Annotated in this window: 75 protein-coding genes and 1 tRNA gene (2 of these 76 running past the window's edge); 34 read left to right on the forward strand and 42 right to left on the reverse strand. The window is 40.8% G+C overall.

Annotated features, from left to right (window positions below):
* Both ACTJKC_RS21605 and ACTJKC_RS21610 read right to left on the reverse strand, forming a co-directional pair.
* Window positions 1–101, reverse strand: partial view of a sodium:proton antiporter gene (locus tag ACTJKC_RS21605; protein WP_440795214.1) — the 5' portion only. It extends 1,078 nt beyond the left edge of the window; only the first 101 of its 1,179 coding nucleotides appear in the window; the start codon lies at window positions 99–101; its stop codon lies beyond the left edge, outside the window.
* Between the two features lie 68 nt (window positions 102–169).
* Entirely contained in the window at window positions 170–691 is a 522-nt protein-coding gene (locus ACTJKC_RS21610) for an acyl-CoA thioesterase (RefSeq protein WP_440795216.1), read from the reverse strand.
* Between the two features lie 187 nt (window positions 692–878).
* Here ACTJKC_RS21610 and ACTJKC_RS21615 point away from each other — a divergent pair, with 187 nt between their 5' ends.
* Window positions 879–2,366 (forward strand): alpha-amylase, encoded by a 1,488-nt coding sequence (locus ACTJKC_RS21615; RefSeq protein WP_440795218.1) that lies wholly within the window; start codon window positions 879–881, stop codon window positions 2,364–2,366.
* A 562-nt stretch (window positions 2,367–2,928) separates the two neighbouring features.
* Here ACTJKC_RS21615 and ACTJKC_RS21620 read toward each other — a convergent pair.
* From ACTJKC_RS21620 to ACTJKC_RS21645, 6 genes are all read right to left on the reverse strand, one after another.
* The gene (locus tag ACTJKC_RS21620) at window positions 2,929–3,855 is read right to left on the reverse strand and encodes a hydroxypyruvate isomerase family protein (protein ID WP_440795220.1); all 927 of its coding nucleotides are present in this window, start codon (window positions 3,853–3,855) and stop codon (window positions 2,929–2,931) included.
* A 19-nt stretch (window positions 3,856–3,874) separates the two neighbouring features.
* Window positions 3,875–4,870, reverse strand: a complete 996-nt coding sequence (locus tag ACTJKC_RS21625; RefSeq protein ID WP_440795222.1) for an FAD:protein FMN transferase — start codon at window positions 4,868–4,870, stop codon at window positions 3,875–3,877.
* Window positions 4,871–4,879: 9 nt separating this feature from the next.
* Window positions 4,880–6,199, reverse strand: coding sequence for a Gfo/Idh/MocA family oxidoreductase (locus ACTJKC_RS21630; RefSeq protein WP_344850509.1), 1,320 nt, complete (start codon window positions 6,197–6,199; stop codon window positions 4,880–4,882).
* A gap of 33 nt (window positions 6,200–6,232) precedes the next feature.
* The gene (locus ACTJKC_RS21635) at window positions 6,233–7,192 is read right to left on the reverse strand and encodes a formylglycine-generating enzyme family protein (protein ID WP_440795224.1); all 960 of its coding nucleotides are present in this window, start codon (window positions 7,190–7,192) and stop codon (window positions 6,233–6,235) included.
* A gap of 163 nt (window positions 7,193–7,355) precedes the next feature.
* The gene (locus tag ACTJKC_RS21640) at window positions 7,356–8,633 is read right to left on the reverse strand and encodes a DUF5103 domain-containing protein (RefSeq protein ID WP_440795226.1); all 1,278 of its coding nucleotides are present in this window, start codon (window positions 8,631–8,633) and stop codon (window positions 7,356–7,358) included.
* 359 nt (window positions 8,634–8,992) lie between these two features.
* Window positions 8,993–10,900 (reverse strand): ABC-F family ATP-binding cassette domain-containing protein, encoded by a 1,908-nt coding sequence (locus ACTJKC_RS21645; protein ID WP_440795228.1) that lies wholly within the window; start codon window positions 10,898–10,900, stop codon window positions 8,993–8,995.
* A gap of 180 nt (window positions 10,901–11,080) precedes the next feature.
* On the opposite strand from ACTJKC_RS21645, the gene ACTJKC_RS21650 reads away from it, so the two are divergent.
* The 3 genes from ACTJKC_RS21650 (at window position 11,081) to ACTJKC_RS21660 (ending at window position 13,573) form a co-directional block, all read left to right on the forward strand.
* The gene (locus ACTJKC_RS21650) at window positions 11,081–11,491 is read left to right on the forward strand and encodes an Rrf2 family transcriptional regulator (RefSeq protein WP_440795230.1); all 411 of its coding nucleotides are present in this window, start codon (window positions 11,081–11,083) and stop codon (window positions 11,489–11,491) included.
* 75 nt (window positions 11,492–11,566) lie between these two features.
* Window positions 11,567–12,217 carry an NAD(P)-dependent oxidoreductase gene (locus ACTJKC_RS21655; protein ID WP_440795232.1) on the forward strand — a complete coding sequence of 217 codons (651 nt, stop codon included), beginning with the start codon at window positions 11,567–11,569 and terminating at the stop codon, window positions 12,215–12,217.
* A gap of 327 nt (window positions 12,218–12,544) precedes the next feature.
* Entirely contained in the window at window positions 12,545–13,573 is a 1,029-nt protein-coding gene (locus tag ACTJKC_RS21660; RefSeq protein WP_344850518.1) for a quinone-dependent dihydroorotate dehydrogenase, read from the forward strand.
* 166 nt (window positions 13,574–13,739) lie between these two features.
* On the opposite strand, the gene ACTJKC_RS21665 is transcribed toward ACTJKC_RS21660, so the two are convergent.
* From ACTJKC_RS21665 to ACTJKC_RS21685, 5 genes are all read right to left on the reverse strand, one after another.
* Window positions 13,740–14,078, reverse strand: coding sequence for a hypothetical protein (locus ACTJKC_RS21665; RefSeq protein ID WP_440795234.1), 339 nt, complete (start codon window positions 14,076–14,078; stop codon window positions 13,740–13,742).
* A 66-nt stretch (window positions 14,079–14,144) separates the two neighbouring features.
* Window positions 14,145–14,540, reverse strand: a complete 396-nt coding sequence (locus tag ACTJKC_RS21670; RefSeq protein ID WP_440795236.1) for a hypothetical protein — start codon at window positions 14,538–14,540, stop codon at window positions 14,145–14,147.
* Between the two features lie 510 nt (window positions 14,541–15,050).
* Window positions 15,051–15,221, reverse strand: coding sequence for a hypothetical protein (locus tag ACTJKC_RS21675; protein WP_010602219.1), 171 nt, complete (start codon window positions 15,219–15,221; stop codon window positions 15,051–15,053).
* A 35-nt stretch (window positions 15,222–15,256) separates the two neighbouring features.
* A tRNA-Cys gene (locus ACTJKC_RS21680) sits at window positions 15,257–15,330 on the reverse strand.
* Window positions 15,331–15,389: 59 nt separating this feature from the next.
* Window positions 15,390–16,136 (reverse strand): TrmH family RNA methyltransferase, encoded by a 747-nt coding sequence (locus ACTJKC_RS21685; RefSeq protein WP_440795239.1) that lies wholly within the window; start codon window positions 16,134–16,136, stop codon window positions 15,390–15,392.
* On the opposite strand from ACTJKC_RS21685, the gene tamL reads away from it, so the two are divergent.
* Window positions 16,121–18,550: a translocation and assembly module lipoprotein TamL gene (gene tamL, locus ACTJKC_RS21690; RefSeq protein WP_440795241.1), complete on the forward strand. Its 2,430-nt coding sequence runs from the start codon at window positions 16,121–16,123 to the stop codon at window positions 18,548–18,550. The two genes, ACTJKC_RS21685 and tamL, sit on opposite strands and share 16 nt — an antisense overlap.
* Here tamL and ACTJKC_RS21695 read toward each other — a convergent pair whose 3' ends face one another.
* The 7 genes from ACTJKC_RS21695 to ACTJKC_RS21725 all read right to left on the reverse strand — a co-directional run bounded on the left by ACTJKC_RS21695 (window position 18,551) and on the right by ACTJKC_RS21725 (window position 25,388).
* The gene (locus ACTJKC_RS21695; protein ID WP_440795243.1) at window positions 18,551–19,117 is read right to left on the reverse strand and encodes a 2'-5' RNA ligase family protein; all 567 of its coding nucleotides are present in this window, start codon (window positions 19,115–19,117) and stop codon (window positions 18,551–18,553) included.
* A gap of 191 nt (window positions 19,118–19,308) precedes the next feature.
* Window positions 19,309–19,557 (reverse strand): hypothetical protein, encoded by a 249-nt coding sequence (locus ACTJKC_RS21700; RefSeq protein ID WP_440795245.1) that lies wholly within the window; start codon window positions 19,555–19,557, stop codon window positions 19,309–19,311.
* A gap of 325 nt (window positions 19,558–19,882) precedes the next feature.
* Window positions 19,883–20,413, reverse strand: coding sequence for a hypothetical protein (locus tag ACTJKC_RS21705; protein ID WP_344850536.1), 531 nt, complete (start codon window positions 20,411–20,413; stop codon window positions 19,883–19,885).
* Complete coding sequence (locus ACTJKC_RS21710) at window positions 20,410–22,842, reverse strand: patatin-like phospholipase family protein (protein WP_344850538.1); 2,433 nt, start codon at window positions 22,840–22,842, stop codon at window positions 20,410–20,412. The genes ACTJKC_RS21705 and ACTJKC_RS21710 overlap by 4 nt, the downstream gene beginning before the upstream one ends.
* Window positions 22,758–23,231, reverse strand: coding sequence for a TspO/MBR family protein (locus ACTJKC_RS21715; RefSeq protein WP_440795247.1), 474 nt, complete (start codon window positions 23,229–23,231; stop codon window positions 22,758–22,760). Before ACTJKC_RS21715 ends, ACTJKC_RS21710 begins: the two co-directional genes overlap by 85 nt.
* A gap of 41 nt (window positions 23,232–23,272) precedes the next feature.
* The gene (locus ACTJKC_RS21720; RefSeq protein ID WP_440795249.1) at window positions 23,273–24,622 is read right to left on the reverse strand and encodes a M28 family metallopeptidase; all 1,350 of its coding nucleotides are present in this window, start codon (window positions 24,620–24,622) and stop codon (window positions 23,273–23,275) included.
* A gap of 145 nt (window positions 24,623–24,767) precedes the next feature.
* Complete coding sequence (locus ACTJKC_RS21725; protein WP_440795251.1) at window positions 24,768–25,388, reverse strand: hypothetical protein; 621 nt, start codon at window positions 25,386–25,388, stop codon at window positions 24,768–24,770.
* A 249-nt stretch (window positions 25,389–25,637) separates the two neighbouring features.
* Here ACTJKC_RS21725 and ACTJKC_RS21730 point away from each other — a divergent pair, with 249 nt between their 5' ends.
* On the forward strand, window positions 25,638–26,333 hold the full coding sequence (locus ACTJKC_RS21730) for a LytR/AlgR family response regulator transcription factor (protein WP_344850542.1): 696 nt from the start codon (window positions 25,638–25,640) through the stop codon (window positions 26,331–26,333).
* Window positions 26,334–26,339: 6 nt separating this feature from the next.
* Window positions 26,340–26,726 (forward strand): Hpt domain-containing protein, encoded by a 387-nt coding sequence (locus tag ACTJKC_RS21735; RefSeq protein ID WP_440795253.1) that lies wholly within the window; start codon window positions 26,340–26,342, stop codon window positions 26,724–26,726.
* A gap of 23 nt (window positions 26,727–26,749) precedes the next feature.
* On the opposite strand, the gene ACTJKC_RS21740 is transcribed toward ACTJKC_RS21735, so the two are convergent.
* Window positions 26,750–27,583: an alpha/beta fold hydrolase gene (locus ACTJKC_RS21740; protein WP_440795255.1), complete on the reverse strand. Its 834-nt coding sequence runs from the start codon at window positions 27,581–27,583 to the stop codon at window positions 26,750–26,752.
* A gap of 368 nt (window positions 27,584–27,951) precedes the next feature.
* Between ACTJKC_RS21740 and ACTJKC_RS21745 the strand changes: the two genes are divergently transcribed.
* Window positions 27,952–30,030: a hypothetical protein gene (locus ACTJKC_RS21745; protein WP_440795257.1), complete on the forward strand. Its 2,079-nt coding sequence runs from the start codon at window positions 27,952–27,954 to the stop codon at window positions 30,028–30,030.
* A 330-nt stretch (window positions 30,031–30,360) separates the two neighbouring features.
* Here ACTJKC_RS21745 and ACTJKC_RS21750 read toward each other — a convergent pair whose 3' ends face one another.
* From ACTJKC_RS21750 to ACTJKC_RS21795, 10 genes are all read right to left on the reverse strand, one after another.
* Complete coding sequence (locus tag ACTJKC_RS21750; protein WP_440795259.1) at window positions 30,361–30,870, reverse strand: hypothetical protein; 510 nt, start codon at window positions 30,868–30,870, stop codon at window positions 30,361–30,363.
* On the reverse strand, window positions 30,863–32,131 hold the full coding sequence (locus tag ACTJKC_RS21755; RefSeq protein ID WP_440795261.1) for a phthiocerol/phthiodiolone dimycocerosyl transferase family protein: 1,269 nt from the start codon (window positions 32,129–32,131) through the stop codon (window positions 30,863–30,865). The genes ACTJKC_RS21750 and ACTJKC_RS21755 overlap by 8 nt, the downstream gene beginning before the upstream one ends.
* On the reverse strand, window positions 32,128–33,417 hold the full coding sequence (locus ACTJKC_RS21760; protein WP_440795262.1) for a condensation domain-containing protein: 1,290 nt from the start codon (window positions 33,415–33,417) through the stop codon (window positions 32,128–32,130). Before ACTJKC_RS21760 ends, ACTJKC_RS21755 begins: the two co-directional genes overlap by 4 nt.
* A 190-nt stretch (window positions 33,418–33,607) precedes the next feature.
* Window positions 33,608–34,807 (reverse strand): glycosyltransferase, encoded by a 1,200-nt coding sequence (locus ACTJKC_RS21765; protein ID WP_440795264.1) that lies wholly within the window; start codon window positions 34,805–34,807, stop codon window positions 33,608–33,610.
* 10 nt (window positions 34,808–34,817) lie between these two features.
* A complete protein-coding gene (locus ACTJKC_RS21770; protein ID WP_440795266.1) occupies window positions 34,818–36,017 on the reverse strand; it encodes a glycosyltransferase in 1,200 nt (399 codons plus the stop codon).
* 12 nt (window positions 36,018–36,029) lie between these two features.
* On the reverse strand, window positions 36,030–36,794 hold the full coding sequence (locus ACTJKC_RS21775) for an alpha/beta fold hydrolase (protein ID WP_440795268.1): 765 nt from the start codon (window positions 36,792–36,794) through the stop codon (window positions 36,030–36,032).
* Window positions 36,782–37,081, reverse strand: a complete 300-nt coding sequence (locus ACTJKC_RS21780) for an acyl carrier protein (protein WP_440795270.1) — start codon at window positions 37,079–37,081, stop codon at window positions 36,782–36,784. The genes ACTJKC_RS21775 and ACTJKC_RS21780 overlap by 13 nt, the downstream gene beginning before the upstream one ends.
* Window positions 37,069–41,295 carry a beta-ketoacyl synthase N-terminal-like domain-containing protein gene (locus tag ACTJKC_RS21785; RefSeq protein WP_440795272.1) on the reverse strand — a complete coding sequence of 1,409 codons (4,227 nt, stop codon included), beginning with the start codon at window positions 41,293–41,295 and terminating at the stop codon, window positions 37,069–37,071. The genes ACTJKC_RS21780 and ACTJKC_RS21785 overlap by 13 nt, the downstream gene beginning before the upstream one ends.
* Before the next feature lie 22 nt (window positions 41,296–41,317).
* On the reverse strand, window positions 41,318–47,641 hold the full coding sequence (locus ACTJKC_RS21790; RefSeq protein ID WP_440795351.1) for an SDR family NAD(P)-dependent oxidoreductase: 6,324 nt from the start codon (window positions 47,639–47,641) through the stop codon (window positions 41,318–41,320).
* A 165-nt stretch (window positions 47,642–47,806) separates the two neighbouring features.
* A complete protein-coding gene (locus ACTJKC_RS21795; RefSeq protein WP_440795274.1) occupies window positions 47,807–48,355 on the reverse strand; it encodes a hypothetical protein in 549 nt (182 codons plus the stop codon).
* Window positions 48,356–49,285: 930 nt separating this feature from the next.
* On the opposite strand from ACTJKC_RS21795, the gene ACTJKC_RS21800 reads away from it, so the two are divergent.
* The 7 genes from ACTJKC_RS21800 to ACTJKC_RS21830 all read left to right on the forward strand — a co-directional run bounded on the left by ACTJKC_RS21800 (window position 49,286) and on the right by ACTJKC_RS21830 (window position 61,153).
* A complete protein-coding gene (locus ACTJKC_RS21800; protein WP_440795276.1) occupies window positions 49,286–49,990 on the forward strand; it encodes an RraA family protein in 705 nt (234 codons plus the stop codon).
* Window positions 49,991–50,023: 33 nt separating this feature from the next.
* Complete coding sequence (locus ACTJKC_RS21805; protein WP_440795277.1) at window positions 50,024–52,942, forward strand: glycoside hydrolase family 2 TIM barrel-domain containing protein; 2,919 nt, start codon at window positions 50,024–50,026, stop codon at window positions 52,940–52,942.
* 130 nt (window positions 52,943–53,072) lie between these two features.
* Window positions 53,073–55,988 carry a glycoside hydrolase family 2 TIM barrel-domain containing protein gene (locus ACTJKC_RS21810; RefSeq protein ID WP_440795279.1) on the forward strand — a complete coding sequence of 972 codons (2,916 nt, stop codon included), beginning with the start codon at window positions 53,073–53,075 and terminating at the stop codon, window positions 55,986–55,988.
* A gap of 154 nt (window positions 55,989–56,142) precedes the next feature.
* A complete protein-coding gene (locus tag ACTJKC_RS21815; protein ID WP_440795281.1) occupies window positions 56,143–57,309 on the forward strand; it encodes a mandelate racemase/muconate lactonizing enzyme family protein in 1,167 nt (388 codons plus the stop codon).
* Window positions 57,310–57,345: 36 nt separating this feature from the next.
* Entirely contained in the window at window positions 57,346–58,134 is a 789-nt protein-coding gene (locus ACTJKC_RS21820; protein WP_440795283.1) for an SDR family NAD(P)-dependent oxidoreductase, read from the forward strand.
* A 434-nt stretch (window positions 58,135–58,568) separates the two neighbouring features.
* Complete coding sequence (locus ACTJKC_RS21825) at window positions 58,569–59,444, forward strand: SMP-30/gluconolactonase/LRE family protein (RefSeq protein ID WP_440795285.1); 876 nt, start codon at window positions 58,569–58,571, stop codon at window positions 59,442–59,444.
* A 56-nt stretch (window positions 59,445–59,500) separates the two neighbouring features.
* Window positions 59,501–61,153 (forward strand): sodium:solute symporter family protein, encoded by a 1,653-nt coding sequence (locus ACTJKC_RS21830; protein WP_440795287.1) that lies wholly within the window; start codon window positions 59,501–59,503, stop codon window positions 61,151–61,153.
* A 238-nt stretch (window positions 61,154–61,391) separates the two neighbouring features.
* Here the strand turns inward: ACTJKC_RS21830 and ACTJKC_RS21835 are convergent, their stop codons facing one another.
* From ACTJKC_RS21835 to ACTJKC_RS21850, 4 genes are read right to left on the reverse strand one after another with little or no spacing between them, the layout of a single operon-like run.
* Entirely contained in the window at window positions 61,392–62,114 is a 723-nt protein-coding gene (locus ACTJKC_RS21835; protein ID WP_440795289.1) for a DUF4998 domain-containing protein, read from the reverse strand.
* 8 nt (window positions 62,115–62,122) lie between these two features.
* Complete coding sequence (locus ACTJKC_RS21840) at window positions 62,123–63,319, reverse strand: DUF5000 domain-containing lipoprotein (RefSeq protein ID WP_440795291.1); 1,197 nt, start codon at window positions 63,317–63,319, stop codon at window positions 62,123–62,125.
* Window positions 63,320–63,330: 11 nt separating this feature from the next.
* Window positions 63,331–65,283, reverse strand: coding sequence for a RagB/SusD family nutrient uptake outer membrane protein (locus ACTJKC_RS21845; protein WP_440795293.1), 1,953 nt, complete (start codon window positions 65,281–65,283; stop codon window positions 63,331–63,333).
* 11 nt (window positions 65,284–65,294) lie between these two features.
* Window positions 65,295–68,486, reverse strand: a complete 3,192-nt coding sequence (locus ACTJKC_RS21850; protein ID WP_440795295.1) for a SusC/RagA family TonB-linked outer membrane protein — start codon at window positions 68,484–68,486, stop codon at window positions 65,295–65,297.
* A gap of 216 nt (window positions 68,487–68,702) precedes the next feature.
* Between ACTJKC_RS21850 and ACTJKC_RS21855 the strand changes: the two genes are divergently transcribed.
* The 6 genes from ACTJKC_RS21855 (at window position 68,703) to ACTJKC_RS21880 (ending at window position 80,063) form a co-directional block, all read left to right on the forward strand.
* Window positions 68,703–69,566, forward strand: a complete 864-nt coding sequence (locus ACTJKC_RS21855) for an AraC family transcriptional regulator (RefSeq protein WP_440795297.1) — start codon at window positions 68,703–68,705, stop codon at window positions 69,564–69,566.
* A gap of 310 nt (window positions 69,567–69,876) precedes the next feature.
* Window positions 69,877–72,354 (forward strand): mechanosensitive ion channel family protein, encoded by a 2,478-nt coding sequence (locus ACTJKC_RS21860; protein WP_440795299.1) that lies wholly within the window; start codon window positions 69,877–69,879, stop codon window positions 72,352–72,354.
* 182 nt (window positions 72,355–72,536) lie between these two features.
* Entirely contained in the window at window positions 72,537–73,841 is a 1,305-nt protein-coding gene (locus ACTJKC_RS21865) for a hypothetical protein (RefSeq protein WP_440795301.1), read from the forward strand.
* A gap of 246 nt (window positions 73,842–74,087) precedes the next feature.
* Window positions 74,088–77,225 carry a SusC/RagA family TonB-linked outer membrane protein gene (locus tag ACTJKC_RS21870; protein ID WP_440795303.1) on the forward strand — a complete coding sequence of 1,046 codons (3,138 nt, stop codon included), beginning with the start codon at window positions 74,088–74,090 and terminating at the stop codon, window positions 77,223–77,225.
* Window positions 77,226–77,231: 6 nt separating this feature from the next.
* Complete coding sequence (locus ACTJKC_RS21875) at window positions 77,232–79,070, forward strand: RagB/SusD family nutrient uptake outer membrane protein (protein ID WP_440795305.1); 1,839 nt, start codon at window positions 77,232–77,234, stop codon at window positions 79,068–79,070.
* A gap of 12 nt (window positions 79,071–79,082) precedes the next feature.
* Window positions 79,083–80,063 carry a BT_3987 domain-containing protein gene (locus ACTJKC_RS21880; RefSeq protein WP_440795307.1) on the forward strand — a complete coding sequence of 327 codons (981 nt, stop codon included), beginning with the start codon at window positions 79,083–79,085 and terminating at the stop codon, window positions 80,061–80,063.
* An 86-nt stretch (window positions 80,064–80,149) separates the two neighbouring features.
* On the opposite strand, the gene ACTJKC_RS21885 is transcribed toward ACTJKC_RS21880, so the two are convergent.
* Window positions 80,150–81,772 carry a sulfatase family protein gene (locus ACTJKC_RS21885; protein ID WP_440795309.1) on the reverse strand — a complete coding sequence of 541 codons (1,623 nt, stop codon included), beginning with the start codon at window positions 81,770–81,772 and terminating at the stop codon, window positions 80,150–80,152.
* 68 nt (window positions 81,773–81,840) lie between these two features.
* Complete coding sequence (locus tag ACTJKC_RS21890) at window positions 81,841–84,027, reverse strand: alpha-galactosidase (protein ID WP_440795311.1); 2,187 nt, start codon at window positions 84,025–84,027, stop codon at window positions 81,841–81,843.
* Between the two features lie 532 nt (window positions 84,028–84,559).
* Between ACTJKC_RS21890 and ACTJKC_RS21895 the strand changes: the two genes are divergently transcribed.
* Window positions 84,560–85,462, forward strand: coding sequence for an alkaline phosphatase family protein (locus tag ACTJKC_RS21895; protein ID WP_440795313.1), 903 nt, complete (start codon window positions 84,560–84,562; stop codon window positions 85,460–85,462).
* Between the two features lie 111 nt (window positions 85,463–85,573).
* Here the strand turns inward: ACTJKC_RS21895 and ACTJKC_RS21900 are convergent, their stop codons facing one another.
* The 3 genes from ACTJKC_RS21900 to ACTJKC_RS21910 form a co-directional block, all read right to left on the reverse strand.
* Entirely contained in the window at window positions 85,574–87,133 is a 1,560-nt protein-coding gene (locus tag ACTJKC_RS21900; RefSeq protein ID WP_440795315.1) for a heparin lyase I family protein, read from the reverse strand.
* Between the two features lie 106 nt (window positions 87,134–87,239).
* Window positions 87,240–89,216 carry a heparin-sulfate lyase HepC gene (gene hepC, locus ACTJKC_RS21905; protein ID WP_440795318.1) on the reverse strand — a complete coding sequence of 659 codons (1,977 nt, stop codon included), beginning with the start codon at window positions 89,214–89,216 and terminating at the stop codon, window positions 87,240–87,242.
* Between the two features lie 10 nt (window positions 89,217–89,226).
* Entirely contained in the window at window positions 89,227–90,447 is a 1,221-nt protein-coding gene (locus ACTJKC_RS21910) for a glycoside hydrolase family 88 protein (protein WP_440795319.1), read from the reverse strand.
* Between the two features lie 312 nt (window positions 90,448–90,759).
* Between ACTJKC_RS21910 and ACTJKC_RS21915 the strand changes: the two genes are divergently transcribed.
* The 11 genes from ACTJKC_RS21915 (at window position 90,760) to ACTJKC_RS21965 (ending at window position 113,796) form a co-directional block, all read left to right on the forward strand.
* Window positions 90,760–91,707 carry an ROK family protein gene (locus tag ACTJKC_RS21915; RefSeq protein WP_440795321.1) on the forward strand — a complete coding sequence of 316 codons (948 nt, stop codon included), beginning with the start codon at window positions 90,760–90,762 and terminating at the stop codon, window positions 91,705–91,707.
* A gap of 259 nt (window positions 91,708–91,966) precedes the next feature.
* Window positions 91,967–92,176 carry a helix-turn-helix transcriptional regulator gene (locus tag ACTJKC_RS21920; protein WP_440795323.1) on the forward strand — a complete coding sequence of 70 codons (210 nt, stop codon included), beginning with the start codon at window positions 91,967–91,969 and terminating at the stop codon, window positions 92,174–92,176.
* 427 nt (window positions 92,177–92,603) lie between these two features.
* The gene (locus ACTJKC_RS21925) at window positions 92,604–93,323 is read left to right on the forward strand and encodes a ferritin-like domain-containing protein (RefSeq protein ID WP_440795325.1); all 720 of its coding nucleotides are present in this window, start codon (window positions 92,604–92,606) and stop codon (window positions 93,321–93,323) included.
* 11 nt (window positions 93,324–93,334) lie between these two features.
* Complete coding sequence (locus ACTJKC_RS21930; RefSeq protein ID WP_440795327.1) at window positions 93,335–94,255, forward strand: ferritin-like domain-containing protein; 921 nt, start codon at window positions 93,335–93,337, stop codon at window positions 94,253–94,255.
* 34 nt (window positions 94,256–94,289) lie between these two features.
* Window positions 94,290–97,457, forward strand: a complete 3,168-nt coding sequence (locus ACTJKC_RS21935; RefSeq protein WP_440795329.1) for a SusC/RagA family TonB-linked outer membrane protein — start codon at window positions 94,290–94,292, stop codon at window positions 97,455–97,457.
* Between the two features lie 10 nt (window positions 97,458–97,467).
* On the forward strand, window positions 97,468–99,363 hold the full coding sequence (locus tag ACTJKC_RS21940; protein WP_440795331.1) for a RagB/SusD family nutrient uptake outer membrane protein: 1,896 nt from the start codon (window positions 97,468–97,470) through the stop codon (window positions 99,361–99,363).
* Between the two features lie 277 nt (window positions 99,364–99,640).
* Complete coding sequence (locus ACTJKC_RS21945; protein ID WP_440795333.1) at window positions 99,641–101,005, forward strand: sulfatase family protein; 1,365 nt, start codon at window positions 99,641–99,643, stop codon at window positions 101,003–101,005.
* A 155-nt stretch (window positions 101,006–101,160) separates the two neighbouring features.
* Window positions 101,161–103,842: a DUF4962 domain-containing protein gene (locus ACTJKC_RS21950; RefSeq protein ID WP_440795335.1), complete on the forward strand. Its 2,682-nt coding sequence runs from the start codon at window positions 101,161–101,163 to the stop codon at window positions 103,840–103,842.
* Between the two features lie 49 nt (window positions 103,843–103,891).
* Window positions 103,892–107,989, forward strand: a complete 4,098-nt coding sequence (locus ACTJKC_RS21955; RefSeq protein WP_440795337.1) for a hybrid sensor histidine kinase/response regulator transcription factor — start codon at window positions 103,892–103,894, stop codon at window positions 107,987–107,989.
* 997 nt (window positions 107,990–108,986) lie between these two features.
* A complete protein-coding gene (locus ACTJKC_RS21960) occupies window positions 108,987–112,028 on the forward strand; it encodes a SusC/RagA family TonB-linked outer membrane protein (RefSeq protein ID WP_440795339.1) in 3,042 nt (1,013 codons plus the stop codon).
* A gap of 7 nt (window positions 112,029–112,035) precedes the next feature.
* Complete coding sequence (locus tag ACTJKC_RS21965; protein WP_440795341.1) at window positions 112,036–113,796, forward strand: RagB/SusD family nutrient uptake outer membrane protein; 1,761 nt, start codon at window positions 112,036–112,038, stop codon at window positions 113,794–113,796.
* An 82-nt stretch (window positions 113,797–113,878) separates the two neighbouring features.
* Here ACTJKC_RS21965 and ACTJKC_RS21970 read toward each other — a convergent pair whose 3' ends face one another.
* Together ACTJKC_RS21970 and ACTJKC_RS21975 are read right to left on the reverse strand one after the other, a co-directional pair.
* Window positions 113,879–114,088, reverse strand: coding sequence for a hypothetical protein (locus tag ACTJKC_RS21970; protein ID WP_440795343.1), 210 nt, complete (start codon window positions 114,086–114,088; stop codon window positions 113,879–113,881).
* 210 nt (window positions 114,089–114,298) lie between these two features.
* Complete coding sequence (locus ACTJKC_RS21975; RefSeq protein WP_440795345.1) at window positions 114,299–115,021, reverse strand: class I SAM-dependent methyltransferase; 723 nt, start codon at window positions 115,019–115,021, stop codon at window positions 114,299–114,301.
* Window positions 115,022–115,112: 91 nt separating this feature from the next.
* Here ACTJKC_RS21975 and ACTJKC_RS21980 point away from each other — a divergent pair, with 91 nt between their 5' ends.
* Window positions 115,113–115,343, forward strand: the 5' end (the start) of a protein-coding gene (locus tag ACTJKC_RS21980; RefSeq protein ID WP_440795347.1) for a LysR family transcriptional regulator. Its footprint extends 678 nt past the window's final position; 231 of the gene's 909 nt are visible here — the first part of the coding sequence; it begins with the start codon at window positions 115,113–115,115; its stop codon lies off the right edge, out of view.

Raw genomic sequence — 115,343 nt, forward strand, 5'->3', positions numbered from 1 at the left:
AATAAAACCGACGGTACTTTGGTTTTACTGGCCACTAAATCAAACAGATAAGAAAAAATTACTAATCCGCTTAAAATAATAAGAATGGTATAAGTTGTCATATTTTTCAGCGTAGGTAAGCCGCTAAAATAAAACAATCGAGGCAAGCAAACAGAATTTAATGTAAAAATTATGCTTTAAAGAAAAGAGCTTTTAATTCGCTGGCATCATCCGGACTCATTTTTCCACCTAAAACCAGTCGCAATTGCCTGCGGCGCAGGGCTCCGTCAAATAATTCAATTTCCTCTTCAGATTCGGGGATCACTTCTGGCACCGGAATGGTCCGCGCACTCTGATCTACCGCAACAAAGGTATAATAGGCTTCGTTACTTTTCTGGCGTGCACCGCTCGGGATATTCTCCGCCCATACATCCAGACGCACCTCTACAGAAGTATTAAATGCCCTGGTCACTTTAGCTTCAATGGTTATTACATCGCCTAATTTAATGGGATGTTTAAATGATACATTATCAACGGAAGCCGTAACTACAATGCGGTTACAATGTTTCTGAGCAGAAATAGCCGCCGCAATATCCATCCAGTGCAGCAAGCGGCCGCCCATCAGGTTATTTAAAGTATTGGTATCATTTGGCAGTACCAACTCGTTCATGATGGTAAAACTTTCTCTCGCGAATTTCTTTTTTAAGCTCATTTAAGCACAAAAGTAACAAAAATGCGTGTTAAATCTTACTCAAAATAGATTCCGGCAGATTTAAATGGGATTTTTCTGATGATTACATACCGCTGTAGAAATTATAATCTTATCAGGGCGTAAAGTCAGCGGCGGGTAATCAAAAAACAATTCAATCCCAATCCTGTTATCATAAAAAATCAAATTAATGCAAAACCAAACCCTGATCCAGTTTTTTCATTGGTACTATAACGAAGAACAAAATTTGTGGACTAAAGTAGCTTCCGAAGCCGCACACTTAAAAGAAACAGGGATTACTGCTGTCTGGCTTCCGCCGGCTTATAAATCGAACAATGCCGCTTACGATGTAGGCTATGCCACTTATGATTTATTTGATTTGGGTGAGTTTGACCAAAAGGGCGGGGTGAATACCAGGTACGGATCAAAAGACGAATATATAAAGGCCGTGGGTGCACTGCATGATCATGGCATAAACGCTTTAGCGGATGCCGTTTTTAACCATAAGGCCAGTGGTGATGAAGTGGAAAAAGTTAAGGTAAGAACGGTAAACCCTGATAACAGAAACGAATTTACCAGCGATGTTTTTGAAATAGAAGCCTGGACAAAGTTTACCTTCCCGGGCAGAAAAGGCAAGTATTCTGAATTTATATGGGACCACAATTGTTTTAGCGGGGTAGATTGGGCAGAAGATCTTCAAAAACAGGCTATTTACTCCATTCAGAATGAGGTAGGCGAAGGTTTTGAAGAAGTACCGTCAACCGAGCTGGGCAATTACGATTACCTGATGTTTAACGACATTGATTACCGCAACCGTGCCGTGGTAGAAGAACTCAAATACTGGGGCGAATGGATAGTAGAAACAACTAAAGTGGATGGCTTTAGGTTAGATGCGGTGAAACACATTAACCCGGGTTTTATAACGGAATGGATTGATCATCTGAACCAGAAATTTAACCGTGAGTTTTTCATCGTTGCCGAAGACTGGAACGTGGTGGATATTGAAGGACAGCTGGCATACATTGAGCTTACGGGCGGTCGCACGCAGATATTTGATTCGCTTTTGCACCATAATTTTTTTGTGGCCAGTAAGGACGAAAGTTTCGATATGCGAAACATTTTTAAGGATACTTTGGTTGAGGTGAAGCCCGAACTGGCGGTTACTTTTGTGGATAACCACGATTCGCAACCTTTACAGGCACTGGAATCTTATGTCGATTTTTGGTTCAGGCCGTTGGCTTACGCCATGATTTTATTGCGTTTGCAAGGCATTCCCTGTTTGTTTTTCCCTGATTTATATGGCGGTATTTATGATGATAAAGATAAAAATGGAGATGAGGTACATGTAGAACTGGTTGCCATCCCTGCGGTAGAAACGATGAGTAAAATCCGCACCGCTTTAGCTTATGGAGAACAGCGCGATTATTTTGATCACGGCAATTGTGTAGGCTGGACAAGGGCAGGGGATGAGGAGCACGAAAACAGCGGACTCGCGGTTTTGTTAAGCACAGGTGAAGAAGGTTTTAAGGAAATGGAAGTAGGTAAGCATTTTGCCGGAAAAACTTTTGTGGATGCGCTAGGCTATAGGGAGCAGGAGGTGGTGATTGATGAAAATGGCCGGGCAGAATTTCATTGCAATGCAGGTAGTGTATCGGTTTGGGTGTTGAAGGTGGGGTAGGAGGTTCTCATAGATTTATGAGTGGTCTGTGGAGACACAGACCACGGACTTTTTAAACTATCTCCATGGTTTGTTTCTTCGATAAATCGTCATTTCGACCGCAGTGGAGAAATCTTTTAGCATAGTTCAGAGATCTCTCTCCCGAATATTCGGAATTACACTTCTGTCGAGATGACGATTTTTCTCATGATAATATTATTTCGGATCGGAGTAAATGATTTTACACGGCTATTGGCGTCTGCAAAGAAACCCCTAATCACAGCACTGCCCTGAATTAAATAAACCTGATCGGAACGAACATCCCGGTTTTGATCCGATCAAATTGGCACTGAACTTTCACCGGGATAAAGTGAAGCGCAGGGGTACCAGAACCGAATCTGTAGAAACCTGCTTTCCAAATTATTTAGTTTTGAACCTTTGTTAAGCCCATGGTCTATGTCCTCAAAGAATATTTATCGAACGTATCGGATTGAAATTAGAATTAGATAGAGGTCTGTGGGGACACAGACCTTGGCAAAGGTGATCTTAATTAGTTTTATAAACAATATAAATTCCTAACATACTATAAAAAATTATCCTCAGCCCGATATGCCGAAATTACTGCCAGTTCGCCTTCTTTTCCGGTTTTAGAATTACCATGCTCCATACCCATCACACCCTTATAGCCTTTCTGGTGTAAATGTTTAAACAAGTTTTTATAATTAATTTCACCGCTTGTTGGTTCTTTCCGGCCCGGGTTATCACCAATCTGGATGTAAGCAATTTCATCCCAGCAGCGGTCGATGGTTTTAATTAAATCGCCTTCGGTGCGCTGCATGTGGTAAATATCGTAAAGGATTTTACACGAAGGACTTTTAACCGCCTTGCAAACTGCATACGTTTCGTTGGTTTTCTGCAGGAAAAGTTCAGGGGTATCACTCAATGTTTCCAGCACCATAATCAATCCATGCGGTTCAAAAATCTCCGCACCGGCACGCATGGCATCAATCACATTGGCAAACTGGTTGCCATAGGGTAAATTCCTTTCATAAAAACCCGGCACCACGGTAAGCCATTTGGCATTGCAGCGTTTAGCCGCTTCGACCGATTTTTTGCAGGTTTCGATAAATTTATCTTTAAACTCTTTTTTGCCGGTGGTTAATGAGGTTTTCCAGTTGTCGCCTCCATCTACTACGAAAACACCCATGCGCATGCCCAGTTTTGCCAGTAAATTGCCGATTTTATCCTGTTCTTCAACTGGCCGGCCGAGGTAGCCGTTATCTTCAATAGAACGGAAGCCTTTATCGTGCATAAACCGGATCTGATCTAAAAAACTCTTGCCCGCATGGTTCTCGAACATGCCCTGGTGAGGTGCATAATCAAGGTTGAACGTTTTGTCACTTAGGCTTGTATCTTGTTTTTCAGCAGCAAAGGTGTTGGTAAATCCGGCTCCTGTGGTAATGGCACCGGCAGTAAGCAGGCTATTTCTTATAAACTCACTTCTTTTCATCGGTTTGGTTTTACAGGTATTAGTGTGTAATTAATTTTTTGAATCCTGTGGTTAGCGTATCGGCTACTTTGCCATCTTTTTGGTGATACACGAAATAAGCTTCGAGATTTTTTCTGCTTTCTACAAAAGCAATGGCATCTTTAAGGTGCATCGCCATCAGGGCATTATCGTAGCCATCGGCAGTAATGGCATCATTTGCATAAACCGTAACGCTGATCATTTCATTATCTAAAGGATAACCGGTTTTAGGATCAATCAGGTGGGAGATTTTTTTTCTGCCGCTCTGGTGAAATTTCCGGTAATTGCCCGAAGTGGTGATGGCGCCCGAATTGATTGCCGCAATGTGCCTGATCACCGGCGTACCATCTTTATCTGGTCCTTCGATACCAATTTTCATGGTTTCGCCGTTAGGTTTCGGACCTGAAATCCTGATTTCGCCACCCAGTTCGGCAACATATTGTTTTATTCCTTTTTGCTCGAGATAAGCGGCAATTAAATCGACACTATAACCTTGCGCAATTCCATTTAAATCGATGTGTATGCAAGGTTTTGATTTGCTGAGCCATCCATCCTTTAATTTCAGGTTTTTCATGCCCACACAATTCAGAATCGATTTAATTGTAGCAGGATCAGGTTCTGATTTTTCTTCTTTTGGTCCAAAGCCCCATGCCTGTACCAGGGGAGCTACCGTAATATCGAAAATGCCTTTGGTATCTTCATTGATCTCAAAACTTCTTTTGAGCACATCGTTCATCAAGCGATCGGCTTTGAGCTGCTTTTCGGTGGCGTTAAACTGATTTATCAATGATCCCTTTTTGTAAAGCGACATCGATAAATCAATTTCATTTAATAAACTGTCGATACCCTGTTTTGTCGCCAAACTATCATTGGCATAATACATTATAGCATAATCGGTTCCCTGAGCATAACCATTGATTTTATACTGCCTGATTTCTTCCTTCCAGGAAAAAGCCAGCATCAGCGGTAAAAGGAGAAACAAAAATCTATAACGCATCTTTTAAAATTAAAGCACTTTTGCCTGTCCGGGCATAGCGATAGGGTATAAACCATTTGCATCAGGCATTAACCTTGGGTTGGCATCCCAGGCAAAACGCTCAGGCAATAAACTGTTGTTGGCGGCTAATGCTTCGTCCCACTTAATGGTTTGACCAGAGTAGGTAGCATAACGGCCAATAATGGCAGAGAATGTGCTGGTTGCAGCGTAATCTACATTGCTGAATTTATATTCTCCTTTAGAAACTGCATCGAACAGCTCGTCGTGTTCGGTTTGGTAAGGATTGGCGTTGCCTTTGGTATTGTGGTTATACAGTTCCTTGCCTTTATAATCTTTCATAATGGCCTGGTTACTTCCCGACAGGTAAATTTTACCTTTTGTGCCCTGGAAACTTTCATCTACACGGTTGCTGATGCCTTCAAAATGCCTGCACTGGCTGTTGATTACCGCACCATCAGCGTAAGTTAACTCGATGGAGTGGTTATCATAAATTTCGCCATAATCTTTGCCGGTTCTCCAGGCACGGCTTCCTGTTCCCTGTACTGAAACCGGGTGTGCATTTTTGATCCAGTTGGCAATATCGATATTGTGTACGTGTTGCTCTACAATGTGATCGCCGCATAACCAGTTGAAATAATACCAGTTTCGCATCTGGTATTCCATTTCGGTTTGATTTGCCGTGCGCGGACGAACCCAAACGCCACCGCTGTTCCAGTACACCTGGCCCGACATGATATCGCCAATAGCGCCATCGTTAATGCGTTTCATCGACTCGCGGTAATTGGTTTGATAACGACGCTGTAAACCCACTACCACATTTAATTTTTTCTTTTTGGCTTCTTCGGCTGCGGCCAAAACCTTTCTGATTCCCGGTGCATCAACCGCAACAGGTTTTTCCATAAAGATCTGTTTATTCTGTTTTACCGCTTCTTCGAAATGGATGGGGCGGAAACCCGGAGGGGTGGTTAACAGCACCACATCCGCCAGTGGAATGGCTTTTAAATAAGCATCGAAACCTACAAACTGACGTTCTTTAGGAACATCTATTTTTGCCCCGAATTTTGAACTTAATGATTGATAACTGCTATCTAAGCGATCCTGAAAGGCATCGGCCATGGCTACCAGTTTAATGTTGAATTTGGTGCTCAATGCCTGAAAAGCTGCTCCCGTACCACGATCGCCACAGCCAATTAGGGCTATTTTAATGGTATCTGATCCTGATGCATAAGCGCCGGCCAGTGGGATGCTGCTTAACATGGCTCCGCCGGCAAGCATGGCGGTTGCTTTTAAAAAATCTCGACGATCTTGTTGGTTGATTGGTTTTTTCATGTGTTTAGTTTTTTGTTCTGGTTAGATGGTTGGTTAAAAGTCTTTTATAGGTTGTTTATTATAATAAGCATCGATTTCTTCTTTTGATGGCGTTTTAGCTGGTCGTACTAAACGCATGCCTACAAATGGCGCTTCGGGAAACCACCAGTTGCTTTTCGGAATCTGTGGATCCAGTTGTTTCCATGATGGATCGGAAGCCAGTCTTGCTGTTGAGGTCAGATTTTCTGGTTTTTCATCATAAGAACCACCACGAACCGCATTTGGATAAAGTTTTTCGGGTTTGGCTACCGGGTTTTCGGTGGTTTTGTCTTTGCTATAAAAATCGGCAATGTACTGGTCGTAAGTCCATTCGCTAACGTTTCCATGCATATCGAACAAACCCCATGCATTTGGTTTTTTCAACCCTACCTTATGGGTTTTATTATTGCTGTTGTCCTTAAACCAGGCATAATCATCCAGTTTGGAAGCATCGTTCCCAAAAGAATAAGCGGTTTCGCTTCCAGCTTTGCAGGCATATTCCCATTCGGCCTCGGTTGGTAAACGGTAAAATACACCGGTGCGCACATACAGCCATTTACAAAACTGGATGGCGTTATATTGGGTCATGGCCACTGCCGGCTGGTGTTCTTTTCCCATGCCGAAAGTCATATCCAGATAAGGTTTGGTTGGGCGGGTTACGGCATCAACTTCAGCTGGTATAGCGCCTTCGCTGGCTTTTTTTTCGTAATCGCGGTAAAGGAAAGGTTCAAAAATATCCCAGGTTACTTCATGTTTCCCGATCCAGAAAGCATCGAGTTTAACTTCGTGTACAGGTTGTTCATCAGCTTTGCCTGTTTTACTTCCCATTTTAAATTTACCTGCCGGAATGGCCTGCATATCGAATTTTAATTTGGTTCCGTTAATGGATTGGGTGTATGAACCGGTTGGATTTTGCGCAAAAATTTGCACACAGGGACTGATGATTAATGCAGCGGCAATTAACTTCTTAAACATAATTATTGGTTAGAAACAATACTTTCTTAGTATTTATCTGGTTAATTCTGAAATACTAAAGTAAATAACCACATTTAAAACAAAGAAAATTAATGTAACAATAAAGGTAAGTATTGTAACATTAAAAGTCAAGTTGACAATTAATATGCGCTGTAGAAATTGCTTATCTTCTGTCTGTTACCTTATTGCTTAAATTGGCAAAGCCGATTAATGTATCCCAACGGGCACCGGGGCGGCGGTAGTAAACAAATACCTGGTAGCTGTTTTCCGTCTGGAAGAATGCGCCTTCGAAAAACCTGGTTTCCATTACTTTGGTGTCTTTGTTAAACCAGGCGTATTCATAATCGTATAATCCTTGTTTAAGCAGGATATTGCCATAAAACTGCTTTCTGTTGGCATCGTAAAGGAGCTTGTTTTCGCTGCTCATGGTGTAATTGTTGAAGCGGCCCACCACATAAGCATCTCCGTTTGCGCTGGGTGCGGGCGTATTTAAAGTAAACAGCACGCCCATATATTCTGATTCTGTTTTATCATCCCGTCCATCGGTATTGCGGATAAAAAAGTTTCCGTTTTCATCGTACTGGTTGGCGAAAGCACCTGCCGTTCTTGGTGCATCCTGAAAAAGCATCACGTTTACCGATTCGTTATCGCGGTAAATATCTTTAACATTATCAGCCTTATACCTTAAGCTCCGGGTATCAAATTTCCTGAATTCATTATCTCCCCAGAAATCGTTCGTATTAAGGTCGTTATAAACCAGTTGATTGGGCCTTACAAACGATGGTTTTGTATTCAGCTGACTGGTATTGGGATTAAAATTCTGCATCACCACGGCTTTTAAATCCTGATAGGGGTTTTGGATCGGGAAGGTATGGTTAATGGTAAAATTGATTTTCTGCTTGTAATTCCTGTTTTCTACCTGTAGCGAGTTGGTAACTTCTGCTGCCACTGCTACCTGACTATCGAGCACGTAAAAACGCTGCGAAATTACGGGTTTATTTTTGTCGCCATCCAGGTACACTTTTAATACATAATTCCCCCCAATTTTAGGTTGGATCTGCGTATTGGGCAAGCTGATTTCGTAATGGGTATATTTTCGGGTGGTGTTGGATGAATAACGGTAATTTATGATGCGGTCGTCGTTAAAACTGCCTAAATAATCAATGCTCGAAATCTGCGAAGGTTGCCATTCTGCATTGCAGTGTTCGATAGTGTACCAGTAGTTTTGGGTTCCGGCAAGCAGATCGTCAAAAGAAAAAGTAATGGTTTCTGACGAATTAAGCATAATTACCGGTATGCTTTGTTCTTTATTACTGTTGTAGCAAAGCACGGTTTTAATATTTGGAAGATAAATTTTATTCTCGCTGGTAAACTTCTGATCGTTTTGCGCAAAAGCCAAAGTAGAGAGGAAAAATAAAACCGGAATTAATATTTTCTGCATGGCTAAAAGTAAAGTTTTATTGGGAAGTGGCAAAATATCTGCGTGTTGTCGGATATTTCTATCTGACACATAGTTATTATGTTTTTTGAAATAGGCCACGGATGCTCGGATTAACACGGAGGATTTGTTTTTTGAGCACGCCTCCCCTCAACACGTCATTTCGAGCGGAGCGCAGCGTAGTCGAGAAATCTGTTTCGAGGTAGGTCTCTCTGTTCCGCTGCGCTTCAATCGAGATGACGGAACGAAGGGTTTATTCTTTCCGTGCCAATCCTTGTCTCCGTGGCAAAAAAAAATGCAAAAAAAAGCCGTCCCGATGTAAATCGGGACGGCTGTATATCTGAACAAAACTTCAGGTTAAACTAACCCTCCAGCTCCATAATTTCGGCAGCCAGGGTTTCCCATTTAGTTTGATTGTTATCTAAATCGGCTTTAACTGCTAAATAACGTTTATTGGTTTCTGCCAGTTTATCTGCCTTGCTATAAACCTGCTCATCAGCCAGTTCTGCTTCAATGTTTTTAACATTTTGTTCCAGCTCAGCAATCATTTTTTCTGTTTTTTGTAGCTCATCATTCAGTTTTTTTAATTGATTAATGGTATTTGGTGTTGCAGGTTTTGGTGCTTCCTTTTGTTTTTCAGGCATTTTAACCGGAATAGGTTTAGCCACAGGAATAATGCGTTTGCTGTTCCACTCTTCATATTCGGCGTAAGTACCAGGATATTGTTTAATTTTTTCGCCTTCAATAAACCAGATTTTATTGGCAACATTATCCAGGAAATACCTATCGTGAGATACGGCAATAAAAGTACCTTCAAACTGTTGCAAAGCCTGGATCAGGATGTTAACCGACTGGATATCCAGGTGGTTGGTAGGCTCATCCAGAATCAGGAAGTTCGAATCAGTTGTTAATGATTTCGCCAGTGCCACACGCGATTTTTCCCCTCCTGAAAGCACTTTGATTTTTTTAAAAACATCATCACCTGTAAACAGGAAACAGCCTAAAATGCTCCGTAATTCGGTATCGGTATGTTTTGGTGCAAAAGCCTGGAGTTCTTCTAAAATAGAATTTTCGAGGTGTAGCGATTCTAACTGGTGCTGCGCAAAGAAAGTAGTCGTTACATTATGACCTGTTTCACAGAAACCCTCAAATTTTTCGGCACCTGCAATCATTCTCAACAGGGTAGATTTACCTTTACCGTTTGCTCCGATCAGGGCAATTTTATCGCCTTTTTCGATTACACCCTCTGCATCGTCTAAAATATGTACATTCGGATAGCTCTTATTGGCGTGCTCAATGCGCACCACGTGCCTGCCCGAGGGTTTAGAAAATTTAAACGCAAAGTTTACTGTTGGGTTATCATCATCCACATCATCAATGCGCTCCATTTTATCCAAAGCCTTCATCCGCGACTGCGCCATTTTTGCTTTAGAAGCCTTAGCCTTGAAACGTTCGATTAAACGCTCTTCCTGCTTAATTTTAGCCTGCTGGTTTTTAAATTCACCTTTCTGGATTTCGCCGCGTAAAGCTTTTTCCTCTACATAAAAGCTATAGTTACCCGCATAAACGGTCAGTTTGCCTTTGCGCGATTCGACGGTACGGTTTACAATTTTATCCAGAAAATACCTGTCGTGAGATACAATTACAATCGCTCCTTCAAAACCCATTAAATAATTTTCCAGCCATTTAATGGAAGGTAAATCCATGTGGTTGGTCGGCTCATCCAGTAAAAGGATATCAGGTGTTTGCAGTAAAATTTTAGCCAGCATTACACGCATCCGCCAACCTCCCGAGAAGGTATTTAACGGACGTAACTGATCAGCCGTGCTGAAACCTAAACCGGCCAGGATTTCATTTGCACGATATTCGATATTATAACCGTCTAAAGCCTCAAATTCCTGTTGTTTATCGCTCAGTTTAAATAAAACCTCTTCGCTATAATCGGTTTCAATTTTTTTAAGCAGTTCTTCAATTTCATCGTGCAGCTGGTTCTGGCGCTCAAAAGCTTCCATGGCCACGTGCAAAATGCTATGGTGTGATTCGTAAGAAAGTAAATCCTGATTTAAGTAACCTATTTTCAGGTCTTTCGACATAGAAACGGTACCCGAAGTCGGAGCATATTCGCCTACAATTATTTTTAAAAGTGTTGATTTTCCTGTTCCGTTGGCACCAATTAAGCCTGCTCTATCGCCGGGTTTAATGTGCCAGTTCGCGTCATCGTACAAGGCCCTTGAGCCAATCAGGAATGTTAAATTATTTATTGAAATCATTTCGGCTGCAAAAGTACGAAATTTAAAGGCTTTTTTTAGGGGGAAACTTAAATAGGGGATACCGCTCCTTTTTCCTGTAATTCTGAATGCAATGAAAATCTTTGATCACGGAATTACAAAATAAATTTTGATTTCAATAAAACCTTCTTACCTTTGTACTGTAATAAAAATAATTACAGAATGAGCAACAGCCGGTTTCCCATTTCCTTACACATTTTAACTTTGCTAAATGAGGCGAAAGGAGGTGTGGTGAGTTCCGAATATCTGGCAGGAAGTATCAATATAAATCCTGTTTTAGTGCGCAAAGAAATTATGAATTTGCGTAAGCATGGTTTCGTTGATAGTAAAGAAGGAAAGGGTGGAGGTTCATTTCTGGCTAAAAATGCTTCAGATATCAATTTGGGTGATGTTTATAAAGCCGTAAGATGTAATCATGTTTTGGGCCAGAGCAAAAATGAGCCGAATCCGAAATGCCCGGTTGGAAGACAAATCAACCAACATTTAGATTCGCTTTACAGCGATGCAGAGAATGCATTAATTGATAATTTATCGAAACAGACACTGGCAGATTTTACATTAAAATTTGAATAAAAATTTTTTGTCAATAACTGTAATAAAAAACATTACAATTTAAAAAACAGATTTATAAATTAAACATTGAATAACATGAAAGTAGCATTAATTGGAGCATCAGGCTTTGTAGGTAAAGCCATCTTAAACGAATTGGTAAGCCGTGGAAACGAAGTAGTTGCGATTGCACGCGATACCGCTAAAATTGAAAACAGTGATGCCAAAGTGAATAAAGTTGCCGCTGATGTTCTGGATACAGAAAAACTGGCTGAGGCTTTAAAAGGCGCAGATGCCGTGGTAAGTGCATTTAATGCCGGCTGGACTAATCCGAATTTATACAACGATACGGTGCAGGGAGCAGAAGCCATACAGAAAGCAGTAAAATTAGCTGGTGTTAAGCGTTATATTTTTATTGGTGGAGCAGGTACTTTGCAAATCGATGGACACCAGATTGTAGATGGACCAGATTTTCCTGCAGAATATAAACCAGGCGCAACTGCAGTAAGAGATTACTTCAATACTTTAAAACAGGAAACCGAATTAGATTGGTTGTTTTTTAGTCCGGCGATTGAAATGCACCAGGGAATTACCACCGGTCGTACAGGGAAATACCGTTTAGGTAAAACCAGTCCCGTTTTTAACGACGAAGGCCGCTCTATTCTTTCGGTTGAAGATTTAGCGATCGTTATTGCAGATGAATTGGAAAGTAAAGCGCACCACCAGGAGCAGTTTACGGCAGCATATTAGGAGGATTGGTCATTGGTTTATTCGTAAGTAGGTAGGGTGCCTGGGTTCATGGTTTGATGGTTCATAGTTGATGGCACCAAATACCTGTCGCAAGTGGGGCGTTGGTAATTGAAAATTGATTATTGGTGATTATCTTTTATGAAAGTCAAGCCATCACCAAACGTTGGATATTATACTAATATTTATCCACCCTGACCAATAAACGAATGGCCATTGAACTAATGAACCTTTTATAATTACGATTAAACTTACGTGTTATGAAGGGTTCATCATTCATTTTCCATTTTCAATCTTCCATAATTTGTATTAAGTTCTTATCTTCGTGGCATGTATCGCCTTATTAAACCGCTATTCTTTAAATTTGACCCTGAAAACGTACATTATTTTGTCGTAAAGCGGTTAAAATGGTTTAATGATAAGTTTCCATTGGGTAAAACCATTATCAGAAGCAGCTTTGATGTTCACATTAAAGGTTTAGAACGCGAAGTTTTTGGCATAAAGTTTAGAAACCCTGTTGGTTTGGCTGCCGGATTTGATAAAAATGGCGAATATGTGGAGCCACTCAGCAATTTAGGTTTCGGTTTTATCGAAGTAGGCACGGTTACCCCAATGCCTCAGCCTGGTAATGATAAACCCCGTATGTTTCGCTTACCTAACGATGAAGCGCTGATTAACCGGATGGGTTTTAACAATAAAGGCGTGGATGTAATGGCCGAGCGTTTACGCTTGCTAAAAGATAAACATCCCGATATTGTTGTGGGTGGAAACATCGGCAAAAACAAGGCTACCCCAAATGAAGATGCGGTAAGCGATTACATTAAATGTTTCGACCGTTTGTTTGATGTGGTAGATTATTTTGTGGTAAATGTAAGTTCGCCAAATACCCCGGGCTTACGCGAACTTCAGGAGAAAGAGCCACTTAAAAAAATTCTTAATACTTTACAGCAGCGCAACCGTAAAAATGATATTTCGCGACCGATTTTATTAAAAATAGCACCCGATTTAACTGATGCACAACTGGATGACATCATCGAAATTGTTGCTGAAACCAAAATCGCAGGCATTATTGCAACCAATACTACCATCAGTAGAGAGAATTTGGCTACAGCTCAGGAAATAAAAACCGAAACAGGTGGTTTGAGTGGTAAACCTGTTAAAGAACGCTCTACCGAGGTAATCCGCTACCTTTCAGAAAAATCCAATAAAGCTTTTCCTATTATCGGTGTGGGTGGAATTCACTCGGCTAAAGATGCCAAAGAAAAGTTAGATGCCGGCGCTTCTTTGGTGCAGTTATATACCGGTTTTATCTACGAAGGACCAGGATTGATTAAAAGTATCTGTAAGGAACTGGTTTAGTAGCTTGTTCTATGCAATCAGGTTAAATTTTAGAAAAAAGCATACATTATGGCCCTGTTAATCGATTACAAGTTTACTTGATTTCATTGATATTACCACGCCAGTTAAAATATTTAATTTTCTTTTTAGATTATTATACTTTTATTTTGAGGTATCCTTTGTCAATTTATTGACTAATTATTTTTTCTTCTTTTAGGCTTATAAATAATGTATCGTTTCTTCCTTCTATAAAAGCATAATTCACGCCTTTTTCTGGATGTATTCTTGCAATATAAACTGAACCTATTTTTTTGCTTTTAATAATTACATCAAGGTATCGTCCATTTATCATTTGATTTATTCTGAAGTATCCTTGATCATTGGTAATAGAAAATACAGTTTTGTTATTAGGATCTACAACTTTAATTCCTTTTAACGGATTTCTCCCTTCATTGTATATGTATCCCTGTATATATGATGGTGATTTTGATGAACACGCAAACAAAATCACGATAAAAAATATCATTATTGATCTCATACTAAAATAACCCGAATTTAAGTTTAACCAATAAGCCCTAATATATTTTTAAGGTTACCATAGATTTACTGAGTTTGATTGTTTACTTTTTAAATAAATTGTACCAATATCGATTGTATCCTTATTTATATCATAGGTTTTTAAATTAATTTTTTTTGTATCATATCCTTTTTTCTTTATGATAATCATTGAATTAATTTCTTTAATAGATTTGATAAAATTTTGATAGTTTTTCATTTCAATTTTTGGCAATATAAATTGACCTTTATTATTGGTTGTCACATTTCTCGGACTTAATACATCCAGCGAATCATAAACTATAGAAACATTAGGCAATGGTGTTTTATCATCACGTATTAGGCCTATCACTGATTTTCTATAGATATAAGATGCAGTATTGCACGAAGAGAATAGCCCTAATAAAATTGTCAGGTAAAATTTTATTTTCATATAATTTTAATTTTGGTTAACCAGGTACGCCTAAGTGAATCTTCAGTTGCTATGATTTACCCTGTGATAATAATCTTCAACATATTTCATCCATGCTTTAGTGGAAAATCATTTCCTGAAATTAATTGCTATTTAAAAAAAAACGCTATCGATTTTTATTGTGTCATTACCACCATCAGAAATGAGTGTATCAGATATTAATCTAAGTTTTATCTTCTGACCAGCTAATGCCTGGTTACGATTGCTTAAACAGCTGCTTTCTGTTATCAAGATAAACAAATTCCCTGATTATTGGCTTAATAAATGAGAGATTGTTTGCCTTGGGAAGTACAGAAATCTTAAATAATGGGAGGCAGGTATTGATAGGTAGGATTAAGAATTATGACCATTAAAAAAATAAAGATTAAGAGTGATGAGTATTAATCTTTTTAGTTACAAGCAAATTTTAAGGCATAAAAAAAGCATCCTTTGATCAGAAGGATGCTTTAAGTTTTTTAGATTTTCTAAAAACTATTTCGCTAAACCAGCTAAAACAGCATTGTTTTTAGCTAACTGATCGTTTTTAGGTTGTGCAGAACGGCTACCTAACTCGATGTTAGTTGCTCTCTTTAAAAATGCTACCTCCTGGTGAGCTGTATTTTTATTTCTTCTGTCTTTTCTTTTTAATCTGGTAACTGCCATGGTAATAACCTTTTATTATATTTTATTTGTACAAATGGAGGTCGAGAGCGGATTCGAACCGCTGTAGAAGGTTTTGCAGACCTCTGCCTAGCCACTCGGCCACTCGACCTTTAAATTCAAGGCTGCAAAAATAGCAATTATTAGTTAGCCTGCAAATAATATCTCAATTTAATTTCGAACTCGCACTAACTCAGCACAAAAGATTGCAGCACTTACCGCCACATTTAGCGATTCGGCTTCTCCAATCCTGGGAATGGTAACCGGTTTATTTATTTTTTTAATTACTTCCGGCGAAATTCCCTTCCCTTCATTACCTAAAATTACCAATCCCTCGTTGCCCCATTGGGTTTTGTAAATTGATTCACCATCTAACAATGCTCCGAATACAGGCAGCGAATTATCACTTAGAAAAGCAGGTAAATCTGCCTCAAAAATATTTACCCTCGCTAATGAGCCCATGGTAGCCTGTACTGTTTTGGGATTAAATACTTCTACACAATCTGCAGAACAAATGATGTTTTTAAAACCAAACCAATCTGCGGTGCGTATAATAGTGCCCATGTTGCCCGGATCCTGCACGCCATCTAAAACCAAAGTGAACTGATTTTTCAATTCTTTCTGATCTAATTTCTTGTTTTTAGTGATATGAACCAATGCTAAAAAGCCCTGTGGCGTTTGCAGCGTACTAATCTTGTCTAATTCAACGTTCTTTACTTCAAATAAGTTTATATTTGCGGGCAATTTGGGTAACAAATTGTATTGTTCGCTGTTGTAAAATATGGTATGAATGTGGTAACTTGACTGAATAAATTCTTTTATGGATTTTATGCCTTCAACAATAAATAAACCATGCTCTTTACGGTATTTTTTTTGATGTAACGACTTTATAAAACTAATCTGTGATTTTGAAAGCATACCAATACTTAATAAATATTAAACTGAAAAGCACTGCAATATTACTATTTATTATTGTTTTAATTCAGGCCTGTTCATCAACAAAATACATTGCCGACTACCAATCGATCGTAAAAAAGGTTACAATAGATAGTGTTGACAAGAAATTTGAGGAGCAGGCTTATAATTATGTTCAGAAAGATCTCAGGCCTGCTTCTAAACTGAGTATTCAGGTGCCATTGTATAACCTGTTTAATACTAAAGACGGAAGGTATAAAACAACTGATATTAAGCCTTTTGGTACACCTCCAGCCATTCTGGACAGTACTTTGGTCGAGATTTCAAGAACCCAGATACAGAAATTTTTAAAAAGTAAAGGATATCGTCAGGCAGAGGTAAAATCAGCGATCAAGGTAGAGAATAAGAAAGCAGAAGTAATTTTTAGTGCCAAACCAGGCCCGGCTTACTTTATTGATAAACTTACTGATTCCATTCCAAATACAAATATTAAAAACCTTTACGAATCCAATAAGGCGAGCGTAACGCATTTACATAAGGGCATGCAATATGATGAGGACTCTCTAACCTACGAAAGGGAACAGATTTACCGCATCATGAAAGAGAATGGTTATTTCTATTTTTTAAGGCCTTATGTAAATTTCGACGTTTATGGTGCAGAAGCTACTTCTAAAACCAACAAAATTGATTTGAACCTGAATGTAACTGATCCGAATGATGGTCCGCACAAGCAGTTTAATATAGGCTATACCCACATGATTATCGCACCAAACCCTGATGGTTTTCCTGATTCTGTGCGTTATAAATTAAATAAGGATACTATTAACGGGATCATCTTTACCGATTTCTCCAAACGTTACCGTAGAAACCCGATTGTGAGGTACGATTTTTTAAAACAAGGCGAACTTTACGATATCCGCAATGAAAACCTGACTTATGATCGCTTATATGAGCTGAATATTTTTAAAAATGTAAAAATCGATTATTTCAGAAGGGATAGTACGTCAAATAAAGTAAATACTGTAATTCAGCTTATTCCGCAAAAGGTGATGAGTAACCGGGTAGAGGGGGAGGTACCATTTAATGGTGGTACAGTAGGCTTTAACTTAAGTAATACTTATACCAATAACAATATTTTCAGGGGTGCTGAACGGTTCGAACTTCAGGTAAAAGGTGGTTTACAATCCAGGATAGGCAATGGTGCTAAACCATTCAGTGATATTTACCAGCGCGATTTTTCGATCAGCGGAAGTATTACAGTACCGAGGTTAATGATTCCTTTTTATAATCCTACTTTAGGCGGTAATGGAATGCCACATACTACTTTTTCGAGCAGTTATATTTATGCTTTACAGAAAGATGTTTCGGTGAGGAGGATTTTTATCAATTCGATTACGTATGATTGGGTAGAAACGAAATCGAAACTTCACTCTTTTACACCCTTAAATTTCGAATACCGTTTTGGTTATCTTGATCCTAATGTAGATGCACAAACCGTATTAAATAACCTTTATTACTCTACACTATTAGGTCGGAAAGATTTAACCTTGGGTATGAAATATACTTATACTTTAAATGCGAATAAGCTGAATGAATACCGCTCTTTCGTTTATTTAAGGGCGGGAATGGATATTGCCGGAAATATGCTGCAGGGGATATCCAAATTAGGAGGCTCCAAGCACGATCCTGCCAATGGAGATCCGGCTAAGATTTTAGGGTTGCCGTTTAATCAGTATATGCGCCCAGAGGTTGATTTAAGGTGGTACAAGCACTTAGGAGGCGAAAGGCAGTTTGTTGCCCGTTTAAATGCGGGTGTGGCTTATGCTTATGGAAATTCGGTGTTAACAGGTATCCCCTTTGAAAAGCAATTTTTTGCCGGTGGCTCGAGCGGAATCAGGGCATGGCAGGCCAGAACCATTGGTCCCGGCAACTATGACAGGGGACTTCTCCGGAGTGATACTTTGCGTAAAGCATTTTATGGGCTTGACCAGCTAGGGACCATGCGCATTGAAACCAATTTTGAATATCGTTTTACCGTGGCCAAGAAGTTTTTTGGGGCTACTTTAAAAGGTGCAGCGTTTGTTGATGTTGGTAATGTATGGAATCTCCGTAAAGGCGAATCGATTCTTCTTGCAACTCCGGCCCTTGATGAACAAACCGTATTTAAATTAGGTAAACTGGCCCAGCAGCTTGCAGTTGGTACAGGCTTGGGTTTAAGGTATGATGTACAATATTTTGTATTCAGGTTTGATGTTGGCTTGAAACTTAAAGATCCTCAGTTTTCTGGCTCTGACCAATGGGTTATTGGTAAGTTTCTCTCCGGAGCGAGAGCATTTAAAGATAATTATAATTTAACCCATGCTCCTGATACTTATCGTTTCCTTCAATATAACTTTGGTATTGGTATGCCGTTTTAATTAACCGAAAAGACTTAATGCTTTAGGTTTGGTAGCCGGATCTTTAAAAGAAAATTCTTTAAAAGGTTGCCATCTTTTATTCTGGTGTTTATAAACAGAAAAAGAAGAAACGGAGAATTCGCGCTTAAATTTCCGGTCTTTAAAATCATCTGCGATTTGTTTAAAAACCGGTTTAATATCTCTGAAAGCCAGAGTTAAATGCGGATTAAACTTTTCTTTTTTCTCAATCAGTTTTAGGGGCTGTAATTCTTTTGAAATCTGCTTTTCCAAGGTCATAATGCCTTCGTTGCGTTCTACATCAAGGTAAAAAGTATGTTCGGGAAAGGAATTGAAGTTTTTAAGCACTTGTGTAAACGGAACATTAAAAGAGGCATCTTCCAGGGCTTTGAAAAAACGTTTTTCGGCTTCCTGGGATGATAACATAACCGGTGGATATAAAGTAGTGTGTGCCGGCCGCTTTAGCGATTCGTGTACGTTAAATTTCTCTGAAATGTAGTGTCTGATCTCATCAATATCTTCTACAATAGAAACCGGAGGAACCAAACATACTAAATATAGATTTTCCATGGAACAAATTTACTAAAAATATTAGCATAAATTAGGGTGCGTAATAATTAATTTATAGATTTCTCCACTGCGGTCGAAATGACGGAACTATGTAGCTTTGATTTGTGTATCCACGAGCCATTTATATGTTGCCGTGGTCTGTATCTCTACTATCGCAGTGGTTCGTGTATCCGCGGGCCTATTTTTATTGATTACTTAAATTCATTTGCCACAGATGCACAGATTAACACGGACAGTTTCTCAAGCGCTATGGTCTGTTTCTCAAGCGCCATGGTCTGTTTCTCAAGCGCCATGGTCTGTTTCTCAAGCGCCATGGTCTGTTTCTCAAGCGCTATGGTCTGTTTCTCAAACGCCATGGTCTGTTTCTCAAGCGCCATGGTCTGTTTCTCAAGCGCTATGGTCTGTTTCTCAAGCGCCATGGTCTGTTTCTTAAGCGCCATGGTCTGTGTCCCCACAGACCATTTTAAATTGGGATTTCTCGTAACGGACTGATGTTTAATAAACCCGACCGGCAGCGTTACCCCGATTGAAGTTCAATTTAATTATCGGTTATTTATCGGGGTTAAGCCAAGGGCGGGACTGGCGGAACCGAAGCACTACAGGCACTGCTTTTCTAAAAAAAAAATAAATAAAATCTGCACTACAAATCAACTTTCGTTTCTCTTTTTTACACTTGCTTAATTCTCAAACCTTGCAGTAAAGATTGCTTCGCCGCTGAAAAAAGCCGTCTCGCAAATAACGATTTACGCTGATCATTGAAAAACATCAGACCAGGTTTTTCAATCCGTCAAAAATACTTTCGAAAAAGGTGGAAAGATTGAGTCCGTTGCTGTGGTTAAAATAAACAAATACCAAAAATACAATTACTACAAATATAATGAGTTTGCGGAAGGCAAAGGCAATAATGATCAGTGCTATCGGGATGATAAAAAGCCATAAACTGTTAATTGCATAAGGACTTAAATCGGTATCTTTTTTATACACGTAAACCAGCTTGCTGTGCGTACCGGTATCGTTCTGGTGTTTGATGTAAACAAATGTAGATTTATCGATGGGTAATGGCAGCACTGCAATACCATCATTAAACTTTAAGATTTGTGTAAAACCACTTACGCTAAAGGTATAGGTGCCATTAATATTCTCATTTGGGGTATTCAATGAATCGGCTGCAATAATGGCGAGTTTATTATTTTTGAGCAGATTTTCTTTTACCAGAAAATTGTTGATGGCTGCATTTTGGGCAAAGCCAAAAAAACCGATTAAACACAAGGATAATAAAAGTAAGATTCGTTTCATTCGATAGAACGTTTATTGTAAATTAAATAACCGATGTGCAATAATACACCATTTCTTTTAATCGCATCATTATATAAATTATAACTTAGGCTTACGGGGCCAAGCGGTGAATGATAAACTAAACCTGCCGTACCTGCATAACGTAATTTGGTAATGGCTTTTGCATAATCTACATTCTGGAAACCATTCAGCTCAAACTCTTTATGAGGCAAAAATAAATATCCTTCTAATCTAAAATCGAGATTTTTTTTAACATTATAAATGTTTTTTATTCCACCGGCCGCATAAGTAGTCGCCCTGAATTTATCAAGGAAGAGCGATCTGCTGTCTTGCAATGGATAAAAAGCCGGAGCGGTTAACAAGGTAGCATAATAATTACTAAATAGTGGCTGATTGGAAATAACTCCCTCTACGATATAACCCAAAGTATATTTTTTGAGGTGTAAAAAATAATTTTCCTGGGTGAGTTTTATACTACCCCAATGGTGCAAACGACTAAATTCAGCGACTTTAACAAAGCCAGGGGTATTGCGGAAAATATTGCCGGGATCGTAATTTTCGCGACCGGTAGTATAATTAATACTTAACGAAAAACTCTGCCCGTTTGTGGCATATTGTTTTCGGTTGAGCGAGTTTTTTTCAAAATTTAATGTCCCCCTGAAACCGTTAAAAATGGTTTCATCCAACACATCGCCCACGTTGAAGGTATTGTTTGGACTATAATGGTCGCTATTGTTGATAAAGGTAGAGTGAAGGACAATTTTGGTGTTGTAATTTAATGGCATACCCACCATCAGATCGATTTTCCGGTCGGATTGTTCGATATAAATGGGGCGGGGGTTTTCGATAAAAATCTGGCTGGTGTTATAGTAATTCCAGTGGTTATAAGTTAGTTCTGCAGCGAGAAATAAGGGGAGTTTGGTTGGATAATCTACCCGGCCGTTAACCTGAACAGATTCGTAAAAACGGCCTGAATAAAAGCTGGTGCCAAAGGTGTAAGATTTTCTGTTGAGGTAATTGTATTGTGCACCTAGAAAAACATTGCTGATGGGCCTGGTCGAAATATTGCCGCCCAGATCGAGTTTAAAACTTTTCTTGGGTTGTGCCACTACTTCAAAGGTATAGCTATCAGTTGCGGCCTGGTAGGATATTTTAGGATACACAGTTTCAAAAGTCTGGTCGGCAACCAGTTTATAATAACCACGCCTGATATCTTTGAGATCGAAAGTGCTCTGGTCGCTTTTAAAAAGCCTTTCCACATACTTTTTTTGCTGTGCGTTAACACCTGATACGGTAACATTGCTAAACTTTAACTCAGGTTTTCCTGCATTAAATTTTGCTCTTCTTTTTGCCAGTTCTTCGTCGCTTACCCGTTTGCTGATCAGAGCTTTAATTCTCGGCATATCGGCCATGGTTGCATCGTATCCCTTTTTAATCAGCTCTGCCACCGGTGCGAAATTGGTTACACTGTAACTGGCCAGATCGGGCTGGATGTAAACCCCGTTTTTGCCGATCATGGTAGAATCTGATTTAGAAAGAAACATATACACCAAAAAGCGGTTCATTAAACGGTCGTCGATATTTTTAGGGTATTCGTTATAGGTTTTAGAAGAAACGTTGGCTCCGATTACGAAATCGGGTTTAAAATCCCTCTCCATTACATCTGCAGGAAAATTATTGTACAGGCCACCATCAAAAACATATTTTCCGTCGAGTTTAATGGGGCGGTACACAATGGGAACAGTCATGGTAGCCCTTACGGCTTCGGCCAAACTGCCTTTACTTACGGTGATGCTTTTTTGCGACAATACATCGGCCACCATACAGCGGTAGGGTACAAAAAGGTTATCGAAGTTATCTTTAGAAACGGCAGAGGCCTGAGAAAAAAGCTCTAAAAAAGCAAAATTTAGGGGGATATCGTTAATGAGGTTAGAGCGGAAACTAAAATGGAAGCCGGTATCGATAGCCACTTTTGCAGTAAGCATAGAGGCATTTGGTGCATTTTTCTGAAAATAATAGGTGTAATCGCTGGTGTACCGTCCGTTAACCCAATTTTGAAAGTCGTTACTGAGCGCAATTTCTTCAATTTGTTTCGGGCTATAACCTGCCGCATACATGGCCCCCACAATACCACCCATTGAGGTTCCGGTAATGTAATCGATGGGGATATGGTTCTCTTCAAGGGCTTTTAAGGTACCGATGTGCGACAATCCTTTTGCGCCTCCACCACTAAACACAAGGCCAACTTTTTGCGCCTGCAAATGGTTACAGTACAAAACGAAAAGGATCAGCAAAAATCTTTTAAAAGTTACCACCCCTAAAAATAAGGGTTTTTCTTTTAAAATCAGTTCAATATGAAAATGTTGTAGGTTAAAAATATTGCAAAACTTACCCAGATAAAATATGGAATAAATATTAATCCTGCCCATTTATTGATTTTATAAAAGGTGATGGCATTGATTACAATAAACAGCAGCAGTAAAATGATTTCGGCGAGGGCAAAACCCACTTCGTGCAGGTAAAAGAAAATGAACGACCAGGCTAAATTTAAAATTAACTGGATGAGGTAGATGGCTACCGTACGTGGAAAATGCACTATTTTATCACGTTTAACCCAAACCAGGTAAGCTGCAATGCCGATTAGTAGGTAAAGTGTTGTCCAAACCGGGGCAAAAAGCGAGTTTGGAGGATTAAAAGAAGGTTTGTTGAGCGTTGGGTACCAGGTTTTAACAGATTGAGCGGTTGCCCACCCACCAAGGGCACCTACGCCCAAAGTAATGGCTATATTAACAATAAAAGCTACCGGTTTAAATTTCATGATGTAAATTTGAGTTTAAACATTGGTAAAACCTAAATGTTTTACCTGCCAATGCCCGGAACAACGGGTAAACTTTCATTGTCTTCGTTTCCAACACTTTGTACGGCAAACAAATAATTGTCTTTACTGTAAGGCAATCTTAATTCGGTGGCAGTGGTGAAAAACTTCTTCTCCCAAACCGGGCTGCTGGTTTCGCGCATTAATACGTAATAGCCTTTTACCATACCATTTACAGGCGCTTTCCAGTACAGATATGTAGAATTGCTCAGGTTTTTAACATCTACTTTTACCTCGGCAGGTACAGATGGTGCTTTCGCCAGATTGGCCAAAACGGCAATATTTACGCCAGTGTTTTTGCGCAGGTACTCAAAATCCATAAATTCCTGTAAATCGCCATACCTGATTCCTTTTTCAGTTCTCAGGTCCTGGTGCTGGTGATCGAAATTTTCGTTCATTTCAGTAATGCGCACGGCGGTAAAGCCATTTTCTACAAATGGCGTATGGTCGCCGCCCCGTAAAAACCTGTCGTTCCTGTAAATCAGTTTTACTTCGAGCTGATCTACATAACGCTCGCCGATTTCTTTAACATAACGGGCCAGCTGACGACTTTTTCCGTCATTTTCTAACCCAAACTGGCGGATGCTTTTTGCATTTTTATCTAACTCGTAACCTGGTAAGCCTTCACTAAAAACCCGTAACCTGGTATTGTCTATAATTTGGGTTTCGCTGCTGTTGTTACTGCCAATCATGTCGTTGTTCAGCATGGCATCTACATTCCAGTTTTCTTTTTTTGCCTTTGCAGCCATAAAACCCGATCCCAATAAAGACTGTTCTTCGCCACTTACGGCTACAAAAATAATGGTAGCTGCAAATTTATACTGGCTCATAATCCTTGCGGCCTCAATTACGCCGGCCACACCGCTGCCATCATCGTTAGCGCCCGGTGCATCGCTGGTTCTGTTCATTACATCGGTAACCCGGCTATCGAGGTGACCGCTTACCACATATACGCGTTTATCGTTTACGTCGGTACCTTTTAATACGGCAACAGCGTTACCCAATAAAGTGGGCTGATCTACTCTTTTGCCATCGGGTTTAAAGGTGGTGGTATCTAAATAGGCAGTTAGCCGGCCATCGCCCTGTTTTGCAAACTGGTTAAATTTGCTTACTACCCAGTTTCTTGCTGCACCAATGCCTTTGGTTTTGCTTTTAATATCGCTTAAGGTGTTCCTTGTGCCGAATGCAACCATTTTTGAGATATACGACTTTAAAGAATCCTGATTAACCGCTTTAACCATTTTATCGATATCCTGATTGCGGATAACCACAGTTTGTGCTTTGATAGATAAACTTATTGAAGCAAAAAGTATAATTGAGTAGATTTTTTTCATCTGTATTGCCAAAAAAATAATTAGTTAGCTAATATATTGAATGATAACTTAAAAAATCGGGTATAAATATGTTTTTCTGTAACATTTTAAGCATAAAAAAGCCCCTTGAAATTAATCAAGGGGCCTATATTTGTTTGGTTTATTATTATTTAGCTACTGTTGAAGCAATTTCATGTGTTTTGTTCCAGTTACCGAAAGCTTTTTTAGCTGATGATTTAGCTGCGCTTAATTCTACATCACCTGCAATGGTTAAAAACGTTTTTTCAGGAGAAATCTGGCTGTAAAAACTTTTTACGTCAGCAAGGGTTAAAGCGTTGATAGAAGCTTCATTTACAGATTGATCATAATCATAATCGTGTGCTTTAAGGCTGGTGATCAATTTAGCTTTTGCTGTATTAAAAGTTTTCTGATCGATTGTTGCATTTTGGATTAATGCAGCCATTTCAGTTAAATCTTTGTCAAGATCGGCACTAGCGGTAGCCAGTTTACCACTGTTATCTTTAAAACTGATGTTCGCGTTTTTGTTCACGTTCTCGTTTAATACTGCATTTAATAACTCCACTACGCCATCTTTTTTATTGTCGAATGCTTTGGCATCTAATGTAAAACTCGAGTAAGCTTTTGGCGATCTGTCATTTTCAGAAATGATGATGTTCATGCCATTTTTGAGTTTGTAGCTTACCGGCTCTTTAAAGGTTTGTGCTTTAGCAGTGTAAACCGAAATAATTGAGAGGGTTGAAAGTGCAATTGTTTTAATGGTGTTCATTTTATTTTTTTTAAATAATAGGGTTAACTTTTGTTGGATGATGTTGAACAAATCTAGGGCTGATTAGCTTCCGGGCCAATATTATGGCGTTAGAAAGGCAGGAATCATAGACGAACGGGCGTATATACGTGACGAAAGCAGGAACGGATTTCTGCAAATATAGATTTTATTCATTTTGTTCATTATTTATTCATCAGAAATATTCCTGCAGGTTATGCTTAGTTTTATTTGTGACGTTAATCTGATACTATGAACTGCTTAATCGTTGATGACCATGTAATTGCAAGAAATACGATCAGCCATTTTTTAAAGATTGACCCGTCTTTGAAATTAATTGCCGAGTGCGAAAATGCGGAAGATGCCTATCAAAATCTTGCCATCCATAAAATAGACCTTTTGTTACTGGATATAGAGATGCCGGGGATATCGGGGATAGAGCTGGTTAAAGGACTGGGAGAAAAAAGACCATTAATTGTATTTATCAGCTCGAAAAAGGATTATGCTGCAACAGCATTCGACCTCAATGTTGTCGATTTTATTTCCAAACCAATTACACCCGACCGGTTTTTAATGGCGGTTAAAAAGGCAAAGGAAATTTATCACCTGAGCAACCTGTTTGTAGGCAATAATCCTGATGATTTTGTTTTTATCAGGGATTCTGGAGTGATCAGGCGGATTAAGCTGGATGATATTAATTACCTGGAGGCGCAGGGCGATTATGTGAAAATTTATATGGCCGAAAAAACCTATTCTATCCATTCCTCTTTAAAATCAATCGAAGATAAACTGCCTGTTAAAAATTTTGTCCGGGTGCACCGCTCGTTTATTATCAATATTGGTAAAATAGATACCATAGAAGGCAATACTTTAATTATACATAAGCAGTTTGTTCCCGTATCGGATGCCTATAAATCTGTTTTAAATAAACGGATGCACATTTTATAACGGTTTATGAAATTAAGTGAAAAAAAGCACATGGCACCAGATACTCAAACTAAAGCCTGCCAAACCATCAATTTAAGCTATTTGAAAGAGATTAGTATGGGCGATGCTGGTTTTGAGCGCGAAATGGCCGAAAAGTTTATCTCGATTATAGCTGATGAGTTAATTCATTTAACTCATTGCCTAGAAAAGAAAAATTATGAAGCATTAAAGCGTACGGTGCATAAAATGAAATCAACAGTTTATTTAATGGGTTTAAAGCCAAAATTAAATGCTGCGCTTGAAGCTGTTGAATATGATAACCTCACTTACGATCAGTTTAAACAGCATGTAAATCAGATTGTATCGGTATGCGAAATGGCCAAAGAAGAAGTCAGGATGTTTTTGATTGATTGATGATCACATTAACCCTTCTCTGGCTAGGCAAAAAGGTGACCGGATGTAGGGATCGGTTTTGAATCGCCAATAAATTCTTTAATCTCTTTGATGGTTTCTTCCGGTGCGCTAATGTGCGGAAAATGACCAGTAGCCTTCATTACAACCAAAAAGTTTTCAGGGGTGTTTTTGTAGATAAACTCGCCTGCTGATAAAGGGGCAATGATATCGTTTGTGCTCTGTAGCGTTAGGCTTGGCACCTCAAGGTTTTTTAATTTATCCCTGTAATCGGCTTTAAAAGTAGCCATTGCAAAAGCCAGCGCCACGCTTGGATCGGTAGCTTCGAAACACTCCTGTAAAAAATCGGAGAGTTCTGGTTTCGATGGAGTATCCATTACCACAGGAGCCAGTTGTTTGCTCCAGCCCACATAATCTTCAGCTATATGTTCAAAAATGGTTTCAAGGTCTCCCACATTAAAGCCGCCAATATAATCGTGATCATTTAAATACCGCGGCGATGGTCCGATAAATACTAATTTTTTAAATGCTTCAGGAATCTGCAGAGCCGCAATCATGCCAATCATGCTGCTTACGGAGTGGCCGATAAAGATTACGTTACTTAACTCCAGGGCTTCTATAATGTCAATCACATCGCAGGCATAACCTTCTAAGGTAGCATACTTATGTTTATCATACTGGCTGAGGTCTGAGTCGCCTGAACCCACATAATCAAACAGGATCACTTTATAGTCATCCATAAAAGCATCGATGATGAATTTCCAGGCACTTTGTGCACAGCCAAAGCCATGCGCAAACATGATTACCTGACTACCTTCGCCAAGTATTTTTACATTATTTCTGATGAGTATAGGATGCAAGATGTTTGATTTTTAAATTCTGATTCAAGTTAAACATTGTAACTGTTTTTTTATAAAAAAAATAAAAATGAACAAAAGTAACGGGCATTTTTGTGAACAGGTTTTTTTAGTCCTAAGTCTGGAGTCTATAGTCCTCAGTCGGGCCGATCTATGTGTTAACCACAAGGAGAAAATAATCAATAATCATTCACTATTGCTTGATGAATAATCGCCGGGCGAATGGCGCTGAGCGGATTAGAACTATTGACCAATTAAGTAAATCTCCTCAGTTAACCGATTAACCAATTTATGCAGTTAACCAATTTATTAATCTTAACAACTTAACAATATTAATCCTTATCTTGCTTTAGTAAAACGTTTAACCAAATATGAAGAATTCCATTGCATTACTGCTTATTATCTGTTTTTCAGCTTTTTATGCTAAAGGTCAGGTGAATTTAAAATCATTTAAAAATAATGGGGCTACCGTCTCTTCCAATAAAAAAGAACTGGTGCTAAACTGGCCCGTGGGTGATGGTGCTTTTGGTAAAATGATTTTAAACCTCGATCAGGCGAAGCCTTTATTCAGCAGTTTGCAACTGGGGAAAAAAGGTGCTTTAAAAGAAATTGCTGCCAACCTCGATCCTGCATTTGTTTTACGGGTAGGCAAACGTACTTTAAGTCCCGAAAGTGGCGGTTGGGATGTATTTTTCGATCGGGTACCTACGAGGCCGTACACTACGAATGCATTAAAATTTGAAAAGGGAGCGGCCAGCGTTTCGAGCAATGGCTCGCAAACGGTGGTAAAGATAAATGGCATTGAAAGCGAAAACTTTAAGGGTGCTTTAGAGATAACGCTTTATAACGGCAGCCCTTTATTTAACATAGCGGCTGTGGTATCTACCCAAAAAGATTCTACAGCAATTTTATACGATGCCGGATTGGTGAATAAAAAAGAGATATGGAACAATGTTGTTTGGAGTGATGTAAAAGGAAATCTGCACACGGAAAAAGGTGTTAAAACCGACGCTGCTAAAAACCTCGAAGTAAAATACCGTACCGTAATCGGCGAAAATGCTGGTGGAAGTTTAGCGGTGTTTCCGGCACCGCACCAATATTTCTATCCTTTGGATGAAGCCTTTAACCTCAAATTTACCTGGAAAGGCAGCAATTATTTAAACCTGATCCCTGATTATGGTATCGGCATCCGCCAGGATCCATTGGGCGATAAACGTTATGTGCCCTGGTTTAATGCGCCGCCAAATACCCAGCAAAGACTCAATTTTTTCTGTTTATTGAGTACGGGCAAAGCAAATGCCGTTTTAACCGAAGTTAAAAAGTTTACCCATAACGATTCTTATGTTGCATTGCCCGGTTATAAAACAATGGCCAGCCATTTTCATAATGAGTTTATCTCTGATGTAGTGTTGAGCGGAAAAGCCGTTCCTGAAAAGCCCGAATTTGTGGAGGTGCTGAAGAAAACAGGCTTAAATATTGTGAAACTGGCAGAGTTTCATGGTCCGGGGCACCCGAAAGGGCCTGATTCAACCCGTTTAGAAGAACTGGATGCCTTGTTTAAACAAACCAAACGGTTATCTGACCCCAATTTCTTATTGTTACCAGGAGAAGAAGCCAATAATTTTTACGGCGGGCACTGGCTGGCATTTTTTCCTAAACCAGTTTATTGGGTAATGTCGCGGAAGGGCGATCTTCCTTTCGAAAGCTACGATCCGAACTATGGCAAAGTGTACCGCGTAAATGATAAGGCCGAAATGCTTAAATTACTGGAGCAGGAGCATGGTTTGGCCTGGACGGCACATGCGCGTACCAAAGCCTCAACAGGTTACCCCGATAAATATAAGGAGGAGGATTTTTTTAAATCGGAAACCTTTATGGGGGCTGCGTGGAAAGCTATTCCGGCAGATCTTTCATTGCCTACACTAAGTAAAAGGGTATTGAACCTGATGGATGATATGGCGAACTGGGGTTTGAAAAAACATGTGATTTCGGAAGCAGATATTTTTACGATTACAGAGCAGAATGAAATGTATGCACACTTAAACGTAAACTATTTACAGTTAGATAAGGTGCCAGATTATGCTGATGGCTGGCAACCTGTGCTGGATGTAATAAGTAAAGGAAAGTTTTTTGTATCTACCGGAGAAGTATTGATTCCTGCGTTCAGTATTAATGGAAAAGGTGCGGGTGAAACATTGAAAATTGATCAGAGTGGCAAAGCAACAGTAAATATGCAGTTAAACTGGACGTTTCCTTTAAGTTTTGCAGAAATTGTGTCAGGTGATGGGAAAAAGGTGTACCGCAAACGCATTAATTTAAATACAACGCAGGCTTTTGGTAAAAAGGATTTCAGTTGGCCGGTTAATTTGAAAGGACGTAAATGGGTGAGGGTAGAAGCCTGGGATATTGCCAGTAATGGTGCTTTTACGCAGATGGTGTGGTTAGAGTAACAGTTTTTTAGGTATTTTAACCACAGATGAAAAGGATGCACACAGATAAGAAAATGTTGAAATATTTTATTTATATGACGTAATGAATTTAAGGACACAAGCACTTAAATGTTTTAATATGTCTTATATGGTAAAACAGAATGCAGTTAAAAATATCATTGATTAACTAATTGCTGCTGTCATTCTGAGTGAAACGAAGAATCCCTGACCAACGAAGGACAGGTTGTGACCTTCCCGCTAAGTAAAGTTCGTATGTTCATTACAGAGTAGTGCTGATAGGAAACAGATTCTTCGCTGCGCTCAGAATGACAAAAAATATTTAAAATAATACTAAGTTGACTCAATCTTAAACTTCCTGATGGCCAGGTAGAAAAAAGTAATAGAATATAAGCCGGCCAATAAACCTGCGCAAATAGCGGATAGAGTAACCCCGAAATCGTGATTGGGCGGAAAAGAGAAATGCAGGGTAAGCATCAAGGTAAATACAATCAAAATGCTATACAAACCATTCAGTCCTGCTTTTTTCAAAATAAAGGGATAGCCTGAAATTTTTACATTTTCTTTGTAATAGATGGCACCTGTGTGTTGCAGTTCCTTTATTTTCTTTAAAATATCAAGCGTAATCATAAAAGGAAGTAATAAAGACATGGGCAGTAAAAACCTGGCCAGATTTTGCTCGCCGCTAAATAAATGTACCGAGTTCTGCGCTTTAAAAGCAAAATAAGGTATTATGGTGTTCAATACCATATTCGGGATGAGGTGGATAAGCAGGTTTTTTCGCACAAATTTCTTCCAGTTGGATGCTTTGGCCTCCTCGTCGTATTCTACAGAATCAGACATTTGCAAACTCATTTAAATTTTCCTTAATCAGTTCCATCGCCCGGTCTTTAATCTTCCAGGCCTCAAATTCCCTTAAAAATGACTCGTTTGACATGAAAGAGAAATCCAATTGTCCGTTAAAGGTACTGCAGACCAAAGTATTGGCATTTTTCCACGGAAAAGCAACCGTTGGACTGTAAATGGTTTCGATAGAAAAATTTTGGTAATCCTTTGGTATGTTTAAAAGCCCCATGTTACTTAAAGTTACATCATGAGTGCCTTTGGTGGTTTTTAAAAAACCGATCATTTTATTTACGGATGAATGGAAATATTCGCTCATGCTTAACAGGTCGTACACTTTCATTTCGGCTATTTTTGCATCGAGATCGCTTTTTAATAACTGTGCTTTTGCCCAAAAACCATTTTCTATCGGGTCGAGTTTAAGTTCTGCAATAGGCGCAAAAGCAAACATGGTATCCTGTTTTATGGCTGCTACAAAACGCCTGATATCAACCGGACAGATGACTTTGCCATGCGCTTTGGTACCTTGAACTTCTTTAAAAGCTTCCATAAAAGCCACACAGATGGCGGCGTGTACCGTAGTGTTTTTTTCCTTGCATTTCTGCAATAGTCTTTTGGTATTTTCGGCACTGAATTTCCAGTGAACAGCGTAATTGCTCCGATCGAGGTTATGATTTGATGTCGCTTTAAAAAAGAAAAATAAACGGCCAAGCGCTGCAAAAACCTTTCCTTTAAAATGACCAAGTTTAGTGATGGAAAAATTTTCAGGCAACAGATCTTTTACTGTAAGGAATGAGGGATAGGGGGTAAGATCCTGTTCGGGATTATCGGTCAATGTCATTAGTTCGCGCAGCAGATTTAAAATGGTAGTTCCATCACAGATACAATGCGGAAGCACGAGCAGAAGATCAGACACTGTTTCGCCTTTTAACCAAACCAGCCTCGCCAATGGCTCGTTTTGTGCATCAAAAAGTTTGTACCATTCGGTTTTGGATTGGTTGAGCCAATCATTTTCGGTTAAACGTTCTGTAATCCTAACTGGTATTTTACCAATATTCTCGTTCAGTACAAAGTAAGGCTCTTTGCCTGTAGCATCAATGTTCATTTGCAGCAGCGGATGTTTCTGCTGGATTTTATGCAATGCACGGTGCAGGTTTTCTTCGCTGATGGTTCCGGATATTTTAGCCGTAAAAACACAGTTTAAAGGTGTTTTCGCATCCACATGCATAATCCGTTCTCCTAAAATTAATCTTCTTTTCATGCGGTTGTGCTTAAAATTTCGAGGGGTTGAACTACCTCGGTTTTGAGAATTTGGATTACTTTGTCTTTAATTGCTTCTGCTTCGTTAAAAGGAAGATAACCTTCGCTGGCCACAAAAGTAAAGTCCATCTGGTTGCGGTAGGTAGATGCAATCATGGTGGTGGTATTGCCCAAAGGCCCCATTACGGAAGGACTAAATATACTTTCTACTTCAAAGTTTTGATATTGATGTTGGATATCGATTTTACCAAGGTTAGAAAACATACAGTCGTTGCTCGATTTGCCATATTTTAAGAAATTGGTGAAATTTTTAAGCGCAGGGTGGCAGGATTCCATCATCATCATCAGGCTATACGGGTTAAGTTTGGCCGATTTATCGTTCACCTCTTTTTGTAAAGCTTTCACATTTTCCAGAAAGTCTTTTTCAGGCGATAGGGAAAGCACAATCATTAACCCAAAAGCAAAAATGTGGTCTTTTTTAATGATCGGATTAAAATTCCTGATATCAACCGGAAGAGATATTTTGTTGAATGCTTTTTCTTTCCTTACCGCTTTAAATGCTGTTAAAACAGCAGCACTTAATAGTGTATTTACGGTGAAATGATTGCTTTTGCAGAAAGTGATAATTTCTTTGGTAAATTCCTGATCAAATCTCCAGCGGAGCATAAAGTCTCTTTTACGCTCAACGGCTACTTTTTTTATGGGGATCATCCACAGGGCGAGCGTTGCAATTTTACCAATCAGGCTGTTTTTGGTGCGGTTGCGGTAACTGTTCAATACTTTTGCTGGTATTATATCCTTTATGCCCATAATCGGGATTTCCCTGCCGATATCGGTATCCGGATCATCTAAAAGCTGAAGCAGTTCGGTTAAAATTGAAAGGGTAGCAGTGCCATCGCAAAGGCAATGGTGATATACCATTAAAATTTCGGAAACATTTTCCCCTTTTACCCAGGTAATGCGGCAAAGCGGTGCAGTTGTGGCATCAAAAACGGTTTTCCACTCGTAAGTAGATTCCTGCTCCCAATGCTCATCATTTAATCTGTCCACAATCCGAACAGGAATCCTAAAATTTTCGGTAAGATTGGTTACAAACCAGGGTTTTTTATCTTCATCAAATCTTATCGCCGCCGTTAACCATGGATGTTTTTTCTGAATTCTGAACAAGGCAAACCTTAAGTTGTCTTCCTTTATTTCTCCTCTGATTTTAAAGGGCATTACGATGTTAAACGGGCTTTTGCCGTCTCCGTATAGCATCCTTTCGCCAAATAGCAGTTTTCTTTTCATTTAGGTTAGTGTTTGAGTTGTCAACTTTAATAGTGCATTGGTCATGTAAGTTGACAACTCTTTAATGTTTTGTTTATGCGGTTAATCTATGCGCTTCGTCATCTCGACTGAAGCGCAGCGAAATGGAGAGATCTATCTCGAGATAGATTTCTCGACTGCGTTGCACTCCGCTCGAAATGACGATTTGGGATTAAACAGCTTCTAATGTTGCTGTTTTTGCAAAATCCTCCAGTAACTGCACCGCTTTATCATTGCCACCGGCTGCGATAAATGTTTCTCTTATTTTTTCTGCAGCCTGGCGGTATTTCGGATTTTCCAAAAGCTCGAAAACGGTATCCCTTAAATCGCTGATACGTAATCGTTTGTAACGGATGCTGACGCCACAACCTGTTTGCTCAATTAGTTTAGCAGTATGAAAATGATCATAAGCGATAGGTGTAATCAACATCGGTAAACCATTGGTGAAAGTATCGTTTACGGTATTGAAACCACCGTGGCAAATTACTGCATCCATGTGGGGCATCAACTCCGATTGCGGCACAAAACCATTTACAATAAAGTTATCGGGCCATTTTTCAAAAATATCAGGATTGGTTGCGGCCACAATGGTTACGGGTTCGTTCTCGAAAGCGGTAATCAGTTTCTGGAAAAATTCCTTACGGATATCAACCAGCAAAGTACCTAATGAAACAAATACTTTTGGCGTAGTGGCCTGGCTTAAACGTTCCCAATCGAATGGTGCTAAATTGGGCCTGCCTTTTACAGGGCCAACAAAATGCATGTGCGGTGGTTTTTCTTCAAAGCCGGCAAAAGCCTGAGAAGTGAAAACCATGTTCAGCTCGTGGGAGTGAATGTGGATATCGTCGCTGTAAATGCCCACTTCTCTTTGTAAACCCTTGATCAGGTTTTGTTGCCACTCAAATATTTTAGGTGCACTATTCGCTGTATCGCCCATCACATCGGGTGGTACCGGTGTGGTAGTAACCGATGGAATACCTTTTAAATGTGCACTTAATGCACCTGCAAAGGTAATGCAGTCGTTAATGATCACGTCGGGTTTCCAGGCGTCAACAAAGTTGTTCAATCCTTTCATCATCATTTTGGCAAAAGGCACGTAAGTTTCTTCGAGGGCCAGTTTCATCACCTCCGGACCAGAACAAGCCGGGCCATCATCCTGACGTTTTAAAATGCGTTGTATTTCATCAGCATACTCCGCCAGATCTTCTTCAGGGTAAATAAATTCGCCACCCTCTGGTAGGTGCACCTGAGCAAGCGGCGTGATACCCAGCCATTTTACTTCATGGCCGCGGGCCAGTAAACTTGCGCCAATGCTTAATGTTGGGCTTATATGACCGAAAAAAGGCGGGACTACGAAAAGGAATTTTGACATAATGTATAATTTAACTGATGAATACGTTTGAGGTTTTATTGCTTAATGCTTCCAGTAAATCGGCTGCGCTTTCTGTTCCGCCGGCTTCGATAAAGGATTGTTTAATTTGTTCTGCGGCGATTTTATAACGCTCGTTTTGCAGCACTTTGTTTACGGCTTCTTTCAGGTGATTGGCTTTAAAACGGTTAAAGTTTAAGCGTTCTCCGGCACCTACCCTGAAAACACGCCCGGCTACGTGGCTTTGGTCGTAAGCAATTGGGATTACTACCATGGGCAGTGCGTTCATTAAAGTTTCGCAAACGGTATTGTGTCCACCATGGCAAACTACGGCATCAAGGTGTGGTAAAAGTTCCAATTGAGGTACCTGGCGCTGCACGGTAAAATTAGCAGGCCACTCTTCAAATAAAGCAGGATCGGAAACCACCACCACGTGCAGGTCTTCGTTGGCAAAAGCTTCGATTACCTTGGCAAAAAAGGCCTTTTTATGTTCGTGATCGAAAGTGGTACCAATGCTCACCAATATTTTGGGCTGGCTGTTATGAAATGCTTCCCAACGGAAAGGAATGGAGGTTTTGCGGCGGTTAAAAACGGGACCAACAAATTTAAAATGCTCAGGTAAATCCATCTCCCCGAAAAAATCACGTGAAGTAAATACCAGGGTGGCAAGATCAGAGCAGGCAATAGAGCCGCTTGCGGTGATGCCGAATTCTTTTTGTAGCTCCATAATCTGGTTTACTTCCCATTCGTGCACTTTTGGCAACTCATCCATTACTTTTATCGCTGCCGGAGCGGTAACGGAAGTAACGTAAGGGTAGTTTTTGTTGGTGGCTGCAATGGCACCGGCAAACATCTGGTGATCGGTAATCACCACATCAGGTTTAAACTGATCGAGCAGACCGGCAATACCTTCGTAACTGTGCCTGTTAAGCGGAATCAGTACTTCTTCATAGAGAAACTTGATGCTATCGATGCCGTAAACGATTTTTTTGGTAATGATATCGAGGTATTTTTCTGAATCTTTTTTCTGCTGGTCGTTCTGGTCGTAACTGATTACGAGCAATTCGCCACCTTCGGGCAGTTTATCACCCAGCGATTGATCTAAAGTAATCCATGCTACACGGTGGCCTCTATCCAATAAAGCTGCACCCATACTCAAAGTTGGGTTAATATGGCCGGTTAGGGGAGGAACTACAAATACGAATTTTGCCATCTGTGTTTAATTTTATTTTTCCTGGAAGAAGTTTAATAATGCTTCTGCAATAACTAATGGTTGCTGGATCGGGATATTATGATCGCCCGGAACGGCAATTAAATCTGCATTTTCGATCAGCCCGTCAAGGTATTTTCCTGCGTTTAAACAATTAGAATCGGTACCATATAATAATAGGGTAGCTTGTTGCATGGTTCCAATTGCAGGGCTGCTGAAAAAGTCTTTTTCGAGCTCCATATCGGTTTTAATCGAAGTTTGATAAAAAAGGTACTCGTACATGCGGTGATTACGCTCCATTTGCCTTTTACCCATTTTCACTTTAGTAGTATCGGTGAAATTTTCGACGTAATGTTCCAGAAATTCGCGGCTGTACTCATCAATAATGCCCCTGGTTTTATCATCGTTCGGATCTGGTGCTTCTATTATGGCAAGCTTGTTAATCCGCTCTGGAAAACGGATGGCCATTTTTAAGGCAATTAATCCACCAAAACTGTAACCGGCCAGATGTACTTTCTGCAGGTTTAATTCCTCCATCAATGCAAGCAGATCGTTGGTCATACTTTCCAGGTCATAGCCAAACAATGTTTTTTCACTCATTCCATGACTTTTCAGATCATAAAGTACCACATGATATTTGGTAGCCAGCAGCGGTGCGATATTAAAATAATAGACAGAAAGGTTACTGAACATCCCGTGAACGAGCACGATGGTTTCAGCAGCGCCTTTGTTGAGCTCCTGGATGTGAACTGATTTGCCGTTTACGGTTATGACTGGCATTCTTCGATATAAGAGATGATCATGCCCAGGTTTAAATTGATCAGCTGATCTAAATCCATGGAAGATAACCATCCGGTAAAATCGATCTGCTCGCCAAAATGTGCCTTGATTTTTTCGGAAAAAGATACAATTTCGATGCTGTCCATTTCGAGGTCCTTGGTGAAAGAACTTTCTGGGGTGATCTCCATTTCTTCAACAAATTCTTCGCCGATTACTTCAGTGATAAATTTTTTCATGAGGTCGAAAATTTCTTCGCTGCTCAGTTTCGTAGTTGCTACAGTGTCCATCCGATGATATAGTTTTTATGTTTGATTGTTTTGATTGTGATGTTATTGATGCGTAATTCTTCGCCGTTGATTTCTTCTACCTTATAGGCTTTTGGATTGCCTTGTAAACCTTTGCCCAGGTATTTTCCATAGGCTTCTTTCGCTACCCAAAATCGGGTTGCCCATTCGATTTTATCTCTGCTTTGGAGCAGGGCCATTTCATGGTCGGTAAACACAAGATCGAAGAAACCGGCGCTCCGTACTTCAATATGTTCGATATCTATACCAACAGGTTCGTTAAAACGCGCTATGCCTACCGCATCTGTACCTTTGTGTGCGATGGAAATATTAATATTATCGGTTAAACCACCTTTAACATAAGGTTTGCGGTGTTCATCCGAATAAATTTCGAAGGTGATGGGGTAACAGGCCTGGTTTTTCTGAGTATTCAATAAATTCCGTACGGCATCTTTCGCCGCCACGCGGCTGATCATCCAGGTTCTTCTTTTGTTGGGTAAGAGGTTTTGGTGGTGCTTTTTCTCGGTCTGGTTGAAATATCTTTTCAGGATAAAATCCCATGATACCACACGTGAGTAAGCATTGCCGAAAAGGAAAACGCCAGGGGCAACCTCTTCTGATAAACGGTTGTGCAATGGCGACATGGATACATTCCAAAGTGGTTCGTCGATTTCGAGCCTGCGGTTTTGCCAGCCTGAAATAATCAGCCAGGTAATTCCATCTCTTTTCATCACGATATTGGCCGTAGCAAATTCGTCGTTGATTTCTGTGAGCACACAGGTACATTCGAAAGTGCCTTTCTGATCGGCCATATCTCCGAAAAATTCTATTTCCTGTATTTTAACCGGGAAAGCAATCCGATCCTTTTCTAAAGTGAGCTGTAACCACAAACCAAACAACTGACCAGCGTTATCCAGTAAAGAGCCTTTTCCGCCTCGAGCTTCGATAATACCGGTAATTCCTTTTTCGCCAATGGCAATTAGTTTTTTGATGCCTTGGTAAGCCGGCCCGTGGAACATGTGCGCATCGTAAATCTGTTCCGATGTACGGTCGATATCCAGTAACTTTCCGATGTCGAAATTCCGGTTTGGAGCAGGATTCAATTGCGGTGCAAGCTGCACTTCTGCATTGGCAAAACGTTCGAGGTTAAGGTAAACCCTCTGTTCGTCTTTCCATTCGCCGGTTACGGTTTCCTGAAAAGGTTTAACCACATTCATCCATTGGAAAACCCGCATGTTCATAATTTTTTGCACCTTTTCTTCTGGCAATTGCGCATTGGCGATTTCAGCAAACACTTCAAAAATCATGGTCATTGGGATTACCGGATCCATATCTTCAACCGTTGGCCAGCTCTTCGGTTGTCTCAAAAGCGAGTGATCGATGAGGTAAGGACAGTTCTCAAGGCTCACATCAAGTTTTTGGCTAAAAGCATGCCTTATTGGTTTAGCTGGTGCCCAATTGCTCGGTTGATCAACCTGAAACGCAGCATTTTCGAAAAGTTCGGTCATTTCGCTCTGCATATTGATCATTTCCATTACATTCTCGTTAAAAGCCTGTAAAACCGGATGTTTGGCTTCTACAAAAGTTTTAGGTTGTACGGGCTGAGCTTGTTTAATGGTTAAACCTTTAAGCGTTTGCAGGTTATGGATCATCGGCGAGCCCAGTTCAAGTTTAATGCCTTTGTTTTTTTGTGGTGGTGTGGATTTGATGTTGCCCAAGTAATTGAGGCCGATTTCTTTTCCTTCAACAAAAAGCGCGGCCAAAACCCTTTGCAACTGTGTGATGCCCGAACGGATCGGCACATTGGCACTGATGGTGCTGATTTCTTTCCCCCTTAAAGTATCGTCAATAAAACCGACCAAACCACCTGAGCCCACCTGAATAAAAACACGGGCACCTTCTGCATATAGTTTCTCGGTAAGCTCTCGGAAACGCACCGGTTTAATCAGGTGTTCGGCACTTAACTGGCGGATGGCTTCGAAACCTTCGGGATAAGTTTCTAAAGTAGTAGCCGACCAAAGTGGTGTAGTGGTTTTCCTGAACTGCATATCTTGCATGCCCTCGAGGATCAATCCCAGTTTATCGGCTACAAATGGTGAATGGAAACCCGACTGGAAAGGCAGAATCTGATGAAAAATCTGTTTCACCTTTAATATTGGCACCAGCTCATCAAGCGCATTTTTGCTGCCACAAAGAATTACCTGTTGCGGGCAGTTATCGTTTGAAAGGTATAAATCAGGGATACTTTCTATAATGGGTTGAAGGGTATCTAAACCAGAGCCAACGGCAATAAAGCGCGAATCTTTCAATTCAAAAGTTTCGGGGTTAAGTACATTCAGTAAGTTCATGACCGAACTTTCTTCTGCAAGCTCCGAAGATCTTGCGGCAAGCCATTCGCCAAGACTGTGGCCTGCGTTCATATTGGATTTAATGCCCAATTGTTTTAAAGCCTGGTCTAAAACGCTGCTCTTGTTCAGGATATTGAGCGCCTCGCTTAACAGGCCATCCTGTTTGTCGTTTTCATCGATACTGATGTTGAAATAATCGGCTACCGATTTAATTTCGCCTCCTGCAAGTCCATCTAAACCTGGAAAAACGAAAGCTATTTTTCCATCGTTGGCCAATAGTGGCGAGTTGGTGTACCAGATATCCTGTTTATTTCTCCAGGGAGAATTTTTAGCCACAATTTTTAAGGCTTTTTTGATTCTTTCTTCGCTAGGATTGAATAATGCTAGACGGAAATTGCCCTGCCCAAGGCTATAATCTCCATCTTCGAGTGATTCGATCAAAGCATCGTGACTTGGTCTTGCGATGACCAATACTTCATCTTTTTTAGGTGTATCGTAAGCACTTAACACCACATGGGCGTTAATACCACCAAAACCAAATGCATTTACGGCAGCCAGTTTTGGTAAACCCGATTGGTTCCAGTCTATCGCTTTTTGCACTGCCGAAAAACGGGTTTCGGCCAGTTGCGTTACAGGTTCATCACAATGCAAAGTAGGAGGGATGATGCCATGATACAGTGCCAAACTCGATTTAATCAAACCCGCAATCCCGGCTGCGGGCATGGCATGACCGATATTTGATTTAACCGATCCGATACCCGCCTTTGGCAGATCTGCATCGTGACCAAAAAACTGTTTCAGGGTTTCTACCTCGGTTTTGTCGCCAAGTGGTGTACCGGTACCGTGGGCTTCTAAATAACCAATATTTTTACTTTCCAATCCGGCATTTTTCCATGCTTCGGTAATGGCTTTTAGCTGGCCTTTAACCGACGGACTCATTACACTGGTGCCACTGCCATCGCTACTGATGCCCACGCCTTTTATTACCGAATAAATTTTATCCTGGTCGCGGATGGCATCTTCGAGGCGTTTAAGCACCACAAAACCACAGCCTTCGCCAATAATCAGGCCATCGGCATTTTGATCGAAAGGTTTTATTTTTTCCTGCTTGGATAAAGCACCCAATTGAGAAAAAATGCTCCAAAAGGCTGCATTCTGACCCAAATGTACACCGCCTGCAATAATCATATCGCAACGGCCGCTATTTAGTTCCTGCACGCCATGATCAACAGCAATGAGCGAACTGGCGCAGGCTGCATCTAAAGTAAAGGCCAAACCTCCTAAATTAAGCCGGTTAGCCACTAAAGAAGCCACTAAATTCGGGATCAATCCCATTGCGGTATCGGCGCTGAAACGGCCTTTACGCAATTGAAATTCGTGTTTCACCTTTTCAATTTCAGCCTCGCTCAATTGGGGCATCAGGTCTTTAAGTACGCTCGAAATCTGTTCGCCTGTGCGCACAATTTCGATGGCACGGGTTGCCCCGGGGCCCACATAATTGCCTTTTCCGATAATGATCCCTGTTTTATCAAGGGAATATTTTTTTTCGAATACCGAAGCATCTTCGAGCGCCTGATGAACCAGATCTAAAGTTAACAGGTGATCGGGTTCGGTACCTTCAACCGCTAAAGGTAAAATGCCGAAACGCTGCGGATCGAATTGATGATCGGGAATAAAGCCGCCCCGGTTGCAGTAAAAACGATCAACGCCACTCATGCTTTTGTCGAAATGCACCGGATCAATCCGGTCAGCCGGAACCTCTTGTGTAGAATCTACCCGGTTAATGATATTCTCCCAAAAGGTCTGCATATCTTTCGCACCTGGAAAAATGCATGCCATTCCAATAATTGCTACGTCGCTTTTTTTCATCTTGTTCGCTTAGGGGATCTTTCTATGTCCAGGTGTTTCCAGCCATGATTAATACCTGGCTTTCTTTACCATATTTTAGTTCGTTAAGAAAAGTTTCCATTCCATCCTGCAGTGGGATCAATGCGATTCCCCTGCGCTGGTATTCTTTCTCCAGCGTTGGCGAAACCATACCGGCACCTTTCCACGGGCCCCAGTTAATGGCCATTACCTTACCCTGAATTTTCTGTTTTAAAGCCCAGGCATATTTGTCCATTACGCTGTTTGCTGCGGCGTAATCGGTTTGTCCGCGGTTACCGTAAACAGAAGCGATGCTCGAGAACAGGATCACAAACTGGGTTTCAGGTCGTAATTGCTCTGCAAGCACCCTTAACGGAGTTACTTTGGTATCGAAAACGCGTCCGAAGGATTCAGAAGTTTTGCTGTGGAACAATTTATCTTCCAGTAAACCTGCGCCATGTACCACGCCATCAATACGGCCGTAATCTTGATAAACCTGGTTGATTAAACGGGTTAAAGCTTCTTCATCTTTAAGATCAAGCGATTCGTAAACCACGGTAGAACCACCTTCTTCTAAAGTGGCAATGCAACGTAAAATCTGGTTGTTTTTATAAATCCGATTCGTTTCCTGTTCTATCTCGGCAGGTTTTTTAATCTCACCCTGCTTAATTACGTACTGCCTGATCTCATCTTTGGTTTTTAACGAAGAACTGGCTTCATTTGCTGAAGCTATTGGATTTGCAGAACGGCCCACCAAAATGTACCTGCAAGGGTAATCTTTTGCGAAATGGATCATCAGTTCGGCTGTAATCCCTTGTGCACCACCTAAAACCATCACTACGGCATCTTTATCCAGATGGATATGCGCATCGGTTTCGGTACTGAGCTGGTGGGGCACCAGTTCCATAATGTGCCTTTTGTTATCGTTGTAAATAATCTCCGAAGGTTTATCCGGATTCAGTATTTCGTTTAGGGTAATGTTGGTGATTTCATCGGCCGACATTTTGGTTTCCAGACTGATGAAACGGCATTTGGTATGTTCGTACTCGCGGTCTAAACTTTTAAAGAAACCAGAATAACCCTGGTAATGTCTCAGAAAAGAAATATCCGATTGATTGTTAAAATATTGTTTGGTATCTGCAATGAGATAAACCCATTTTACAGTATCAAAATTTAGTTTTTTTATGGTGGCGAAATGATCGAGGATGCCCACTTTTCGCTGTGCTTCGAACATGTTCAGGATGATAAGCCCCTGGTAACCGTCTAACGAATCTTCGAAATTTACGAGATCGGCAATTGCACCATGTTTTTCGAGTACTTTTTTGATTTTAAGCGCTTGTCCGCCGCCATCGTCGGTTAAGGCAAAACGCTGTCCTTTTAATATCGCTGCTTCGGTAATGGTGAGTGCAGCAGGAGTTAGCTCAAATCTCAAACGCGATAATTTTTCTTTAACGGTTTGGTCATCAATGCTCTCCTCAATAAGCTTTTTTGCCTCGGTAAGCACCTCCGAGCTTTCTGTTTCAACATCGGCAATCCAGTTAACCAGGGCATTTAAAGTTTTAATTGCAGCCAGTTTCTCCATTAAATCATCAGCCTGTTCGCTTTGCGTACCGAAACCGATTTTTTCTTTAAGCGATGCAATAATTTCCATCCTTTTGATCGAATCGATACTTAAATCGGCTTCAAGATCTAAATCCATGCCCAGCATTTCTTTTGGATAGCCGGTTTTTTCGCTTACCACTTCAAGAATGGCTGATTTTAACTGATCGATTGAAAATTTTGTCTGCTCCGATTGAATGATAGGCACTGATGTTACAGCAGGTGTGCTAACCGCTTTTGGTTGTTCCGTATTTTCGGTAATCCAGTTTATGAGGCTGCTTAAAGTTTTAAGACCGGCAAGCTGTTCCATAATTTTATCTTCCGGTAGGTTCAATTGAGAGAAACCACCCAGGTCGGTACGTAAAGCACCGATAATTTCTACACGTTTAATGGAATCGATACTTAAATCAGCCTCAAGATCCATTTCCATGCCCAGCATTTCCTGTGGATAGCCTGTTTTATCGCTCACAATTTGTAAAAGCACCAGTTTTAAGTCTTTTTGTTCAATTGCAGGCGTAATTACCTCAATCGTTTGTGCCTGAGGCACTTCCTGTTTTGCCGTAATTTGGTTTTCAATGCAAACCGGCTGAGGGGCCTGATATGAGGTTAAGGGTTGATTAATGATTTGCGAAGGCATTGCGGGAGCTTGTCCTAAAAAGGAAAGCATCACATCGCGTTGCGCCTGAATCAGCATTTTCATGCTGTGCAGGTATTCCTGCATCATCAGATCTTTGGCCGAGCCATTAACCTGTTGATTTTCAGTTTGGGTAGAGGTGTTGTTCATAAGGATAATCGGTTTAGTAATAGGTGATGCACCATTTGCCGGAAGTTTACCTGTTGACGGAACAGCATGCTGACCGTTCACGTACCAGATAGCCGGACTTTTTTTATAGTCGGAAGGTTCATCCAGTTTGATTGTTTTAACTGAACGCCCCTCGAATAATTTTTCGAGTTTAATTTCGCGACCGGTGGCCATGTAACCCGCCAGTGTGCCCAATAAATTGCTTAATTTGTTCTGACCCTGATCTTCGGTGTGGAGGATTACTTCGTCCTGACCAATACAGGCTTTGGTTAAACCGCTTAGCACCTTGCCAGGGCCAACTTCTACGAAAACCCTGGCTCCGGCGGCATACATATCCCTAAGCTCATCAACAAAAAGGACAGGTTTGATCAAATGGTCGGTTAAACGTTCTTTTACAGCAGCGGCCTCAACAGGGTAGGCTTTTGCAGTGGTGTTAGACCATACCGGAATTTTAAGATCATTAAAGTTTACACCCGAAAGTACCTGTTGGTAAAGTACTTTCGATTTTGCAACCAACGGACTGTGGAAAGCACAGGCTACCTCGAGCGGACGGAAAGATATTTTGGCATCTTTTAAAACCGCTGCCAGTTGGGCAATACCCTGGGTACTGCCTGCAATGACACATTGTGTTGGGGCATTAAAGTTTACCATGTAAACTTCTTCTATATTATTAAGGTATTGTGTAAGGTTTTCCTGTTTGGTACTTACGGCAAGCATGGTACCGGGATCGCCATTTTCTACGGCATTTAAGATCGCTTTTGCTCTTTCTGCACTCAGGTGAACCAAAGCCTCTTCTTCGAAAGCACCTGCAAAACAAAGTGCAGGCAATTCGCCATAGCTGTGGCCTGCAACCATATCGGGCACAATGCCCAGCGAGCGTAAAAAGTTGGCAATTGCCAGATCTACAATACCCAATAACGGTTGTGCCATGCGGGTATCTTTAATCTGTTCTTTTTGTGCTTTGGCATCGGCATCATTAAATACCGTGTTAGGGAAAAGGACTTTTTCGTACTCAGGATAAGCCTTCAAAAGTTTTCTCATTTCGGGGAAAACCACAAAAAGATCCCTTGCCATATTTACCCTCTGGCTGCCCTGACCAGGAAACATAAAGGCAACTTTACCATCCTGTTTTTTAGTGAGGTAGGTGTCTTTGCTTTCAACGCCGGACAAAACAAGATCGATTTTCATCACCAGGTCTTCGGCATGGTTGGCTACAATACTCAATTGAACAGGTTTGGTATCGGCTGTTGCCAGGCTGTAGGCAATATCTTTCAGTTCGATCTGATCGTTCAGTTCTAAAAGGTTTTTAACTGAAACCAGACGGTTTTTAGCTTCTTCGTAGGTATCGCCCCTGAAAACAAAAAGTTCGGACGGCCACGATTTTAAGATCGAATTTTCATTTTTAACATTTTGGGCGCTTTCCAGTACAGCATGGAAGTTTGTTCCGCCAAAACCGAAAGCACTAACACCAGCATAACGTTTTTCTTCCATCCATAAACCCGCCTCCGTGTGGAACGCAAAAGGACTGGTTTGTGCATTATAAAAGCTATTCGGTGTTTTTAAGTTAATGGTTGGAGGTTTAATGCCGTGATAAACCGATAGCGATGCCTTAATTAAACCCGCAATACCAGCAGCACATTTGGTATGGCCGATCTGCGTTTTTACAGAGCCTAAATGTGTTTGTCCGGCGGTTGCGCCCGATTGGTTAAGCATATCGGTTAATGCACTGATTTCTGTTTTATCGCCAACTACGGTTCCTGTACCATGCGCTTCAACCAAACCGATCAAAGAAGGAGTGATACCTGCCTGGCTATAAGCCCTTTCCAGTGCATTTACCTGTCCGTTTTTACGTGGAGCAGTTAAACCCAGGCTTTTTCCATCACTTGAGCCACCCACACCTTTAATAATAGAGTAAATGGTATCGCCATCGCGTAGAGCATCGTCATATCTTTTTAATACGATCATGGCAATACCTTCGCCAAGGGCAATTCCATCGGCTTCGGCATCAAAAGTGGCACATCTTCCTTTTTTAGAGAGGGCGTGTGTGCTCGAAAACATCAGGTAATCGTTAATACCATTGTGCAAATCAGCTCCACCTGCCAAAACCATATCTGATTTTTCTAAAAATAATTCCTGACAAGCCAGATCGATTGCAGCTAAAGATGAAGCGCAGGCCGCATCAACGGTATAGTTTCTGCCACCTAAGTTTAACCTGTTGGTGATCCTACCGGAGATTACATTCGCCAAAATACCCGGGAACGAATCTTCTGTGGTTTTTGGTAAAGCCGCATCAACTTCAGCAGGCATTTCGCCAAAAATCTGTTTGTAATATCCTCTAAAGCTGTAGCTGTTGGCAAGGTCGTTTCCACCTTCGGCACCGATAATTACCGAAACATTTTCGTTGTCTACACCGCCATCGGCATAACCTGCGTGCTGCATGGCCTGTTTGGCCACCATTAAGGTAAGCAGCTGTGTTGGCTCAATAGCAGCAAGCGACTGCGGCGGAATACCGAATTCGAGCGGGTCAAAATCTATCCTAGGGATAAAACCGCCCCATTTAGAGTGCGACATATCGCCAGCTGTAGAATCAGGGTTATAATAAAGTTCTTTGTTCCATCTTTCATCAGGCACTTCGGTTACCGAATCTTTACCTAAAATGATGTTGCGCCAGTATTCTTCGAGGTTTTTAGCCCCGGGGAAAATACAGGCCATGCCCACAATGGCCACATCCAGTGCTTTTTCCTTATTAACCGGAGGAGCAGGAAGTATGGCATTTAATATATGTGCATAATTTTCATCAGCAACATCCTGGTGAAGATCAAGCAGCGACATCACCTTTTTGTGCATAGGGGCAATCTGACCGATCATGTACATGCCCAGATCAGTTTGTTCAGCTTCGTTAATTTTTACCAGCTCATCACCACGTCTTTCGATTCCCTTTGCAGCAATGCGCAAACGACCTACATTAAGCGACTCGAGTTTTGCCCAGATTTCTTTTTTATCCATTCCTTCGGCCTGAAGTTTCTTTTTTTCTTCATTAAAGAAAGTGGCAAATGAAGAATTCAGGCACCTGGTTTCGTGTCCGGGAGCTGTTTCCAGCAGTATCGTTTCGTTTGCCTGCATGGCTTCCTGCTGAAATTTATCTAAAATGGCGCCTGTACTTACCGCTTCTTTAGTGTATAAATAAGCTGTACCCATTAAAACACCTATTTTCATGCCTTTAGCAGCTAAAGGAGCAGCCATTACCGAAATGAAAGCGGTAGAAAAAGCATCGTGGATTCCACCGGCAAAGAAAACACTGATCTGATCGGCATTTTCTTCTTTTAACAAACGTTCGATCTGTTTTTCCCATAACACCATGCTGGATAGGGGACCAACGTGACCGCCACATTCGCGGCCTTCGAATACAAAACGTTTGGCACCTTCTTTCAAAAACATATCTAAAAGAGAAGCAGATGGCACATGCAGAAAGGTTTTAATCCCTGCTTTTTCAAAAGGTTTGGCTTGCGAAGGTCGGCCACCAGCAATTAACAAAACGGGAGGTTTGGCATTTAAGATGTATTCCTGTTGCTCATCCCTCAATTCATGTGGAGCAAAACCCAAAATACCCACACCCCAGGTTTTTTCGCCCGCCAATTTTTTGGTTTCTTCAATCAGGTTTTTGGCCGATTCGCCTTTTAATAAGGATAAGGCTATAAATGATAAGGCACCAGCTTCCGAAACGGCATTGGCAAAAGGTGCAACATCACTTACCCTGGTCATAGGCCCCTGAGCAATAGGATAGGTAATGTTTAGATCTTTAGCCAGCGAATTGTTGGCTTTGATTACATTAATGGCTTTGGCCTGTTTAATATGCCCATAAATGGCTTCTTTTATACCGAAAACCAATTTATCGAGCTTTTTATATTTGTTTACCAGATCAATCGACAAGGCAATATCCTGACCCATTGGCAAATAATCTGTTTCCAGGTTATAACCTTTAAAGTATTTTTGCAGACCGTTATAATCTATATCTTCTGCTACTGCCGGCGAATTGGGGCGGACCAATACCCGGCAATTATCAATCAGTTTGGTTTCTGTTCCGCTTAACTTGCTGCAAACTGTTTTTAAATCTTAGGGTACAGAAGATTCGGGGAATAAAGCCAGCTGACTATCTAAAATGATTCCTGCTGCACCCTGTGCCATTAAAGAGGCAGCCGTATGAATACCCACGCCACCCTGAACCCATACCGGAATGTTTACTACTTTAATGATCCGTTGAAAAAGCACAAAAGACGATTCGTAAGCTACACGGCCGGCACCTTCATTTCCTTTTACGATAACGCCATAAGCGCCATTTTTTTGTGCAGCTAGAGCCGATTCGAGATCGAAAACCTGGTAAATGATTTTTGCAGCTGTTTTGCTTTTTAAGACAAGATCAAAGGGAGTAATAATCAAGCTCACCTGTGCAGGCAGATCGATGTTCGCTACGGTAGCTGAGTTGATACTTACACCGAAATCTGATATACCTGCTTCCAAAAGTGTTTGAAGGGCTTTTTCTGCTTCATTTTTACAATGTCCAAGACTAAGCACCGGAAAGCAATCTGCTTTTTGTAAATTGGAAACCAGTCTTTTATCGGGGATTTCGAATGGAGTTACTCCAATAATGGCGTATTTGTTCATGGCTTTAGATTTTAATCTTTCTAATCTGTTTGGTGGATTTTTCTAAGCGAAACATAATGGTTCTTTATGCCTGCCGTAATACACAATAGAACTGCTTTTTATTGCTGCTATTAGTGTGTATGATTAATAATACTAAGGTACGAATTGATTATGGCAGATTGTTTTAAGTATCGGGGAATGAATGAATTGAACATAAGTATTCAAATAATGTGCTTTGTGAACAAAAATGAATTTTATGAACAGAGAAGCCTTTTGAAATGTGATTTTTATTGTTTTTTTTACTTCATAAATTGATAAAAAGATCCAAATATTAGCTAAATGTTAAATTTTATTAAATTTTTAACTTATTTCAGTTTGAATGACTAGCCTATTTCCCGAGGAAAGCTCAAGTATCTGTTATTTGTTTTTTTTATCGTTTTAAGTGCTTTTGTTTTTGTGTTTTAAATAAATAAAAGCTTCATCACGACGGATTTTGATCCAATATTTTCACATCTGATCAATAGTCTTTTAAAAATCCGAAGAATATCTTTGTAGTTTTAATTAGTTTATGTCGTATTTTTTAGCTTAAATTTTAACAGGATTTGTTTTGATTAGTTTACTGGTCATTGGTTCATTATTCATTAGTCATTAGTTAATTGGTCATTGGTTGATTGGTCATTGGTTGATTGGTCATTGGTTCATCGGTCATTTGTTTAATTGATTATTTTTGCTACCAACTAAGTCCTTTATTCACAATGTGCTGCGTTCATTTAAATTTGCGCTTTAGCTTTGCTTAAAATGAATTAAATTGTCAGTATTATTCTTTTTGATAATGTTTTTATGTTAAAAAAGTTTAATAAGTAGATAACTATGCTTAAATATTTTCTTTTGTTATTCTACATTTTTGGCTAATTAATTTTCATAATACAGCATCCCAATATTTAAAAGAAAATGACAGCTAAACGCACAGAGTGGAAAAATGACGATGAGCTTCTCGAAATCATAAGAACAGAACTTTATACCGCTGTAATAGGCGATATTATGGATAAAATGGGACTGCTTCATCAGTTTTTGCCACCAGAGATACAGCCCCTTCATCCTGATATGTTTATCGCAGGCAGAGCGATGACAGTGCTCGAAGCCGATGTATTGGAGTGTGGACCGTTCGAAAGCAGTAATCCGATTCTAAAAAAGCCTTTCGGTTTAATGCTCGAAGCATTGGATGACCTGAAAAAAAATGAGGTTTATATTTGTACCGGATCTTCGCCTGATTATGCCTTGTGGGGTGAACTGATGAGTACAAGGGCACAGATTTTAGGCGCTGCAGGTGCTGTAGTTGATGGTTATTCGAGAGATACCAAAGGGATATTACATCTTAATTTTCCTGCGTTTTCCTATGGTAATTATGCTCAGGACCAGGCGCCGAGAGGTAAAGTAATCGATTTTAGGGTGCCTGTAGAAATTAAAGGCGTATTGATTAATCCCGGTGATATTGTGGTAGGTGATATAGATGGCGTTTGCATTGTACCAAAACAACATGAGGTAGAAGTAGTAAGCCTGGCGCTTGAAAAGGCCAGGGGCGAAAAAATGGTGCAGAAAAAAATACTCGAAGGGATGAGCGCCAAAGAAGCGTTCGAGAAATACGGGATTATGTAAAAGGGAAATTCAAAAAATAAATCAAACACACAAATGAAACTATTTTATAGAATTTTTACAGCTTTAATGTTTTTCGTAAGTGCGGCACATGCGCAGATACAAAAAATAAATTATACCACAGCCGGTAAACAATTACTAAAGCTCAGCCGCATTTCACCGGCGGCATCAAAGCAGCCCGATAAAATCTCGCTGGATGGCACCTGGCAATTTTCTGCCGATATCAATTCATCACCGGCCGATAAAAATATTCAGGTCCCCGGAGAATGGGTAATGCAGGGTTTTGAAGTCAAAAATTCAGTTTATGCGGGTTATAAAAAGAGCTTCGAAATTCCGGAAAACTGGAAAAATAAACGCATTAAACTCCGTTTCGATGCCGTTTACAGCGAAGCAGAAATCTGGGTAAATGGAAAGAAAACAGCTACTCATTTGGGTGGTTTTACGCCTTTCGAAATCGACATCAACAATGTGGTGAAATGGGGAGGCAGCAATGAACTGCTGGTAAAAGTAAAATCAGAAAGTAAAGCCGATTCTTTAGCCAGTGCATCAACCTACGCTGTTCATCCTTTGGGCGGCATTTCACGAAAAGTATATGTAATGGCACTGGAGCCTGTAAACTTTGCTTATGCCGATGTCAAAACCATTTTGGATCAAAACTATGAAAACGCCACATTAAGTGCTGATGTTATTATTGCAAACGAACAAAATGAAAAAACTAATAACCTGACAATCAAAGCAGAACTTTTTAAGGCAGACGGGACTACAAAAGTTACTGAAAAAACGACCGTTGTTAACAATGCTATCGCCAGGGCTGAGTATTTGCAGCAGAACATCAGTTTCGATGTTATAAAACCGGTCAAATGGGATCCGGAGCACCCCAACCTGTATCTTTTAAAACTGAGTATTTTCCAAGATGGAAAAGCCGAAGATGTGATTACAAAAAGTATTGGTTTCCGTCAGATTGAAGTTCGTGGCAACAGGGTTTTTGTAAATAACATGCCCGTTAAGCTGCGCGGAATCTGTCACCACGAAACCATGCCTTTACGTGGCCGTTCGGTGGGCGATAACATGTGGGAAAAAGATGTAGAACTGTTTAGAGCAGGCAATGTAAACTATTTCCGTACCTCACACTATCCTCCGGCCGAAGAACTCATTGATGCCTGCAATCGCCTGGGGATGTTTCTGGAAGTAGAAGCACCTTTTTGCTGGGCCGAAAATACCGAAGTACCCGCGGGTACCGAAATTTACCAAACACTAATGGTCGATCAAACCCTGGATATGGTTAACTATTTCAGGTCTGATCCTGCAGTGCTCACCTGGTCAATCGGTAACGAAAGTGGTAAATACAAGGAATATTTTAAAGAAACCGCAAAATTGGTTAAACAATTCGATCCAACACGTCCGCGTAATTTTAGCCAGTACGGACCAGATGCAGATGAAGATGATCTCGAAATTACCAACCACCATTATCCTGGTCCAACAGGCCCGCAAACCTACCGGAACTACAAACGTCCGATCGTTTTTGATGAGTATGTCCATCTGAATGCCTACAACCGTTTAGAACTCGTTACCGATCCTGGCGTGCGAGATGCCTGGGGAATCGGGTTTGAAGCCATGTGGGAAAACATGTACCGCACCGATGCAGTTTTGGGTGGCGCCATTTGGGCGGGTATTGATGATACTTTCTTTTTGCCCAATGGAAAAACAGTTGGTTATGGTACCTGGGGACCGCTTGATGGCTGGAGAAGACCCAAACCAGAATACTGGCACATGAAAAAAATCTATTCACCTGTAAAAATTAAACTGGCCGGTAACTGGAATAATGGCAAAGTAGCAGTTGAACTGGAAAACAGATTGCTTTTTAGTAACCTGAACGAATGTAAAATTGAATGGAATCTGGCTAATGAAAGTGGCTTAATTACTGCCGATTTAAAAAGAAATGGTAAAACAACAGCCAATGTTACAGTGAGTAAAAAACCGTTGCCAACTGATAAAATGACGATCAAAGTTTATGATCCCCGTGGCGTACTCATTGATATTTACCAGTTTGCGGTTGTACCAACGGTTAGCGATGTAACTGCGGTAACAAAAACAGCTGGTCAACCCTGGATTTATACCCAATCGGGCAATAGCCTGACAGCCAAAAACGGGAACTTAAATGTTCAGTTCAACCTTATTAATGGCGATGTAGAACAGGTAAGCAATAATGGTAAGCCCGTTTGGAATACCGGCACAAGGTTAATGGTTTTACCTTTAACAGGCGAGGGCAGGGGAACCCAAATGACAGGCGAGAGCCAGCAATTTGATCCTTTTACAGATGTGTGTAAAAACCGGATCGTTAAAGAAATTAAAATGGATAAAGCTAAAAATGGCTTTACCGTGCATGTAACCGATGCCTATAGCGAAGCCAGTGGTACTACCAGTTATATCTTTTCTGCTGATGGTAAAGTGAAAATCGATTATAAATACACCATTAAAAAAGAAATTAATCCCCGCCAATGGGGTTTAGTATTTGGTTTGCCAAATAATTTTCAGGAATTAGACTGGAACAGAAATGCACAGTGGGATTATTACCCTGCCGATCATATTGGCAGGCCGGTTGGTAAAGCATTATTAACCTCCGCTAACGATGTTTCAGGTCCGGCAGGGCCTTCCAAATTACCTGCTACACCCTGGAGTTTAGATCGGAATGATTTGGGAAACAACGATTTCCGTTCCACAAAAATGTATATCAATTCTGCCCGGTTAAGCAATGGAATTTCATCTTTTAAAGTAAATTCCAATGGAGAACAGCACATCAGGGCCTGGAAAGAAACGCAGGGCATTAAAACTTTAATAGCAGGTTACAGTAATATGGGCGCTGAAAGGTTTTTTAGAGGGCATGCAGAAAAAATGGACCGCCCTTTAAAATCAGGTAATATAATCCAGGATAGTATAACGCTTCAGTTAAAATAAAAGTGACAGATTACAGCGATAATTATTTGTGGTCCGTTATCCCTAACCTGATTCGGAATTTTAACTCCGTAAGCTTTACGCGGGAGTGACGAACTGGCTCAGACTGGCAACATCCTTATTAAACAACATCATGTTAATAAACAAAATATACAATCATAAAGCGTACAAACTATTGCTTGCCCTGGCGCTGGTTATTGGTATTACAGTACCGCTATTGGCACAAAACAATGGCATCGCCAGTGTGCTTTCGCCAATTCCATCAACAGTACAAAGCAGTAATAAACCGGTTGTTTCTTTAAATGGCAATTGGAAATTCGAACAGACCGGCAAAAAGGGCAATATTAAAGTTCCGGGCGAGTGGGTAATGCAGGGTTACACCGTTAATGCAGGTGAAACAGCCACCTACAGCCGTGAATTCCACATCCCCGATGCCTGGAAAGGAAACCGCATTAAACTCCGTTTTGATGGGGTAAGCTCGCACGCGATAATTAAAATCAACGGAAAAAAACTCGCCGGACATGAAGGTAGTTTCGTTCCATTCGAAATTGATATTACCGATGCACTTAAAACCGGTGCAAACCTGCTGCAGGTTGAGGTACAAGCCAATACCATTAGCGATATTTTAGCCTGCACTTCTCAGTATGCAGTACACACCGTTGGCGGTATTTTGCGTAACGTTACTTTGTTTGCATTACCAGAAGTACACCTGGCAGATTTAACAGTGGTAACTACGCTTGAAGATAATTACAGCAATGCCACACTTCATCTTAAGGCTTTAATCAATAACCAGGGGCAAAATGCTACATCTGGTTTGGCGCATTATACTTTAACTGATGCCAGTGGTAAAATCATTGCTGACGTAAAAACACCATGGGCCGCAATATCCGGGCAGCAATCTGCTTTGCTTAATACCGATATTGCGGTAAAAAATGTAATAAAATGGAATACCGATCAACCTTACTTATATACTTTAACCACAGCGTTAATTGTTGATGGAAAAACAACAGAAAGCCATCATCAAAAAATAGGGTTCAGGCAGGTTGAAGTAAAAGGTAACCAGGTTTTTGTAAATGGGATGCCCATTAAATTAAGAGGGGTAAACCGCCACGCTGTACATCCACTCACCGGGCGTGCCATCAGCGATGATCTGGAACTGAAAGATGCTGAATTATTTAAACAGGCCAATTGCAATTACATCCGTACTTCCCATTATCCCCCAAGCGAAAGGTTTTTAGCCATAGCAGATAGCATCGGTTTATTTGTAGAAAACGAAAGCTCTTTAACCTGGATTCAGCACGGTGCCTCACCCATCTGGAAATTATGGAATTATAAAGACGAGAAGTTTTATCCTTATATGCTTGCTGCCAACATTGAAAAAATGCAGGCAGGCAAAAACCATCCTTCGGTAATCATCTGGAGTTTAGGAAATGAGAGTTACTGGAGTCCGCTGTGGGATAAAGTATATTGCGAAGCCAAAAAACTAGATCCCACAAGGCCAATTTCCTTTCACGACCAATGTTGGGGCGGTTTCAATAATGGAGGCAACAAGGTTGATATTGCCAATTACCACTATCCGGGTATCAATGGTCCGGCGGCGACAGATACCATGAAAAGGCCCACTTTATTTGGCGAATATGCCCATATCAGTACCTACAACCGCCGCGAATTACTAACCGATCCGGGTGTCAGGGCGGCTTACGGTCCGTCATTGGTTAAAATGTACGATAGCATGTACGTACACAAAGGTAATTTGGGCGGAGCCATTTGGAGCGGCATTGATGATACCTTTCACTTACCAGATGGCAATATTGTAGGTTATGGTCCCTGGGGACCAATTGATGCCTGGCGCAGGTTAAAGCCGGAATATTGGGGGATGAAAAAGGCCTATTCACCTGTAGTGGTCAAAAATGTACATCAACCTACCCTGAAAAATGGTAAATTGGTACTGGAAATCGAAAACCGCCACGATTTTATTTCGCTCAGCGAGGTAGAAATTAATGCAAAAGTAGATGGTATGGATATTCATTTAACATCAGCCATTAAACCACATCATGAAGGTACGTTGGAAATACCTGTAAAAGAAGATACGAAAGAAGTGTATATTTCCTTTAAAGATCCATCGGGCAATGTGGTAAATGAAGAACTTATTGTTTTAAAATCAACGGAAGAGCCGCTTGATACAAAGAAGCTTCCGCTAAGCTATACCGAAAATGAAATGGCTTATTTTGTAACGCAGGGATCGGTTAATTATACCATTAATAAAATTACAGGTGTTATATCGGGTGCCACAAACAATGGTGTAAAAGTTTTAGAGCAGGGGCCTGTGTTTAGTGTGGTAGCCATGAACAGCGAAGATGGAGGTAAACCCAATGTGGCCGGCGAAACTTATCAGAACAATATCCATCCCGTTAAAAATTATCCGCTCTATACCATTTTTGCAAATGCCATTAAAGTAAAGCAAAGCAGAGACTCCATCATTTTTATTATAAAAGCAGCCTATACCGATGGAGAAGGCAATTTAACATACACTTTTTCTGCCAATGGAAATACGCGGGTAGATTATGAGGTAAAAACCACTTCAGAAAAGCCTTATCAATATGGCATGCTATTCCAGTTGCCTAAAGCTTTTGATGTGTTAGGCTGGAAGCGTAAAGGCGAGTTTACCGTATATGCAGCAGAAGATATTGCACGCAACAACGGAACAGCTAAATTAAATGCAAAATGGCTGCCTGCGGTTGAAGAATTTGGAAAACCGGGCGCTACACTCTGGAAAGATGACGCCAATGAAATGGGATCCAATGATTTTAGATCCACTAAACAAAACATTCTTCAGGCAAAATTAAGTAACGGCGATCAGGCGATCATAATCCATTCTAACGGAAGGCAAGCCTCACGGAGCTGGTTGCAGGATGAAAAAATACAATTACTGGTTGCAGATTACTGGAACAATGGCTCTGAACCTTTTTACGGTTCGCCATTTACCGATGGGCGTACCAACATTAAAGGAAAAATGCTTAAAGGAAGTGTGAATTTTAGGTTGCAATAAGCTCATCGTCATTGCGAGAGGGCTTTTTTTAATGGCGATCTTTCTATAATGCAACCCCAGGACACGTAGCTCAACAACTTGATAAAGAAATAAAAAATAATAAACCAAATGTTGGCGGCAACACCAACAAAACAAAGATAAAAACAACAGCAAAATGAAAATAACAGATGTAAAAGTATGGCTGGTTGAGGGGGTAAAATACAACTGGACGTTATTAAAAATATATACCGATACCGGGCACACGGGAGTAGGCGAGGCCACAAACTGGCCGGGCAGTCCGATTGTTTTTGAAGCCGCCAAACATGTTGGTCAGCGGATTATTGGTTTAGATCCGATGAAAACCGATTTTATCTGGACCAAACTCTACAGGGATTTAAACTGGATGGGCCCTTTTGGTGCCAGTATGTGTGCCATTAGCGGTATCGATATGGCCCTGCTCGATTTAAAGGCAAAAGTATTAGGCGTTCCATGCTATGAGCTTTTAGGAGGTGCTTTCAGAACAGATATCCTGCTTTATGCCAATTATTGGTTTACTGGCGGCGGTCATAACACCGAAGATTATGCCACACAGGCCAAAAAAGTTAAAGCAGCAGGTTTTACAGGATTAAAATTCGACCCGTTTGCACACACCAATTATTTATATGGCGAAGATTTATCATCAAACCTGCAGCTTACCGCCGCACAGCAGGATCTGGCATTTAACGTAAGTAAAGCCGTGCGCGATGCCGTAGGTCCGGAGTTTGATATCATGATCGAAACCCATGCCATGTTAAATTATCGCGTTGCCGTAACCATGGCACAACGACTTTCCGAATTAAATATTACCTGGTATGAAGAGCCTGCGGGGCCAGAAAATGCGAACACTTTAAAAGCCATGAGAGACCGGATTCCTTCAAATGTTTCGATCTGTGTAGGCGAGCGTCATTATACCCGCCACGGGATCCGCGACGTACTGGAAAAACACATCTGCGACATTATGATGCCTGATATCACCCGTTGCGGCGGACCCTCAGAAATGAAACGGATGGCTACCATGATGGAGGCGTATAACGTGCTGTTGGCGCCACATAACCCAAACGGACCGTTATCTACACTGGCCTCGGCCCAGGTTTGTGCTTCTGTGCCCAATTTTTTCAGGCAGGAATTTATGTTTAATGATGTACCCTGGCGTGATGAAATAATCTCGCATCCAATTGCAGATATGGTACAAAACGGACATTTAAAACTGAGCAACAGACCGGGTTTAGGTGTCGATTTAATTGAAGAGGAAATGGAAAAACACCCTGGTATTTTAACGCCTAGGGCTGGTTTTTATGTTTAGTATCAACGCAAACCTACCAGGTAAAAATTAGATTTTATGGCATTAACAATAGATTTAAGTGGGAAAATAGCCCTGGTAACTGGGGTTACTTCGGGTATCGGGTTGGGAATTGCCAGAATGATGGCTAAAGCAGGCTGCACGGTAATCGGTTGCGCCGAACACAGTGAAGTAAGCGAGGTTGCCCAGCATTTTTTGTCGGAAATGAAGTCTTTTGATGTTCCAACCGACTATTTTAAAGCCGATATGGCATTAGCTGACAATATTGAGGCACTGGTTACAGACATTACCAACGATTACGGGCGGCTTGACATATTGGTTTCTAATGCAGGCCGGAATGTATTTAAGGGTTTAGAAAACTGCGCTGAAAACGACTGGCAGTTTAATTTAGATTTAAACCTTTCTGCCCATTGGCGCCTGGCTAAAAGCTGCAGGTCATTATTATCGGCAAATAACGGAGTAATTATCGTAATGGCTTCTAACCATGCTTTTACAAGTATTCCGGGTTGTGCGCCTTACAGCATTGCTAAAACGGCCTTAACGGGTTTGGTAAGGAGCCTGGCAATAGAGTGGGGGCCTGCTATCCGCACGGTTGGCATCGCGCCTGGTTTTATCGATACGCCGGGTAACCAGGAGTGGTTTAATTCTTTTGCTGATGCCGGTCAGGAAAGGCAGCGCACCGTAGCGTTACATCCGGTAAAAAAACTGGGTACCGTAGAAGAAATAGGAGGATGGTGCGTCTTTTTATCAAGTGAATATGCAGCTTTTGCGTCGGGGGTTACTTATTTGGTTGACGGAGGACGAAGTGCGGTGATGCAGGATAGTTAGGAAGGTTTAATATTTGAGATTAGGATCTGAGATTTGTGATCTGAGATTTGCGATTTGTGATTTGTGATTTGAGATTTGTGATCTGAGATTTAAGTTTTGTGATCTGAGATTTAAGTTTTTTGATTTGAGATTTGAGATTTAAGATTTGTGATTTGCGATTTGCGATTTGCGATTTGCGATTTGCGATTTGAGATTTGTGATCTGAGATTTGCGATTTGAGATTTGTGATCTGAGATTTAAGTTTTGTGATCTGAGATTTGAGATTTGAGATTTGCGATTTGCGATTTGCGATTTGCGATTTGCGATTTGAGATTTGAGATTTGAGATTTGAGATTTGAGATTTGAGATTTGAGATTTGAGATTTGAGATTTGAGATTTGAGATTTGAGATTTGAGAAAAATGGATAGGTAAGTTAGGTAAATTTTAACAATAAGATGGATATTTGGAAGCCTGATGTACTTTACAAAGCAGATTTGATTTTAGGAGAAGGTGCGCGCTGGCATGCCGGGTGGGAAAAATTCTTGTTCATCGATATCAAAGGCAAACTAATCGGTACCTGTAATCCGGTAAATGGAAAACTTGTAACCAGAAAAATATCGGATATGCCCGGAATGTTGGCACCTGCCGGAAACAATAAATTATTAGTGGCATTGCAGGGTAAGATTGTGTTGTTAGATCTGCAAACAGGCGAAACCATCACATTGGCTAAATTTAAAGAAGATGCCCAAAACCGCAGTAACGATGGCGCCTGCGATGCTTTGGGCAGGCTTTGGGTGGGTACCATGAATATTGAGGCCAAACACAAAGCCGGTAACCTTTATTGTTTTAATGGTAAGTTAATTAAGAAAATAAAAGGAACAAGCGTATCGAACGGGATTTGCTGGTCGCCGGATAACCGCATTTTATATTACATCGATAGTTTTCAGTACCACATTAAAGCTTTTGATTACGACCTGGCCACCGGGAACATCAGCAACGAAAGAGTTGTAGTGCAGATCATCGGACCCGATACCGTTGCCGATGGCATGTGTATCGATACCGAAGGCATGCTTTGGGTAGCCATCTGGGGCGGCGGTTGTGTAAACCGCTATAATCCCCATAATGGAAACTGTATAGGCAAAATTTTAGTTAATGCGCCAAATGTAACCAGTTGTGCCTTTGGTGGGAAACAGATGAATCAGATGTTGATTACAACGGCCAAAGATGGATTAAACGCCGAAGAATTAAAGCAATATCCACATAGCGGCTCACTATTTATGATAAAATTAAACATAACCGGATTGCCAACAGCGTATTACCGGCAGCCTTAATGTTTAACTGTTGCTAAAACCCAAATATACTAACCAGATAATATCCTTCCTGCAAAATGAAACTAGAACTTATAGATTACCTGATTATTGCCATTTACTTTGTTTTGGTAATGGGCATTGGATTGGTACTGAAAAAGAAAATTAAAACCGGCAATGATTTTTTACTGAGCTTCAATAATATACCCTTGTGGATTACCTGCCTGGCTTTTATCTCAGCAAATTTAGGCGCACAGGAGGTTTTGGGCATGGCTGCAAATGGTGCAAAATATGGTTTATACACCATGCATTTCTACTGGCTTGGAGCTGCTTTGGCTATGATTTTTTTAGGGGTATATATGATGCCGTTTTACTATGGCAGCAAGGCCCGCAGTGTACCCGAATATTTAAAACTGCGTTTTGATGAGAAAACCAGAACTTTTAATGCACTTACTTTTGCAGCAATGACTGTTTTCTCTTCTGGAGTATCTCTGTACGCATTAGCCATGCTGATGGAAGTTATTTTAGGCTGGGATTTCGATCTGTCCATATGGCTTGCTGCGGGTGTGGTTTTAATTTATACTTTCTCCGGAGGCTTAACAGGCGCCATTTATAATGAAGTGCTACAGTTTTTTCTGATTATTATCGGAATAGCTCCATTGGTTTATATCGGTTTAGATAAATCTGGTGGTATTGAAGGGATTTTGCAACACGTAGATAATGCAAAACTTCATGTTTGGAAAGGATTGGACAGCCCTGCAAATAACCCCATGGGAGTAGATGCCTTTAGTATGGTTTTTGGTTTGGGCTTTGTATTGGCCTTTGGCTACTGGTGTACCGATTTTTTGGTGGTGCAGCGGGCCATGGCCACCAGGAATCTGAACGAGGCACAGCGTACACCGGTTTTGGCCGCCTTCCCTAAAATTTTAATGCCTGCAATTGTAATTCTTCCCGGTATTATTTTACTGGCACTCCAGGGCCAATATAGCGGCTTCGAATTGCCGATTAATGTAAATGGAGATAAAGATTACAATATGGTATTGCCTTTGTTGCTGCAGAAACTGTATCCGAGTGGTTTGCTTGGCTTAGGTATAACTGCACTTATTGCTTCTTTTATGAGCGGTATGGCAGGAAATGTTACCGCTTTTAATACTGTGTTTACTTACGATATCTACCAGACCCACATTAAAAAAAATGCATCAGATTTACATTATTTAATGGTAGGTAAGGCTACCACCATTGCAGGCATCCTGATATCTATTGCTACGGCATATGTTGCCCGTGGCTTTAACAGCATTATGGATTTATTGCAACTGGTATTCAGTTTTGTTAATGCACCTTTATTTGCCACCTTCTTTTTAGGCATGTTCTGGAAACGCACTACCGGCCACGGTGCTTTTTGGGGTTTACTATTGGGTACCGGTGCTGCGGCTGTAACGCACGGCTTATCTGTGGCCGAAGGTAAAGGAGGATGGTTGGTCCATGCATTCGATTTTTATTCTGCAACAGGGCAGGCCTTTACCATTGCTTCAATTTCCTTTACAGTATGTCTGTTATTCACCATCATAATCAGCTTATTTACAACAGCAAAAGATGAAAAAGATTTGGCCGGACTGGTTTACAGCTTAACGCCAAAGCAGGATCTGAAAAGCAAAACCTGGTACACCAATCCACTTTATTTAGGGCTTATCGTGTTAATTATCACTATATTTTTAAATATCCTGTTTTTCTAAAAGGATTAGATTGGGATGGAATGTAACGCCGATGGAAACATCAGCGTTTTTTTTGTGGTAAAATTAGGGGCAATTGTTGATTAAAAACGGATTTAGCTGCGGTTAAATCAGTTTTATGCACCTGTTGTTGGTTGTTAGGAGCCATTTTCAAATAATATGGATTTAGAGCCAAAAACAAAGGGCAATTTTCGATCTGAAAATTACCCTTCTGAGCGTATTAATCTGTTTTTGTTCGCTGTTAACGTTTAAAACTGTCTTTTTTTGCTACAAAGAAAGTATCTATGGCAAATTTTTCATAAAAGGGTTTTAAAATGTCTCTTTGAGGAAGATAGGCTGTATTAATGAAAATATCCGTACCCGGTTTGTAATCACTGATTCTGGTGATTGTTGATTCGGTTATGGTTACTTTTATTGTTTTTTTCACATTGGTTACGTCCGTGTACTCTACCGTTGTAAATAAAGCAGTTGGGTCTACCCACAGCCAGTCAATAGAAAGTATTTTGGTAGCTGCATCATACACGGTAGTAGTAGGATTATAGGCCCTGTTTACAATGCCACTGGCGTAAGTGTCTCCATAAACAATTCCCGGGGAAGTTATGGGTACAGATATGTTTCCCTTGTCGTCAAATGTCCTTACTTCAAAATTTATTCCGCCCTCTTCTAATTTGTCGATAATCAGCTTTACGGTATCAACTCCTGAGGTTCTTTTTATTGATTTTTCTATCATGTTTTGTTTGCCATTCCAGAATATCTGATATTTCACAATTTTCGGATCGGAGGTAAAAAGACCGTACACCAACACTCTTTTTTTGCCGGAAACAATTTTTAAAGAATCTAAAATGCCCGGGTAAGATATTTCCTTTGTGCCCTGGTACTTCCCTTTGTAGTCATCAATTTTAGAGCAGGCACCTGCAAGCATTCCAAATGCCAGCATATATAATATAATTTTCGTTTTTTTCATAGTTATACTTATTTACTACCGTAGATATCGATTTGAGCGGCCATAATGGCGAAATTGTTTTCCCAGTTTCGTAAAGATTTTATTCGGAAATACCTGAAAGCAGGAAGTCCCGGTTCAAATTCTGTGCTCCAACCCTTTAAAGCGTAGGCTAAATCTTCTGCTGTTTCTGTTCCGGAAGGTAAACCGGAAGGTTTTATCACAACACCGTCGGCTATCTTTGTCCAGCTGGAGTAGCTGCCATCTGCAGTAGGGTTGTTGGTTGCCCATATTTCGTACTCTCTTAAGTTTGGGCGTACATAAAATTTTCCACCGGATTCTGTTCTCGGGAATAACACAAACCTGCTTAATGCTGTGGTTACGCCTAAATCGATGGTAATGGTTTGTGGTGTAATGGCGCCTTCGGTAGTAAATGCCCTTGGCCACGTAGCAGTAGTTGGGTATTGATCATCCCATAAATACCTTAAAAGTGCTTCAGGATAGGCTGGTTTTGCATCGCCCGGTAACGAGAGCAGGTTAAACTTTGTTTTATCTAATTTTATTTCGCTGTAAGGGGTTAAATCTTTATACAAGGTGTCAGTATGGTTACCAAGCCTGTCGGTTACCACGAAGCCAAATTTAGTGGGTACTGCTGCCTGGCCACGTATGGTAGTATTGCCTAATGCGCTCTGAGAGTAGATTTTATCCAGACTTTTCAATGCACCGTTACTGTCTTTTATCAATGGAACGATAATAACAGGTAGCTTATCTAAGTTTGAAAATTTAATGTTGGGACCACCAAAGCCGGCTACAACCTTTAAACTTTCGAAAACATTTTGAATTGGTGATTTTAACGGCTTAATTTTAACTTTTACAGGGTCTGATTTTACTTCGCTTTTGGTTACCGAATACAGGGTAATTTCCTGCTCATCTGTAGAATTAAATCCATCTACCAAAAGTTGATTGGTATAGTAAGAGCTTACCACTTCGCGCTTAACCCCCGGTCTTATCTCGTATTCTGCTTTAATGTACGATAATCCTTCATTACCCGGCAGGGTGTAGGTTAACAAGGCGCTTCCGCTTCTATTCTCTACAACAATATTGGTTACAACCCCTGGTTTTTCGCTGCTGTTTTCTATCGGGCCATTTAAAATATCGCTCTTGCACCCAAATGTACCAGCGGCGATTATAGCTAACAGTACATAAAATTTGTTTATAATCTTTTTCATATTAATAAATATTACCAACCCGGATTTTGTACCAGGTTTTCGTTAACTAATAATGCATTTTCTGTAAGTGGCCATAAATAGTCTCTGGGGGCTACAAAACGCTGGCTAAAAAATGTAAGCTGCCTGTAGTAGAGTATCGGATTACTTTGTTGTATATCCCATCCCTGTACGTTTCCATTCAGTTCTAAAGAAGCTGTTTTCCATCTTCTTAAATCCCAGAAACGGCTGCCTTCCATTGCTAATTCGATGGTACGTTCTTGCCTAATAATGCTTCTGAGGCCGTCTTTTGACTGATATTTGGTTGGATTATTCGAATAGGTGCTCCATGCTTCCTGAATGCCTTTTAAACCCGATCTTGCTCTGATCCTGTTTAAATATTCATAAACATCTGCACCCGGACCAGAGAATTCGTTTAACGCTTCTGCATACAGTAAATACAGATCTGCCAGGCGGAATGTTGGCCAGGGATATCTTTCAATTGTTACGCTATTATTATCGCCCCAGGTAAATTTCCAGTTAATTAATTTTTTGCAAAAATAACCTGTTATTGGCAAAGGTGTACCCGAACTGGCTTCTCCCAGTCTCGATTTTATTGTGTAAGTATCTTCATCGGTACGGGTTGGACTACTTTCCTGATACCAAACGCCACCATCAAAAGACAACGAAGCGTAAAAACGACCTTCTCTGTCAAAATTATATCTGGATGAGGTATAGCCAGGTACGTTATAGAAACGCTCAGGTTTAAGACCAACCCTACGTTCAGATTTATCACCGAAACTCAGTGTTTTGTCTTCATTAATGGGTACGCCGTTAATGGTGTAAAACTGATCGGCCAGTTTCATGGTAGCACCCACATCAGCAATTGCACCTGCGTTTGCTCCTCTGCCATTTCTTCCATCAAAGTGGCCAACGGTAATTAATTGCAGGTTATCGGTGGATGAGCTTGAGTTACCCCAGATCAGTTCTGAGTTTTGCCATTTCTGGCTTACGGCATTGCGCAGGCTCATCTGCCTTTTCGTGCTATCTGTTATTTTAAATAATCCGGCAGGAAATTCAAAAAGTTTTAAACCGGCATTTTCACAGGAAGTAATGGCTTGTTTACATGCTGTTGCGGCCCTTTCCCATTTTTTAGCATCGTATGTAGTACTGATTAATTGTACACCCTTTTTATCTTTAAATCCTGTGTAATCGGTATTTCCATTAAATAAGGGGCTGGCTGCCAATACTAAAACACGTGCTTTCATGGCCAAAGCGGCTGGTCTTGTTAACCGTCCCAGTTCATTTGCTGTGTTTTGTATGTTATCGGGTAAATTAACAGCCGCTAAATCAAGGTATTTCACAATAAAGTTGGTTACGCTATCAACAGGCATTCTGCTCAGCTTCATGTTCTCAATTGGCTCATCAATATCCGGACTTACCTCAACAGTAGGAATAGGGCCATAGGCTCTCATTAGGATAAAATGATAATAAGCTTTTAAAAATTGCCCTTCGGCAATCCATCGGTTTCTTTCATCCAGGCTTATATCAGGTACTTTTGTCATATCCTGCATGTTCTTTATAAAAACATTACAGTCTCTTATGCCCCTGAACATTGATTGTGCCCCGTTAGAACCATCCCAGTAATTATAATAAGGATCTACGATGTTTTGATTTCCACGCGGAAGGTTGGCCGCAAAACTATTAGAGCGGCTTACAATCGGGGTACACATCTCATCGCCACCTAAAAATGCAGGGTTAGAAATGGTATTTCCATCATCCGGAATATAGGAATAACAGGTAAATAGATATTTTTCGGCTTCGTTACGCAGGGTAAAGGCATTTTCTATTTTTGCTAAGTTATCAGGTGTTACATCCAGGTAACTTTTTTTACACGATGTAATTACAATTACTGCAAATAAAGTACAGGCAAGTATTTGCATTTTAAACATCAATGAGTTGTATATCAGTTTATTATTCTTTTTCATGTTCGTTTGTATTATATGCCTAACTTTAAACCAAAATTATATACCCTTTGTAATGGGTAGCCCAGGCCATTTCCGGCCATTTCTACTTCCCATATTTTAAAGCTGCTAACAGAGAATATGTTTAAGGCACTTACATATAATCTTGCGCTGGAGAGACCAATTTTTTTAGCTAACCTTTCCGAAAAATTATAACCCAGCTCTACTTGTTTCAGCCTTAAGAAATCTCCTCTGCGTAACCACCATGATGACGGTTGTATATTGTTTGTAACCACCTCGCTGCTTAATCTTGGCCAAAAGGCATAAGAATTTCTATTGTCTTCACTCCAGTGATCTTTAGCAATTACATCCAGTAAACCTGATTGAGAACCGCCGGCAGTTGCAAATGGCGCAATACCTAAAACGTTTCCGCTATCATCACGTCTTGAACTTGGGTCGATAAAAAAGGACGAGCGTGCAGAGCCCTGGAAAAAGAAGCTAAAATCGAAACGTTTCAGGCCAAAAGAGCCACCAAAACCGTAAATAATTTCAGGCGCAGAAGGGAGGCCGAGAGGTACCACATCTTTACTGCTAATGATACCGTCGCCATTGATATCCCTGTATTTAATATCACCGGCTTTGTATTCGCCAAAATTCTGTTTAGGCGAATTTCTTACCTCTGTATCATCTGTAAATAAACGTTCGGCTATCAGGCCGTATAATTGGTTTACCGATTGATTTCTCTTGCTCAGGTTCTGTAAATCATCCGGGTAGTTTGGCTCTTCATTGTATAATAATTTACTTGCTGCATACGTAAAGTTTGCATTCAGTTTCATCCAGTAATCCTTGTTGAAATTTTTATAGTAATTAAAAGAAAAATCTATCCCCTGGCTTTTAGCCGAACCTATATTTGCCCGGGGATATACCAGACTACCACTTGAGTTAACGGTTTGTAATGCAATTAAAGACGGAATGTTTGTTCTTTCCAACAATACACTTGTTCTGTTTTGCCGGTACGCTTCAATTACAAAGTTGAAATCTTTAAATAAGGTAGTTTCTAAACCAATATTAATCTGTTTTGATCTTTCCCATGAAATTTCGGGATTAGCAAAACGGTTAACCTGAATACCTGGCCTGAAATAATTGTAATTTTCGCCAAAAACATACCCGTTTCCGGCGTTTAAATTTACTTCCGATAAGTAAAAGAAGCGGTCGGCATCAGTACCTATCTGATCATTACCGATTACACCATAACTTCCCCTGAGTTTTAAATTGGTAATCACTTTAGAATCTGCCAGGAATTTCTCTTTGGATATTATCCAGGCACCACTAACTGCCGGAAAAAAACCATAGCGTTTACCAGCTGCAAAACGTTCAGACCCATTGTAACCAAAACTAAAATCGACGAGATATTTATCATTATAGGCATAATTGACCTGGCCTAAAAAGTTTAAGTTACGTTTAGGCAACGATAACTGTAAAGTAGCCGCATTACCGGTTAGCGACGATCTTATGGTTGTAATTAAACGCCCGCCAATAGTGTGTTTTTCCTGAAAAGTACGGTTGTAATTAATCACTCCTTCACCATACATGGTTTGGCTCACGTTTTTATCGCCCGGCTCATAAGTTAAATATTCGGTAGCAACAGAGCCAATTTGGGGTAAACCTGGGATGGTCTGATTCAGTTGTAATAATGTAGTTTGCCCGTCTAACGTTCTGGCCTGATAATAGAACGGACTATACCTGCGGATTAATGTAAAATTGTTATCCCTTTGGGTAAAACCCATTATCCTCGCTGTTAAGCCGGGCGTTATTTCTTTTAAATCCTGATTGATGGTGATTTGCGGGATCAGCTGTGATCTGTTATATTGCTGAAAGCCTGAAACAGATTGGGCAAAAGGATTTAAATATAAAGTATTGGTTGAATTTGGCAATAAAGCACTTCCAAATAAGGGATGTTGCAGATATGGCAAATAACTTTGGGGGTAAACTGCCGGAAAGGCAACCGGATTACTTGCAGAGGCTAAGGTAAAAATTCTGGATCCGCCACCTACAGGAGAGTTATTAGAATCGAATACGCCCCTGGCACTAATCAGTGCTTTTGTGGTTTTGGTAAGTTTAATGGTAATATTCGATAACAGGGAGTAGGAGCGGGCTTTTACATTGCTGTTAAAATTGTTAAAATCAGACTCTTTTAGTAGCCCGTTATTTTCATCGTAGGTTAAACTGACATAAAAATTGGCCTTATCGTTACCACCGCTCACATCTAAATTGGCAGCATAATTATGGGTATAATCTTTAATCAATAAGTCTACCCAGTCGTTATTAGGATAAAGGATGGGATCGCGGCCTGCTGCCGTATTATCAATTTTATTGCCGTCATAAGGCGTTTGCCCGTTTGGGTCGCGTGTTGATACTGCTTCATTGGCCAGGCGCATATAGGTAATGTTATCGGCTAGTTTATAGCTTTTGGTATTGCCCGATATCCTGTTTTCTACTCTTAAATTTATTCTGGTAGGCCCTTCGGTCCCCATTTTAGTTGTTAATAATAACACCCCGTTTGCACCTCTTGAGCCATATAAAGCTGTTGCAGCAGCATCTTTTAACAATGAAAAGTTATCGATATTATCTGGCTGTAAGCGGGCCAGATCAGTAGGGGTACTTTCAATACCATCAATATAGATTAACGGATCTTGTTTCCCTGCGCCAAATGTACCCACGCCCCTTACAAAAAAGTTGGCATTGTCTTGCCCGGGCTCGCCGCTGCGCTGAAAAGCAATAATACCGGGGATGCGTCCGGCCAGGGTTGTTGTAAGGTTACTGGTTGGCCCTTTCAGGTCTTTTGCACTAATGGTAGTTACCGATCCTGTAAGCGAACTTTTCTTTTGTGTACCAAAAGCAACCACGGCAACTTCCTGTAAAGAATTCTGGTCATCTTCTTTTAATACCACATTGAGTGCTTTCGCATCGTTTGCGGCTATTTCGAAAGTGGTGTAACCAACAAAGCTAAATCTTAATCTGGCACCTGCCGGTTTAGGGATTTGAACAGTATAACGACCTTCATTATCGGTTGTTACGCCAACGTTCTGTCCAATCACCCCTACGCTAACACCTGCGAGGGGTTGTTGTTCTGCATTTCGTACTGTTCCTTTAACAATGGTTTTCTCTTGCGAAAAAGCCACTGCTGTAAGAAACAGCATGAAACAAAATAGGAAAATTTTCTTCATACAGTTTATATAGTTTTTTGGTTAAAAAACATCAGATTACTCCGCTACAGTTTATAGTCTTTGTAATCAAATGTTTACTTATGCTAAAATTACGTGGGGCTTAAATCCTTTTGTAAAACTATATTTGGAATTATTTAAACTTTTTTACCTTAAATAACTGTATTTCCTTATTTATCATTAATTTAGTTTACTAATTATGGTTTTTTTTCAAATATTATGAGGTCTGAACTTATTAATGTTAACCATTCGGGAAACAAATCTGTCCGTATAAAACACATCGATAATAACCGGTTGATTTCGTCTTTCCATTTTCATGATATGTGCGAACTGGTTTGGATTGAGCGGAGCCATGGCAAGCGGATTGTTGGCGACCATATCGGGAATTTTGAAGATGATGATCTGGTACTGATGGGACCAAATCTTCCCCATATCTGGCAGAACGATAAGAGTTATGAAGATATTAGCGATAAGTTGGTGAAATCTACCGTGATTTATTTCAGTGTCGATTTTTTTTCGTTGTTAACCGACGATCAAAGCGTTCTAACCCTGGTTGAAGACCTGGTTTCGAAAGCTTCGAGGGGGCTGGCTTTTGAAAAAGATACCAGTAAAAAAGTAAAGGCTATTCTACTCGGACTGGAAAATAATGATGGCTTTGAGAACATCATTGCTGTAGTCGAAATTATTAAGATACTGGCCAGGGCAAAAGATTTTAAATATTTATCCAGCATTACCTTTAAAAATCAGTATGATGAAAAGGACAGCAACCGGATTAATAAAGTGTACCAGTTTCTGATGAAAAATTTTCATAACGATATACACCTTAATGAGGTAGCCGAATTATGCAATATGACCCCCAACTCTTTTTGTCGCTTCTTTAAAATGAGGTCGCAAAAGTCATTAACCCAGTTTATCAACGAAATAAGGGTAGGGCATGCCTGTAAATTACTGCAATCGGAAGATTACTCCATTGCTGATGTATGTTATGCCAGCGGATTCAATAATCCAACTAACTTTAACAAATTTTTTAAGGCCATTAAAGGAATGAAACCATCCGAATATAGAAACAGGCTGAATAATTAGGGTAGATTGGTTTGTTGGTCATTGGTTTATTGGTCATTAATCATTAGTCATTGGTCATTAGTTTATTGTTCATTGATTATTGATCATTGGTTCATTGGTTTTTGATTATTAGTCATTGATTATTGTTCATTGGTTTTTGCTCGTACACCTCTAATGTCTTAATTTTCTTAACTTCTTAATGGTCAGCTATTACAAGCTAATAATTTTGCGTTAATTGATTTCAAACGAATTTTTTTAACTAAAGATTCCCGGCTAAGGGCTTTGGACTAAATTAATTGCCGCTCTCTCAGCTTTTTCGTATTATTGATATATGACATCCCAAAGATTACTTTTCTTTTTATTGATCTGTATATTTTCACTCGGTAGCATTAAGCTTTGTGCACAGCAACATGATGCCTTGAAACATACTGTTGTTGATAGCCTGCCAAAAAGTTTTGTAAACCGCATGCAGGAATTTGCAAAGAAATCTTCAGAAGAAAGTATCTCTGATTTCGATGCCGATAAAGCCACCATTGCGCAGATCAAAATTTTTGATGAGCTTAAGCGTGTATTGCAAAAAGCAAAAATCTACCTTAAGAAAGATCTCGATACAACAGGAACAAAAACTGAACTTAAAGAAATAGAAGCCGATTTTAGAATTGCCGGAGACGGTGTTTTTGTAAACAGGGGAACAGCACAAACTTTCCGAAACCTGACCGCAACTCCTAAAATCCTTTTTGAACTCGAAAATAAGGCAGTTAAGCGGAAAGCCGGTTTGGATGCCAGTCAAAGCGCATTAAATAATTTCCGCTATCAGCTCGATTCGCTTTCCAGTATTCCTGCATTGTTTAAATTTCCAAAAGATTCGGTTAGCCTGATGCGCTACCTGAAAAAGATTGTGGTGATTGCTTACGAAGTTAAACCCATTGATAGTGCCCTTAAAGAAGCAAATGGTAATATCCAAACCCTGATTAATCAGGTTAACCTCACCGTTTTCAGGCTGCAAAGTAGTTCAGAAGAAATAGAATCGTACCAGAAAGCCATGGCTGAGAATGCCTACCGACGTGATTTCGGGAATATATGGGATCGTGAAGGTTATTACAGGCCTTTTAACGAGATTTTATCACATTCAATGGTGAAAGGCTTACTTACACTTGGTTTTTATGCGGAAAATAATCAGGGACGTATGATTATCTTGTTATTGCTGATCGCTATCTGTTTTATTTACCTGCGTTCGCTAAAAAATATTTACCTCGAAAGGGCACTCTTAAATCCCGGTTTCGAAAACCAGCTTGTTTTAAAATATCCGCTGCTTTCGGCACTGCTAATCATCATCAGCCTGTTCCAGTTCATGTTTATCTCGCCACCATTCATTCTGAATGTGATGCTCTGGCTGGTTAGCTGTATTTGCGTAAGCCTTATTTTTAAACAGTACATCAGCAAATACTGGATGCGGATCTGGCTTATTATGGTCCTGTTTTTCTTTTTTGCCGCTTTTGGTAACCTGATACTACAGGCATCTAGGATGGAAAGGTGGTTAATGCTGGGCGGTTCGCTTATTGGCTGTATTGCCGGGGGCATTGCTTTAATTTTAGGGCCAAAGAATCAACTCAGGGAAAAATGGATCACTTATTCCATCGGATTAATGGTGGGATTGGAAATGGCTGCCACCATTGCAAATCTGTTCGGAAGGTATAATCTTGCAAAAGCATTGTTTATCAGCGGTTTTTTGAATGTAGTTATTGCCATCCTGTTCCTATGGACAGTAAGGTTGATTAATGAGGGATTATCGCTCGCGTTCAATGTATATTCGAGCCCTAACCGGAAATTGTTTTACCTCAATTACGAAAAAGTAGGTAGCCGGGCCCCTGTGTTGTTTTATGTGCTTTTAATCATCGGCTGGATAATCTTGTTCGGGCGTAATTTTCCGGCATTCGCATACTTATCACGTCCGCTTATTGAGTTTTTTAGCCAGGACCGCACCATTGGCAATTATACCTTTAGTATTAATAATTTAGTGCTGTTTTTTGGTATTATGGCCATTGCCGTGATTATTTCGAAGGTTGTATCTTTTTTTGCTTCCGATTGGCATCTGGATAAAAGTCGTGGCGATAAATCCAAAAAACAGGGTATTGGAAGTTGGCTGCTGCTGGTCAGGATTTCGATATTGAGCCTCGGGCTTTTCCTGGCTGTAGGCGCTGCGGGTATCCCAATGGATCGTTTTACCATTGTTTTGAGTGCTTTAGGCGTTGGGATTGGTTTTGGATTACAAACATTGGTAAACAACCTGGTGAGCGGTTTAATTATTGCTTTCGAAAAACCGGTAAACGTTGGCGATATTGTTGATGTAGACGGCCAGGGCGGTACCATGAAATCGATTGGTTTCAGGAGCAGCATCATAGCTACCTGGGATGGCGCCGATGTGGTAATGCCCAACGGCGATCTGCTCAATTCACATTTAATCAATTGGTCGCTGGGCGGCAACCGGAAAAGAATTTCGATTGTAATTGGTATAGCCTACCACACCGATCTTGAAAAATGCAGGCAACTGCTTAAAGAGCTGCTGGAAAATGAAGAACGTATTTTGAAAAGTCCTGCCCCAGTAATTCAGTATGAACAGTTTGGAAACAGTGCCATCGATTTAAAGATATATTTCTGGACAAAACACATTGCTGACGCTTTACCTACGCGTAGCGACCTGATTATAGTCATTAATAAGACTTTTAAAGCTAACAATATCGATATTCCATTTGCACAACAGGATATACACCTCCATTATCCTGACAAGGATAAAAACGACAATGAATAGTGTCTGATTTCTTAATGGCGCTTACAGCTTGCTTAAAAAACGGTTAAAAAAAAGCAAATTAGTGCAAATCGATTTAAACGTTTATTTATAATTTTGTAAACAAAGTTTACAAATACTATTTCTTAGCATTTTAAGCTGGCATTGTAAAGTAGTCCCTAACTAATACAAAAAGCGAATAAGTAATGGAGTCAAATCCCGTACAGCAGAGCAATCAATCTGCCTTTGATGCCCTGGATATCTGTTGTAGGATTATTATCCGGAAAATGGCCTCAACAGCGATCGAAGAATGGCGTGTATCCGATTACAACCGGCTGAGCAGTCAGCTGGGCAAACAAACCAAAGTGTACTTAAGTGTAAATACGCTTAAAAGATTGTTCGGTCAATTAAAAACGCCGCAGCGCTATTTTCCGCAAAAGGCTACCAGAGATGCCTTAGCACAGTTTATTGGTTACCGCGATTGGCAGGAATTTGAACTTGTAAATTCAGTACAAACTATTGAGCCAAAGCCAAAACCCGTTATTTTTGAGCCCGAAAAAGAAATTTTGCACAAAGCACCGCAAAAAAAACGCAGAAAATATATTTACACAGGCCTTTCTGCTTTTTTATTAATCATTTTAACCGGGGGCTTCTTTATTCTCAATTCAAAAGATATTGCTTCCGAAACAAAACTGATCTGCGAAAATCCTTATGGCAATGTACCGCATACCGCCGTGTTTAAATTAAAGTCTAAATTACCGCAGGATAGCGACGAAGAATTTAAGATCGATTTTATGGACGAGGCGCTTCAGTCGCCCATAAGTGGCAAAAAAGAAATTGCCAAGTTTTTCAGAAATCCCGGTGTAGTATATGCCACGCTTTTATATCATGATAAACCGATAGATACTGTTTCGGTTTACATGCAAACAAAGGGATGGGTAGCCAATTCGGGTAACGATACCTCAAGGGCATTCCCTATCGCCAGACTTAAGGCTTTAAATCCTAAAAACATTTATGTTTCGAAAGCGCAGCTGGATTCTGCCGGATTAGCCACCAACAAACCTTTTTTAGTGGGCTTTAGTAATGTTAAACCATCCGGTATCAGTGGCGATAATTTTTCTTTTACCTGTAGGGTTTTTTCGGAGCAGAGCCGGCCGGGCACACAATGTGTAGAAACTACCGTTATTATTCTGGGCGAAAAACACCGCCATCTTTTAACGCTTAACAGAAGCAACTGCGTGGCTTTTTCCCAGTATAAATTCTCTGAGAAGCGGGTAATCGGGGCCGAACAGTTTTTAGGCGCACTCGCTTTCGACCCCAGCAACGGAGGCGATATAGAAATCAGGGTGGTAAATAAGAAGGCTTCGGTAATGCTGAATGGTAAAAAAGTGCTTACTACCAGTTATGAAAAATCTATAGGTAAGGTAATGGGCATTAAGATTTTATTTAGCGGTATTGGTAAGGCTGTTTCTCCAAAACTACAGGATTTATCTACCAGAGAAATCTTTTGATCCGGCATTATATAACAGTCTGTTTAATACTACTTTTTTAAGAAAATTCTCCATCCATTTTGCTTTTTATATTTGTGTTATCGACTCATTATTAATGGGTTGTGTGTACATTTTTTTGTCTTTTATTTGTACGGACAAACATGTTATTCTCGTTTTTATTTCACTTTATCTTAGAGGGAACCAAATAAAACGGAGCTTTTAACCAAATAGATTCTTCCGGTCAGATAAACAAAATCAAACAACTATATGAGAATTAATTACCTGTTATTGGGAGGAATGCTGCTTACCGGCTATGGAAATAGCTATGCCGCTGCAAAATTTTCTCCTTTGATAAGTCATGAACCTAAGGGGAAGGCTTATTTTTCATTTGATAAAACAAATGCAAGATTTCTGAAAGTCTCCGGTGTGGTAAAGGATGAGCTCGGCACGCCATTACCCGGAGTTTCGGTAAAAATACTTGGAAGTAAAAAGGGCGTTGTAACCGACGGTAAAGGCTTTTACTCCATCGATGTTGAACCGACTGATCAGCTGGAATTTATTTTTGTTGGCTACAAAAAATATACGGTGGCTGTACGCAATAAAATAGATATAAATGTAACCCTGGAGCCGGAAGAAGGCAGTTTGCAGGAAGTTGCCATTGTGGCCTATGGCAAGCAGAAGAAAACCAGTTTGGTAGGTGCACAGGTAACTGTAAAGGCCGAAGAACTGAAACTTCCGGTTAGAGATCTTGCCTCAGCCATTGCAGGCCGTATGGCTGGTGTGGTAGCCTATACCAGAAGCGGTGCACCCGGTGCAGATGCCACCTCAATTTTTATCCGTGGTATCGGTACTTTCGCATCAAGCCCGCAGGCACCGCTTTTAGTGGTAGATGGAGTGCCCGACCGTAGCATCAATAATATTGATCCTGAGGATATCGATAACTTTACCATTTTAAAAGATGCTGCATCAACCGCAATTTATGGTACAAGAGGTGCCAACGGTGTCATTATCATCAACACCAAAAAAGGGAAAATAGGGAAGCCACAGATCAATGCAGAATTTAATCAGGCCGTTAATAAGTTTACCGATCTGCCAACCTTTATAGATGGTCCAAACTTTATGCAACTGTATAACGAAGGATTAACCATGCGTGGCAGAACACCATTGTACACGCAGGCCCAGATTGATAAAACCGCAAGCGGCGTTGATCCGGATTTAAGCCCGAATGTGAATTGGTACGATGTATTGTTTAACAAATATGGTCAGAATAAACGCGCAACCTTAAACATAAACGGAGGTTCTGAAAACTCTACCTATTACATTTCTACTGGTTATTTTAGCGAAACAGGTTTGTTTAAAACAGACGATGTACAGAGTTATAACTCGGCCCTTAAATACGACAGATTTAATTTTACCAGTAATCTTGATGTAAATGTAACCAAAACGACTAAACTGGCTTTAGGTATTAATGGATTTATAGGCACGCGGAACCAGCCAAACTACGGTACCGATGCCATTTTTGCCCTTGCAACATCATCTGCTCCGCATGTTATTCCGCCACGCTATTCTAACGGGCAATGGCCTCAGCTGGCAGGTACTTTATTTAGTCCATACATGGCTTTAACACAATCGGGCATTACCAATAACTCTACGGGTACCGTCCGTTCTAACCTTAAAGTAACACAGGATCTTAGCATGCTGGTAGAAGGCTTAAACTTTTCAACCATGTTTGCATTCGATTTAAATAATACCATTAATTACTCAAGAGGAAGAACATTGCAAACCTATTGGGCAACCGGCCGCAATGCCGATGGAAGTTTAATTACCCAGATTACTACACCCGGAACAAACGATTTAACTTTTGGAACAAGCCGTTATGGCGATAAACGTTTTTATACCGAAAGTTCTTTAAATTATTCGCGCAAATTTGGCGATCATGATATTGGCGGGCTTTTATTGTTTAACCAATCCAACTATACCGATGCTACCGTTAATGTAGAAAACTATGGTTACAAGGCAGCCATTCCATACCGCCAGCGCAATATCAACGGAAGGGTAAGTTATGGTTATAAAGACAAGTATTTTGCTGAGGTGAGTGCTTCTTATTCCGGTTCTGATGCGTTTATTCCCGATAGAAGATACGGCTTCTTCCCGGCTGTTGGTGCAGGCTGGATTGTATCGAACGAAAAATTCTTTAAATCAGTTAAAAATGTAGTGTCTTATTTTAAATTGAGATATAGCTACGGTGTATCGGGTAACGCGGCAGTAAGCAATCCCGATTTCAGATTTTTATACTTAACCACGCTGGCTAATAGCGGTTCATACACTTTTGGCGAGCCGGGCTCAACTTTGGGCTTTACAGGTTATAGCGAATCGCGTATTGGCGGTGATGTGAAATGGGAAAGTTCTTACCGCAACAACCTGGGTATAGAACTAAACTTTTTAAACAACGATTTACAGTTAATTGTAGAGTTGTTTAAAGAAAAACGAGAAGGTATTTTATTGCCTAACCTGGTAATTGCTTATAACTCAGGTTTTACATCAGGCAATATTCCTTACAATAACATCGGCCGTACCAAAAATAAGGGTATCGATGCAACCTTAAATTATACCAAAAACTTTAACGATGATAGTTTTGTGAGTTTTAGGGGAAGTTTTAATTACAATAAAAATTTAGCGGTTTTTGATGGTTTGCCACCCTGGCGTTATGATTACCTGAACAGGATAGGACAGCCCATTAGCCAGCGTTTTGGTTACATTGCAACTGGCTTGTTCCAATCGCAGGATGAGATCGATAATGCTGCTGTTCAGTCGGGTGATGTAAGGGTAGGCGATATTCGTTATAAAGATTTAAACGGTGATGGTATCATCAATTCAAACGACCAGACGGCGATAGGTTATGGTGCTACACCACGCATCATTTACGGTTTAAATTTTGGCGGTGGTTATAAAGGATTTGATATTGCCTTGTTCTTTCAGGGAGCTGCACTGGTTGATTTTAACTATGCAAGCGGTTTTGGTACAACACCTTTTACACAGGGCGCTTCTTACGGTAACATGTACACCCAGGTATTAGACAGGTGGACACCTACCAATCCAGATCCCCGTCCGTTTTACCCGCGTTTATCTACCAATCAGGATGCCACCACCAATTATTACACCAGCACCTGGTGGATCCAGCGGGCAGATTACCTGCGTTTAAAAAGTGCTGAAATCGGATATACCTTTAAAGGCGAATGGATGAAAAAAGCAGCCATCAAAAAAATCAGGGTATTTACCAACGGAACCAACCTGCTTACATTTTCTCCATGGAAATTCTGGGATCCGGAACTTGGTGATGGAAGAGGGGCAACCTATCCAAACATTACCACTTACAATTTAGGTTTACGCGTTAATTTTCAATAAATCATCATGAAAAAAATTAAGATAAAATTACTGGCATTTATGGCATTATGCCTGGTTTTTTTGTTGCCTGTGGGTTGCAAAAAAGGTTTCTTTGATGCTGTACCCGATAATCTGGTTACGGTAGACGGGGTGTTCCAAAACAGGGCGCAAACCGAAAGGTGGCTTGCTGGATTATATTCGTCCATTCCTGATCCATGGGATATGCCCTATAACTACATTACTTCTATTACTACCGATGAAATGGATGCCAGTAACTGGACCAATCCCCCGATTAACAGTGGCGCGCTTAATGCCGATCAGAATTCGTCGGGCATGAATGCTTTTTACGAAAAAATCAGGTTATGTACTATTTTTTTAGAAAACATCGATCGTAATGAAGAAATTAAGGCACTATCAAACGGTGCTGATTTAATTAAACAATATAAAGGCGAAGCACAGTTTCTACGCGCTTATTACTATTGGATATTTATGAAACAGGTTGGTCCGGTGGTAATTGCGCCGTTAAAAGCAGCAACACCCGAAGATAACTTCCAGATTCCGAGAAGCTCCTGGGATGAGTGTGTGGCTTTTGTGCTTTCACAGATGACTGAAGCTGAAAGTAAGCTGCCTTTAAACAACTATATCAATGGCACTTCCGATCTGGATGTAACCAAAGCAGGCAGGATAAACAAGATTATTGTGGCAGCGGTAAAATCTCAGATATTATTGTACCATGCCAGCCCCTTATTTAACGGAAACACTGAGTTATCAGATTTTAAAAATTTAGATGGCAAACAATTGTTTAATCAAACTTACGATGCAACAAGGTGGAAAGCTGCTGCAGATGCTGCCAAAGCCGCTATCGATTTGGCTGAAGCAAACGGAAAAGGAATTTACAAGGTAACCAACACTACACCTTTCAGAGCGGCATTTTTATCGTGCAGGGATTTATATTGGAGTGGCTGGAAAACGGAAGGGATCTGGTTAAGAACATCAACTGCAACATCCGGTGCCTGGGAATCATCAGCAGTGCCGCGTTCTACACAGGGAACGGGTTACAATGGACTTGGTGTGGTACAGAGCCTTGTAGATGATTTTAGAATGGCCGATGGAAGCAACATCAGTGCCAGTGCCATTTATAAAGAAAATACCTATACATCAGCAGGGAACGAATACTATGTGGCAGGTACCAATACCATGTACACCAACAGGGAGCCACGGTTCTATGTAGATGTTACCTTTAATGGAGCGGTAAACCCGGGAGTGGCCAAAACCGGTGCAAATAATGCCAGGGTTGAGTTTTTTAATACAGGAACTTCTGGTAAAGCAGGTGTACCAAGAGACTGGCCAAAAACAGGATATACCGCCAGAAAAAATATCCATCCAACATTTAGTATGAATCCTTACGTTGCCGTGGCCCGTCCGGCAATGTTAATCAGGTTGGCAGAATTATATTTAAACTATGCAGAGGCACTCAACGAATCAGATCCGGGAAATCCAGATGTGCTGAAATACCTTAACCTGATCAGAACCCGTGGCGGATTGCCTGAACTCACTAATGGAATAAGCCAGGGCGATTTACGCAATCAGATCAGGCTGGAGAGAAGAATAGAGCTATGTTACGAAGGCGGCAACAGGTATTACGACGTGCGCCGGTGGAAAATTCCAAATCAACCGGGATCAAACCAGGGGGGCGCATTTTATGGCATGAACATGGATGCCGGTACAAGTTTATCCGACCCTAATTTCCATGTCCGTACCATTGCCTTTACCAGGGCTACCTGGCAGCGTAAATTTTATTTTCTTCCTTACGGTCAGAATGAAATGGACAGAAATAAGCAATTGGTTCAATTCCCGGGGTATTAAAATACATCAATCATGAATATCAAAAATATAAGTTACCTGAGTATTATAGCTGCTGCATGGATTGCATCAGCAGGTTGCAAAAAAAATACTGCATACGAAGAAGAAACTGATTCGAAAGATAAGACCCAGATTTTTGTGGCAAAAGCAAATGTTGGCCTGCAGAATTTAAGTATCTTCCCCTATACCGATGAAGCCAGAACCTTTAAGTTTAATGCACAGTTCGGTGGCCTGGGTTTACCTAAAAACCCGATAAATGTTACTTTTGAAATAGATAACAAAGCTTTCGACAGTTTAAACGTAATCAGGAAAAATAATGGTTCGGCCCTTTACGAGCGGTTTCCTGCCGATTCGTACTCGATTGATAAATTGAATGTTACCATCCCGCAGGGAGGGGTTTCATCAGATTTTATAACCCTTAAATATTTCTCCAGAAAGTTCGATCCGGCAAAAGATTATCTCTTGCCCGTTAGCGTAAAAAATGCTTCAGGTTATCTGATTAACCCAACAGTAAAAACTGCTTTTATTGTGGCGCCAAAGTTAACCGCTGTTCTTGCCTCTAAAACAGGATGGAGCGCTACGGCAGATACAGAAGAACTTACCGGAGAAGGAGCGGTAAACGGAAGAGCTGCGGCAGCCATTGATGGTGATGTAAATACGTACTGGCACTCTTCATGGAGTCTTTCTGAGCCTCCTTTTCCACATTGGATAAATGTAGATATGAAAACGGCCATTTATGTTACCCGTGTAGATCTGGCACCAAGGCAAAATTACAATACTGGTTTTACCAAATTCGATTTAGATGCGAGTTTAGATGGTACAACCTGGGTTTCGCAGGGCAAAAACCTAACAATGGATCCAGTGGTGAAAAGTTACCAGTCCTATCCGCTTTCTACACCGGCACTTTACCGGTACATTAAAATAACCATGTTAAACGCGGCATCTGCAACAACCAAATCAACACACCTGGCTGAGGTTAATGTTTACCGCTATTAAATTTACCAAATGAGGCTTTAATCGCTAAATTACCCTCTCTCTGTTAAGGTAGTTTCTGAAACCGGAAACTACCTTTTTATTTTAAACTATTTATTCCCTGCTTTTTTAGCCCGCTCAATTTTCGAAATGTCCTGAAAGTCAGAATCGAGTACCCATCCCCAGCGTAAGGTGGTATCTTTTACCAAATACCGGTCGTAAAAATTCACACCTCTTTTATCCGCATATTTATACAGGTCGAATTGGGTTCCTTTGCCAAAAACGCGTGGATCTGACTGTTCTTTTAAAAGGGCCAGTAATTTATTTCTCAGCTGTGCCGATCTGTTTTTTTGCAAAGGATTTGTTATCAGGTTATTCAGGCAGGCAGGATCTTTTTTAATGTCATACAATTCTTCATTATTACGTTTTCCGAAAGACCATAACCAGTAATTAAAATCATTATTGGTTGCATAAACTGTATTTAAACAAGCCGTTTTGGTTGGGCCTCCATCTACATTTAAGTAACCCGTTTCAGGGTTTCCGGCTGGCCACCTTTCAGGCTCGAAATTTTTTATAAATAAATAGTTTTCCTGAAAAATTGCCCTGATGGGATAACCCACATCGTTCGGGCGGCCAACATCATGTCGTTCTTTACCCACCAGTACAAAATTCCGCTTTGCAGAAACCTTTTCTTTATCTGCGCTAAAAATATCCGCAAAACTTTTTCCGGTAATGGGTTTCATCTTGTTTTTACCGGCAGGAACTTTGGCCAGATCCAAAAAAGTTGGGGCAAGATCGATAAAACTGATAAAATCTTCTACTTTACGGCCTTTGTGTGCAATGCCATCGGCCCACATCATGGCAAGCGGAAGGTGATTGGAATATTCATAAGCCTGTCCTTTAACCCGCGGAAAAGGCATCCCATTATCAGAAGTAACCACAATGAGGGTATTGTGCAATTCGCCCTTATCTTCGAGCATTTTCAGCATTTTGCCCAGTTGTTTATCGAAATATTCAATTTCAAAAGCATAATCCAGTAAATCGGTCCTTACCGAATCTGTTTTAGGCCAGAAAGGATAAATTTCTGCATTCGGAATGTCGGTAAGATTTTTTCCTCCTTTAGTAATGCCCGAGTTAAATTCGTATCCGCGGTGGGGTTCTAAACCTCCGTACCAAAAAAAGAAGGGTTTATCGCCTGTTCTATTTAAAAATGAACTGAAATTGGCTGCATAATCTATATTGCTGATTTGATTGGTTGGCGGGATTGTTTTTAACTGATTAAAGGCTTTTACCAGCATCTCGCGTGGGGTGCCATCTGCGTTTTTTGCTACAACAGGCGCCACCCCTTTTCCGGTATAACCTACTTCATATCCGTTTTGGGCCAGAACCTCTGCAAACGATGCAAATTTTGAGGGAAAGTAAGACCAGTGGTTACCGGCTTCTTCCAGCTGCCAGGAGTTTCGTCCGGTAATGATACAGGAACGTGACGGTGCACATTTAGCATTAGGTGTATAAGCATTTTTAAACAGAAGACCATCCCTGGCAATCCGGTCGAAATTTGGTGTTTTTACCCATTTGCAGCCATAAGCCCCTATGTGCTGGTACGTAACATCATCCATAATGGCGAAAAGGATGTTGGGGCGCTGAGCAGGCCGATCTTTTCTATATGTAAACGATAAAATGATAATACCGGTAAAAACGATGCCTGCAATGCTTAAGGTATATTTTTTCATAAGTAGGTATGGCAAAAAAGGGGAGACAAAAAGCCACCCCCGTTCATTAATTATTAATTTTTATTCTTTTATAAGGCTTGTACTTTCAGCACCACGCTCGTTCTGTAGGCATTAACTTCCGGATTAAAACCCACTTTCATTAAAAAATCACCAGAATACACTTTCGCATTATCAACCGGCGATTTAGTTCCAGGATAAAGGTTAATTTCTTCTATTTTGTACTTTTTAGCCGGATCCAGCCCCTTTAATTTAACCGGTAAAATTACCCCATTGGTAAAAAGCGTAGCTACATAATAATTAAAAACAATTGCCTGGTCCTGAGCATCGTTTACATAGGCAATTGAGGCTATTTTATTTTCGTAAGGGTCCTGTAAGCGGTATTGCTGACCATGCCAAATAATATCTTTAAAACTGTTATAGGTTTTAACCGCATTCTGGCTAAAGAGCAGGTCGTTTTTACTCAGTTCATTTACACGTACATCGTAGCCCAGTTTGCCCATCATGGCCACATCAGTTTTAAATTTAATGGGTTGTTTACCCATGTCGGTAATGTGGTTATCAACCGCAACAGAGGGGAAGTAATAAGAATATTCCCACTGGATAAAGATGCGGTCGTAAGGATTGGTATTGTCGCTTGGCCAAAATTCGGTGAAGTATTTAAGTGCAGCATAATCAACCCTTGAGCCTCCGCCGGCACAGAGCATCATCGGGGTTTTAGGATATTTTTTCCTGATTCTTTCCAGCACGCTATTTAAACCCCTGATGTATTCGATGTAAAAATGATCCTGGTTTTTTAAAGTGGGAGAATTGGCGTTGTAGATCAGCGAGTTGCAATCCCATTTGATAAAGGCAAGTTCCGGAACCTCCTTAAAAATATCATCAACTGTTTTATAAATAAAATCCTGAACCTTTGGGTTGGTTAAATCGAGCACCAGCTGGTTACGCATGTAATATTCTTTCCTTTCGGGCTGCCTGATGATCCAGTCGGGATGGTTTTCGTAAAGTTCGCTTTTGGGGTTCACCATTTCAGGCTCTATCCAGATCCCGAATTTTACACCGTTGGCAGTAGCTTCCTTGCCCAAAGTGCTGATGCCGTTTTTCAGTTTTTGCCTGTTATATTGCCAGTCGCCCAAACCAGAGGTTGATCCGTTACGCGGATATTTATTGCCAAACCAGCCATCATCCAATAAAAAAACATCAACACCCAGTTTTTTGGTGTCTTTTGTCAGTTCATTTAGTTTTTCATCATTAAAATCGAAATAAGTGGTTTCCCAATTGTTTAAAATGGTCGATCTTTCTCCCTTTCCATCCAGTAACTGGTAGTTTCGGGCCCAGTTTTGCAGGTTTCTGCTCGCTAAACCTTTTCCCTCTGAGGAGTAGGTATATACAAAACGTGGCGTAACAAAATTTTCACCCGCTTTTAAGGTATAATCTGACGAAAAATTATTGATTCCGGCAGTAATCCTTAAATAATACTCATCAAAAGTTTCAAAATCGAGTTTAAAGTTTCCTGTCCATGCCAGTGAACCGGCAATTACCTCTCCCATATCTTCGGTAGCCGGCTGATCGATCGAAACCATAAAAGAAGAGGAGTGGAGCAGGTTGGTACGGGTGCCCAGTTTCGAATCGATGGTTTTGATGCCATGCAGCAGCTGTTGTTCTTCTGATCGCATTTCGCGTGTGGCACCGCTATATTGGTTTTTTAGAAAGAATTTACGGCCACTTAGGGTAAGGTTTGCCGAAGCATATTTGTTTAGCACAACGTTTCCTTTTTCATGGTGCTTAATTTCTGCCCATTGCTCTATTATATTTTCGTTAAAATAGGCCAGGTACTTCAAAGTTACCTGAAATTTATATTTCTGATCTTTTAGTACAATGCTGGTTAATTTCCTGTTCTGATCCAGCTGTTCGGTTTTTACCTCCGAAAAGGTAAGTACAGTTGATTTATTGCCATCGGCATGAGTTACAGTTAATGCCGGTTCCATCAGGTTTAAAGATCCTGACGCGATATAAGCTTCGCGTTTATTCAAAAGATCATCAGAACCGGGTTTATATTTATCCAATGCCTGGATGCCCGGATACTCATTTGTGTTTTCGAGCTTTTTGCCGATATAGGTTGATAAGAGCGTATTGTCTTTATCGGTTTCTAAAACAAGCACGTTGTTTTTGGTTGCGATTTCTATGGTTTGTTGGGCAAAGCTGCTTAACCTTACAGCCATGAGCAGGAGGGAGAATATAAAATATTTTCTGGTCATTTATTGGGTTTATTAATTTGTTGATTTTGATAAAAATAATCATAAGATCTTATCCTAAACCAGAAGCTGTGATACAAAAGAAATGTAAACTTTTGTACGGTTAAGTAATTTGTAATGAGGTAGATATATTGGTTTTATTATAAATATGTACAAATTTTTTTAATAACCAAAGGCTATAATAAAATTGAAATGATTTACATCCTGACTTAAAATGTGTTTGAAAATCCGCATCGTTTTTTAAATTAAACCGAATTTAAGCGTTGACGGTATTTTTTCGGTAAAGAGATATTGATAACAATTATTTTACTTTTTGTTTAATATAAATAAACAAAAGTTTAGTAATTATGTATTGTAGTTTGATTTTAAAGATTGCCGGTTTATCCATTCAGGTTAAAAGTATTTAATAATGGCTTGTGTATAAGCTGGTTTGGTGGTGCACAATTTTGGTTAAATTTTGTGTGGTGCTTTAAACCACTGCTCAATCTTATCTGATTTATATTTACAATACCAATTTTACATCGAGAAATTTATTATGAGAAAAGTTTTTATCAAAGTGATGGTTTTATCCCTGCTGTCATTTTCGGCCATGGCGCAACGCAAACAGGCACATGTATTAATCATCGGCCTCGATGGCTTTAGTGCAGAAGGCTACAAAACGGCTAAACATCCTAACCTGGATAAGTTATTTGCAGATGGTGTACTTTCCCTGACAACCAGGCCGGTAATGCCATCGGTAACTTTACCCAACTGGACGAGCCACTTAACAGGCTCTGGCCCTGAGGAACACGGCATTACGGCCAACGACTGGACGCTTGAAAAACACACATTGCAGCCACTTGAAACAGATGAACAGGGTTATTACCCATCTATATTTAAAGTTTTAAAAGAAACCATCCCGTCATCAAAAACGGCTTATTATTACAACTGGAAAGAGCTGATTAATCCAATTAACAAAAAGTATCTTGATGAGGTATCGTTTGAAGAAAAAGACGAATACAAAGACAATTACCAGAAAGCTTTCGATTTTATGGTAAAGAATAAGCAAAACCCTACACTTACCTTTTTATACAGTGTGCACACCGATCATGCCGGCCATGGTTTTGGATGGATGACTCCCGAATATATTAAAGCAATTGAAGAGGCAGATGTTGCAATAGGAGCGTTGATCGAAAAATTAAAAACGGACGGGATTTATAAGGATATGCATATCCTGTTAATTACCGATCATGGAGGGATAAATAAAGGCCATGGTGGCATATCGATGGCAGAAATGCAGGTGCCCTGGGCCATTACAGGTCCGCAGATAAAGAAAGGGGGCTTAATTACTTCTTTTAACAGCAATAAAAACACCAGTTTTGTACTTGCAAAGATTTTTGGATTAACCAAACTGCCGGATGCATGGACAGGAACAATACCGAAAAATGTATTTAAATAGATTTTAAGAAGAATGCCGGCGAGGTAGGTTGCCAAAACATAAAAAGGGCAGTGGAATATCCATTGCCCCTTTTTTATTACCAGATCTTGGTATTTAATGCGGTCTGATCAATTAAGGTGTTGGCAAAACCTGTCCGTCTACCTGGAAATCATTCACACCAACACTTGTACTTCCGCTGGTTGCGGTAGCACCATATGCATATAACCTAAAGGTAACCGCAGTATTGATATTGGTTAGTGCCGATGCATTAAACGATATCGGGGTAGGTGTGGTAGTACCACTTATGGTAACAGGAGCTGCAATATTGGTGGCAAAATTATCTATGCTTGACCGAAGCACAAATGTATTCGGATGTGTGGTACCACCCCTTAGCACGGTAAACTTAATGTCACTAAAGTTAAAATAATACCCACTTACCGGTTCTAAATTGAACTCGTAGTATTCTGTAGGATCAAAAGCTGATGGCGTGCTTGCTGACGTTGCATTTGCCCAGCTGCTCACCAGATAGCGTCCGCCCGGGCCAGGTGCGCCGCCTGATAAGCCGGCAGCTGATAATGTTGAACGGGAAAAATCAGACCGTGGGGTACCTGCCACATTATCGGCCGGATTTGGCGCTGGACTGGTACTATTAACATATACAATATTTTGTGGCGCCTGGTATTTTATTTTAGGATGGATATAAACATGGCTGGTATTATTGTAAGCAGTAGGATTGGTGATATTTGATACAATAGTATAAGGGCCATCTAAATAAGCCGGATTAGCATCTGGTACGCTATTTCCCCAGATCAGGCCTGTGGTGGTAGGTGCCTGGTTGAGGTTAATGATTCTGATATCATCGTGGTAAACAGTGCGGGTGCTGTTGGGTGGCACTACATACAATCCCCATTTAATATAGCCGAAGTTTCCTGCGTTAACATCGCCGGTAAAGCTGGCATAGGCTGGTTTCTGATCTGCCAAAACAAAATCACTTTGTCCGGGTAATTTCATATAAGTACGTATATAACCCGTATTGGTAGTGGCCCAGAGTACATCTATTCTAAACTGGATCCATTGGTTTACATAAGGATGCAGATCAGTTAGGATAGTTTTAGCAGAAACATCCTGATACCTGATTCTCAGGGTGTTTTTTTGTGCACGGATCATCAGCGGAACATTTTCACCGCCCGATACCTTCAGCTGAAAAAGGTTGCTTTCGTTGGTAGGGTCGCCTTCAGTCCAAACCGGCCAGTCTTTCAGCAATACACTAAATTCATAACGGCGTTCATCACCCGGAAAATAACGTGCTGCAAGTATCGGCTGGGCATCGCTTTCACTTCTCCAGTTGCCATCAGAGTTATATCCCGAATCGCCATACACTACTTTGTGTGCTATGGCATGGTTCAGTGTGGTAGCACCCGGCGATACGATAACAGCAGCATCTGATGCAGTGGCATTGGTTGGGTTAACGCCTGTTATGCCAGAGTTGAGTGTGCCATCTTCGTAAGTTACATTTAGAATGGTATCACCATAGTTGAGGTTTGCCTGTGGTCCTGTAGCCATTTTTAAAGCCGATAATTTTACTGTGTCGGTTTGGCTGGTCAAATCCTTTTGCATTTTACTACAGGCAGATGCCAAAAATAACAGGCCGATAGCCAGGTGTTTTTGTACGTAAGCTGATCTTTTTTTCATGTGGTTCTTTTTGGTTAGTTGATAATTGTTTCTTTATAATCGCATCATCTGTTTTTAGCAGGTAAAGAAAAAGCGGCATTTTGTTAATCATTTACCGCTTTCCCTGTTATTTAACTGATGTATTGATTTCACTCTTTTTACCATCGATATTGAGGCTGAGGTTAATTCTGCCTTTTTCAAAATCGTTACCGGCGTTTTCTTTAATGGTAATTTCAGGTGCTTTATTTCCGCTGAAAGGATAAACTACAGAAACAAAAATCTGATTTCTGGTATCGTTCTTAGGTTTTTCGAACACAAAAGCCGGACGGGGCATCTCCTGGTTATACACATAAGAAACCTTGCCTTCTTCTTCCTTAAGGGTGATTTTATCTGTATTTAAAGATTGGATCAGTAAATTGTTGCCATCGCCATAAGTGGTGTACACCTTGTTTTTGGCCTGATCGAAAACCGGTTTGCTATCTTCTTTCAACTGAAAGTGAACACCAAGGTTTCCGGTGGCTTTTCCAATCGCCTGATCGATGATTAGAAAATATTGCCGGTCGATAAACAAAACCGTGCGCTGGTGGTTCAGTTCAGCATAACTTGGGTTGGTGTAGGTTAATACATCAAGGTTTTTACCGGTTTGCCATTTGTTTTGCTGCGCTTTGGTAATCACCATATTCTGGTTATTAAGGGTAAGCGTACTGTGAACCCTGGTTTGGCGGTACCAATCGCGCTTTTTATTTACTTCAGCATCGCCACTGTACAGGTAACATCCGGCATCCGGTGTAAAATTTCTGCCTTTTACCCACAGTTCGAAAGTGCCGTTATCGGGTTGTGCATGAAACTCTCCGGGAGGGCTTGCCTTTAAGATCATCACGGTAGATTGATTATTCCAGCCATTTCTGAACGTGTAGAAGCCCGCTGTTGTTAAGCCATACGATAAATAATCTGGTAAAGTGCCTTCCTTGCCATCTGTCGCAAAATACCTGATTTCTTCATTTGCGGGAAAGGCTTTAGACCATGTTGCGAAAGCTTTCATTCTTGCATCCTTCTCAACCGGCCATGAATCGCCGAACATCGGGTTATTATAGTCGGGGAACGACATGTTCGCGGTAGCTACAACCATATTTTCAATGGTTTTTACATAACTCTCCGGAAATTCTTTCTCTGATCCGGCCAGTTTAGCCGAGTTATAGGCTTTAAGGAAAATATCAATGGTAGCAACGTGATAAGTTGGCGAAAGTTCCCATTGCATCCCATCAGGATATACCTGTTTTTTAATTTCACGGTTAAGTACCTCAATACCGCTTTTGCGCCAGAACGGGGCCTGTTTTAGCTCAGGAAAAATACTACCCGCACCTAAAACACGTTGTGCCTCGAACAATAAATGATTGCCTTCTTCGCTATAATTTTTGGGAATGTAATCTGCCTGTTGATTAAAAAGGGTTAAAAATTCCAGTAAAAAAGCGGGTGTAAAGTTTGGAGAATTTACAAATAAGTTAAAAGTACCGGGGAGGGTCTGGATGCGTTCTGATACTTCCAGGGGCCTCCAGGCAAAACTATCGTTATCTTTCGATTTGCCCAAAGGATTTTTCCTGGCCCAATCCCTAAACTGAAAAATCCATTCTTTTGCGTATTTCTCATCCCCACTGCTTCTGTAAGCCATGCCCATGGGCTGCCACCAGGTAACGCGGTGTAATTGCCAGCGCACCTCGTTATCTTTTACGGGCCAAAAATCCCAGTTAATATCTGCACCGTAATCATAATAACCATAACCTTTTTGTGGCTGGAATTTATGTTCCAGGGCATTATCTGCCTTTACCTGATTCGCTTTTCCGATATCTTTACCCCTGAAACGGGCTTCATCACCTGCATTAAAATCAGGATGTTTTACCGTTTTGCGGTTGCGATAGTAATTTAACAGTTCTTTAGCTGCGGCATCGTATTCGCCGCTATGATAATGTTTCGCCACTTTTTCCAAACCGGGGTAAGTCAGGTTGACCGCATTGAAATTTTCTTTGCTGACTGGCATTTCCTGAGCTTTTACACTTAAGAAAGTTAAAATAAATGTACTTAAGGTTATGATGAATTTTACTCTCATGTTTCCGCAATTAAGATTTTGACAATTCCTTCAAATCTATTTTTTTAATTGACAGGTACCGGTTTAAAGCTTCCAGATAATAATAATCCGCATAATCTAAAGGCGTATCGATCTCCGAATTATAAAGGAAAGCCCCCACACTGTGCTTTAACAGAAAATACTGATTTTCTCCCGGACCAGCCAGGTAGGCATCAGAGGAAAGCGATTTTAAAATATCTTCGGCATAATCAACATATTTTTTGCCATCTTTTACCTGTGTACTCAAATCGAGCAGGGCAGAGGCAATTACAGCAGCGGCAGAGGCATCTCTCGGCGCAGGTTCCTCAACCCCGGTTGCATTGTGCACATCAAAATCCCAAACCGGAATTTTATCTTTTGGCATGCGTGGATGGTTCATAATAAAGGCTGCAATATGTTCGGCCTGTGCCAAAAAATGTAGGTTTTTGGTGTTTTTATAACAAATCGTGTAGCCGTAAAGTCCCCAGCCCTGTCCTCGTGCCCAGGCCGATTCATCGGTAACACCCTGATGCGTTCTTTTTGCAATGACCTTGCCTGTTTCAGGATCATAATCAACCACGTGGTAAGAACTGTAATCTTTTCTGAAATGGTTTTTCATCGTGGTAGCGGCGTGTGTAGTGGCAATATTGGCATATCCTGGATTTTTAAATTCGCCGGCAGCCCAGTATAAGTACTCAAGGTTCATCATATTATCAATGATTACCGGGTAATGCCACCAGGAGAAATCCCATGACCTGATTACGCCGATTTTTGGATTAAAACGTGCTGCAAGGTGTTTGGCGCCATCCTGTAGCGCAGGCAGATAGTTTTTATCATGGGTAATACGATAAGCATTGCCGTAAGAACAATAAAGCATAAAGCCTACATCATGCGTGTTGGTAATGTGGCGTACAGAATCGAGTGCCAGGGTAAATTTCTTTGCTTCAGCAGCCAGGTTTTTATCTCCGGTAAGTTCATACCCGTACCAAAGGCTGCCCGGAAAAAAGCCTGTTGTCCAGTCGGTTAAGCCTGCCAGTCTTACTGTGCCGTTGGGATTTACCGATCGCGGGTTTAAACCTGGTTTATAGGTAGCAGCAGCCTTGTTTAATTGAAATGTAATAATACCGGTCGTTTTTTTTAACCAGCCCGGTGGCGGGTCGTGCTGTGTTTTACCTGCATAACAATTTAAAACAAGGGTGGTAGCAAGCATGGCTAAGCAAAAAGCTTTTTTCATTGTGTGTGGATTGAAACTTTGATATGAAATGATTTGGTTATTGTAACTGTGAAATTAAGGCGATAGAAAGAGAAACACTTTTGATTATTATCAGAAATATTTTGAATTTGGTTAATCGTAGATTTTATTTCAGCAGGTATTTTCTTATGTTTATGCAGGTTATGGCATTAAATAATGTTGTTTTAATCAATTTTGAAAGGTTTTAGGCCGAAACCTAATCCGCTGGAAAAAGTTACAGCCTATTTTAGTGGCGTCGAATCAAACAGGTATTAACATTTACGATTAAGCCTTATATATGGCTTCCTTAATTATATGAACATAGAAGAATCATACGCCATCGGCATTGATGTTGGCGGCTCATCATTAAAATGTGGCGTAGTAAACCATGAGGGCGAAATTTTATATTCGACCATCATATCGCTTAAACATGCAAAAACCCAGGGAGCCATTATTGCGCTTATTGTAGAGGCTATCCAGAGTTGCGCAAAAAAGTTTAAAAACCCGGTTTTAGGCGTGGGCATTGGTTTTCCAGGCATTATTTATAACAATAAAATTATTGCCGGCGCAGATAACCTGCCTGGTTTTAAGCAGCTGGCCCTGGGCGAAATTCTGCAGGAAGTAACCCGGCATAATATCGTAATGGATAACGATGCAAATTTGATGGGACTTGGCGAAATGACTTATGGAGCAGCGAAAGAATGCAGCGATGTGGTTTTTCTTACCGTTGGCACCGGCATTGGCGGCGCGGTGATGATTGATAATAAACTTTACGGCGGTTTTAGAAACCGTGGCACCGAACTTGGTCATATCATTGTGCAGCACAACGGAGCGCCCTGTGCCTGTGGCGGGAAAGGATGTTTAGAAACTTACGCTTCGGTAACGGCCCTGATTAACCATTACAAATCGATCCATCCAAACCCGCCGGAGGAAATTGACGGAAAATACATGGTAGAAAGATTCCTCGCCCGTGAGGATTATGCCGTTGAAGCAATGGAACAGCATTTCGATTACCTTGCTGCGGGGATTATCAGCTTTATCAATATTTTTAGTCCGCAGAAAATTGTAATCGGCGGCGGTATAAGCGAATCAGGCGCTTTTTATGTGAGGGAAATAGAACGACGCATCAAAACCCTGGCGGTTCCCATTTCATCAAACCATGAGCTGTTAGCAGCGGCAAAACTGGGTAATAAGGCCGGTTTATTAGGCTGTGCAGCCAATGTTTTTCAAAAATTTAAGGCATTTGATTATGTAGAGAAATAGTCTGATCCCTGCTTAGTATGATGTTACCGGCTGGTGCTCACTGGCCGGAATATATTTAAATGCCTGCTATTTCGCTCATTATGGTATCTCTGCCAAACAATCTGTTTATTGAAACATGCTAACTGCTAACGAGTTAAAAATTATATTTCAGTTTAAACTGATAATTTTCTTTACATCACTGATATTATTTTTTACATCGTATTTAAATCTTTTATATTTGAAAACATCCCTAAATAATATTTTATAATCATTACTGACTATGAATAACAAACTAGGGAAAACTTTAAGGCGCTTCAGGCACGTATCAGGACTTACACAGCAAGAAGTGGCAGATGTATTATCCGTGAGCAGGCTAACTTATATTAAATGGGAAAACGATTTTGGTTGTCCAAGTTTTCTGCACGTTTATCTGCTAATCCAGACCTATAACATTACATTCGATGATTTTGTGCGTGATATGATCCGTTAGGCAAAAGCTGCCAAAAAACAGATCACATTTTTGTTTTTGTGTTATTCCTGTAGAATATGTTTTACAGAAAATTTAGAATAATCTTTTTATTTATCATCCTCAGCTTCATTTTTTCGACTTCAGTTTTGCAGTATAATGGCTTGAAAAGGTCGAAAAAATGCCTCTAACGGCACTGTTGTTCAAATTTGATAGTATTTTAAACAAATTTGAAACTCTTTTTCTTTCCCTAATGCTAAATTCGTTACTGTTAGATGCGTGGATTAAAACGAAGAAATCAACAACAGTAATATTCCGGACATCATACAGACTAAACAAACCTGAAAGGGTTTAAACATTAACCAATTAATATTACCGATGGGTGGGGCATAACCAAACCAGTTGTCGGCATAGCATACGACTAACCAAACTTTATAAATCAACTAACACAATGATTAAAACTAATTCTGAGGCAACAACTGAAAAAAATTTTTTCTCAGCCGGCCATATACAACGAAGGCAGTTTTTGCAGTTCGCGGGGGCATCTGCATTAGCGATAGGCATCGCCGGTTGTAAAAAGGATACGATTCCATCTTCAACACCTTATATTAATACGGATAATACGATTGATTTTAAGGATGATAGTGGTTTGTTAAACTATATTTATGCATTAGAACAGTTGGAGGCAGCTTTTTATAGCAAAGTAATTACCAGCTTTCCGGCCGCATTTACCGCCCAGCAAAAATTATTTTTCAATGATATCAGCCTTCACGAAATCGCCCACCGCGAATTTTTTAAAAAATTTCTGGGTTCCGCCGGTATTGGTGCGCTTGAAATAGATTTTACGGGCATCGATTTTACTGATGCCGCTGCTGTATTCACCGCTGCCAAAACATTTGAAGATTTAGGTACGGCAGCCTATAATGATGCAATTGCCAGGTGTAAAAATGATTATAACCTTATTATTCTAAGTCAGGTAGCAACTGTAGAAGCACGCCACGCAGCCTATGTACGCAGTCAGGTAAGTGCATTAAGTTTCGCCGACCTTACTGAGCTGTCTGCTTTAGGTGCCGATGCCACCAATGCCCTCGATGTTACTTTATCACCGGGCAAAGTTTTGGAAACAGCCTCAAAATACATTAAAACTAAACTTAATATCATTAACCTGTAAACCAGATCAGTATGAATGTTTCAACAATCATTAAAGAATTAGAAAAGGCAGATGCTGAGGTTTATGAAAGATTGAGCCCAAGGCGATTTGCATTACAGCGCTTTTTAAGTTTTGGTAAAAAAGTATCTCTGGCGGCATTGCCGTTAAGCCTAGGCAGCATTTTTCAGAATACTTACGCACAAACTACCTCAAATGCAGTTACCATAGATTCGCTTAATTTAGTTTTGGCCCTGGGTTATATGCAGTTTCAGTTTTATAACAATGCACTAACGGTAACGCCTAACTTAATTCCGGCTGCCGATAAACCTGTTATTACCACATTACGCGATCAGGAACAGGCACATATCAACATCCTGATCAAAACCATAACCGATCTGGGAGGAACCCCAAGAACTGCACTGGTTTATGCAAATTTTGATTATACGAAGGTAAATGCCAATGTAACCACTAATTATGCTACATTTTTACGTACCGCGGTGGTACTTGAAGATTTAAGCGAAAGGGCTTACAAAGGGCAATTGGTTTCTTTAATGGGCACACCAGTATTGGCTACTGCTGCACGCATACAAACCATCGAAGCCCGCCATTCTGCCCAGTTGCGTTTAATGGTAAACAAGCTGCAGATTGCGACACTTAAAAATTTACGCCCCTGGGTGAGTATCAGGAGGAATGATGCGGATGGATCTGATGTACAGCCCATTACCGGAAACGATTCGATGATTGGCCCGCTAAACCCGGTTTATGATATCGATACTGGCCTACTGAACAGGGAAACTAAAACAACCCAGGCAGGCATTGAGTTGGTTGGCATTGGAGGCAATGTTAATTTAACCGCCGGGCCTGCAGCAGAATCTTTTGATGAATATCTTTCAACTGTTGCTGTTAAAACAGCAGCCAACCTGTTTATAAAAACCGGATTTCAACTAACCTAATAAAAAAAATAATTACCGATAAGGGAGAGATGATATGAAAAAAATTATAATCTTATTTTTATTGCTTGGCACCTGTAAAGCTCTTTTTGCACAAGAAGTGATTACAGTGAAAGGCATAGTGAAAGATCAGACTAACCAGCCCATGCCTGGGGCAACAGTTTACGAGAAAGGCACCAAAAATAGTGTGGTAACCGGTTCTGATGGAGGGTACCAGATTAAAGTAAAAGCTGATGCTACGCTGGTATTTACTTTTTTGGGCACCAAAGCGGTAGAACAAAGGGTAAATAACAAAACAAACATTGATGTTAAATTACAGGACGATGCCAATAACCTGAATGAGGTGGTGGTAATTGGTTATGGCCAGGAAGTAAAACGTGGCGATTTAACGGGTTCAATATCATCCATTAGTGGAACTGAACTTGCAAAAGTACCCGTACAGAACGTTGCCCAGGCCTTACAGGGGCGTATTGCGGGGATGCAGGTAGCGATGGGAAGTGGCGACCCGGGCGAAGTGCCATCGATTAAAATACGGGGAGGAACCTCCATTACCCAGAGCAATGAACCGCTATATGTAGTTGATGGGGTACCACAAACCGAAGGACTTGCTTTTTTAGATCCAACCGATGTAGAATCTATTGATGTGTTGAAAGACGCTTCGGCAACAGCAATATACGGTGCCCGGGGTGCAAACGGAGTGGTTTTAGTGACCACAAAAAAAATAAAAAGCGGTAAAACCACCATCAATTACGATGGATATGTTGGGGCTAAATCGATTACCCGTTTTCTACCGGTACTAAATACATACGATTATATAGAATATGTTTACGAAAATGCTTTACCCAATGCAGGCAGGCTCACTACTTTTTTAAACACTTACGGACCATTTGATTCTTTGCAGGTGAAATATGGCAACAGGCCAGGTATCGATTGGCAAGAGCAGGTGATGGGAGAAACCGCGATGACACAATACCATAAAATCAGTATTAATGGAGGTACGAATGAGATTAAATACAATGTGTTCTATTCTAAAAACAATAATGAAGGAATTTTATTAAACAGTGGCGCCAATAAGGATATTGCCAAGTTAACTGTAACCAACAACATTGGTAAAAAAGCAGTGGTTACCGGCATCGTTAACTATTCCAATCAATATATTTATGGTACAGGTGGCACGCAAACCGGTGGAAATGCCCGTTTGAGCTACTTACAGACGCTTTTGCAGTACAGACCAATAAACAGTAAAAACGGAAACGACCTTGATTTGCTGGATGATGCGGTAGATGCCCTGGATAACCAAAGTAGCCCGGCCTTTCAAAGTCCGTTATTGGCGTTGACCACCCGTAAAGTAGACCAATCGATAAAAAGCTTAAATTCTAGTGTAACTGTAAAATATAATTTTCTTAAAAATTTAACCTATAACGGTTTGGTTAGCTTTACCAATCAAACCAATAAGATTAAAACATTTATTGATGCCAATAACATTCAGGCCATACGTACCGGAGGCGCATTTGGTGGGATAAGTGATGCTTTAACCAAACGTTTATCGTACAACAACATCATCACTTATGCCAATGTTTTTGCAAAGGACCATAAAATGGATGTATCTGTAGGGCAGGAGTATATTTATAATTATGGCGAAAATTTTGCCGCTACAACCAATGGTGTTCCGGTTTTTAACAATGGTTATGATAATCTGGGCGCCGGTACCATCGCCACTTTCCCCTCATCCTATACTGAAGACGATAAGCTGTTTTCTCTTTTCGCCAAGGCAAATTATTCTTACAAAGGCAAATATTTTGCAAGTGCATCCATCAGGAGAGACGGATCTTCTAAATTCGGACAGGAGAATGTTTTTGGCTATTTTCCTTCTGGGGCACTTTCGTGGAAAATTTCAGAAGAACCTTTTCTCAAAAACATCAAGGCAATTTCCGATTTAAAACTTCGCTTAAGTTATGGTAGCTCGGGCAATAACAGGATTGCCAATTATGCTGCCCTGGCCACTTTTGTAACGGGTAATTATCCATTAATCAATCAGGTTAATCCTTCCGCATACCGAAATAACCTTGAAAATCCGTTTTTAAAATGGGAAACAGTTGTACAAAGCAATCTTGGTCTTGATATCGGCCTTTTTAAACAGAGGATTATGCTAACAGCCGAATTGTACGATAACCGTTCAAAAGATTTGCTTTACAATACCAGGATTCCGGCAAGTTCGGGTTTTAGCACCCAGCTACAGAATGTTGGCGAAACATCAAGCAAAGGAATTGAGCTTACTCTGAGCACCATCAACATTAAAAACAGTAATTTTTTGTGGAATACAAATTTCAATATTGCCTTTAACAGAACAAAAGTGCTAAAATTAAGCAGTGGCGAAAATTCTCTGCTGGCCAGCAGTTATAATCCGGCATTTAACGATTATATATTGCAGGTAGGGCAGCCGGTGGGCATTATGTATGGTTATATCAGCGATGGTTTATATCAGGTGAGCGATTTTAACTATAACCCAACCTCGAATGTATATACGTTAAAACCTGGCGTGGTTAATAATGGTAATGTGGCCCAACCGGGTTATGCCAAATATAAAGATATCAGCGGCCCTAATGGTACACCGGATGGTTTGATCAACGATTTCGACCGTACGGCTATCGGTAACGCCAACCCGAAATTTACAGGTGGTATAAACAACACTTTCAGTTATAAAGGAATCGATTTAAGTGTGTTTTTAGATTTTACCTATGGCAACGATATTTACAATGCCAATGTGCAGAATAACCTGGTTTTATCAGGCGATTTTAACAGCAATATGGCTTTTCAGGCAAACCGGTGGACAAATGTGAATGCTTCCGGCCAGTTAACAACCAGTCCGGTAGAGCTTGCGGCATTAAATCAGGGTAAAAACACAGTTTCATCTCTCGGTGGTACTACTGCAGGCCGCTTAACCCGTTTTGCAATCGAAGACGGTTCCTTTTTAAGGTTAAATAACATCAGTATTGGTTACACCCTTCCTAAAAAATGGTTAAGTGCGGTAAAAATTAGCAATGCCCGTATTTATTTTACTGCCTACAATTTACACGTATTTACCAAATACTCCGGTTACGATCCTGAAGTAAGTGCAATTAATAATCCTTTAACCCCCGGGGTCGATTTTAGTGCCTATCCAAGAGGAAAATCTTTTCTTGCCGGTTTAAATCTATCGTTATAAAAAAATCAATATGAAAGCTAAGTTTATAGACATAAAAAACGCAACCTTTGTTGGCCTGATCACGCTGGCAACATTTGTTTCCTGCAAAAAAGTGGTCGAAACCGATCCTTATTCTTCCTTTACTTCTGATAACTTTTTCAAATCAGTTCCCGAGGCTTACGCAGCAACACTAGGGGTTTATGAAACACTTAAAAGTCCAAGTACCTATGCCTGGTATGTTCCTTTGGTGTATGATGCAGATACAGATGTTGAATTTTTAAGTGCGGGAACCACGGCGAATGATTTTAGAGAGGTTTCGCACTATTATTATCTGGCAGGTAATTCGTTATTTTATAGTACCTGGAGTACATTATATAATGGTATAGACCGGGCCAATATGGTTATTGAGCGCATACCGCAAATGAGCCTGTACACCAGCGGAACTACAGATCAAAAAGCAGATTTAAACCGTATGATTGGTGAGGCTAAATTTCTTCGCGGGTTTTTTTACTCAGAATTGGTGCGATTATGGGGAGATGTACCTTTTAAAATCAAAAGTTCGGCTCCCGGAGATGACCTGAGCCTGCCCTTAACCGATAGATTTGTGATTTATGACCAGGTAATTAAAGACATGCAGGAGGCTATAACTGTTTTACCAGCAACCATTGCAAGTAACGAAAGGATAAATAAATTTGCCGCAAAGGCCGTATTGGCCCGCATAGCCCTGTTTGCAGGTGGTTATTCTTTAAGGCCTGATGGTACCATGCAAAGACCTTCAGATTATGCCAGGTATTATCAACTGGCACAAACCCAGGTAAATGAGGTAATCGCTTCGGGACTCTACAAATTAAACGATAGCTATAGTCAGGTTTTTAAAAATCAATCGGCACAAGTGTTCGAACCCAAAGAAAGTTTGTTCGAAATGTCTTTTTATACCCCTACGGTAACCAATACCAGCAGTTCCAGCTGGGGTACTTTTAATGCACAGCCTACTAACACCGGTGTTTATGGAAGTACCTTAAACCGCACCTTTGTGCCCTCATCATTTTACAGCAGTTTTGCAGATGGCGATTTAAGACGTGATTTTTCGATTGCGCGCTACATTCTGGATGCTAATGGAAATAAACTATCGTTGCTAAGTGGAAGAGACGATGAGCGTTGGGGACCAGGCAAGTGGAGCAGGGAATATCAAAATAATTCGGCATTGGAAAAAACTTATACCAACATCAATTATGTTGCCATGCGTTATGCAGATGTATTATTGATGAAAGCTGAGATTGATAATGAATTAAACAACGGGCCTACAGCAGAGGCTTACGAAGCCATTAATACAGTTAGAAGAAGGGCATACGGCACTAATACAGCAGGTAGCAGAATAAATATTACACTGGGTGCAGGCGGAAGCGGTTATTCATTAAACAGCACTTCGCTGAGTAATACTATAATCACAATTACTGGTGGCGGTGGCACAGATGCTTATGCCGTGCCTACGGTAGCAGGCGATAAAGTAACCGGAATAACAATGTTAAACCAGGGCGGAGGTTATACTTCGGCGCCAACAATTGCCATTACCGATGTTAAAGGAAAAGGAACCGGCGCTACAGCTACAGCCACACTTTTACCTAAAAAAAATAATGCTGATGTGGATTTACCTGCAGGTTTAAGTAAAGATGCCTTTTTGCTTAGAATCCAAAATGAAAGATCGTGGGAGTTATGTTTTGAAGGGATGCGCCGGGCAGATTTAATCAGATGGAATTTACTGGGCGATAAAATAAAGGCTACACAGGATGCCGTTAAAGCTATCCGTGCTCAATATGCTTACGAAGCTGCTACTAATTTCAAAAAAGGTAAGCATGAGCTGTATCCGTTTCCATCAAACGAACTGGATGTAAACAAAAAGATAACCAGGCAAAATCCGGGTTTTTAAATAAAAACCACTCTTGAAGCCTCACTGATTTCAAAACAAAGTCCACTCTTCTCAATAGGAAGAAGCGGGCTTTGTTCATTAAAATTGCGTACTTAACAGATACAAAATGCCTGTGATTTGAAAGATATGCGCTTTAATAATATACTTACCAATGCCGCTCAATAATTATATCGCCTCTGACAAGCTCTTTTCATCAAAATTGAATCTATTTTAACCATATTTTAAACTTCTTGTAAGCAGGGATAACTAAATTCGTTATCCGAAACAATTCGAAAATATGAAGTATATCATCCTGTTCCAGTTGCTTTTGTTAACAGCAGTAGCCAGTGCCCAAAATGGCAATAAGCCAAATATCCTGATTATCATGACCGATCAGCAAACGGCAAAAGCGATGAGCATTGCAGGAAATAAAGAACTTAATACCCCTGCTATGGATAAACTGGCTAAAAATGGAATCCGGTTTACCAAAGCTTATTGCGCGCAACCTTTATGTACCCCATCGCGTACGGCAATTTTTAGTGGTAAAATGCCTTTCGAAACAGGTTTTGTTGGCAATTCGCCCGAAAAAGACGGCCAATGGCCTGATAGTTTACTGATGATGGGCAAGATTTTTCAGAACGGAGGTTATCAAACCGGTTATGTAGGCAAATGGCATTTGCCCGTACCTACCACAAAAATCAGTCAGCATGGATTTAAATATATCCAGAATACCAATTTTCTCGATTATAACGATGCTGGTACACCGGCTTATTGTGCGCGTTTTATTCAGGAAAATAAAGACAAACCCTTTTTATTGGTGGCATCGTTTTTAAACCCTCACGATATCTGTGAATGGGCGAGGGGCGAAACCTTAAAGATGGATTTATTAGCTGATGCACCCCCCGCAGATCAATGTCCGCCATTGCCTGCCAATTGGAAAATCCCGGCAAATGAACCTCAGATTGTGCGCGACCAGCAAAAAAAAGTGGGCTTACGTACTTATCCGTCAGTTAATTATAGTCCTGAAAAATGGCGGCAATACCGCTGGGCTTACAACCGCCTGGTAGAAAAAGTTGATGGTTATATCGAAATGGTGCTGGCTTCACTTAAAAAGTATGGTGTAGAAAAAAATACGATCATCATTTTTACAGCCGATCACGGCGATGGATATGCGGGCCATAGCTGGAACCAGAAGCAGATTTTATACGAAGAAGCCTCGAAAGTGCCTTTTATCATTTCGAAAATGGGAGCGTGGAAAGAACGTACCGACGATATGCTGGTATGTAACGGCACCGATATGATCCCGACGATATGCGGCCTGGCCGGAATCGCTAAACCAGGGTATTTAAAGGGCATAGACATCAGTAAGAAACTGGCTGATCCCGCTAAAAACCTGCGCGATACCCTGGTCATCGAAACCGATTTTGCAGATAATGAAGACCTGTTGGGCATCAATGGTCGTGCTGTAATTACCAAAGATTTTAAATACATCGTTTATAATAAAGGGGAACAAAAAGAACAGCTGTTTGATTTATCAAAAGACCCCGGCGAAATAAATAACCTTGCTGTAAATGCGGCCTACAAAAAGAAACTGTTAGCAATGCGAAATTATTTAAAGCAATGGTGCAAAACCAATAAGGATCAGTTTACCGCAGGTTTATAGATGGTATCTGGTTCTGATTTAAAATAACGATAAATCTGCGTGAGGGATAGCAGCAGAAAGCCCGGATCCCGATTCTTCATCGGGAGAGGACTTGTAGCGGATAGCCCGACCCGCAGGGGCACGCCCAAATAAAAAGAAAAAACTGTATCACAACAATGAAGAAATTACTCACTCCCATTTTAACGCTATTCTTTTTAAACGTTCTGGCCCAGCAACAGCCTGCAGTAATTAAACTCACTGCCGGAAAATTGCATGCCAGGGTGCGCGAATGGCCATATCCTGTAAATGGCATTACGGTGCCTACAAATGCCCCGGCATTACTTTGGCCCGCTACAAACGGACAAAAAATGGTAACACCGATGGAAAGCGGGAGCGATATTCCTGAAGATCCGAATATTGGCAATATCCGTTATCAGGTTTTTTTAGCCCGCGATAAAGACTTCAAAACAGCTCTTATAAAAAGTGATATACAGGCCTGGGCCGTTTATCCTCTACACCAGGCATTGCAACCCGGTAAATGGTTCTGGAAATATGGCTATGCACTAAAAGGTGAAACAAAATGGAGCTGGTCGCCGGTGTACGATTTTGTGGTAGATGCCAGATATGCCAGCGAAAAAGTATCGCCACCTCTGGCAGAAGTAATTAAGCGTAACGAAGCTCCGCATCCGAGGTTATGGAACATGCATGCCATTAGCGAAGATTTTTACAACAACAATAAAAATAACCCGGAGGCCAAAAAATTTATTGCATTTGCTGAAAAGTTGATGAAAGCCCCTTTACCTGCCGAAAAACCAGTAAGGGATATTGATACCACGGGTAAAACCGGTTTGGAAAAACGTGGATTGATGGACAGGATGTACCACGGTTTTGGAGATATGGTGGGCGATCCGGTTAGGAACCTTTGCATTGCCTACCAGCTTACACACGATGAGCGTTTTATTATAGATGCCAAAAGAAGGGCCATCAATATCCTTAATATGGACCCGGATAAGCATTATGCCACCCACGATGATTTTAATAGTGGAGCTGTTTTAGAGGCTTTGGGCTGGTTTTATGATGTGGGTTACGATCGCATCAGCGAAGAAGAAAAAGCGCAGTTTAAAGCCATGATTACAAAACGCGCAAAATTAATATACGACCATTTGCCCAACCGTTTCGAACTGCATGTAAGTGATAACCATGTATGGCAGATCACCCTGCGCAACCTGGCCATTGGTACCATTCCGGTAGTAAACGAAGTACCTGAAGCCAAAGAATGGTTAAGCTATCTTTACGAAGTATGGTCTGCCCGTTTCCCTGTGCTGGGTACAACCGATGGCGGCTGGCATGAGGGCAATGGCTATTTTAAGGTAAATTACAGATCGATTATTTACCTCTCGCAGCTTTTTGGCGATTTTACAGGTGTAGATTATTTTAAACTGCCGTGGATGCAAAACCTGGCGTTATACACCGTTTATACCAATCCACCCAAATCAGCCTCAACTGCCATTGGCGATGGCTGGGAAAATATGCCCAATATTAATAAAGGACAAGCTCAGTTTAGTGAAGCAATGGCTTTAAAATTGAATAATCCTTATTTAAACTGGTATGTAAGCCAGTTAAGGGTTACTAATCCTGAATATTTTACCGGTACAGACGATTATTTATTGTTCAGGCTGTTAAATTATAAGCCAACGCAGAAATTTCCCGAGAAATCTCCTGCAGATTTGCCAAAATCTAAGCTTTTTGCCGATGTGGGTGTAGATGCGATGCACGAAGACCTGACCAAACTCGATAAAGAACTGGCCAGTTACCTGCTCAGCAGTCCTTTTGGTTCATCAGGCCATGGTCATTCCGCTCAAAATGCCATTACTGTGAATTATAATGGTAAAGTGGTTTTAGGCGGAAGTGGTTATTATAGCAATTTCAGCGATAAGCACAATTTACTTTATTACCGTACTTCAAGGGCATACAGTACCATTTTGGCCGACAGTATCGGGCAGCGCTTAGGCGAAGAAGGTTACGGCTGGATACCGAGGAGCATTTCGGGCAACCACATTCAATATGCACTTGGCGATGCCAGTAATGCCTACGGCGACATTACCAGCGAGTTTTGGCTGGGCAGGTTTAAACAGATCAATTTAACCCCTACAACTGCTAACGGCCATGGCAACCCCAATGTAACCTTGTACCGCAGGCACATGCTGCAGCTGGAAGGAAATTATATTGTGTTATATGATGAACTCGAAGCCAAAAACCCGGTTAAATGGACCACTCAGTTCCACTCACCCAATTACACCATTGAAGCGGCGAAAAGTGATAACCCGATACAGCAGAATTTTGTGGTGAAAACAGAAACCGGCCAGCTGGATGCCAGCGTTTTTGCAAATTCGGCTATCGGCTTAACGGTGCACCATAATTTTACAGAACCTGCCGTAAACTGGATGAAACTTACCGGCGAGGGGGGCAAACTGAGGGAATATAAAGACCAGTGGCATGCCGGCATTACTTCGGCGCCCGCACAAAAATTCAGGTTTTTAACCATTCTCCAGGTTAAAGACGGGAAGGCAGAAATCATCAAAACACTGTCGGCTACAAACGGACTTTATCATTTACAGATAGGCAACTGGGATATCCAGGCACAACTGGATGGCAATAAAAAGGCAGCATTGCAGGTTTTTGGTAAACAGGTCAATGCCCTGTTCAACTATGGCGATCTGCCGGTTAGTTTTAATGGTCAGGCTTATAAACCTCAGCAAACAGGCAGTTCTACCTTGCTGGAAATGAAGGGCACTAAGCTTGAAAAACAGGAAGTAACAGATAAATTGCCCGATGTAGCCCTTTATGATAAAGAATAGTTAAATAATGGGTAATTGATGGTGTCAGAATGATTAAATTTGAATAACCATGTTTCAAAAAGCAACCATAAAAATATCGGCCATAAATACCATCAGTTACCGGTGGGTGGCTGTTTTTGTAACCTGTGTATGCCTTTTTTTTGCTGGAGGCCATGCACGGGCGCAATTACAGGACCGTTATTTTCGTAATATTTCGGTTGATAAGGGCTTATCGCAAAGCACGGTTTTTTCAATTAAACAAGACACCCTGGGTTTTATCTGGATGGCCACACAGGATGGACTTAACCGCTACGACAGTAAAGGTTTTAAAGTGTACCGGCCCATAAAATCAGATCCTAAAAGTTTGCAGTCTTATTACACCCGTGTGCTTTTTGTTGATCATAAAGGGAGCCTTTGGGTGGGTGGCAACCAGGGAGTAAGCAATTACAATTATGCCACAGATAACTTTACCAATTATAAACTTCCGCGTAACTTGGGCGAATGGTACGTTTCGTCTATTACCGAAGATCCGCAACATAACATTTGGGTAACCTCTGTTGTTGGCGGGATTTTTAAACTCGCTGCGGGAGAAACACAGTTTAAACAGGTTAATTATGATTCTTTCAACACCGGCATTAAAAGGGTAGTATATATTGGCAGCTGGAAATCAGCCATTTTAATCGGTACCGAAGTTGGCCTTTTTAAAATGACCGGCCCGCAGCATAAACTAGTTAAAATTGATCTGGGAACCGATAAACCGCCCATAAACGATGTGTTTATAGATGGTGCTGTTTTTTGGGTGGCAACAGAAGGTGAAGGACTTATCCGCTATCATTTCGAAACCGGCGAAAAAAACGTTTTCAGGCATGTCCCCGGGGTTAAAAGCATCGCCGATAACAATATCCGCTGCGTTGGAAAAGATACAGAAGGCAACATCTGGCTTGGCACCTTTAAAGGTTTATCTATTTTAAACCTGAAGGACAATACACTCGAGAACTATTATCACCAGGTTTCTCAACCTTATACCATTAGCCAGAATTCGGTCCGTTGTTTTTTCAGGGATAAACAAAATGGCATCTGGCTGGGGACTTTTTATGGCGGGGTTAATTATTACCATAAAAACGATATTAAATTTAACCTCCTCAGTCAAAATACGGGCAAACTTTCCTTAAATGATGAAGTAGTAAGCGCGATTAAGGAAGATACCAAAGGAAATTTTTGGATCGGCACCAATGATAAAGGCCTTAACTATTGGAACAGGGCAAGCAACACCATCAGCTACTTTTCTAACAACGAAAATAACCCAAACAGCTTAAGCGCAAATAACATAAAAGCCATTGCTTTCGACAACGACAAGAACCTGCTGGTTGGTACACATAACGGCGGATTGAATATTTTAAACCCGAATACCGGGAACGTAAAACGATACCGTCATAGCGAGAGCGATCCCAACAGTTTAGCCGGCGACCTGGTTTACGGCATTTTAAAAGATTATAAAAACAGAATCTGGATCGGTACGCGCTCTGGTCTGGATGAATTTAATCCTAAAAGCCAGACTTTTACGCACATCCATTTAGACCGGGCAGGCAAAAGGCCTGGTTCTGATGATATTACTTACCTTTTTGAAGATAGTAAACACCAGATCTGGATCGGTTCTACCAACGGCATTACCCTTTTTTATCCGGATAATATGCTGTTTGGAAATGATATTAATGCGCAGTTAAAGGAAGAAGTAATTACCTGTATTACGGAGGATAACAAAGGCAGAATATGGATTGGTTCGAGAGAAGGATTAATTTTATATGACGAAAACCAGGAATCATTTATCACCTATAAAAATCAAAAGGATTTTATAAAAGGCACCATTTACGGTTTACAGCCCGATAACGAAGGCAATATTTGGGTTTCTACCAACAGGGGGCTTATCCGCTTCAATCCAGATACCAGAACATCACAGGCTTTTGATGAATCAGACGGCTTGCAGAACAACCAGTTTAATGATTATGCGTTTTGCAAAGCAAAAGACGGGATGTTGCTTTTCGGAGGGATTAAAGGCCTTTCGTATTTTTATCCCTCAATGGTTAACCAGCAGCCGCTCCATTTAAACCTCACTTTTACCGGTCTGGAGGTTTTTAATAAAAGTGTGGCAGCTGGCGATGGAACCGATATTCTTCAGGGATATATCGATCAGGCAGGCAAGCTCGAACTTGGCACAGAGTTTAAACAGTTTAGCATTTTGTTCAATACCTTTAATTACATCTCGGCCAACCGTACCCAATATTACTATAAGTTGGAAGGGATTGATAACATCTGGCAAAAAACCAGTGACCTTAAAGTGAGTTATAACAATCTTCCTTCGGGAAAATACACTTTTTTAATCAAAGCAGTAGGTCCAAATGGCGAAGTTAGCCCGGTTAGACAACTGAAAATTGCGATTTTGCCCCCCTGGTACCGCACTTTATGGTTTTACCTGCTGGTATTCATGGTGCTCGGCGTGGCTTCATACCTTGGCTATCGTATTATTGCCGAACGCATTAAGGCCTTACAGCAGTTAAAACTCGAGCGGATTGAAAAAGAGCGGGTAAGGGATATTAACCAGGTAAAAATGGACTTTTTTACCAATGTGTCGCATGAATTGAGGACACCTTTAACGCTGATTTTAGCACCATTGGAAGAACTGCTGAAACTGCCGCAGGTAGATAAAAACCTGAAAAAGAAATACGACCTCATGCTCATCAACGCCAAAAGGCTTTACAATCTGGTCGATCAGTTGTTCGAATTCAGGAAAACCGAAATGGGCACCCGGCAGCTTAAAGTAGATAAAAGTGACATTGTGAGCTTTGTGCACGAGATTTACGAATCTTTCAGGCCGCTTTCAGAAAAAAACAACATCAGCTATACCTTTCATTCAACAGAAGCAAAACTTTCTTTCTATTTTGATAAAGATGCCATGGAGAAGATTTTGTTTAATCTCTTATCTAATGCATTTAAATACAGTGGAGCCAACCAGAAAATCAATATTGAACTGGTAAAACAGAACGATCATATCCTGATCAAAGTAGCTGATACAGGCGTTGGTATTGCCGAGCAGGATTTATCTAAAGTATTTGATCGTTTTTACCAGGTAAATAACCGCGAAATGAACCTCGGCTCAGGCGTGGGTCTGGCTTTTACCAGGAGCCTGGTAGAACTGCATCACGGTCATATTACAGCACAAAGTGCAAAAGGCCTGGGCAGCGTGTTTACCGTAACCATCCCCATTTCGGATGAAGTGTACCTTAATCATGTCATTACGGAAACCAAAATGTACGAATTATCCATCATCCCTGATCAGGCTGCCCCGGTAGAGGATATTGCCGTTTGGGAAGAAAGCGAAACCTTACAGGATGAAGAAAATACCTCGGCAACCAAACTCCTGATTGTAGATGATAATGAAGAAATCATTTCCTATCTTCAGGAATATTTTAGCAAACTATACCGGGTAGCCGTTGCTTATAATGGGCAAATGGCATTAGAAATGCTCGAAATAGAGCAATACGATATCATCATCAGCGATGTGATGATGCCCGAAATGGATGGATTGCATTTTTGTAAACGCGTAAAACAGAACATCAATACCTCACATATTCCTTTAATGCTGTTAACCGCCAGAAACGAAACCAACCAGCAGATAAAGGGTTTGGAAATGGGCGCTGATGATTATATAACCAAGCCTTTTTCTACCAGTTTATTGGCCGCCAAAGTGGCTAACCTGCTTCGCTCGCGCAAACGTTTAAAAGAGCATTATTCTACCAGAAAAGAAATGGTACCCGAAAATATTGCTTTTAATACCCTTGATGAAGAATTTCTGAAACAGGCCATTGCCATTGTGGAAGAGCACCTGGCCGATTCCGAATTTTCGGTTGATAAATTTAGTCGTGCAATAGGCATGAGCCGCTCTAACCTGTATTTAAAATTTAAAGCCATCACCGGCGAATCGGCAACCGATTTTATCAAACGGATCCGTTTTAATAAAGCAGTAGAACTGATGAAAAGCAAGCGTTATACCATTGCACAAATTACTTATATGTGCGGTTTCAACTCGCCTTCGTATTTTTCTACCGCCTTTAAACAGCATTATGGCTGCATGCCAAGTGAATATTTAGCCCGTGCTGATGAAATGAAATAATAAGGGTAAAGTGGCGATTATCCTAATGGTTGGTCCCCCACCGACCATAAAATTAACTTCCCGTTACTTATTTTATCCTAATGGTTGGTGTCTCACCGACTATAAAGTAAAACCTTCTTTTAATAAAAAACCTCATCATAAACGTTTAAGCCACTTTTATTTTATGTTCATTGCATAATATTAACCTGTCAGATTTAACAATTTAATAATCTAACAGGCTAATACTGCTTACATCAAAAGAACATCTTTGTGCGATTTCTATTAAAACGATTTCCCAAACCAAACACTTACGATTTATTATGATGCAAGGACTTTATTCTATTATCCTAATGGTTGGTGTCTCACCGACCATAAAAGTAAACCTTCTTTTAATAAAAAACCTCAGCATAAACGTTTAAGCCACTTTTATTTTACGGTCATTGCATAATATTAACCTGTCAGATTTAACAATTTAATAATCCAACAGGCTAATACTGCTTACATCAAAAGAACATCTTTGTGCGATTTCTATTTATCCTAATGGTAGGTGTCTCACCGACCATAAAAACGTTTAAGCCACTTTTATTTTGTGTTCATTATCCTAATGGTTGGTATCTCACCGACCATAAAAGTAAAACCTTCTTTTAATAAAAAACCTCAGCATAAACGTTTAAGCCACTTTTATTTATCCTAATGGTTGGTGTCTCACCGACCATAAAATTAACTTCCTGTTGCTTATTTTATCTTAATGGTCAGTGTCTCACCGATCATAAAAGTAAAACCTTCTTTTAATAAAAAACCTCGTCATAAACGTTTAAGCCACTTTATCCTAATGGTAGGTGTCTCACCGACCATAAAAAACGTTTAAGCCACTTTTATTTTACGGTCATTGCATAATATTAACCTGTCAGATTTAACAATTTAATAATCTAACAGGCTAATACTGCTTACATCAAAAGAACATCTTTGTGCGATTTCTATTAAAACGATTTCCCAAACCAAACACTTACTATTTATTATGATGCAAGGACTTTATTCTATTAAATTCCGGTTACCGCAGCATCTTTTCCAGAAGATGTTATTATCTGCGTTACTGGTGGTTTCGGCATTTGCCGTTTCCGCACAGCAAACCGGCCGCACGGTAAGCGGGCGTGTAACCGACGAAACCAATCAGGCCCTCACCGGAGCCACCGTAAAAGAACAGAACAGCAGCAACGCAGTTTCTACCGATGCTAAGGGCGCGTTCAAACTAAACAATGTAAAAGGGAAAACACTTGAGGTTTCCTTTATTGGTTACAAAACCAAACTTGTGCCGGCCGGTAGCGATGTGGTTAACATCAGCCTCGAACCCGATGCCTCCATGATGGACGAAGTAATGGTGGTAGGCTATGGTAAACAGGCTAAAAAGGACGTTACCGGGGCGGTTACCCAGCTTGATGCGGCCAATTTCAGGCAGGGTGTTGTAACCTCTGCCGATAACCTGCTTCAGGGCAAAATTGCTGGCGTACGCGTTGTGGCCGGCAGCGGCGAACCCGGTGGTGGTGTAGATGTATCCATCCGTGGTACGGGCTCCATCCGCAGTGGCAGTACTCCGTTATTTGTAGTAGACGGGGTGCCATTAACCAACGACGATGTGAGCCCAGGAGGCTCTAATGTGGGTTTCGGTTCATCAAGAGCTAAAAATCCTTTAAACTTTCTAAACACCAGCGATATCGAATCCATCTCGGTATTGAAAGATGCTTCTGCGGCAGCAATCTATGGTGCCCGTGGTTCCAACGGTGTGGTTATTGTAACCACCAAGAAGGGTAAGTCAGGGCAGGGCAGTTTTACCTACGACTCTTACCTGGGCCTTTCGAACGTTGCCCACAAACTCGACCTTTTAACTGCAGATGAATACCGCGCAGCGATAAAAGACAAAGCTTTTGACCATGGTGGCAATACCGACTGGCAGGATGTAATCTACCGTCAGGCAAGAACACTGAACAACTCGGTATCTTTTTCCAAAGCGACTAACACCGGAAATTATTATGTTTCGGCAGCGCAGATGGATCAGGAAGGTATTGTGAAGAACAGTGAGTTTAAACGTACTTCGGCCAGGATCAACGCTTCCGAATCTTTTCTGGATGATAAACGCCTAAAGATCGGCATCAACTTAACCGGTAGCGAAACCCGCGATGATGGTGTGCCCACCAGCGACGATGGCGGATCGAACGGTCAGCTGATTATCCAGGCCTTGATGTCGAACCCGACCCGTTCTGTGTACGATAACAACGGCAATTTTACCAACTTCAATGCCAATGCACATTATAACCCGGCTTATCTGCTGGATATTTACCGCGACCGTACCCGCACTTTAAGGGTACTGGGAAACATGGATCTGTCTTTCAGGATCATAAAAGGGCTGGAGTACAAATTCAACCTGGGGCTTGACCGTTCTGTGGGAGAGCGTAATACCACCATCTTCCCCAACATTACAGATCTTAACCCAACCGGAAGATATGTACAAACCAACGTAGATTCGAAGAGTACTTTGATGGAGCACTACCTGAACTACAGCCTGCTTACAGGCAAACATAAAATCGATGCCGTTGCCGGTTTCTCCTATCAGAAATTTGAAAGAGGAGGTACTGGTTTTACCATCATTGGTTTGGCTGGCAAAGGTACTGGTGTGCTGCCAGAGAATAATCCGGGTTATGCCGGCACGCAAAATGGTGTAACAGGTTTTGCACAGATCAATGAGTTACAGTCGTATTTCTCGAGGATAAACTATGCCTACGACAATAAATACCTGTTAACAGCCTCTGTACGTGCCGACGGTTCGACCCGTTTCGGTGCCAATAACAAATACGGTTATTTTCCTTCCTTCGCATTAGGCTGGAACATTGCCCGGGAAGATTTCCTGAAGACAATTCCGGTTGTAAACGAACTGAAATTAAGGGCAAGCTGGGGCCAAACGGGTAACCAGGAGGTACAAAACAAGCTTACACAAGCCAGTTACGCACTTTCGCCGAATCAGGGTTACTACCTGAACAATGATCTTACATTGGTAAACGGCATCAATGTAATCAGGACACCCAATCCCGACCTGAAATGGGAGGTGGTTACACAGTACAATGTAGGTCTGGACTTTGAGCTTTTTAAAGGCAAGCTTTACGGTACGCTGGATTATTTCAACAAAACCACTACCGATGCCATCCTGAATATTCCTGCACCGGTGCTGAGCCCTACAAATGATATCTGGGTAAACCTCGATGGAAATTACGGTGGCAAGATCGTAAACAAGGGTTTTGAGTTTATGCTCGGTTCTAAACTGATCAGCAACAGCAAATTCAACTGGAATGTTGATGTAAACGGTGCCACGCTGAACAATAAAGTAAAAGACCTGCCCATTTCGGAGATCACCTCTGGTGTAATTTCGGGCCCTGGCTTATCAGGTGTAACGGCTAACATCTACAAGAATGGCTATGCTGCCGGTTCTTTCTACATGCTGGAGCATATCGGTTTCGATAGCAAGGGGAATAACATCTTCAGGGATGTGAACGGCGACGGGGTAATCGATAACAATGATAAAGTGATCTTCCAGGGGGCTATTCCAACCTTTACCTACGGACTGAATAGCCAGATGACTTACGGGAACTTCGACTTTTCGTTCTCTATTATCGGACAGACGGGTGCCTACTTGGTAAACAATACCGGGCTGAACGCACTAAATATGAATAACCTGGCATCCGACAGGAACGTATCCAAACATTATTTTGATATGGGCGCCAATCCCGCTAACCCGCCGCAACTGTCATCGCTATACCTGGAGAAATCAGATTTCATCAGGTTAAACTCGGTACGTTTGGGCTACAACATCAAGGTGAAACAACTGAGCTGGCTACAGGGTCTTGGTCTTTATGTTACCGGACAGAACCTGTTCACCATTACCAATTACAGCGGTTACGATCCACTTATTAACAGCCCTAAGGCAGCAAACGGCAACCAGTCTATCGGTATCGATTATACCAGCTACCCAACTGCCCGTACAATCATTTTTGGCGCCACCTTAAAACTATAACAAACAGATGAAAAGATATCAAATTACCAAGATAAAAACCATGATGTTGCTTGCTGCAGGCCTTGTTTTTGCCGGCTGTACCAAGCTCGATGAAAAAGTGCTTGATGAGGTACTGGGCAGCAGCGCCTCTAATCCTGCAGGTGCATTGGCTGCTGCTTACAGCCGTTTGGGCGAAGGCACCTTTGTAGACCATGGTGCGGTTTTCTCGTTACAGGAATATACCACTGATGAAGCTATACTGCCTACACGCGGCAGCGACTGGGGAGATGGGGGCAAATGGCGCTCGATGCACGAGTTTACCTGGGCACCCAATAACCCGATTGTTACCGATAACTGGAACATGCTCACCAACGGAATCACCCGTTCGTTAACCGCTATAAAGGAAATTACCAACAGCAGCATTTCGCAAAAAACGCTTTATTTAGCAGAAGCAAAAGGCCTGCTGGCTTTTTATACCTATACTACGCTTGACCTTTTCGGACAGGCGCCTTACCGCGATCCGATGGACGAGAAAGCACCGCTGGAGATGAAACAGTCGGCCGCGGCGATTGATGAGCTGATTTTACAGGTAGAAGCCCTTATTCCCAATCTCGCCCCGCTGGGTGAGCAATCTACCCATAACGGCAGGTTTACCAAAGAAGCAGCTTATGGATTGCTGGCAAACATGTACCTGAACCGTGCCGTTTTTAAAGACCGTTATGCGGCAAGCTTCAACTTCAACGAGAAATCGGTGAACACAGCCGAAACGGATATGGACAAAGTGATCAGTTACACTTCGCTATTGATCAACTCCGGCAAATTCAGCTTGTTGAGCAATTATTTCGACAACTTTGCAATTAAGAACTCGGGGGGAAAAGAGTTGATTTTTGTGGTCGTACAGAAAATTGATTACCTGCGTAATGGATCTAACTCTTTTGCTTATGTGTGCGTAGAGCGTAATCAACGTGCTTCGCCGGCCAACAGGGGTACGAATGCCGCCTGTATCAGTCCACAGTTTTATGCCAGCTGGGATGGTAACCATGATGATCCCAGGTTTTCGCAGAAATACCAGTATGCCGACGGTACCTGGTTCACCAACGATGGCCCTGGAAGTGTACCCGCTACCGATATTGTACCGAAGAGCAATAACCTGCCCTGGTTCCACTTTAACAGGGGGATTATGGTTGGTCAGCAGTATGGCCCTAAGTTGACCACAGGAGGCGGTTTTGAAATGACCAGTGATGGCAGGATCAAGGTATCGGAACTGGTGATGGAGAAAAGTACCACCACAAAAATGGACTTTACACCCGAGCTGAACTTCTCGAACCCTGCGCAGGCAGTATTTGCACAGAACGAAATTAACAGGGGCGCACGCTGTTTCAAATATGAGTTCGATCCTGAGCTGGATAACGGAACCAGCAACGTGGATATCCCGTTAATACGTTTGGGTGCCATTTATACCATGCGTGCAGAGGCGTATTTCCGCAAGGGGATGACAGCAGAAGCCATGGCCGATATAAACAGGTTGCGCACCTCAAGAAAGCGCGAGGCGTATTATGGCAGCACTGCGGGTACACCAATCACATCTATTAACGAAGCCACGCTGTATAAAGAGATTGCCTACGAAACTTACTGGGAGCTTTTAAGACGCCCTCAGATGATCCGTTTTGGCAAGTTTGAGCTTCCTTTCAGTGCAAAACCCACAAGCCAACCCTTCAGGAGGATTTTTCCGATCCCGCAGGCAACACTTGATGTAACCAAATCAATTAAGCAGAACCAGGGATATTAATAAAAGGATAACTAATTTAAGAACAGTAGTAAGCATAGCTTGCTACTGTTTTTGTTTGGAGTGTGATCATCAACTGCTATTATCAGGACTGAAACTGTGGTTGAACCATTGCCTGAACATCTGAAGCAACCAGGCCATCCCGGCCAAGAATAATCTGGAATTCCACCGCATCACCGGTGTTAATGTGGCTGTGTTCCGGATCAAGATCAAAAAAAATATCCTGCCCGTTTTCATCTTCAATAGAACCTTTTCCAAAAACCGGATCAATATGTATAACAACACCTTTTCTCATAACCAACTTGTTTATTAAGTAAACATGATAAATGCTGACGTGAATATAACAGGTTTGTTACATTGATGCAAGGCTTTGTTGCTGTTTTAAATTTTCTTCACCAATAATTCATGCTGCGCGGCAGAGCTTGGGAAAAAAATATATAAACGAATCAGGATTTTTCTTCAATTTATCAAAGCTAAAGGTTGTATTAAGCGCGTTAATCAGCCCTTATTTTATCGCTCCAAATGCAGCAAAGTATGAATTTTTGTGGAGGATCTCTGTCACCTTAAATCCAACTTTTTGTAACAGCGTGAGTTGGTAATTTAAAGAACGTGGTGTATCCTCATACGCAATATAATCGAATACCTTTTGCCTGTATTCAGGGCCGCCAAGCGTTTCTAAATAGGCGCCATAATGATCTTGAAAAAGTTTGTCGATCAAAGACGAATCGTGAGCAATAAGGTCCGAAATCCAGATGCTGCCCCCCGGCTTTAACGCCTTGTAAACTTTTGTAAATACCAGTTCCCAATCTGCATCTGTACGTAAGTGGTGAAAAGTGGCAGCAGCAAGGACAATATCGAAGTGGTTATCCGGCAGCTCCAAGTTACGCATATCATCCTGTATAGTGGTTATTTTTCCATTAGTCTGAGCCGAAATGCGTTCTTTTGCACGTTCAAGCATGGGTAAACTTAAGTCATTAAGTGTGCAGTTAAGATCCGGAATCTTGCTCAGCATTTTTAAGGTGTAATTGCCCGCACCACAACCAATATCCAGCAGTTCTCTGGCATCCGGATTAATGTATTTTGCAGCACCCGTGCAAAGCTCCATGGTAAGGGGCGCATCAATGGTAGTTTGCTGACCGCTTTCGAGGTTAGAGAAACGCTCTACATCGTTATCGAACCGGGTTTTAATTTCTTCATTTGTTGCTTTCTGCGAATAATATGTATCCATATTTTACTTTTTTTGATAAAGTTAAGCTTGTTGATCATATTTGTAAAATATCAATTTATGCATAAATTGATACTTTTTAAGTATTATAGATATGGAGCTCAGGCATCTTTTATATTTTAAAACCGTTGCAGAAGAGCTTCATTTTACCAAGGCGGCAACCCGGTTGTTTATCTCGCAACCACCTTTAAGCCGGCAGATTAAAGAACTCGAAGAAGAACTCCAGGTACAGTTATTTCTGCGGAGCAACAAACAGGTTACCTTAACCCATGCCGGTAAATACTTTAAAACTGAGGTAGATGCTTTATTTGCCAGGCTCGAAGAA

It is taken from the genome of Pedobacter sp. 22226 (assembly GCF_052045455.1).
In the GTDB taxonomy this organism is placed as follows: domain Bacteria; phylum Bacteroidota; class Bacteroidia; order Sphingobacteriales; family Sphingobacteriaceae; genus Pedobacter; species Pedobacter jeongneungensis.

What these genes read in the sequence shown, in the direction of transcription:
- ACTJKC_RS21885 (WP_440795309.1), bottom strand. Translation starts at nt 81,772, where the DNA reads ATGAAAAAATATACCTTAAGCATTGCAGGCATCGTTTTTACCGGTATT.
- ACTJKC_RS21870 (WP_440795303.1), top strand. Translation starts at nt 74,088, where the DNA reads ATGAGAATTAATTACCTGTTATTGGGAGGAATGCTGCTTACCGGCTAT.
- ACTJKC_RS21960 (WP_440795339.1), top strand. Translation starts at nt 108,987, where the DNA reads ATGATGCAAGGACTTTATTCTATTAAATTCCGGTTACCGCAGCATCTT.
- ACTJKC_RS21940 (WP_440795331.1), top strand. Translation starts at nt 97,468, where the DNA reads ATGAAAGCTAAGTTTATAGACATAAAAAACGCAACCTTTGTTGGCCTG.
- ACTJKC_RS21635 (WP_440795224.1), bottom strand. Translation starts at nt 7,192, where the DNA reads ATGTTTAAGAAGTTAATTGCCGCTGCATTAATCATCAGTCCCTGTGTG.
- ACTJKC_RS21955 (WP_440795337.1), top strand. Translation starts at nt 103,892, where the DNA reads ATGTTTCAAAAAGCAACCATAAAAATATCGGCCATAAATACCATCAGT.
- ACTJKC_RS21780 (WP_440795270.1), bottom strand. Translation starts at nt 37,081, where the DNA reads ATGGACACTGTAGCAACTACGAAACTGAGCAGCGAAGAAATTTTCGAC.
- ACTJKC_RS21855 (WP_440795297.1), top strand. Translation starts at nt 68,703, where the DNA reads ATGAGGTCTGAACTTATTAATGTTAACCATTCGGGAAACAAATCTGTC.
- ACTJKC_RS21770 (WP_440795266.1), bottom strand. Translation starts at nt 36,017, where the DNA reads ATGGCAAAATTCGTATTTGTAGTTCCTCCCCTAACCGGCCATATTAAC.
- ACTJKC_RS21830 (WP_440795287.1), top strand. Translation starts at nt 59,501, where the DNA reads ATGAAACTAGAACTTATAGATTACCTGATTATTGCCATTTACTTTGTT.
- ACTJKC_RS21820 (WP_440795283.1), top strand. Translation starts at nt 57,346, where the DNA reads ATGGCATTAACAATAGATTTAAGTGGGAAAATAGCCCTGGTAACTGGG.
- ACTJKC_RS21790 (WP_440795351.1), bottom strand. Translation starts at nt 47,641, where the DNA reads ATGGGTCAGGATATTGCCTTGTCGATTGATCTGGTAAACAAATATAAA.
- ACTJKC_RS21930 (WP_440795327.1), top strand. Translation starts at nt 93,335, where the DNA reads ATGAATGTTTCAACAATCATTAAAGAATTAGAAAAGGCAGATGCTGAG.
- ACTJKC_RS21715 (WP_440795247.1), bottom strand. Translation starts at nt 23,231, where the DNA reads ATGAAATTTAAACCGGTAGCTTTTATTGTTAATATAGCCATTACTTTG.
- ACTJKC_RS21835 (WP_440795289.1), bottom strand. Translation starts at nt 62,114, where the DNA reads ATGAAAAAAACGAAAATTATATTATATATGCTGGCATTTGGAATGCTT.
- hepC (WP_440795318.1), bottom strand. Translation starts at nt 89,216, where the DNA reads ATGAGAGTAAAATTCATCATAACCTTAAGTACATTTATTTTAACTTTC.
- ACTJKC_RS21765 (WP_440795264.1), bottom strand. Translation starts at nt 34,807, where the DNA reads ATGTCAAAATTCCTTTTCGTAGTCCCGCCTTTTTTCGGTCATATAAGC.
- ACTJKC_RS21720 (WP_440795249.1), bottom strand. Translation starts at nt 24,622, where the DNA reads ATGAAAAAAATCTACTCAATTATACTTTTTGCTTCAATAAGTTTATCT.
- ACTJKC_RS21800 (WP_440795276.1), top strand. Translation starts at nt 49,286, where the DNA reads ATGACAGCTAAACGCACAGAGTGGAAAAATGACGATGAGCTTCTCGAA.
- ACTJKC_RS21615 (WP_440795218.1), top strand. Translation starts at nt 879, where the DNA reads ATGCAAAACCAAACCCTGATCCAGTTTTTTCATTGGTACTATAACGAA.
- ACTJKC_RS21900 (WP_440795315.1), bottom strand. Translation starts at nt 87,133, where the DNA reads ATGAAAAAAAGATCAGCTTACGTACAAAAACACCTGGCTATCGGCCTG.
- ACTJKC_RS21850 (WP_440795295.1), bottom strand. Translation starts at nt 68,486, where the DNA reads ATGAAGAAAATTTTCCTATTTTGTTTCATGCTGTTTCTTACAGCAGTG.
- ACTJKC_RS21865 (WP_440795301.1), top strand. Translation starts at nt 72,537, where the DNA reads ATGGAGTCAAATCCCGTACAGCAGAGCAATCAATCTGCCTTTGATGCC.
- ACTJKC_RS21840 (WP_440795291.1), bottom strand. Translation starts at nt 63,319, where the DNA reads ATGAAAAAGATTATAAACAAATTTTATGTACTGTTAGCTATAATCGCC.
- ACTJKC_RS21935 (WP_440795329.1), top strand. Translation starts at nt 94,290, where the DNA reads ATGAAAAAAATTATAATCTTATTTTTATTGCTTGGCACCTGTAAAGCT.
- ACTJKC_RS21650 (WP_440795230.1), top strand. Translation starts at nt 11,081, where the DNA reads ATGAGCAACAGCCGGTTTCCCATTTCCTTACACATTTTAACTTTGCTA.
- ACTJKC_RS21950 (WP_440795335.1), top strand. Translation starts at nt 101,161, where the DNA reads ATGAAGAAATTACTCACTCCCATTTTAACGCTATTCTTTTTAAACGTT.
- ACTJKC_RS21760 (WP_440795262.1), bottom strand. Translation starts at nt 33,417, where the DNA reads ATGAAAAGAAAACTGCTATTTGGCGAAAGGATGCTATACGGAGACGGC.
- ACTJKC_RS21625 (WP_440795222.1), bottom strand. Translation starts at nt 4,870, where the DNA reads ATGCGTTATAGATTTTTGTTTCTCCTTTTACCGCTGATGCTGGCTTTT.
- ACTJKC_RS21675 (WP_010602219.1), bottom strand. Translation starts at nt 15,221, where the DNA reads ATGGCAGTTACCAGATTAAAAAGAAAAGACAGAAGAAATAAAAATACA.
- ACTJKC_RS21730 (WP_344850542.1), top strand. Translation starts at nt 25,638, where the DNA reads ATGAACTGCTTAATCGTTGATGACCATGTAATTGCAAGAAATACGATC.
- ACTJKC_RS21665 (WP_440795234.1), bottom strand. Translation starts at nt 14,078, where the DNA reads ATGATATTTTTTATCGTGATTTTGTTTGCGTGTTCATCAAAATCACCA.
- ACTJKC_RS21710 (WP_344850538.1), bottom strand. Translation starts at nt 22,842, where the DNA reads ATGGGCAGGATTAATATTTATTCCATATTTTATCTGGGTAAGTTTTGC.
- ACTJKC_RS21915 (WP_440795321.1), top strand. Translation starts at nt 90,760, where the DNA reads ATGAACATAGAAGAATCATACGCCATCGGCATTGATGTTGGCGGCTCA.
- ACTJKC_RS21890 (WP_440795311.1), bottom strand. Translation starts at nt 84,027, where the DNA reads ATGACCAGAAAATATTTTATATTCTCCCTCCTGCTCATGGCTGTAAGG.
- ACTJKC_RS21965 (WP_440795341.1), top strand. Translation starts at nt 112,036, where the DNA reads ATGAAAAGATATCAAATTACCAAGATAAAAACCATGATGTTGCTTGCT.
- ACTJKC_RS21620 (WP_440795220.1), bottom strand. Translation starts at nt 3,855, where the DNA reads ATGAAAAGAAGTGAGTTTATAAGAAATAGCCTGCTTACTGCCGGTGCC.
- ACTJKC_RS21640 (WP_440795226.1), bottom strand. Translation starts at nt 8,633, where the DNA reads ATGCAGAAAATATTAATTCCGGTTTTATTTTTCCTCTCTACTTTGGCT.
- ACTJKC_RS21785 (WP_440795272.1), bottom strand. Translation starts at nt 41,295, where the DNA reads ATGAAAAAAAGCGACGTAGCAATTATTGGAATGGCATGCATTTTTCCA.
- ACTJKC_RS21755 (WP_440795261.1), bottom strand. Translation starts at nt 32,131, where the DNA reads ATGAAAAGAAGATTAATTTTAGGAGAACGGATTATGCATGTGGATGCG.
- ACTJKC_RS21655 (WP_440795232.1), top strand. Translation starts at nt 11,567, where the DNA reads ATGAAAGTAGCATTAATTGGAGCATCAGGCTTTGTAGGTAAAGCCATC.
- ACTJKC_RS21945 (WP_440795333.1), top strand. Translation starts at nt 99,641, where the DNA reads ATGAAGTATATCATCCTGTTCCAGTTGCTTTTGTTAACAGCAGTAGCC.
- ACTJKC_RS21735 (WP_440795253.1), top strand. Translation starts at nt 26,340, where the DNA reads ATGAAATTAAGTGAAAAAAAGCACATGGCACCAGATACTCAAACTAAA.
- ACTJKC_RS21750 (WP_440795259.1), bottom strand. Translation starts at nt 30,870, where the DNA reads ATGTCTGATTCTGTAGAATACGACGAGGAGGCCAAAGCATCCAACTGG.
- ACTJKC_RS21970 (WP_440795343.1), bottom strand. Translation starts at nt 114,088, where the DNA reads ATGAGAAAAGGTGTTGTTATACATATTGATCCGGTTTTTGGAAAAGGT.
- ACTJKC_RS21920 (WP_440795323.1), top strand. Translation starts at nt 91,967, where the DNA reads ATGAATAACAAACTAGGGAAAACTTTAAGGCGCTTCAGGCACGTATCA.
- ACTJKC_RS21825 (WP_440795285.1), top strand. Translation starts at nt 58,569, where the DNA reads ATGGATATTTGGAAGCCTGATGTACTTTACAAAGCAGATTTGATTTTA.
- ACTJKC_RS21910 (WP_440795319.1), bottom strand. Translation starts at nt 90,447, where the DNA reads ATGAAAAAAGCTTTTTGCTTAGCCATGCTTGCTACCACCCTTGTTTTA.
- ACTJKC_RS21685 (WP_440795239.1), bottom strand. Translation starts at nt 16,136, where the DNA reads ATGCTTTCAAAATCACAGATTAGTTTTATAAAGTCGTTACATCAAAAA.
- ACTJKC_RS21875 (WP_440795305.1), top strand. Translation starts at nt 77,232, where the DNA reads ATGAAAAAAATTAAGATAAAATTACTGGCATTTATGGCATTATGCCTG.
- ACTJKC_RS21845 (WP_440795293.1), bottom strand. Translation starts at nt 65,283, where the DNA reads ATGAAAAAGAATAATAAACTGATATACAACTCATTGATGTTTAAAATG.
- ACTJKC_RS21805 (WP_440795277.1), top strand. Translation starts at nt 50,024, where the DNA reads ATGAAACTATTTTATAGAATTTTTACAGCTTTAATGTTTTTCGTAAGT.
- ACTJKC_RS21725 (WP_440795251.1), bottom strand. Translation starts at nt 25,388, where the DNA reads ATGAACACCATTAAAACAATTGCACTTTCAACCCTCTCAATTATTTCG.
- ACTJKC_RS21695 (WP_440795243.1), bottom strand. Translation starts at nt 19,117, where the DNA reads ATGGAAAATCTATATTTAGTATGTTTGGTTCCTCCGGTTTCTATTGTA.
- ACTJKC_RS21795 (WP_440795274.1), bottom strand. Translation starts at nt 48,355, where the DNA reads ATGAACAAATACGCCATTATTGGAGTAACTCCATTCGAAATCCCCGAT.
- ACTJKC_RS21810 (WP_440795279.1), top strand. Translation starts at nt 53,073, where the DNA reads ATGTTAATAAACAAAATATACAATCATAAAGCGTACAAACTATTGCTT.
- ACTJKC_RS21815 (WP_440795281.1), top strand. Translation starts at nt 56,143, where the DNA reads ATGAAAATAACAGATGTAAAAGTATGGCTGGTTGAGGGGGTAAAATAC.
- ACTJKC_RS21895 (WP_440795313.1), top strand. Translation starts at nt 84,560, where the DNA reads ATGAGAAAAGTTTTTATCAAAGTGATGGTTTTATCCCTGCTGTCATTT.
- ACTJKC_RS21975 (WP_440795345.1), bottom strand. Translation starts at nt 115,021, where the DNA reads ATGGATACATATTATTCGCAGAAAGCAACAAATGAAGAAATTAAAACC.
- ACTJKC_RS21670 (WP_440795236.1), bottom strand. Translation starts at nt 14,540, where the DNA reads ATGAAAATAAAATTTTACCTGACAATTTTATTAGGGCTATTCTCTTCG.
- ACTJKC_RS21925 (WP_440795325.1), top strand. Translation starts at nt 92,604, where the DNA reads ATGATTAAAACTAATTCTGAGGCAACAACTGAAAAAAATTTTTTCTCA.
- ACTJKC_RS21610 (WP_440795216.1), bottom strand. Translation starts at nt 691, where the DNA reads ATGAGCTTAAAAAAGAAATTCGCGAGAGAAAGTTTTACCATCATGAAC.
- ACTJKC_RS21700 (WP_440795245.1), bottom strand. Translation starts at nt 19,557, where the DNA reads ATGGCGCTTAAGAAACAGACCATGGCGCTTGAGAAACAGACCATAGCG.
- ACTJKC_RS21745 (WP_440795257.1), top strand. Translation starts at nt 27,952, where the DNA reads ATGAAGAATTCCATTGCATTACTGCTTATTATCTGTTTTTCAGCTTTT.
- ACTJKC_RS21705 (WP_344850536.1), bottom strand. Translation starts at nt 20,413, where the DNA reads ATGAAACGAATCTTACTTTTATTATCCTTGTGTTTAATCGGTTTTTTT.
- ACTJKC_RS21630 (WP_344850509.1), bottom strand. Translation starts at nt 6,199, where the DNA reads ATGAAAAAACCAATCAACCAACAAGATCGTCGAGATTTTTTAAAAGCA.
- ACTJKC_RS21860 (WP_440795299.1), top strand. Translation starts at nt 69,877, where the DNA reads ATGACATCCCAAAGATTACTTTTCTTTTTATTGATCTGTATATTTTCA.
- ACTJKC_RS21775 (WP_440795268.1), bottom strand. Translation starts at nt 36,794, where the DNA reads ATGCCAGTCATAACCGTAAACGGCAAATCAGTTCACATCCAGGAGCTC.
- ACTJKC_RS21645 (WP_440795228.1), bottom strand. Translation starts at nt 10,900, where the DNA reads ATGATTTCAATAAATAATTTAACATTCCTGATTGGCTCAAGGGCCTTG.
- ACTJKC_RS21660 (WP_344850518.1), top strand. Translation starts at nt 12,545, where the DNA reads ATGTATCGCCTTATTAAACCGCTATTCTTTAAATTTGACCCTGAAAAC.
- ACTJKC_RS21880 (WP_440795307.1), top strand. Translation starts at nt 79,083, where the DNA reads ATGAATATCAAAAATATAAGTTACCTGAGTATTATAGCTGCTGCATGG.